Origin of the sequence: Bradyrhizobium erythrophlei (genome assembly GCF_900129425.1) — a bacterium.
In the GTDB taxonomy this organism is placed as follows: Bacteria; Pseudomonadota; Alphaproteobacteria; order Rhizobiales; family Xanthobacteraceae; genus Bradyrhizobium; species Bradyrhizobium erythrophlei_C.
In genome coordinates, this window is the sequence record NZ_LT670817.1 from 8196423 (window position 1) to 8311765 (window position 115343).

At 63.2% G+C, this 115343-nt stretch carries 99 protein-coding genes and 1 tRNA gene (1 of these 100 only partly in view); 48 read left to right on the top strand and 52 right to left on the bottom strand.

The window, feature by feature from the left end; translation table 11 throughout:
* Positions 1 to 24: 24 nt before the first annotated feature.
* The 7 genes from B5527_RS39000 to B5527_RS39030 all read right to left on the bottom strand — a co-directional run bounded on the left by B5527_RS39000 (position 25) and on the right by B5527_RS39030 (position 7093).
* Positions 25 to 639 carry an NADPH-dependent FMN reductase gene (locus tag B5527_RS39000; protein ID WP_079606235.1) on the bottom strand — a complete coding sequence of 205 codons (615 nt, stop codon included), beginning with the start codon at positions 637 to 639 and terminating at the stop codon, positions 25 to 27.
* A gap of 292 nt (positions 640 to 931) precedes the next feature.
* Positions 932 to 1714 (bottom strand): enoyl-CoA hydratase, encoded by a 783-nt coding sequence (locus B5527_RS39005; RefSeq protein WP_079606236.1) that lies wholly within the window; start codon positions 1712 to 1714, stop codon positions 932 to 934.
* Between the two features lie 82 nt (positions 1715 to 1796).
* A complete protein-coding gene (locus B5527_RS39010; protein WP_079606237.1) occupies positions 1797 to 3023 on the bottom strand; it encodes a CaiB/BaiF CoA transferase family protein in 1227 nt (408 codons plus the stop codon).
* Between the two features lie 37 nt (positions 3024 to 3060).
* Positions 3061 to 3858 carry an enoyl-CoA hydratase-related protein gene (locus tag B5527_RS39015; protein ID WP_425305120.1) on the bottom strand — a complete coding sequence of 266 codons (798 nt, stop codon included), beginning with the start codon at positions 3856 to 3858 and terminating at the stop codon, positions 3061 to 3063.
* 110 nt (positions 3859 to 3968) lie between these two features.
* On the bottom strand, positions 3969 to 5189 hold the full coding sequence (locus B5527_RS39020; RefSeq protein WP_079606239.1) for an acyl-CoA dehydrogenase family protein: 1221 nt from the start codon (positions 5187 to 5189) through the stop codon (positions 3969 to 3971).
* An 86-nt stretch (positions 5190 to 5275) separates the two neighbouring features.
* Positions 5276 to 6253, bottom strand: a complete 978-nt coding sequence (locus tag B5527_RS39025; protein ID WP_079606240.1) for a 3-hydroxyacyl-CoA dehydrogenase NAD-binding domain-containing protein — start codon at positions 6251 to 6253, stop codon at positions 5276 to 5278.
* A 21-nt stretch (positions 6254 to 6274) separates the two neighbouring features.
* On the bottom strand, positions 6275 to 7093 hold the full coding sequence (locus B5527_RS39030; protein WP_338065070.1) for a 3-hydroxyacyl-CoA dehydrogenase: 819 nt from the start codon (positions 7091 to 7093) through the stop codon (positions 6275 to 6277).
* A 140-nt stretch (positions 7094 to 7233) separates the two neighbouring features.
* Here B5527_RS39030 and B5527_RS39035 point away from each other — a divergent pair, with 140 nt between their 5' ends.
* Genes B5527_RS39035 through B5527_RS39050 form a run of 4 tightly spaced genes read left to right on the top strand, consistent with a single transcriptional unit; the run spans position 7234 to position 12119 of the window.
* Positions 7234 to 7755 (top strand): hypothetical protein, encoded by a 522-nt coding sequence (locus B5527_RS39035; protein WP_154072777.1) that lies wholly within the window; start codon positions 7234 to 7236, stop codon positions 7753 to 7755.
* Positions 7756 to 7772: 17 nt separating this feature from the next.
* Positions 7773 to 8834, top strand: a complete 1062-nt coding sequence (locus tag B5527_RS39040; RefSeq protein WP_079606243.1) for an HlyD family secretion protein — start codon at positions 7773 to 7775, stop codon at positions 8832 to 8834.
* Positions 8831 to 11161 carry an ABC transporter permease gene (locus B5527_RS39045; protein WP_079606244.1) on the top strand — a complete coding sequence of 777 codons (2331 nt, stop codon included), beginning with the start codon at positions 8831 to 8833 and terminating at the stop codon, positions 11159 to 11161. The genes B5527_RS39040 and B5527_RS39045 overlap by 4 nt, the downstream gene beginning before the upstream one ends.
* Positions 11148 to 12119, top strand: a complete 972-nt coding sequence (locus B5527_RS39050) for an HlyD family secretion protein (RefSeq protein WP_079606245.1) — start codon at positions 11148 to 11150, stop codon at positions 12117 to 12119. The genes B5527_RS39045 and B5527_RS39050 overlap by 14 nt, the downstream gene beginning before the upstream one ends.
* Positions 12120 to 12237: 118 nt before the next feature.
* Here the strand turns inward: B5527_RS39050 and B5527_RS39055 are convergent.
* Positions 12238 to 12314, bottom strand: a tRNA-Arg gene (locus B5527_RS39055).
* A 1510-nt stretch (positions 12315 to 13824) separates the two neighbouring features.
* Between B5527_RS39055 and B5527_RS39075 the strand changes: the two genes are divergently transcribed.
* Entirely contained in the window at positions 13825 to 14706 is an 882-nt protein-coding gene (locus B5527_RS39075; RefSeq protein ID WP_079606249.1) for a hypothetical protein, read from the top strand.
* Positions 14707 to 14722: 16 nt separating this feature from the next.
* Positions 14723 to 15085, top strand: coding sequence for a hypothetical protein (locus B5527_RS39080; protein WP_079606250.1), 363 nt, complete (start codon positions 14723 to 14725; stop codon positions 15083 to 15085).
* Between the two features lie 688 nt (positions 15086 to 15773).
* On the opposite strand, the gene B5527_RS39090 is transcribed toward B5527_RS39080, so the two are convergent.
* A complete protein-coding gene (locus B5527_RS39090; protein WP_079606252.1) occupies positions 15774 to 16151 on the bottom strand; it encodes a hypothetical protein in 378 nt (125 codons plus the stop codon).
* 376 nt (positions 16152 to 16527) lie between these two features.
* Here B5527_RS39090 and B5527_RS39095 point away from each other — a divergent pair, with 376 nt between their 5' ends.
* Entirely contained in the window at positions 16528 to 17124 is a 597-nt protein-coding gene (locus B5527_RS39095) for a hypothetical protein (protein ID WP_079606253.1), read from the top strand.
* Between the two features lie 342 nt (positions 17125 to 17466).
* On the opposite strand, the gene B5527_RS39100 is transcribed toward B5527_RS39095, so the two are convergent.
* The 3 genes from B5527_RS39100 to B5527_RS39110 all read right to left on the bottom strand — a co-directional run bounded on the left by B5527_RS39100 (position 17467) and on the right by B5527_RS39110 (position 19686).
* The gene (locus B5527_RS39100) at positions 17467 to 17694 is read right to left on the bottom strand and encodes a hypothetical protein (protein ID WP_079606254.1); all 228 of its coding nucleotides are present in this window, start codon (positions 17692 to 17694) and stop codon (positions 17467 to 17469) included.
* A gap of 99 nt (positions 17695 to 17793) precedes the next feature.
* On the bottom strand, positions 17794 to 18510 hold the full coding sequence (locus B5527_RS39105) for an MgtC/SapB family protein (protein ID WP_079606255.1): 717 nt from the start codon (positions 18508 to 18510) through the stop codon (positions 17794 to 17796).
* A gap of 174 nt (positions 18511 to 18684) precedes the next feature.
* A complete protein-coding gene (locus B5527_RS39110; RefSeq protein WP_079606256.1) occupies positions 18685 to 19686 on the bottom strand; it encodes a 2-dehydropantoate 2-reductase in 1002 nt (333 codons plus the stop codon).
* A gap of 146 nt (positions 19687 to 19832) precedes the next feature.
* Between B5527_RS39110 and B5527_RS39115 the strand changes: the two genes are divergently transcribed.
* Together B5527_RS39115 and B5527_RS39120 are read left to right on the top strand one after the other, a co-directional pair.
* A complete protein-coding gene (locus B5527_RS39115; protein WP_079606257.1) occupies positions 19833 to 20405 on the top strand; it encodes a YidB family protein in 573 nt (190 codons plus the stop codon).
* A gap of 55 nt (positions 20406 to 20460) precedes the next feature.
* Positions 20461 to 20739: a GlsB/YeaQ/YmgE family stress response membrane protein gene (locus B5527_RS39120; protein ID WP_079606258.1), complete on the top strand. Its 279-nt coding sequence runs from the start codon at positions 20461 to 20463 to the stop codon at positions 20737 to 20739.
* A gap of 124 nt (positions 20740 to 20863) precedes the next feature.
* On the opposite strand, the gene B5527_RS39125 is transcribed toward B5527_RS39120, so the two are convergent.
* The gene (locus B5527_RS39125; protein WP_079606259.1) at positions 20864 to 21646 is read right to left on the bottom strand and encodes an SDR family NAD(P)-dependent oxidoreductase; all 783 of its coding nucleotides are present in this window, start codon (positions 21644 to 21646) and stop codon (positions 20864 to 20866) included.
* 250 nt (positions 21647 to 21896) lie between these two features.
* Here B5527_RS39125 and B5527_RS39130 point away from each other — a divergent pair, with 250 nt between their 5' ends.
* The 3 genes from B5527_RS39130 (at position 21897) to B5527_RS39140 (ending at position 25400) form a co-directional block, all read left to right on the top strand.
* Positions 21897 to 22961, top strand: a complete 1065-nt coding sequence (locus tag B5527_RS39130; protein ID WP_079607840.1) for an acyl-CoA dehydrogenase family protein — start codon at positions 21897 to 21899, stop codon at positions 22959 to 22961.
* A gap of 247 nt (positions 22962 to 23208) precedes the next feature.
* The gene (locus B5527_RS39135; protein WP_079606260.1) at positions 23209 to 24369 is read left to right on the top strand and encodes an acyl-CoA dehydrogenase family protein; all 1161 of its coding nucleotides are present in this window, start codon (positions 23209 to 23211) and stop codon (positions 24367 to 24369) included.
* Positions 24370 to 24596: 227 nt separating this feature from the next.
* Positions 24597 to 25400 carry an enoyl-CoA hydratase/isomerase family protein gene (locus B5527_RS39140; protein ID WP_079606261.1) on the top strand — a complete coding sequence of 268 codons (804 nt, stop codon included), beginning with the start codon at positions 24597 to 24599 and terminating at the stop codon, positions 25398 to 25400.
* A 228-nt stretch (positions 25401 to 25628) separates the two neighbouring features.
* Here B5527_RS39140 and B5527_RS39145 read toward each other — a convergent pair whose 3' ends face one another.
* The 4 genes from B5527_RS39145 to B5527_RS39160 all read right to left on the bottom strand — a co-directional run bounded on the left by B5527_RS39145 (position 25629) and on the right by B5527_RS39160 (position 30938).
* The gene (locus B5527_RS39145) at positions 25629 to 27743 is read right to left on the bottom strand and encodes an acetate--CoA ligase family protein (protein WP_079607841.1); all 2115 of its coding nucleotides are present in this window, start codon (positions 27741 to 27743) and stop codon (positions 25629 to 25631) included.
* Positions 27744 to 27995: 252 nt separating this feature from the next.
* A complete protein-coding gene (locus tag B5527_RS39150; RefSeq protein ID WP_079607842.1) occupies positions 27996 to 28760 on the bottom strand; it encodes a hypothetical protein in 765 nt (254 codons plus the stop codon).
* A 20-nt stretch (positions 28761 to 28780) separates the two neighbouring features.
* Positions 28781 to 29569, bottom strand: a complete 789-nt coding sequence (locus B5527_RS39155; RefSeq protein WP_079606262.1) for an enoyl-CoA hydratase — start codon at positions 29567 to 29569, stop codon at positions 28781 to 28783.
* Between the two features lie 163 nt (positions 29570 to 29732).
* On the bottom strand, positions 29733 to 30938 hold the full coding sequence (locus tag B5527_RS39160) for an ABC transporter substrate-binding protein (protein WP_079606263.1): 1206 nt from the start codon (positions 30936 to 30938) through the stop codon (positions 29733 to 29735).
* A 159-nt stretch (positions 30939 to 31097) separates the two neighbouring features.
* On the opposite strand from B5527_RS39160, the gene B5527_RS39165 reads away from it, so the two are divergent.
* Both B5527_RS39165 and B5527_RS39170 read left to right on the top strand, forming a co-directional pair.
* Positions 31098 to 31904 (top strand): thermonuclease family protein, encoded by an 807-nt coding sequence (locus B5527_RS39165; RefSeq protein ID WP_425305046.1) that lies wholly within the window; start codon positions 31098 to 31100, stop codon positions 31902 to 31904.
* Between the two features lie 64 nt (positions 31905 to 31968).
* The gene (locus B5527_RS39170; RefSeq protein ID WP_079606264.1) at positions 31969 to 33441 is read left to right on the top strand and encodes a M48 family metalloprotease; all 1473 of its coding nucleotides are present in this window, start codon (positions 31969 to 31971) and stop codon (positions 33439 to 33441) included.
* A gap of 178 nt (positions 33442 to 33619) precedes the next feature.
* On the opposite strand, the gene B5527_RS39175 is transcribed toward B5527_RS39170, so the two are convergent.
* From B5527_RS39175 to B5527_RS39200, 5 genes are all read right to left on the bottom strand, one after another.
* Complete coding sequence (locus B5527_RS39175; RefSeq protein WP_245332427.1) at positions 33620 to 34399, bottom strand: CarD family transcriptional regulator; 780 nt, start codon at positions 34397 to 34399, stop codon at positions 33620 to 33622.
* Between the two features lie 363 nt (positions 34400 to 34762).
* Complete coding sequence (fdxA, locus tag B5527_RS39180) at positions 34763 to 35101, bottom strand: ferredoxin FdxA (protein WP_029585061.1); 339 nt, start codon at positions 35099 to 35101, stop codon at positions 34763 to 34765.
* A gap of 124 nt (positions 35102 to 35225) precedes the next feature.
* Entirely contained in the window at positions 35226 to 35495 is a 270-nt protein-coding gene (locus B5527_RS39185) for an RNA-binding S4 domain-containing protein (protein WP_079606266.1), read from the bottom strand.
* Positions 35496 to 35518: 23 nt separating this feature from the next.
* Entirely contained in the window at positions 35519 to 39049 is a 3531-nt protein-coding gene (locus B5527_RS39190) for a helicase-related protein (RefSeq protein ID WP_079606267.1), read from the bottom strand.
* Positions 39050 to 39752: 703 nt separating this feature from the next.
* The gene (locus B5527_RS39200; protein ID WP_079607844.1) at positions 39753 to 40565 is read right to left on the bottom strand and encodes a DUF3108 domain-containing protein; all 813 of its coding nucleotides are present in this window, start codon (positions 40563 to 40565) and stop codon (positions 39753 to 39755) included.
* 391 nt (positions 40566 to 40956) lie between these two features.
* On the opposite strand from B5527_RS39200, the gene rpmB reads away from it, so the two are divergent.
* The 4 genes from rpmB (at position 40957) to B5527_RS39220 (ending at position 47582) form a co-directional block, all read left to right on the top strand.
* Complete coding sequence (rpmB, locus tag B5527_RS39205; protein ID WP_079607845.1) at positions 40957 to 41265, top strand: 50S ribosomal protein L28; 309 nt, start codon at positions 40957 to 40959, stop codon at positions 41263 to 41265.
* Between the two features lie 159 nt (positions 41266 to 41424).
* Entirely contained in the window at positions 41425 to 42966 is a 1542-nt protein-coding gene (locus B5527_RS39210; protein WP_079606269.1) for a type I restriction-modification system subunit M, read from the top strand.
* Complete coding sequence (locus tag B5527_RS39215) at positions 42963 to 44147, top strand: restriction endonuclease subunit S (RefSeq protein ID WP_079606270.1); 1185 nt, start codon at positions 42963 to 42965, stop codon at positions 44145 to 44147. The genes B5527_RS39210 and B5527_RS39215 overlap by 4 nt, the downstream gene beginning before the upstream one ends.
* Positions 44148 to 44159: 12 nt before the next feature.
* Positions 44160 to 47582: a DEAD/DEAH box helicase family protein gene (locus tag B5527_RS39220; RefSeq protein ID WP_079606271.1), complete on the top strand. Its 3423-nt coding sequence runs from the start codon at positions 44160 to 44162 to the stop codon at positions 47580 to 47582.
* A gap of 788 nt (positions 47583 to 48370) precedes the next feature.
* Here the strand turns inward: B5527_RS39220 and B5527_RS39230 are convergent.
* The 6 genes from B5527_RS39230 to B5527_RS39255 all read right to left on the bottom strand — a co-directional run bounded on the left by B5527_RS39230 (position 48371) and on the right by B5527_RS39255 (position 58435).
* Positions 48371 to 48775: a BA14K family protein gene (locus tag B5527_RS39230; protein ID WP_245332428.1), complete on the bottom strand. Its 405-nt coding sequence runs from the start codon at positions 48773 to 48775 to the stop codon at positions 48371 to 48373.
* On the bottom strand, positions 48763 to 49101 hold the full coding sequence (locus B5527_RS39235; RefSeq protein WP_172842803.1) for a hypothetical protein: 339 nt from the start codon (positions 49099 to 49101) through the stop codon (positions 48763 to 48765). Before B5527_RS39235 ends, B5527_RS39230 begins: the two co-directional genes overlap by 13 nt.
* Positions 49102 to 49167: 66 nt before the next feature.
* Positions 49168 to 50637 (bottom strand): efflux transporter outer membrane subunit, encoded by a 1470-nt coding sequence (locus B5527_RS39240; protein WP_079606273.1) that lies wholly within the window; start codon positions 50635 to 50637, stop codon positions 49168 to 49170.
* A 125-nt stretch (positions 50638 to 50762) separates the two neighbouring features.
* Positions 50763 to 54053 (bottom strand): efflux RND transporter permease subunit, encoded by a 3291-nt coding sequence (locus B5527_RS39245; RefSeq protein WP_079606274.1) that lies wholly within the window; start codon positions 54051 to 54053, stop codon positions 50763 to 50765.
* Between the two features lie 3 nt (positions 54054 to 54056).
* Entirely contained in the window at positions 54057 to 57164 is a 3108-nt protein-coding gene (locus B5527_RS39250; protein ID WP_079606275.1) for an MdtB/MuxB family multidrug efflux RND transporter permease subunit, read from the bottom strand.
* Positions 57161 to 58435: an MdtA/MuxA family multidrug efflux RND transporter periplasmic adaptor subunit gene (locus B5527_RS39255; RefSeq protein ID WP_079606276.1), complete on the bottom strand. Its 1275-nt coding sequence runs from the start codon at positions 58433 to 58435 to the stop codon at positions 57161 to 57163. The genes B5527_RS39250 and B5527_RS39255 overlap by 4 nt, the downstream gene beginning before the upstream one ends.
* Positions 58436 to 58960: 525 nt before the next feature.
* Between B5527_RS39255 and aroQ the strand changes: the two genes are divergently transcribed.
* Both aroQ and B5527_RS39265 read left to right on the top strand, forming a co-directional pair.
* Entirely contained in the window at positions 58961 to 59401 is a 441-nt protein-coding gene (gene aroQ / locus B5527_RS39260) for a type II 3-dehydroquinate dehydratase (protein ID WP_079606277.1), read from the top strand.
* 65 nt (positions 59402 to 59466) lie between these two features.
* A complete protein-coding gene (locus tag B5527_RS39265) occupies positions 59467 to 60153 on the top strand; it encodes a cyclase family protein (protein ID WP_172842804.1) in 687 nt (228 codons plus the stop codon).
* Positions 60154 to 60339: 186 nt separating this feature from the next.
* On the opposite strand, the gene B5527_RS39270 is transcribed toward B5527_RS39265, so the two are convergent.
* Positions 60340 to 61434: an amidohydrolase family protein gene (locus B5527_RS39270; protein ID WP_079606279.1), complete on the bottom strand. Its 1095-nt coding sequence runs from the start codon at positions 61432 to 61434 to the stop codon at positions 60340 to 60342.
* Between the two features lie 319 nt (positions 61435 to 61753).
* Here B5527_RS39270 and B5527_RS39275 point away from each other — a divergent pair, with 319 nt between their 5' ends.
* A complete protein-coding gene (locus B5527_RS39275; protein WP_079606280.1) occupies positions 61754 to 62008 on the top strand; it encodes a PepSY domain-containing protein in 255 nt (84 codons plus the stop codon).
* A 56-nt stretch (positions 62009 to 62064) separates the two neighbouring features.
* On the opposite strand, the gene B5527_RS39280 is transcribed toward B5527_RS39275, so the two are convergent.
* The 6 genes from B5527_RS39280 to cobS form a co-directional block, all read right to left on the bottom strand.
* Positions 62065 to 63165, bottom strand: coding sequence for an LLM class flavin-dependent oxidoreductase (locus B5527_RS39280; protein WP_079606281.1), 1101 nt, complete (start codon positions 63163 to 63165; stop codon positions 62065 to 62067).
* Positions 63166 to 63408: 243 nt separating this feature from the next.
* Positions 63409 to 64521 carry an NADH:flavin oxidoreductase/NADH oxidase gene (locus B5527_RS39285; protein ID WP_079606282.1) on the bottom strand — a complete coding sequence of 371 codons (1113 nt, stop codon included), beginning with the start codon at positions 64519 to 64521 and terminating at the stop codon, positions 63409 to 63411.
* An 86-nt stretch (positions 64522 to 64607) separates the two neighbouring features.
* The gene (locus tag B5527_RS39290) at positions 64608 to 65570 is read right to left on the bottom strand and encodes a Bug family tripartite tricarboxylate transporter substrate binding protein (protein ID WP_079606283.1); all 963 of its coding nucleotides are present in this window, start codon (positions 65568 to 65570) and stop codon (positions 64608 to 64610) included.
* 110 nt (positions 65571 to 65680) lie between these two features.
* Positions 65681 to 66751, bottom strand: a complete 1071-nt coding sequence (locus tag B5527_RS39295) for an esterase-like activity of phytase family protein (RefSeq protein WP_079606284.1) — start codon at positions 66749 to 66751, stop codon at positions 65681 to 65683.
* Between the two features lie 4 nt (positions 66752 to 66755).
* The gene (gene cobT / locus B5527_RS39300) at positions 66756 to 68657 is read right to left on the bottom strand and encodes a cobaltochelatase subunit CobT (RefSeq protein ID WP_079606285.1); all 1902 of its coding nucleotides are present in this window, start codon (positions 68655 to 68657) and stop codon (positions 66756 to 66758) included.
* Between the two features lie 60 nt (positions 68658 to 68717).
* Positions 68718 to 69716: a cobaltochelatase subunit CobS gene (cobS, locus tag B5527_RS39305; RefSeq protein WP_079606286.1), complete on the bottom strand. Its 999-nt coding sequence runs from the start codon at positions 69714 to 69716 to the stop codon at positions 68718 to 68720.
* A 307-nt stretch (positions 69717 to 70023) separates the two neighbouring features.
* Between cobS and B5527_RS39310 the strand changes: the two genes are divergently transcribed.
* Positions 70024 to 70737, top strand: coding sequence for a DedA family protein (locus tag B5527_RS39310; RefSeq protein WP_079606287.1), 714 nt, complete (start codon positions 70024 to 70026; stop codon positions 70735 to 70737).
* Here B5527_RS39310 and B5527_RS39315 read toward each other — a convergent pair.
* Positions 70709 to 71371 carry a J domain-containing protein gene (locus B5527_RS39315; protein WP_079606288.1) on the bottom strand — a complete coding sequence of 221 codons (663 nt, stop codon included), beginning with the start codon at positions 71369 to 71371 and terminating at the stop codon, positions 70709 to 70711. The two genes, B5527_RS39310 and B5527_RS39315, sit on opposite strands and share 29 nt — an antisense overlap.
* A 108-nt stretch (positions 71372 to 71479) precedes the next feature.
* Between B5527_RS39315 and B5527_RS39320 the strand changes: the two genes are divergently transcribed.
* Positions 71480 to 71755 carry a BolA family protein gene (locus B5527_RS39320; protein ID WP_079606289.1) on the top strand — a complete coding sequence of 92 codons (276 nt, stop codon included), beginning with the start codon at positions 71480 to 71482 and terminating at the stop codon, positions 71753 to 71755.
* A 43-nt stretch (positions 71756 to 71798) separates the two neighbouring features.
* Here the strand turns inward: B5527_RS39320 and B5527_RS39325 are convergent, their stop codons facing one another.
* The 3 genes from B5527_RS39325 to B5527_RS39335 all read right to left on the bottom strand — a co-directional run bounded on the left by B5527_RS39325 (position 71799) and on the right by B5527_RS39335 (position 74946).
* Positions 71799 to 73106, bottom strand: coding sequence for an HlyC/CorC family transporter (locus B5527_RS39325; protein WP_079606290.1), 1308 nt, complete (start codon positions 73104 to 73106; stop codon positions 71799 to 71801).
* A gap of 68 nt (positions 73107 to 73174) precedes the next feature.
* Positions 73175 to 74323: a 3-dehydroquinate synthase gene (aroB, locus tag B5527_RS39330; RefSeq protein WP_079606291.1), complete on the bottom strand. Its 1149-nt coding sequence runs from the start codon at positions 74321 to 74323 to the stop codon at positions 73175 to 73177.
* Positions 74320 to 74946 carry a shikimate kinase gene (locus tag B5527_RS39335; RefSeq protein WP_079606292.1) on the bottom strand — a complete coding sequence of 209 codons (627 nt, stop codon included), beginning with the start codon at positions 74944 to 74946 and terminating at the stop codon, positions 74320 to 74322. Before B5527_RS39335 ends, aroB begins: the two co-directional genes overlap by 4 nt.
* A 163-nt stretch (positions 74947 to 75109) precedes the next feature.
* On the opposite strand from B5527_RS39335, the gene B5527_RS39340 reads away from it, so the two are divergent.
* The 4 genes from B5527_RS39340 (at position 75110) to B5527_RS39355 (ending at position 79084) form a co-directional block, all read left to right on the top strand.
* Positions 75110 to 75256, top strand: a complete 147-nt coding sequence (locus B5527_RS39340; protein ID WP_079606293.1) for a histidine kinase — start codon at positions 75110 to 75112, stop codon at positions 75254 to 75256.
* 16 nt (positions 75257 to 75272) lie between these two features.
* Positions 75273 to 76232: a site-specific tyrosine recombinase XerD gene (gene xerD, locus B5527_RS39345; protein WP_079606294.1), complete on the top strand. Its 960-nt coding sequence runs from the start codon at positions 75273 to 75275 to the stop codon at positions 76230 to 76232.
* Between the two features lie 190 nt (positions 76233 to 76422).
* Entirely contained in the window at positions 76423 to 77385 is a 963-nt protein-coding gene (locus tag B5527_RS39350; protein ID WP_079606295.1) for an acetyl-CoA carboxylase carboxyltransferase subunit alpha, read from the top strand.
* Between the two features lie 247 nt (positions 77386 to 77632).
* The gene (locus B5527_RS39355) at positions 77633 to 79084 is read left to right on the top strand and encodes a L,D-transpeptidase family protein (RefSeq protein ID WP_079606296.1); all 1452 of its coding nucleotides are present in this window, start codon (positions 77633 to 77635) and stop codon (positions 79082 to 79084) included.
* A 96-nt stretch (positions 79085 to 79180) separates the two neighbouring features.
* Here the strand turns inward: B5527_RS39355 and secA are convergent, their stop codons facing one another.
* Entirely contained in the window at positions 79181 to 82015 is a 2835-nt protein-coding gene (gene secA, locus B5527_RS39360; RefSeq protein WP_079606297.1) for a preprotein translocase subunit SecA, read from the bottom strand.
* 367 nt (positions 82016 to 82382) lie between these two features.
* On the opposite strand from secA, the gene B5527_RS39365 reads away from it, so the two are divergent.
* The 3 genes from B5527_RS39365 (at position 82383) to mutT (ending at position 85186) form a co-directional block, all read left to right on the top strand.
* Complete coding sequence (locus B5527_RS39365) at positions 82383 to 83321, top strand: peptidylprolyl isomerase (protein ID WP_079606298.1); 939 nt, start codon at positions 82383 to 82385, stop codon at positions 83319 to 83321.
* Between the two features lie 210 nt (positions 83322 to 83531).
* Positions 83532 to 84773, top strand: a complete 1242-nt coding sequence (argJ, locus tag B5527_RS39370) for a bifunctional glutamate N-acetyltransferase/amino-acid acetyltransferase ArgJ (protein WP_079606299.1) — start codon at positions 83532 to 83534, stop codon at positions 84771 to 84773.
* Positions 84770 to 85186 (top strand): 8-oxo-dGTP diphosphatase MutT, encoded by a 417-nt coding sequence (gene mutT / locus B5527_RS39375; protein ID WP_079606300.1) that lies wholly within the window; start codon positions 84770 to 84772, stop codon positions 85184 to 85186. Before argJ ends, mutT begins: the two co-directional genes overlap by 4 nt.
* A 1072-nt stretch (positions 85187 to 86258) precedes the next feature.
* Here the strand turns inward: mutT and B5527_RS39380 are convergent.
* Complete coding sequence (locus tag B5527_RS39380) at positions 86259 to 87107, bottom strand: methyltransferase domain-containing protein (protein WP_079606301.1); 849 nt, start codon at positions 87105 to 87107, stop codon at positions 86259 to 86261.
* 168 nt (positions 87108 to 87275) lie between these two features.
* Between B5527_RS39380 and B5527_RS39385 the strand changes: the two genes are divergently transcribed.
* From B5527_RS39385 to B5527_RS39410, 6 genes are all read left to right on the top strand, one after another.
* Positions 87276 to 87476 carry a hypothetical protein gene (locus B5527_RS39385; RefSeq protein WP_029585088.1) on the top strand — a complete coding sequence of 67 codons (201 nt, stop codon included), beginning with the start codon at positions 87276 to 87278 and terminating at the stop codon, positions 87474 to 87476.
* Between the two features lie 85 nt (positions 87477 to 87561).
* Positions 87562 to 88041: a GcrA family cell cycle regulator gene (locus tag B5527_RS39390; protein ID WP_079606302.1), complete on the top strand. Its 480-nt coding sequence runs from the start codon at positions 87562 to 87564 to the stop codon at positions 88039 to 88041.
* Positions 88042 to 88279: 238 nt separating this feature from the next.
* A complete protein-coding gene (locus tag B5527_RS39395) occupies positions 88280 to 89089 on the top strand; it encodes a ComF family protein (protein ID WP_079606303.1) in 810 nt (269 codons plus the stop codon).
* A gap of 43 nt (positions 89090 to 89132) precedes the next feature.
* Positions 89133 to 89408, top strand: a complete 276-nt coding sequence (gene grxC, locus B5527_RS39400) for a glutaredoxin 3 (protein WP_079607848.1) — start codon at positions 89133 to 89135, stop codon at positions 89406 to 89408.
* Positions 89405 to 90283: a carbon-nitrogen hydrolase family protein gene (locus B5527_RS39405; protein WP_079606304.1), complete on the top strand. Its 879-nt coding sequence runs from the start codon at positions 89405 to 89407 to the stop codon at positions 90281 to 90283. The genes grxC and B5527_RS39405 overlap by 4 nt, the downstream gene beginning before the upstream one ends.
* A complete protein-coding gene (locus B5527_RS39410; RefSeq protein ID WP_079606305.1) occupies positions 90280 to 90756 on the top strand; it encodes a DUF1178 family protein in 477 nt (158 codons plus the stop codon). Before B5527_RS39405 ends, B5527_RS39410 begins: the two co-directional genes overlap by 4 nt.
* Positions 90757 to 91078: 322 nt before the next feature.
* Here the strand turns inward: B5527_RS39410 and B5527_RS39415 are convergent, their stop codons facing one another.
* The 3 genes from B5527_RS39415 to B5527_RS39425 form a co-directional block, all read right to left on the bottom strand.
* Positions 91079 to 91978, bottom strand: a complete 900-nt coding sequence (locus tag B5527_RS39415; RefSeq protein WP_079607849.1) for an EamA family transporter — start codon at positions 91976 to 91978, stop codon at positions 91079 to 91081.
* Between the two features lie 191 nt (positions 91979 to 92169).
* The gene (gene ubiG, locus B5527_RS39420) at positions 92170 to 92955 is read right to left on the bottom strand and encodes a bifunctional 2-polyprenyl-6-hydroxyphenol methylase/3-demethylubiquinol 3-O-methyltransferase UbiG (protein WP_079606306.1); all 786 of its coding nucleotides are present in this window, start codon (positions 92953 to 92955) and stop codon (positions 92170 to 92172) included.
* A gap of 16 nt (positions 92956 to 92971) precedes the next feature.
* A complete protein-coding gene (locus B5527_RS39425) occupies positions 92972 to 93439 on the bottom strand; it encodes a PH domain-containing protein (RefSeq protein ID WP_079606307.1) in 468 nt (155 codons plus the stop codon).
* Positions 93440 to 93623: 184 nt separating this feature from the next.
* On the opposite strand from B5527_RS39425, the gene B5527_RS39430 reads away from it, so the two are divergent.
* From B5527_RS39430 to B5527_RS39455, 5 genes are all read left to right on the top strand, one after another.
* Positions 93624 to 94877: an aspartate kinase gene (locus tag B5527_RS39430; protein ID WP_079606308.1), complete on the top strand. Its 1254-nt coding sequence runs from the start codon at positions 93624 to 93626 to the stop codon at positions 94875 to 94877.
* Positions 94878 to 95336: 459 nt separating this feature from the next.
* The gene (gene ptsP / locus B5527_RS39435; protein ID WP_079606309.1) at positions 95337 to 97604 is read left to right on the top strand and encodes a phosphoenolpyruvate--protein phosphotransferase; all 2268 of its coding nucleotides are present in this window, start codon (positions 95337 to 95339) and stop codon (positions 97602 to 97604) included.
* Between the two features lie 48 nt (positions 97605 to 97652).
* Positions 97653 to 98738 carry a peptide chain release factor 1 gene (gene prfA, locus B5527_RS39440; RefSeq protein ID WP_079606310.1) on the top strand — a complete coding sequence of 362 codons (1086 nt, stop codon included), beginning with the start codon at positions 97653 to 97655 and terminating at the stop codon, positions 98736 to 98738.
* Positions 98739 to 98913: 175 nt separating this feature from the next.
* Positions 98914 to 99786 (top strand): peptide chain release factor N(5)-glutamine methyltransferase, encoded by an 873-nt coding sequence (gene prmC, locus B5527_RS39445; RefSeq protein WP_079606311.1) that lies wholly within the window; start codon positions 98914 to 98916, stop codon positions 99784 to 99786.
* A 576-nt stretch (positions 99787 to 100362) separates the two neighbouring features.
* Positions 100363 to 101106: a DUF4167 domain-containing protein gene (locus B5527_RS39455; protein ID WP_079606313.1), complete on the top strand. Its 744-nt coding sequence runs from the start codon at positions 100363 to 100365 to the stop codon at positions 101104 to 101106.
* A 118-nt stretch (positions 101107 to 101224) separates the two neighbouring features.
* On the opposite strand, the gene B5527_RS39460 is transcribed toward B5527_RS39455, so the two are convergent.
* Positions 101225 to 101980: a methyltransferase domain-containing protein gene (locus B5527_RS39460; protein WP_172842805.1), complete on the bottom strand. Its 756-nt coding sequence runs from the start codon at positions 101978 to 101980 to the stop codon at positions 101225 to 101227.
* Between the two features lie 130 nt (positions 101981 to 102110).
* Between B5527_RS39460 and gloB the strand changes: the two genes are divergently transcribed.
* Both gloB and B5527_RS39470 read left to right on the top strand, forming a co-directional pair.
* Positions 102111 to 102878, top strand: coding sequence for a hydroxyacylglutathione hydrolase (gene gloB, locus B5527_RS39465; protein ID WP_079606314.1), 768 nt, complete (start codon positions 102111 to 102113; stop codon positions 102876 to 102878).
* Positions 102879 to 102900: 22 nt separating this feature from the next.
* Positions 102901 to 103326: a cupin domain-containing protein gene (locus B5527_RS39470; RefSeq protein WP_079607851.1), complete on the top strand. Its 426-nt coding sequence runs from the start codon at positions 102901 to 102903 to the stop codon at positions 103324 to 103326.
* Between the two features lie 119 nt (positions 103327 to 103445).
* On the opposite strand, the gene phbB is transcribed toward B5527_RS39470, so the two are convergent.
* Together phbB and B5527_RS39480 are read right to left on the bottom strand one after the other, a co-directional pair.
* The gene (gene phbB, locus B5527_RS39475) at positions 103446 to 104171 is read right to left on the bottom strand and encodes an acetoacetyl-CoA reductase (RefSeq protein ID WP_079606315.1); all 726 of its coding nucleotides are present in this window, start codon (positions 104169 to 104171) and stop codon (positions 103446 to 103448) included.
* A gap of 173 nt (positions 104172 to 104344) precedes the next feature.
* Positions 104345 to 105523 carry an acetyl-CoA C-acetyltransferase gene (locus B5527_RS39480; RefSeq protein ID WP_079607852.1) on the bottom strand — a complete coding sequence of 393 codons (1179 nt, stop codon included), beginning with the start codon at positions 105521 to 105523 and terminating at the stop codon, positions 104345 to 104347.
* Between the two features lie 304 nt (positions 105524 to 105827).
* On the opposite strand from B5527_RS39480, the gene phaR reads away from it, so the two are divergent.
* Positions 105828 to 106430 (top strand): polyhydroxyalkanoate synthesis repressor PhaR, encoded by a 603-nt coding sequence (gene phaR / locus B5527_RS39485; RefSeq protein WP_079606316.1) that lies wholly within the window; start codon positions 105828 to 105830, stop codon positions 106428 to 106430.
* A 154-nt stretch (positions 106431 to 106584) separates the two neighbouring features.
* On the opposite strand, the gene B5527_RS39490 is transcribed toward phaR, so the two are convergent.
* A complete protein-coding gene (locus B5527_RS39490; protein ID WP_079607853.1) occupies positions 106585 to 108279 on the bottom strand; it encodes a bifunctional diguanylate cyclase/phosphodiesterase in 1695 nt (564 codons plus the stop codon).
* A gap of 214 nt (positions 108280 to 108493) precedes the next feature.
* Between B5527_RS39490 and B5527_RS39495 the strand changes: the two genes are divergently transcribed.
* The gene (locus B5527_RS39495; RefSeq protein ID WP_079606317.1) at positions 108494 to 108793 is read left to right on the top strand and encodes a hypothetical protein; all 300 of its coding nucleotides are present in this window, start codon (positions 108494 to 108496) and stop codon (positions 108791 to 108793) included.
* Position 108794: 1 nt separating this feature from the next.
* On the opposite strand, the gene B5527_RS39500 is transcribed toward B5527_RS39495, so the two are convergent.
* The 3 genes from B5527_RS39500 to mtgA form a co-directional block, all read right to left on the bottom strand.
* Complete coding sequence (locus tag B5527_RS39500) at positions 108795 to 109424, bottom strand: hypothetical protein (protein ID WP_079607854.1); 630 nt, start codon at positions 109422 to 109424, stop codon at positions 108795 to 108797.
* A 145-nt stretch (positions 109425 to 109569) separates the two neighbouring features.
* Positions 109570 to 109755 carry a 50S ribosomal protein L32 gene (rpmF, locus tag B5527_RS39505; protein WP_027540899.1) on the bottom strand — a complete coding sequence of 62 codons (186 nt, stop codon included), beginning with the start codon at positions 109753 to 109755 and terminating at the stop codon, positions 109570 to 109572.
* 155 nt (positions 109756 to 109910) lie between these two features.
* Positions 109911 to 110588 (bottom strand): monofunctional biosynthetic peptidoglycan transglycosylase, encoded by a 678-nt coding sequence (gene mtgA, locus B5527_RS39510; RefSeq protein ID WP_079607855.1) that lies wholly within the window; start codon positions 110586 to 110588, stop codon positions 109911 to 109913.
* A gap of 285 nt (positions 110589 to 110873) precedes the next feature.
* Between mtgA and B5527_RS39515 the strand changes: the two genes are divergently transcribed.
* On the top strand, positions 110874 to 111800 hold the full coding sequence (locus tag B5527_RS39515) for a polyprenyl synthetase family protein (RefSeq protein WP_079607856.1): 927 nt from the start codon (positions 110874 to 110876) through the stop codon (positions 111798 to 111800).
* An 8-nt stretch (positions 111801 to 111808) separates the two neighbouring features.
* Entirely contained in the window at positions 111809 to 112495 is a 687-nt protein-coding gene (locus B5527_RS39520) for a DUF1345 domain-containing protein (RefSeq protein WP_079607857.1), read from the top strand.
* 147 nt (positions 112496 to 112642) lie between these two features.
* On the opposite strand, the gene B5527_RS39525 is transcribed toward B5527_RS39520, so the two are convergent.
* Complete coding sequence (locus tag B5527_RS39525; protein ID WP_079607858.1) at positions 112643 to 114436, bottom strand: caspase family protein; 1794 nt, start codon at positions 114434 to 114436, stop codon at positions 112643 to 112645.
* A 233-nt stretch (positions 114437 to 114669) separates the two neighbouring features.
* Between B5527_RS39525 and B5527_RS39530 the strand changes: the two genes are divergently transcribed.
* On the top strand, positions 114670 to 115343 hold the 5' portion of the coding sequence (locus B5527_RS39530) for a zinc-dependent alcohol dehydrogenase family protein (RefSeq protein WP_079607859.1). The gene runs 376 nt beyond the window's last position; only the first 674 of its 1050 coding nucleotides appear in the window; its start codon is at positions 114670 to 114672; its stop codon lies off the right edge, out of view.

A 115343-nucleotide genomic window follows, 5' to 3' on the forward strand; every position in this document is an offset into this window, starting at 1 on the left:
TACATCAGCAATCCCAATCGCCTTTTACCCGGATGCCGCGCTCGCGCGCGCTTGCTGCGAGCCGTCAGATGCACTGGCCTGAGATTGGATCGTCTCGACCCAATTCGCGAACGCCTGCATGAAACCCTGCAGGAATTTGCGGGTGCCGTCGCTGACGAGCTTGCCCTGCTCATCGAAAAGCTTGTCGGCATGGCCGACATAGGCTTCGGGCTGCTGCATGGTCGGCACGTTCAAAAACACGAGCGACTGCCTGAGATGATGATTGGCGCCGAAGGCCCCGATCGCGCCCGGCGAGCCGCTGACGATCGCACCAGGCTTGCGGTCCCAGATGCTGCTTCCGTACGGCCTGGAGCCGACATCCAGTGCATTCTTGAGGACGGCCGGCACCGACCGGTTATATTCCGGGGTGACGAACAGAACTGCATCAGCGGCTTTGACGCGCTGACGGAACGCGGTCCATGGCGCGGGCGGAGGGTCGGTCTCAAGATCCTGATTGTAAAAAGGCAATTGTCCGATGTCGACGATGTCGGGCTTCATCGAGGACGGCGCAAGCGAGATCAGCGCATTCGCCAGCATCCCGTTGAACGACGCCTTCCGCAGGCTTCCGACCAACACGCACACATTCATCGGCTTATCCATGGTCATTCTCCACTACGATGTTTCCGTTCGAAGCGAATCCGGTTCACTTCATTCCTAACCTTCCAGGCGGCGATCACGATCACCTCAAGCAGCTGACCGAGCAATGCCGAGACGTAGAGACGGCTGGCGTGGCTCCAGAACACGGTGAGCCCAGCCGCGGCGCTCACGCGGCTGCGGTCAGGCCACTCCGTCCTTCGGCGATGCGGAGCGCGAAGCTCTGCCGGAGACACTTCGGGCTCGGGGGACTCTTCAATCGCAGTGATCGCGTGTCCGCGGGATCGTATGTTTGTCCCTATGTCGCTGGAGATTTAATGCTCCTCGTGAAGTCGGGCTTCCGCTTTTCCAAGAAAGCCGTGAACGCCTCTTTTGCGTCGTTGGAGCGGACTTGCACACTGAACTCTTCGTTCTCAGCCTTCATCGCGGCCTTGATCTGCTCGCGAAATGGCTGCTTCATGAGCCTCTTGCAGGCTTGTAGCGCTCTCGCCGGCTTGGCTGCCAACTTCGCAGCCGTTTCGGTTGCTCTCGCAAGGACGTCCTTGTCGGATATGACTTGGGTAACCAGCCCCAACTCCGCCGCGCGCCCAGCATCGAAGGACACTCCCAACAGAATCAGTTCCGCTGCACGGAGGTGACCGATCCGCGCCGGCACGGAGCAGCTCGAGCCGAATTCGGGCACGAGGGCAAGATTGATGAAGGGCATCTGGAATTTCGTGCTCTCGCCGGCGTATATGAAGTCGCAGTGGGTCAGCATGGTGGTGCCGCCGCCGATCGCGGCGCCGTGGACCGCGGCGACGAGCGGCTTGTCGATGTTGACAAGCGCCTCCATCAGTCGGGCCTGCGGAGATTCTCCCGGCCCGGGGGGATTCTTCAGAAAATCATCGATATCGTTACCCGCGCAGAACGAATCTCCCGCGCCATGCCAGAGGACGACACGCGTGTTCTCGTCAGTCGCCGCCTCGTTGAAGATGCCCGCGAGAGACAGGTACATGGCTAACGTCATCGCGTTCCGCTTTGTCGGGCGGTTCAATTGGACACGCAAGATGCTTCCTGAACGTTCGGTGACGATCTCTTCCATTGTCAAAGCCCCTGGTCGCTTTGGTGAATTTCACTGCAAGCCGAGGTTTGGGGCGGCTCCCGCCGCCCCGACAGTCGTCACGCTAAGCCGCATGTTCCGTTGCTTTCGGAATGGCACCGCTCGCACGCAGACCATCGATCTCGGCCGCGCTAAATCCCAACTGCCGGAGAACCTCGTCGTTGTGTTCTCCAATCTTCGGGGCGCGCTTCGCGGACACCTTGGTGACGCCATGCACCTGAAGCGGGCTGCTGATAGTGGACGTCAGCTTGCCGCCCGCACCTTCGAGCGGAACAACGATGTCATTGGCCCGGAGCTGAGGATCGTTGACCACCTCTTGCGGTCCACGCACCGCTCCGAACGTCACGTGAACGCCATTGAACACCTTGTACCAATGGGCCATCGGCTCGGCACAGAAGACCTCGTCGAGGATCGCCGTGAGCTGCGGCATATTCGCCGTGAGCTTCGCCGGATCGGAGAAACGCGGATCGGTCAGGAGGTCAGGGCGGCCGATGGCGTTGGCGACGGCTGCCAGCTTGTCGGGCGTGACGATGAGAACGAACCAGGTGTCATCCTTGGCATGATAGACATTCATTGCCGCATTCGCAGGATTCTTGCGATCGTGCAGCCCGAAGAATTTCGCATCGCACAGCGCGGCCTGGATCGAGACGCTGGCGGACCATATGCCTTCGGCGAGAAGCGAGGTCGTGACATGCGCCCCCTCCCCCGTGCGCTCGCGACGATATAAGGCAGTGACGATCGCCGAATAGAGCCCGACGGCGGTGGCGTTGTCACCGCTGCCAGCCACTGGCCAGGTCGGCGGCGCGCCGGCATCGCGTGTCATTGACAGCAACCCGCTGCGTGCCCAGTACGACGTGATGTCAAAGCCGGGAAGATCCGCGTCGGGTCCCTTGTCGCCGAAGCCCGTGATGTCCGCATAGATCAGGCGTGGATTCCACCGCACCACGTCTTCATATTCCAGCTTCAGTCGCGCGCGGGCCGGATGTGGCGTGTTGACGATGAGAACGTCAGCCCATTTGACGAGCTTTTCGAGGACTTGCTGGGCGTTCGGCGACTTCAGATTAAGCGCCATTCCGCGTTTGTTGCGATTGGCGAGGTGCCAGGGGTAAGGATCTTCCGCGACCGGCTGCGGCGGGAGCTTGTTTGCATGCCTCCAGAGTTCGCCGTTCGGTGGCTCCACTTTGATGACGTCAGCGCCGAAGTCCGACAGGATCACCGCGGCGCTGGGGCCCGCGATGAAGCTCGCCAGATCTACCACTTTCAGTCCGGAGAAAATATTGTTGCTTGCCATGGCTGACCTTTCTGAATAGCTGTGTGGGGCGGCAGCTTCACCGACCGCGAAACTTCGGCGCACGTTTCTCGAGGAAGGCGGAGGTGCCTTCCTTCTTGTCTTCGGTGGCGGCGCAAATGCCGAAGTAGGAAGCCTCCAAGGCAAGACCTTCGCTCTGGCTGGTCTCCAGCCCCTTGTTCGCCGCCTCCAGGGAGAACTTCACGGCGATCGGCGCATTGGCCATGATCTTCTTCAGAATCGTCTCGGCACGATCAATCAGGCTGGCTGCAGGAACGACTTCGTTGACGAGGCCAATGCGATAGGCCTCCTGCGCGGAAATCGTCTCGCCCGTGAGGATCAGCTGTAACGCACGACCCTTTCCGACCAGGCGCGGCAAACGCTGCGTTCCGCCGCCGCCCGGCAGCAGGCCCAGCTTGACTTCGGGCTGCCCAAATCTGGCGTGCTCGGCCGCGATTCTCATCGTGCAAGCCATTGCCGTCTCGCAGCCTCCGCCAAGCGCAAAGCCATTGATCGCCGCGATCACCGGCTTGCCGAGATTTTCGACGAGGTCCAGCACGCCCTGCCCGAACCGGCTGGACTCCTCCGCACCGTAGGCGTCGACATGCGCGAGTTCACTGATATCCGCGCCGGCGATAAAAGCCTTGTCGCCCGCGCCGGTGAGGATCACGCCCTGCACGGATGCGTCGGCCTTTGCATCCTCGAATGCCGTCTGCAAATCGGTCCACGTCGGCGTGTTGAGCGCGTTGAGCACCTTGGGCCGATTGACCGTCACGTAGGCGATCGAACCCTTCTTTTCGTACTGGACGTTCGCAAGCGCCAACGCTGCTCTGGGCAACGAATCGGACGATGTAGCCGGCGAAGGCGTGGATGGTGCGGCTCCGGAAGCCATGGTCTTATCTCCTGGATTGGGGGCCGCCGGCGCCGCAGCGCCGGCGCATTGAGAAATCACACGAAGGCGCCGTGGCCGGTGATGGCCTTGCCGACGATCATGTTTTGCATCTGATATGTGCCTTCGTAGGAGTACAGCGCCTCGGCATCGGCGAAGAAGCGCGCGACATTGTAGTCGGCGACGATGCCGTTGCCGCCCAGGACCTCGCGGCCCCATGAGACCGTCTCGCGCGATTTCGCCGTACAGAATGCCTTCGCCAGCGCCGCATGATGGTCGCCGAGCTTGCCTTCGTCATCAAGCTGCGCCAGGCGGAGCATCAGGCACTGGCACGCAGTCAGATTGCCAAGCATCTTGGCGAGCAGATCCTGAATCAGCTGGAACGAAGCGATCGGCTTGCCGAATTGCAGTCGCTCCTGGGCGTATTTGAGGGTTGCTTCGAATGCGCCCATCTGGATGCCGGTGGACGCCCAACCCACCATGTACCGCGTCATCCGCAGCACGCGGGCGGTATCGCGGAACGAGTTGCCGCCCTGCAGGCGGTTGGCTTCAGACACCCGCACATCCTTCAGCGTGATCTGGCCGTTCTGGACCACCTTGAGCGCGATCTTGTGCTCGATCTTTTCGACGCTGAAACCGGGCGTCGACTTGTTCTCGATGATGAATCCCTTCACCTGGTTGTCCGCGACATCGCGCGCCCAGATGATGGAAAGGTCGCACCACGGCGCGTTGCCGATCCACCGCTTCTGTCCGTTGAGAACCCAGGTATCGCCTTCACGCTTGGCCGTCGTGGTCAGACCGCCGCTCGTTCCCGAACCGACCAGCGGCTCGGTGAGGCCGAAGCAGCCGATCTTTTCGAAACGCGCCATTTGCGGCAGCCATTTCTGCTTCTGCTCCTCGGAGCCATCGAGATAGATCGAGCCCATCGCGAGGCCGCTGTGTACGCCCCAGAACGTGCAGAACGACGCGTCGACGCGCGCGATCTCCATCGCGACGAAGCCGAACAGCTTTTGGCTGCCGCCCGCGCAGCCGTAACCCTCAAAGCCGAGCCCGCCGAGGCCGAGTTCCTTGAACGAAGGCAGCAGTTCGAACGGAAACGCATCGTCGGACCAGTACTTGTTGATGACCGGCTGGACCTTGGCCCCCATATACGTCCGCACCTTCGTGACGAGCGCTTTCTCCTCGGGCGTGAGAAGCTCGACCAGCTGATAGAAGTCGCCGTTCGGTACAGGCACGGGCTTCGGCGCGATGGTCTTGCTTGCTGCGGTTGCGGTGGGCATTTGGGACTCCTATTGCTGCGGCCTGGAAGCCGGAAGTTTGAAGGACGTATCAGATGGATGATCGATCTCGCCGGTGGCGCCTGGTCTCAGGCGACATGCGCCGTCGATTTCGTTTGGCCCGACTTGGCAACCTTGTTGCGTAGCTCAATCAGGCCGAGCAGGACTTCGTCGCGCTCCGCCTCCAGCTCCTCGATGGTGCGCGATCCGACCTCGGCATGGACGCTGTCGATGAGCTTCTTTTGCACTTCCGGGGTCAGCACCGGCGAGCCGAGAGTTTTCCACCAGGCCGTCATCGGGCCGGTGAACTGCTGGAAGAAGTGCTCGATGCCGCCCGGACCGCCGCCGAGATGGTTGAGCATCAGGTTGCCCATAACGCCCCAGCGCAAGCCCGGGCCCCAGCACAGGGCGGTGTCGACGTCGGCGGCGCTCACCACGCCCTCGGCGACAAGGTAGTAAACCTCGCGCGCCAATGCGGCCTGCAAGCGGTTAGCGACGTGGCCGGGCATCTCCTTGTTGACGCGCACCGTCCGCTGCCCGATCGACGTATAAAATTCCGCTGCGCGCCGGATCGTCGCTTCCGAGGTCTTTGCGCCGCCGACAATCTCGACCAGCGGGATCAAATGCGGCGGATTGAACGGATGGGCGATGACGCAGCGTTCCGGATGGGCCGCGGCGCCCTTCTGGATTTCGCTCATGGTGAGGCCCGACGAGCTCGATGCGATGATCACGTCTGGCGGCAGCAGCCCGTCTAGCTGCCCGTAGAGCTTCTGCTTGAAATCGATCCGCTCGGGCCCGTTCTCCTGGACGAGGTCGGCGCCGGCGAGCGCCTGCGCGATGTCAGTGGTGAACTTCACGTTCGACTGCGACGCTCCGGGCGACAGGCCCAATCGCTTGAGCGCCGGCCAGGCGGTCTCCACGAAATTCTTCAGCGCGGCTTCGGCGTTCGGCGCGATATCCGTCGCGACGACCTGCAGTCCCTTGGCGAGATATAGCGCGGTCCAGCTCGCGCCGATCACACCGGTGCCGATGATGGCGATGCGGCGAATGGGCTTGGTCTCGGTCATGTCATTTCTCCGATGCGTTTGTCAGACTTCGGCGTAGGCGATGCCGGTGAGGTTGCCCTGGGCGTAGAGGAAATTTCGTTCACCGGATCCATCGAGCCGTGCGGAGTAAACCGAGCCGGCGAAATCGGTCACGAACATGCGGTCGTTTGGAACGTCGAGTGCGATACCGATCCCCTCCATGAGATGGGTCACCACGATCTCCGGCTTGTCAGGCTTGTTGTCGATCGAGGCCCGGTTCACTGTGTTGCCGCGCGGAGGGTCGCCGCGGTCGGTCCAGTAGAGAACACGGTTCTTGTGGTCGAGCTCGATATCGATCGGCTCCGGCAGACCGTCGAAGAAGATCTCGATGTCGGACCTTGTCGCTGCAGTTTGGCCCGCAGGAATTTCGACATTGGCGCGGAAGAGGCGGCCGAGCCCGGCATTGTCTGGGCCTTTTTGCGTCCAGTAGATGTGTCGGAGTTTCGGGTCGATCGTCAGCCCAACGCACCATCGTGTCTGATCTTGGCGATCGGCATCGCCGCGCCCCGCCTCGATGAGCGTCTCCAGCTGCGAGCCGTCGAGATTGCAGCGCATGACGCGCATACCCTCGCGGTCGCACCAATAGAGCTTGCCGCCTTTCTTATCGAGGATGATCTGCTTCGGAGTGTGGGTGTTTCCCTGCGCGACGATTGTCTTGCGGTTCTTGCCGTCGATGTCGGCGCGCTCGATGGACCCGTCATTCAGGTTTGGGATGCCCATGTTGGTCCAGTAGATATGGCCGGCCTCAGCATCGACGACGATGCCGTCGGGCAAATGGCAATTCGTTACGATGGTCTTGCGGTCGGAACCGTCCGTATTCATCGAGTGTATGCGGTCGGCGTTAATCTCAAGGACAAAGAGACGAGGGGCGACAGCGCTGGCTCCAGCGCTTCGATTGTTCTTCTTGACGGCTTCAGACATGTGGCACCCGTATGGTGATCTGACGCGATATTGGTCAGCGATTGACCGCGACTGTGCGCCGAATACCTGCCACGATATTGAATGGGACGATCATCACTGGAATGGTTGTGCTTCTTCACGCTGTTGGACAGCGCGCGTTCGTCCCTGCTGCGCACTTAGATATTTTGTACGCGGCGGGTATTTTGGCACCGGTCTATGGCCGGTTCACAGAGGGTTTTGCGATCGCGGACATGCGGACCATGCGAGCCCCGCTCGACTCGCTCCCGCAGCGTCTTCCGCAGTGCTCATTTGCCGGCGATGCCATGCGCGCGAAGTTCGCCTTGTGTCCGGGACTCCTCTCACCGACCGAACCGGGCAAGAGTGGTCGATACATGAATCAAGAGGACGGCGTTCCCGCGAGTTTCGTCCATTCGATCATTCTGACCTATCCGCGAGATCGAGCATATGTCGCGGCAAATCGCTCGCCCATTGCTTCGATTCTGGATATCATCCGCGCGGGTCGCGTACCCAAACAAAAGACGCGGCTCGTCCGGGCCCTTTGGCAGATGTTCCAGGACATTTGAACTAAGTGGAGTCAGGCATGGACACAACGACCTCTGATGAGGAAGTTCAAAGTACGTCCGACGCACCAGGTGACGGACAGAAGAAGGGCACGCCCGCCGCGACGCGTGCTCCTTCCATCATCGTCGGCGCTGTCGCAGCGGTCGTTATTGGGCTTTCCGTCTTTTATCTGTTGCGACCGGAGCCGCTGCTCGTGCAGGGCGAGGCCGATGCGACACGGCTCGATATCGCCGCGCGTGTCGACGGACGGGTCAAGGAAATACCTGTCGAACGCGGCCAGAACGTTCCTGCGGGGGCTGTGCTCGTAAGGATCGATAATCCGGAGACTGTCGCCAAGCTCGAACAAATGAAAGCGGCGATGGCTGTTGCCGAGGCTCAGCTTGCCAACGTACTCGTCGGAACACGGGTGGAAACCATTGACGCGCGGAAGGCGGAGCTGGAGCGTGCGCAGGCGGCTCTGGTGCTGGCGCAGAAGAACTTTGAACGAACTCGCATCTTGACCGAGCAGGGCAATGCGCCGCAAGCCCGCCTCGACCAAATGACCGATACGCTGCACGAAGCCGAACGCGGCGTCGATCAGGCCAAGTCAGCCCACGATCAGGCTGTCAATGGCTACACAAGGGAAGAACGGGCGATTTCCAAGGCCAATGTCGAGAAGGCCAATGCCGATATCCAGAGTGTTCAGTCAATCATCAATCAGCTGGTGGTCTATGCTCCCCTCGCCTCACAGATCTATCAGCGCAATGTGGAGCCGGGCGAATACGTATCGCCGGGTGTGCCGCTCATAACCTTGATCGATTTGGCCGACGTCTGGATCCACTTCGACCTTCGCGAGGATCTCGTCAAGAACCTGAAGGTCGGCGATCGATTTGATGTCCTCATTCCGGCTCTCGATGAGCGCCGTGTCACGGTCGAGGTCAAGCTTATTGCAACCAAAGGCGAATACGCGAGCTGGCGGGCCACACGTGCTTCGGGCGATTTCGACTTGCGAACGTTCTCGATCCGCGCCTATCCGGTCCAGCCGGTGCCCGAGCTGCGACCGGGAATGAGCGCCTATCTCGACTGGCGATCACGGCAATGAGGCTGGCGTCAAAACCCGGATTTCTGCTGGTCGCGCGGCGCGAGTGCCGCTGGCTGTTTCGCGATCGCGTGGCGCTGCTTTTGATCTTCGGCGTGCCTCTCTTTGCGTTCGTCGTTCTCACAACCGTCTTCAGCCGTCCGGTGATACGGGGGCTCGGGGTGACGATCGTCGACCTGGACAGGTCGGATGCCTCGCGTGCCATGGTGGAATACGTCGCAGCGTCTCCGAGCCTGCATATCGTCGATCGATCCGGTACGCTGTCCACGGCCGTGCAGGACATACGCTCCGGCAAGGCGATCTCGGCAATCTATATCCCGCCAAATTTCGAGCGCGACCTGAAGGCCGAACGTCGCCCGCAGGTCGTCGGGTTCTATAACCAGCAGTTCCTAACGGCGGCCGGCATTGCGTCTTCCGGCCTGAGCGATGCACTTTCCGCCGCGGCCGCCGTGGCCGCCCCCGCCAACCGCGCCGCCCCCGCACCGGCTTCCACGGGAACATTCGCGGCGGAGACCATCGCGCTTGTCAATCCGCAAAAGAATTATGCGCAGTTCTTGTTACGCGCGCTGCTGCCGACGATCATCCATGTGGTGATCACCTTGGCCGCAGGCTATTCAGTCGGATCGGAATTCCGCCGTCGCGACGCGCGGGCCTGGCTCGAAAGCGCCGGAGGCGATCCGGTCGCCGCGCTTGCCGGCAAGCTCGCGCCGCTGTTCGGCATCTTCTTCCTGATCATGCTGGCTGAGGCGCTCTTCCTCGAGGGCGTGCTGCAAATCCCCTTTAGGGGAGATCTGCCGTTGCTGGTCGCCGCAGGCTCCCTCCTGATCGTTGCCCACCTGGCCCTGGGAGCCTTGCTGCAGCTCCTGACCGGCGACTTGGCGACGGGGCTCGGACTTGCGGGCCTCATTGCCTCTCCTGCATTCGGCTACGCCGGCGTCGGGTTCCCCACGGTCGGCATGAATACGTTTGCGCAAGTCTGGAGCGCTATCCTGCCGCTGCGCTGGTACATGGCCGTCTTGCTGGGACAAGCGGCGCGGGGATTGCCGGTCTCGGATTCCGCCGTTCCCTTCGCGGCGCTCGCGGGCCTGACGGTGCTCTATGCCGGCCTTGCATTGCTGCGCATGGCGAGCCTCAAGCGCAAGGGCTGGTTTGAGACGGCGCGACCTGCCGAGCAACCCGAAACAGGGAGCGCACCGCTGGGCATCGGCGGCGCCTTTACAGCGGAGTGGCGGCGCGTGCTCGCAACGCGGAGCGCCTTCAGCCTGCTGTTCCTGGCTCCGTTGGTTTACGGCATTTATTACCCGCAGCCCTATCTGAACCAGATCCTTCGCAAGCTTCCCATCGCGGTCGTCGATAACGATCTGAGCGATCTCAGCCGCCGGATGACGGAGACACTGGACGCGAGCGGAACATTGAGCGTCGTGGTTCGCGCCCGAACACTTGCCGAGGCGCGCACCGCAATCGATCGCGGGCAGGCCTTTGTCGCCGTCGAGATTCCGCCAGAGACCGAGCGCGACGTACTGAAAGGCATCACCGCTCACATCCCGATTTACGCGGATGCGACCTACCTCTTCATTTTCAGATCGACCGCAAGCGGAGTCGCCACGGCCATCGGAGCATTAACCTCCGAGCTCGTTTCGCGAGGCGCGCGCTCCGATGGGAGCCTCGTCAAAGCGAAATTGGCGAACTCGAGCCCGGCCGACGTTCTGCTGCAGCCGATATTCAATCCAGTGGGCGGCTATGCGAGCTACATCGTCCCGGCGGCATTTTTGCTGATCATGCAGCAAACCCTTTTGATCGGCGCGGCGATGCTGACCGGTACTGCGCTGGCGAAAGGCGGCGGAGCATTCGCCGGCGTGCTCGGCCGCGGCATCGCCCACCTGACCATTTACCTTCCAGCGCTCGCGCTTTATCTGATCGTGCTGCCGCGTATCTACGGCTTTTCGACGCTGGGACATCTCCCACAACTCTTCGCGCTCGCTGCGGTCTTTTTGCTTGCGACCAGCTTCATGGGACAGGCCGTCGGGGCGTGGTTCACGCGGCCGGAAAACGCGACCCTCCTTCTGCTTGCAACCAGCCTCCCTCAGTTCTTCACCGCCGGCTTCGCATGGCCGCGCGAAGCAATCCCCGAAGCGGCCATCGCTTTGGGCCGGATTTTCCCCGCCGACTTCGCGATTGATGGCCTCGTGCGCATCAACCAGCTGGGTGCCAGCATCTGGGAGGTCGCGCATGACTGGCTCGGACTGTGGTGTCTGACGCTCGCCTATTTCGCGCTCGCCGTGATCTCGGCGTTTGCCGTCAAGAGAGGACAGCGACATGCGCAAAGCTAGGCGTATCGCGATCTCTGCGATCGCACTCGTGCTCGTCTCGAGCGCGCTGATCTACTCCGTGCGTCGTTCCGGATCGGCGCCCGCAATCGTTGGCGTCGTGCGGGCGACTGAAGTCAGGATAGAGCCGGAGGTGGACGGCCAACTCGTGTCGATTGCGGTCGAGAAGGGCGCCCGCGTACATGCGGGCGATGTCCTGGCGAAGCTCTCCGCGGTGGAGTTGACGGCACAGGCGGACCAGGCGCGCGCTGCGCTGGCATCGGCAACCGCGAACCGCAACAACGTCTATGTCGGCGTCCGTCAGGAACAGGTCGATTCGTTGAAAGCTGAAATCGCCAAGGCAAACGCACGCCTCGAATATGTGCAGCTCCAGCTCACAAGGACCAGCACGCTGGCACGCCAGAGTTTTGAGACGCAGCAGGCACTTGACCAGGCCGAAAACGACGCGGCAAGCGCACGCGCTGATGTGGAGGAGGCCCAGGCGAATTACGATGCGGCCGTGGCGGGCCCGACTCGGGAAGAACGCCTGATCGCCGATGCGCAGGTGCAGGCCGCGGCGACCGCGGTTGCCGTGCTTGAGCGCCGTCTTGAAAAGATGACCTTGCATGCTCGGGCCGATGGCGTGGTCAGTGTCATCGCCGCAGAGGTCGGTGAAAATGTTCACGCGGGTCAACCGATTCTGATGGTCGAAGCGGCTGGAGAGCAATGGCTCTCGTTCAATGTGCGCGAAGACCTTCTCGGCGGCCTTACGGTCGGAAAAGCCGTGAGCGTGATGCGGAACGGTGCCGATGGCGCGATCAAAGCCGTCATCACCGAACTGCAGCCGCTCGGAACGTTCGCCACCTGGCAGGCCGAGCGGGTTATCGGGGATCATGACCGCAACACGCTTCGCTTGCGCCTCGACCCGGAAGGAGAGCCGGCAGGCCTTGAGCCGGGCATGACGGTTTGGATCGGGAGCTAGCGAGAGTTCTCAAGCCTTTGCGAAACTTTCAACATGGCCTGGGCTTAACGCCGTCCGGCACTTTCCGGCGGGTGCCACACAAAAGTACCGAAAAATAAGGCTTTGTGGGCCTGATGGCTGGCGATCCCGGCATGACTCGAACATGCGACCTACGGTTTAGGAAACCGTCGCTCTATCCGGCTGAGCTACGGGACCGAAGACCCGCCGATATCGGCAGGTGCTTGCAGACTCCATACCAGAACGGACGCCTGATCGCCAGCCTCGGCAATGCCAGCCGCCCCCGGTTCTCAACGCGCCCACAATAAAAAGATCAGCCCGGACCTGATAGGGTTGCCGAACTGCCAGGGACCTGAAATCCCGGCTTGCTCCGTCCGCCGATCCCGGCACGAGTCTTGACCAATCGAAGTACAATTGCGGTTGTCAAAACCGCGGGCCCGGACGATATCCATTTTTGCGAATCGATGCGTGATCCCTTCGGCCCTGTTCACCGATCCGATGATTCCGCCGCACGATATTATTTTTATTATTTTTGCGACGTATTCAGACAGGTCGGACAGGTTTGACAGATTTCAAATTCATACTTGACTCTACCGTTGATTGAGTTTTGGATTGCGCCCTGACAGATGATTGAGCCAGTGAAGAATTACAGCATTAGTTATCGTTCGAATAGGACCGCGAATGATAGTCGAGTGCATTGTCCTCGGCCTGGTGGCCGGCGTGTTTGCGGGCGCGATGACGGTCGCGATTGTGTATTTGATACGACGCAAGCTTAGCTACAAAGCACCAAAACTCCCAAAGTCAGAATTTACGGCCCTATCCGGTGTTGTCGTTTTTGTCGGTGGCATAGCGTGGTCGCGTCCCCTGCTGATCACAGTCTCCGATCCGTGGTGCAATCAGAGTTACTTCTGCGTCGCGTCGGCGCTGCTATTGGCGATCAGCGGGCCAAGTATTTTTAGGTTGATCGTTTGGTGCGCCCACAACTCTCCTCGGTGACGTGATGAGTGGACTGACTCTACTTGGCCTTCTGACGAGTGTGCTCTTCGGCATGTACTACGGTGCTGTGGTCGCCATGAGCGTCGCCGTCTTGCGCCATGCTCGGTACACACGACACGAGCGAACGGTGCGCACCTCAGAGGATCAATATCCCTCGATCCGGGCATGGTGCATTTCGCTCGTCGTGATCACAACCGTTGTCATGTGGATCTGGCCGTTCGAGTATTTCACGTACGTTTGGCACGTTTTGCACATCAAAAACTCTGATGTCCTCCTCATTAATTTGGTCTTGGCGCTGGTGAGGCCAGCAGTTTCGCTCATCACGGCCGTTGCGGGGGTTCGTCTCTATGAGAATTCCAGGCCTATTCGATCTCCAGGGTATGCGACATCCGCAACTTAGATCATTTGGGATTTCACGGGAGCTCGATTATCGCGTCGAGGCCTTCGCGAACGACTTCTCGCCAGAACGCCTGATGCTCCGGCTTATAGAAAGAGTGTCGGAGAACGTGCCTCCGTTCGCCTTTTCGGCGGCAGCAGCGGCTGCGGGCTTCTATTTGGCTTTCGGTTCGCATGACGGGGGCAGCCTTTCTGGCACGGTTGGTGCCCGATTGATATTGGCGGAACCTCAACTTCAGGTATATCTTACCGTCAGTTTCGATGATGCGTTACCGCATGTGATTTGCTTCGAAAGGAAATAGCTGGAGGGAAGACAATGAGAAATGCTATTTTCGCTGCTGTTTTGTCGGTGGCCTGTAGCGCTACAAGCGCCTTTGCCCAACAATGCTCCCTGGCGGAGTTCGACAAAGGAGGACCTCCTCACAGCGTCAGAGATGTTACGCCACCGACGAATGACAGCAAATTCGAATGGGGATCAGATGTTGATCCTTGGAACGGACAGGCGCGCGGCTGGCATTACATCAAAAATCTGCACGACAAGAAACTTTCCCTCGATTGGAAGAAGCCGGTGCTTCTCATTCCCTTTGATAAGCCCCTAGAGCCTCAGGGAATATTCTGCAAATATGATTATGGAAGCCTCGATTCCTATAAATTGGATAGCAATGCTCCGATCCGCGTGAGCAACGATGGCATGAAATCGGCGCAGGCTTATGTGCAGGTTGCCGATAAGAAAGATGTTACAAAACCGTCGGTGACTGGCGCTGAGCTGAGAAGAACCTATCAAACCGCTACGGGAGAGGTTTCCGCCGCCTTCGCCAGAATTCTGTTGCGGTACTTTCCCGCTGACAAGCTACTTCAGGTCGATTTTAGCTCGGGCCCCGGAGAAACGCGCATCGGTTTTGGTGCCGAGATGCTGGGAATTTCCCAAGATGACTTCTTATCCAAGTTGAAGACTAGCGAGCTCAATTTCCAAGGACCTGTCCCTCTGGGAGAACTTTTCAAACGAGACGACGTCGGGTCGATGGGCGCGAATCCGGCGCAGAGGATGGCCCTTGTCCGTGCAGATGGTGAACGTTCACTAAGGTTCGAAAACATCCCTGCGCCATCTGGTGTCGCGCCTATGATTTTGGTTGCCCCTGACGGAGCGCCACTCGGTCTGACTACTGTCAAATTGGATTTATTGGGCGCTGTAAGATAATGGAAAGGTCGGAGCTATGAAAAATATTGGATTCATGGCCCTTGCCGGGCTAGTGGGCGGCATAGTCGCTAATTTCTTGTCGGATCCGCCCGGAATGCATTCATGGTTGGTAGTGGTTGGAACAGTTGCTGCGATCGCCGGAGGTGCCCTGGGAATTCCAGCCCATCAGGCTCCAGCCGGATGGAAGGTATTGTTTGTGCTGGTTGCCCTGGCGGTTTTTGTGGGCGCCATAATCGGGTATCGGAGCGTGTTGGCTGGCGAGCCTGGAAGTGTAGCGGCAAACATTCTTCTGTCTTGGACGGCCGCGATCTTTGGACCGATTGGTTTCCTGATCGAACTCGCTGGTCTGAAGGTGAATGACAAAGGGGAGAGCGGCTGAAATCTAGCCCTTCTCTGACGCGGCAGGAAGTCTAGGAGAATTTTTTGCCCCTACGCGCAAGTTTTTGTTGGCCGAAGGCTGGATGTTGACGAGCTTCTACCATCAAAATCCGGTTACGCAAACGCAAAGCGCTACAGGAACGCCGCAACACTCTGGCAAAGCAAATGCAGGCGTCGGCGAGGCAATGCAGAAGGGCCAGCGGTCTCAACAAGCTTCACTAGAGCATTGAAGAAAATTTGCAGTTAGCTAAACACGCGGTGACGTGATGAGTGGACTGACTCTACTTGGCCTTCTGACGAGTGTGCTCTTCGGCATGTACTACGGTGCTGTGGTCGCCATGAGCGTCGCCGTCTTGCGCCATGCTCGGTACACACGACACGAGCGAACGGTGCGCACCTCAGAGGATCAATATCCCTCGATCCGGGCATGGTGCATTTCGCTCGTCGTGATCACAACCGTTGTCATGTGGATCTGGCCGTTCGAGTATTTCACGTACGTTTGGCACGTTTTGCACATCAAAAACTCTGATGTCCTCCTCATCAATTTGGTCTTGGCGCTGGTGAGGCCAGCGGTTTCGCTCATCACTGCCGTTGCGGGGGTTCGTCTCTATGAGAGTTCCAGGCCTATTCGATCTCCAGGGTATGCGACATCCGCAACTTAGATCGTTTGGGATATTACGAGGGCTCGATTATCGCGCCGAGGCCTTCGAAGATTTACCTTTGGATTGATCCACCTTGGGCGATGCTTTCGGGGCCAGTGGATCGTGCCAATGCCTGCTGACAATCTTGATAGTTGTCTCTGCCTTGACAGTCGTCTCTGCCGGCTTAGGCGCGTTGTCAGGAGGTGCGATCGCGACCGGCGTCACCGCCGTTGTTGCCGCCGGTTCGATATAGGAAACCTTCAACTTATCCGCCTTCGTTGAAGTGGCTTGCTGTGTGTCGGCAACAGTCGTCGTTTCCAGGCGCGAGGCTTCAGCACTCGTAAGCGGCGCCGCTCCAATCCTTATCGCGACCAACACGACGAGGCTGGTCAAGCAAAAGATGGCAAGCCAAATAGTCCTATTCATTCAATATCCACGAAACCGGCCCCTTCGATATCGGCACCGCAGATTCATGCAACTAGATTCAGGCGACTTGGCGACACATCAACGCGGGGCTGCATTAAGCAGTGGATGCACCAACGAACGAAGGAGGTTCACGATCTTTCGCTTGCAAAACGGAATCGAAAAGGCCGCAGAACGTCGTTCGGTCACCAAATCCTTAAGCCGGGTTAACTGTGTCCCGCCCGTCACAGGGCAGCGGTAAGCCCGCACCCCGCGCGCGAGAAATGCGCGGTTACGGGGTGACAAGCCGGCCAATAATGACGACAATCGGCCGACACCGTGTCGCGGGAACATTTGAGGAAAATAGTCCGTGATCGCACCACGCACATCCGCCCTTCTGATGGCCGCGATCGCCGGCTGCTTCGTGCTGGCGCCTTCGCGCGCGCATGCGCAGTGGTGGTCGCGCGCGCCGGCCGATTTCGAGGAATGCGCCGACGCCGCGGAGAAGGCGGCGACCAAGGAAGCCAAGGCCTCGCTGCTCGCCGGATGCAACGCGAAATTCGCCGGACGGCGCAAGCCGGGCGGCGGCTATGTCTATTTCGATTTCATGCAGAACCGCAGCTTCGATATCGCCGGGCCGAATCCGACGCGGGAAGAACAGAAGCGAATCGACGAGCAATATACCGCCTATCTGGATAACGAGCGGCGAAGCTCGATCGCGGCCGCGTTCACGGCGAAGCAGCAGCAACAGCAGCAGGTGCAGCAGGCCGCGTTCGAGACTGGAAATGAAAAGGCCGAAAAGGCCCCGGTGACGACGCGAAGTGTCGCCAAGCCAGTCACCAAGCCACAGGCCGCTGCACCGAAGGTCAGGCCGCGCGCGAAGATCGAGAATTGCGCGGAGCATTCGTTCTCCTGCGACTGGCCGAGGCTTTCCGAAGGCCTCAATGACTTGAAGAAGCTGTTCAGTCCGCCTCCGAGCAAGGCCAAGCGGGGCTGATTAACCCCCGTCATTCCCGCGCGCGCAGCGCGAACCCGGAATCGCGCATCATCTGGGGATTCCGGGTTCATCGCTTCGCGATGCCCCGGAATGACGAGGACTACGTCGTCCCGGCCAAGCGAGCCAAGCGAGCGCGAGCCGTGATCACGCCGTGCCGCCTTGGCTACGAACCGTGTTCGACACCTTGCTTCATCACAAACGCCGGCGGCTGGGTCCCGATGCCGGAAACGACTTGTTGAGGGACTAATCGCACCTCAATTCGCGATCACCATCGCCCAGAATTTCCGGTAGGGTGACTTCGGATGGTCCACCGAGGCGACGCCGACGCGGTGCCGGTATGGCTCAGTGCGTGCCGTCGTAATGCGGCTTCTTGTGGCGCCGGGAAAGCCGCTTGGAAGCGACAGCCGCAGGCTCGTAAATGACCGGCGCGGCTCTCTGCTCCTGCAATCTCGCATCATATCCAGGCGACGGCGTGACGGTCGGCGGGGCGGCTTTGGCCGGCGCGGTCGAAGCCCAGCCGGCCAGAGCCACGCCGGCAGTCACGGCGAGGCATGCGTAAATTCGTTTCATATCGCCCTCCCGGCGCCGATACGGCCGATCAGCGCATCGCCGCTTCGCACCAGATTCATTTGCAATCATTGCCTTTTCGAGGCAGTTCCGGCAACCCGGTCATTCGAGCGCGCGGACATTCCATGTCGCATGACGAACCCCGGGTTGACCTTCCAGACTGGCCACGACGGCGTCGAGTTCGTCCGCTTGGATCGACTCACTGACAAGGGTGGCAGCGATTTCGGCATGATCGCCGGAGCGATAAACCACATCGACGTCCCGCACCGGATAACTCGCAGCCTCGAGCTTTTCGAGCAGCAATTCCCGAACCGATGCGACCGAGCCCGTGTCCGCCGTCACCAGCACATCGTAGCTTGCTTCCGAGGATTGCTCGTCGATGGGAATACGATTGATCGCGTTGACCAGCGGCCGCAGCAATGTGTTGCCGCCGAGCACGAACAGCGTCAGCAGCACGGCTTGCGCAACCATGTCCGCGCCCGCGCAGCAGCCAACCGCCGCAGAGGCCCACAGCGTGGCCGCGGTGTTGAGGCCCCTGACATTCATGCCCTCTTTCATGATCGCCCCGGCACCGAGAAAGCCTATTCCCGAGACAACATAGGCAATCACGCGAACGCTGCCCTCGGCTCCGTTGAGGCGGTTTGCAAGATCGACAAACGCGGAAGCGCCGACCGCGACCAGCACATTGGTTCGCAAACCGGCGCTGTGCTGGCGATACTGCCGTTCGGCACCGATCAGCGTTCCCAGCACGAAGGCGGTCAGCAGACTGACCAGCGTGTCGAGAAAGTCATAGAGCTGAAAAGTCTGAAGGAAGCGCATGGCTGGTATCGATCAGGAATCAGACGCTTGCGGAAGCGGTGCCGGAGCAGGAACAGGAATTGTTTTGGCATGTATCGGGCCGCCGGGATAGCGGCAGATCATTCGAGCATTTTCCGGTGAAGGGCAGTTGACGACAACATCGTCGCTATTGCGAGCGGTACATGACCGGCGATTTCAGGACCGGATCTGCTCCGGCGTCAGTTTGGGCGAGCCTTGCCCCGCGGCCTCGGCGCTCTTGATCAGCGTCACGATGCGCCGGGACAGCGGCACCTCGAGCCCGTGCCGGTCGGCAATCGCGGTGATGACGCCCTGCAGATAATCGATCTCGGTGCGGCGCCCGCGTTTGAGGTCTTCCCACATCGATGAGCGCGCCTGCGGATCGATCTTCATGGTGCGTCCCAGCAGCATCCCGAACAGGGTGTCGGGCAGCCGCAGCAAGGCCGGGGTCCATCCTGCGGGGATCGGCGTCGACGATACCGGCCTGATGCCCTCCGCGCGGATCGCCGCCAGCCCCTCGGCCATCTGGTCCGCAAACAGCATCCGCCACGGGCGTTGCGCCAGTTGCTGGCGCAGCGGCATATCGGCGAGGGCGTTGAGCGCGTTGTTGAGATTGACCAGCAGCTTGCCCCATTGCACGCCGGCGATGTTGCCGGAGGCGCGCATGGTCAGGCCCCGCACCGAAAGCCGCTCCGCCGTGCCGGCGTCGTCCTGTTCGATGACGATATCGCCCGAAGTGGCGCGATGAAATCGGCCCTGGCCCATCGCGATCACATTGAACGGCACCATTCCGGCCAGCACGCGATGCGCCGGCAATCGCTCGCGCAGCACCGAGACGTTGCCGACGCCGTTCTGCAGGCTGACGACGATAGCGTCAGGGCGAGCATGCCGCGCAATCAAATCGGCGATCTCAGGCGTGTCCGCGCTTTTCACCGTCACCAGCACCACGCCGGCATCGCTGAAAACGGCGGGGTCCGTGGACAGCGTCATTTCGTTCGCCGCGATCTGCCGATCGAGGCTCTCGAAACTGGTCAGCCGCAGGCCGCTGCCTTCGATTTCGGCGATCACGCGCGGACGCGCCAGCAAGGCGACGGGGCGGCCGGCGGCCGCAACCATGCCGCCGACAAAGCAGCCGATGCTGCCGGCGCCGGCGATGCCGATCGTTCTGCTGGAATCCATCCCGCTTCCCTCAACCCTTCCTTTCGATAGCAGACTTTCCTGCGCGATGCCTGTCGCCAATCGCGCCGGCGCCGGCCGGGCCGCGCCTTGTAACCGTCATGGCGCGCCGTTATGCTTGCGGGCGGGCAGGCACGTAGGAGGAAACAATGGGTTTACTCGACGTACTCAACGGGATGCAGCAAGGCCCGCGCGGCCCGAGCGATGCAAGCGCGCGAAGCAGCGGAGGAATGTCGCCGATGACCATGGCGATCCTTGGACTGCTTGCCTACAAGGCGGTCAAACATCTCACCGGCAGCCAGCCAGGCGCCGCGCCTGCGCCGTCGCCTGCGCCGTCGCCTGCGAATACCGGCACGCCCGGCAGCGGAATGGCTGGAGGTCTCGGCGACGTTCTCAAGGGCGGATTGGGCGGGCTGCTCGCCGGCGGCGCCGCGGGTAGCGTGATCAGCGGCGGGCTCGGCGACCTGCTCAAGCAATTCCAGCAGAGTGGCCAGGGCGACGCCGCCAATTCATGGGTGAGCCCGGGGCCGAACAAGCAAATTTCGCCCGGCGATCTCGCGAGCGCGCTCGGCGCCGACCAGATCAACACGCTGGCCTCGCAAAGCGGCCTGTCGCGCGACGAACTGCTCGCCGGCTTAAGCCAGCATCTGCCCGGTGTAATCGATCATCTGACGCCGGACGGACGGCTGCCGACCGAAAGCGAACTGTCCGGCCGGATCTGAGGCCGGTCGGCATCGGCTTTTTGCGACTCTGCTTCTCCAGAAAAGGACGACAGACATGAGCGGCATTATTTGGATCATCATCGTCGGTTTTGTAGCGGGAATTATCGCGCGGCTGCTTTCGCCGGGCCCGAATAATCCCAGCGGATTCATCCTGACCACCGTGCTCGGTATCGCCGGCGCGTTTGTCGCCACCTTCATCGGGCAGGCGATCGGCCATTACGGCCCGAATCAGGGCGCCGGCTTCATCACCGCGACCATCGGCGCGCTGGTGGTGCTGTTCATCTGGAACAGGCTGGTAGCGAGCCACGTGATTTCCGATCCGGGATCGAGGTGACGGCGTAGCCGTCATTCCGGGGCGCGAGTGAAACGAGCGAACCTCAGATGTGCAATTGCACATCGGGGAATCCTTGGATTCCGGGTTCGATGCTTTGCATCACCCCGGAATGACGGTGTGCTTCTCACGTAATCAGGTGCATCCCGGCGTCCATCCGCACCAGTTCGCCGGTCATGTTGCTCGACGCCGGCGTGGCGAGAAAACACACCAGCGTTGCGATATCCTCCGCAGATGAGGCGACCTTGAGCGGCACTTTCGCGATCACGGAATCGCGCACCAGCTTGGCGCCGGCCTCGCCGCGGCCCTTGGTGAACCACGGCGTGTCGATATAGCCGGGACACACGGTGTTGACGCGGATCAAGGGCGCCAGCGCGCGCGCCAGCGAATAGGTCATGGTGTTGAGCGCGCCCTTGCTCGCGGCATAGGCGATCGAGGAGCCGACCCCGCTGATTCCCGCCACCGACGACACGTTGACGACCGCGGAGGCGCGGCCCGAATCCGTCGCCGCCGCTTCCAGCAGACTGCGCGCCGCCCGCACCATCTGGTAAGGCCCGATGGTGTTGACGGCAAACAGCCGCTGAAAATCTTCCGCCGACAGGCCGTCCAGCTTGTCGTGCGCCACGTGCTTGGTGATGCCGGCATTGTTGATCAGCGCGTCGAGACGGCCCCAGGGTTCTGCCGCGGCGACGATCTTCCTGCAATCCTCGTCGCGGGACACATCGCCCTGGACCACGACTACTTCGGCACCGGCGGTGCGGCAGAGATCGGCGGTCGCTTCCGCCTCCTTCTGGCTGGAGGAATAGTTGATCACGATGCGCGCCCCGCCTTTCGCCAGAATGGCGGCGGTCGCGGCCCCCAGACCGGACGCCGAACCCGTTACGATCGCGCACAAACCATCCTTCGACATCCGCATTTCCCTTTATTGATTTTTCAACCGGTCAAGCCGTCACGGCGATCTACCATATCGTGCAGCAAAATGCCTGCAAACCGGCAAAACTCCATTGCGCGGAATTAATGCCGGCGGCGGCCCTGGCTGCATGCCGGCTTTGCAGCCTGCCCCGGCATCAGCGCTTGTCAGGACGGTGGCTTTTCCCCATCATGCGGTGCAAGAAAACACCGCACGCGATCCGTGCGCCAAATTCAAAGCGGGGAACGCCGTGGCGGAGAGTGAGAACATTGTCGCCGAGACCGCGGAGAAGATCTTCGCCGATCTCGCCGACGCGCAGACCATCAACAACGACAAGACCGGCGGCTGGAAGGCGCCGCTGTGGCAGGCGCTGACCGAGGCCGGCCTGCCTTTGTCGTGGGTGCCGGAGGATTGCGCCGGATCGGGCGCCAGCCTGGCCGAAGGTTTCAGCGTGCTGGGCGCGGCCGGGCGCTTTGCGATCGCGGTGCCGCTGGCCGAAACCATGCTGGCGGGATGGCTGCTGGCGCAGGCCCGGATCGTCTCGCCCGAAGGCGAGATGACGGTCGCGCCGGCAAGCCCGAAGGACCGCATCGCGGTGGGCGCCGACGGCACCCTGTCCGGCCGCGCGCGTGGCGTTCCCTTTGCCAGGGACGCAAAGCATATCGCCGTGCTGGCGGGCGGCGCCGGCGGTCTTTCCATTGCGCTGGTCGATGCGAGCGCCTGCCGGATCGAGGCCGGCCTCAATTTGGCGAACGACGGCCACGATACCGTGACGTTCACCAACGTCGCGCCGATCGCGATCAAGCCCGCGCCAAAGGGCTTCGATCAGACAACGCTGATGCTGATGGGCGGGGTGGCGCGAAGCCTGCAGATTGCAGGTGCGCTGGAATCGATGCTCGACGTCAGCGTGCGTTACTCCAATGAGCGCGTCGCGTTCGAAAAGAAGATCTCGAAATTCCAGGCCGTGCAGCACAATCTGGCAAAACTCGCCGGCGAGTCCGCGGCGGCGCTGGCGGCGGCGACCTCGGCCGCGGATGCCATCGCCAACAGCACGTCATTCGACGACGCGGTGTTTCTCGAAGCGGCCTCCGCGAAAATCCGCTGCTCGGAGGCCGCCGAAAAGGGCGCAGCGATCGCCCATCAGGTCCACGGCGCGATCGGCTTTACCATCGAGCACATCCTGCATCGCTACACCCTGCGCGCACTGGCATGGCGCGACGATTTCGGCTCCGAGAGCTACTGGGCGGTCGAACTCGGCAAGCTCGTCGCTGCGCGCGGCGCTGACGAATTGTGGCCGCTGGTGGCGTCAAGGTGAAATGCCGATGAACTTTGAAACGGAGCACGCAGGTTCCTTCACCTCTCCCCTTGTGGGAGAGGTCGGATCGCCCCCGGCGATGCAAAGCATCGTCCGGCAGCGATCCGGGTGAGGGGTTACGGACTATCGATAGACCGTGACCCCTCACCCCAACCCTCTCCCACAAGGGGAGAGGGGGCGCACTGCCACTGTTGCAACATTCGGGCTCTTACTCTCAAAGAAACATCTACACCGGGACTAAACTAAAATGACCGCAGCCCTTCGTTTCGATCCGATCCGCCTGCCGCCCGAATGCGAAAAGCTGCGCCGGGAAGTGCGCGCTTTTCTCGCCGAGGAAATCGCGGCCGGAACCTTCGATCCGCACAAGCCGAACCGCGAAGATTCGGATGCCCCGGAATTCTCCCGCCGGGTCGGCGAGCGCGGCTGGCTCGGCATGACCTGGCCGAAGAAATATGGCGGCCACGAGCGCAGCTTTCTGGAGCGCTATGTCGTGACCGAGGAAATGCGCGTCGCCAACGCGCCGACGCGGCGCTTCTTCGTCGCCGACCGGCAGAGCGGCCCGGTGCTGTTGAAATACGCGCCCGAGCACATCAAGATGGACATCCTGCCGCGGATCTGCCGCGGCGAGGTCTGTTTCGCGATCGGCATGAGCGAGCCCAATTCCGGCTCCGACCTGTTCGCCGCCAAGACCAAGGCGACCAGGACCGACAGCGGATGGCTGATCAACGGCACCAAGATCTGGACCTCGTCGGCGCACATCGCCGACTACATGATCGCGATCTTCCGCACCTCGCCGTCCACGAAAGAGAATCGCCGCCACGGCCTGACGCAATTTTTGGTCGACATGAAGACGCCGGGCATCAAGGTCAATCCGATCGGCCAGATCACCGGCCAGTTCGAGTTCAACGAAGTGGTGTTCACCGACGCCTTCATGCCCGACGATCACGTGCTCGGCGAAATCGACGGCGCCTGGAAGCAGGCGACATCAGAACTCGCCTATGAGCGCAGCGGACCGGAGCGCTTTCTGGAAACCTATTACGTGCTGACCGAGCTGGTGCGCGCGGTCGGAAAAAACCCGGATACCCGCAGCGCCGAAGGCATCGGGCGGCTGGTCGCGCAGCTCCACACCATGCGTCGGATGTCGGTCTCGGTGGCGGGCATGCTGCAGGCCGGCAAGGAGCCGGTGGTCGAGGCTTCCATCGTCAAGGACATCGGCACGGTCTGGGAGCAGCAATTGCCGCACCGGGTTCGCGATCTCGCCGCCTTCGTCGATACCGAGGCGTCGAACCACGAAACGCTGGAAAACCAGCTGGCATTCGCGATCAAGACCGCGCCCAAGCTGACGATTCAGGGCGGCACCACCGAGGTGCTGCGCGGCATCATCGCGCGCGGACTCGGACTGCGCTAGGGCGCCAAGGATTTGAGAGCGAGTGCTGCACGCTTACTTCACCTCTCCCCTTGTGGGAGAGGTCGGATCGCCCCCGGCGATGCGAAGCATCGTCCGGCAGCGATCCGGGTGAGGGGTTAAGGCCTATCGATAGACCTGAACCCCTCACCCCAACCCTCTCCCACAAGGGGAGAGGGGGCGCACCGTCGCCGTTGCTGGAAATGTTGGTATTCAATGGAGATCAAACGATGACAAAATTCACGGATATCGGCGTCGAGAAGACCGGCCACGTCACCACGATCGAGATCCAGCGGCCGCCGCTGAACTTCTTCGACATCTCGCTGATCAACCAGATCGCGGATGCGCTGACCGACATCGACAACGATCCGGAGGCCCGCGCGGTGGTGCTGGCCGCGCAAGGCAAGGCGTTCTGCGCCGGTGCCAATTTCAACGACCCGGCGCGGCAGGAGCAGGAGGCGCGTGAAAAGGCCGATCCGGCAACGGGCCTCGGCCAGATCAGCCATCTCTATATTCAGGCGGTGCGGATCTTCCGCAACAAGAAGCCGATCGTCGCCGCCGTTCACGGCGCCGCCATCGGCGGCGGCCTCGGGCTCGCGGTATCGGCGGATTTCCGTGTCACGTGTCCCGAAGCGCGGTTCGCCGCCAACTTTACCAAACTCGGCTTTCATCCCGGCTTCGGGCTGACCACGACGCTTCCCGAACTGGTCGGCAAGAACAATGCGGAATTGATCTTCTACACCAGCCGCCGGGTGACCGGCGAAGAGGCGTACCGGATGGGACTTGCCAACGAATGCGTGCCGCAGGATCAGGTCCGCTCCGCCGCGATGAAGCTGGCGCAGGAGATCGCCGAGTGTTCGCCGCTCGGCCTGCTCTCGACCCGCGCCACCATGCGCGCCGGCCTAGCCGACCGCGTGCTGGCCGCGACCAATCACGAACTAGCAGAACAAACCCGGCTGCGCGCCACCGAAGACTTCAAGGAAGGCGTCAAGGCCACGGCGGAACGCCGCGTCGCGAACTTCAAGGGGCGGTAGGCTTCGTCACCCTTCTTCCCTTCTCCCCTTGTGGGAGAAGGTGGCGCGCTTTGGAGCGCACTTGCGCTCCTGAGCGCGCCGGATGAGGGGTTTGCATCCGCGGATAGAGACCCCTCACCCGTCTTCGTGGAGTTTATCATCGGGCGGCGCTTCGCGCCGACCCGTTGGCGAAGCCACCCTCTCCCACAAGGGGAGAGGGGAAGAAAGCGTTGCTCGGACGAGGAAGAGCTACTTCTTCCCCACCACCAGCGCATCGACGATGGTGACGCCCTGGCCTTGCGGATGCACCAGCACGGGATTGATTTCGATTTCCGAAACTTGGCCGCGATAAGCCGCCGCGAGCAGCGACACTTGCGAGATCAATTCCGCCAGCGCCGGGATATCGGCTTTCGCGGCACCCCTGAAGCCATTGAGCAAGGGTGATGCCTTGAGTTCGGCCAGCATGGCCGCGGCCTCGATCGCGCCTACCGGCGCCGGGCGGTAGATCACGTCCCTGAACAATTCGGTGGTGATGCCGCCGAGGCCGACCATGATCATGGGGCCGAAGGTTTTATCCAGCAGCGTGCCGATGATGATCTCGACGCCCTTCTTCGCCATCGGGCCGACCAGCACGCCCTGAATCGCTGCCTTCGGCCGGTGCCTGTGGGCGTCGTCCTGCAGCGCCTGATAGGCGATGAACGCCTCGCCCTTGGTCGTGATATTGACGCGCACGCCGCCGACTTCGCTCTTGTGCGGAATATCCGGCGACTGGATCTTCATGACCAGCGGAAAGCCGACGCGGGCGATCGCACTGTCGAGCGCGCTTCGCTCCGTCACCAGCACCTCGTCGGGCAACGCAATGCCGGCCTCGCGCAGCAGCGACTTGCTGTCGGATTCGGACAGCACAGCGGATTTCAGATGCGTGGAGAGATCGCGCCGCGGCAACGCCGCAACATCGACCGGCGGCGCAAGCTTGAACTTCGAATAGTCGACCATCCGCCGCAACGCCACGCCGGCATGCGTCAACCCCGACAGCACGATGACGCCCGACGCCGCCAGTTCATTGCGCGCGAAGTGCGAAGGCAGCGTGTAGGAGTAGAACACGATCGGCTTGTTCTGGGCTGATATGACCGGCTTCAACTCCGCCTGCTTGAACGGCATTCGCGTGTCGCTAGACAGCGACAGCACCACCAGCATGGCGTCGACCTCGTTGGATACGTCGAGCAGATCGATGCTCTTCTGCAGCCCGCCGGAGTGCACGCCCTGCGCGGTGACGTCGATCGGATTGCGCGCGGCACCATAGGATGGCAGCAGTTTCATGATTTCGGCCTGGATCGGCGCCGACAATTCCGGCACCTGCAGGCCCTGCATGGAAACCGTATCCGCGCCCCAGATGCCGGCGCCGCCGGACACCGTGAGCACGGCGACGCGGTCGCCCTTGGGCAGGGGATTGGTGGTCAGCACGGCGGCGATAGTGACGGCCTCGTCGAGATCGTTGGAGACGATAAAGCCGTATTTGGCAAACACCGCGTCATAGGCCGTGGACCAGCCGGCCATGCTGGCGGTATGCGAGGCGGCGGCGCGCTCGCCGGCGCCGGAGCGGCCGACCTTCGTCACGATGACGGGTTTGCCGGTCTCGGCGGCACGACGGGCGGCGGCGAGGAATTGGTCGACGTCCCTGATGCCTTCGATAAACAGCAGGATCACGTCGGTCGAGGAGTCCTGCACCATGTAATCCAGGAACTCGCCGGCGCCGAGATCGGATTCGTTGCCGGCGCTGATGACGTAGCTGAGCGCGATGCCGAGCGCTTTGGCGCGGTGATAGATCGCAAAGCCGATGCCGCCGCTTTGCGCGACGATGCCGATGCGCCTGGCTGTCGCGAGCAGCCGCGGCTCGTTGGGCTTGACGTCGACGGTCGGGCTGAAGGTGGCGGCGACGTGCTGGGCTTCGCTGTAAAAGCCTTCGGCGTTGGGACCGGAGATGCGCATGCCGGTCCTTTTGGCAAGATCGGCGATAGCATCCTGCATCGCGGCGCTGTCGCCACCCTCTTCGGCAAAACCCGAGGATATAATGACTGCGTTCCTGACGCCGGCGGCGGCGCATTGCTCGAGCGCTCCAAGCACGGCGCGCGCCGGAATGATGACGATGGCAAGGTCGATCTTTTGCCCGACATCGGCGATTGAGGGAAAGCATTTCAGCCCGTCGATATCGCCGTAATTCGGATTGATCGGGTAAAGCTTTCCCGGAAAACCGTTCTTGCGCAGCATCGACAACAGTCGCCCCGGAATTTTCTCCAGGTCGCGCGAGGCGCCGATCAGCGCGATGCTGTCGGGCGCGAAGAAGGAGTCGAGCGGATGCGGCATGGGAGGATCCTTTTTATTCTTGCTTGGCGGACTGAGTTTCACACCGTCATTGCGAGCGCAGCGAAGCAATCCATGGCCAATCCCGGGAAAGATGGATTGCTTCGTCGCTCCGCTCCTCGCAATGACGGCAAAAATGAACCCGCGCTTTCTCTATCCGTCATGGCCGGGCTTGTCCCGGCCATCTACGTCTTACTTGCTGCCCGACCTTAAGACGTGGATGCCCGGGACAAGCCCGGGCATGACGAGTTACGCTCACGCCGCGAGACTGAAGGTCACGCCGCCGAGATCGAATGAATCGCCCTTGACCACATAACCCTTCTTCTTCGCGGCGTCGCGCACGGCGGCGATATCGTCGACCCGAAACGTCAGCCCGCTCATGATCTCGCTGACGCCCTTGACGAAGCGGAAGCGGCAATTGGGAAGTCTCAGCTCGGGCTCGCCGGCCTGATTTGTGGTGACCGCGATCTCGATGATCCGTCCCCAGTGCTCAGCCAGGCCGCGGGGATCCGGACCTTGCATCTCGACGCCGGTGAGGGCCTGCGTCACATCCTTGCGGATCGATTTCGACCAGTCCGGTCCGGCCGGCGGATAGGGCCCGAGAATGTCGTCGCTGCCGTCGGTGTGATTGAATTCGATGAACGCCGCGCGGCAATCGCGCGGATGCAGCTGCACGCCGCGATAGGGCGAATGATCGATGACGTTGGCGATCCGCACGCCGATTGTCCCGGCGTGTTTTCCGCGCGCGTCGGGATCGTCGCAGCAGAAGATCGCCATGTAACCGCCGTGGCCGCCGGTCTTGTCGAGAAAGCGCCCTGCCGCGGTGCCGGGCTGAAATGGCGCTACCACTTCCAGCAGGATGGTATCGACCGGCAGCAGCGCGTTCTCCAGGCCGTATTTGGCGACGTTGCCGTCGCGGTAGCAGACGTTGAGCCCCATGATCCCGGCGATATCTCCGACCACGGGTTCGAGACGCGGCGCCACCAGGCAGATCTGCCGCAGCCTGATATAACCAGCCATTTTATTGGCCTCGGCCATTTTCAATGGCCGGAGAAAACGGGCTTGCGCTTTTCGACGAACGCCTTGGCGGCTTCCTTGTGGTCGGCGGTCTCGCCGGCGCGGGTGTGATGGATCGCCTCGGCGTCGAAACAGGCCTCGAGCGAAAGATGCTCGGCGTTGTTGATGTTACGCTTGATGTAACCCAGCGTCACCGACGGGCCCTGCGCCAGCGACATCGCCAACTCGTGCGCTCTCGCGTCGACCTCGGCGTCGGGCACGACTGATGTCACCATGCCCAGCGCAAGCGCTTCCTGCGCCGTCAGCACCGGCGAGGTCAGGTAGAGCTCGCGCGCCTTGGTGCTGCCGAGCATCTGGGTCAGGAAATAGGTGCCGCCGTAATCGCCTGACAACCCGACCTTGGCAAATGCGGTGGTGATTTTCACGGACGCGGAGGCGACGCGAAGGTCGCAGGCCAGCGCGATCGAAAGCCCGGCGCCGGCAGCGGCGCCATCGAGCTGCGCCACCACGGGTTTCGGCATCTGGTGCAGCAAGCGGGAGACTTCCATGCCACGGCGAAGGTTGGCCATCTTGGCTTCGAATGGCAGCGGCGCCCGCCCCTCCGCCATCGATTTCACGTCGCCGCCGACACAGAACGTGCCGCCCGCACCTTTCACCAGCACGGCACGGACCTCATGATCCTCCGCCGCGCGCCGCGCCGCCTCGACCAGCCCCCGCGTCATGTCCGGATTGAGCGCGTTGCGCCGGTCAGGCCGGTTCATGGTGATGGTGAGCAGGCCGGAATCGAGTTTTTGCAGGACCATATCGTTCATGAGGAGTTGCCTTCGTTGTTATTGGTTGTTGGTATTGCAACTGTCATTCCGGGATGGTGCGTTAGCACCAGACCCGGAATCCAAGGATTCCCCGATGTGCAATTGCACATCTGAGGTTCGCGCTTTGCGCGCCCCGGAATGACTGCGTGACTTCGTCACTCCTTCACTTCTTTACCAACGGGCAGCGTGACAGTTCGAGCGACTGGAACGCCTCGTTCCCCGGGACGGTCGCCAAGAGCTTGTAGTCGTCCCAGCGGCCTTTCGACTCCGACGGCTTCTTGACCTCGAACAGATACATGTCGTGCACCATGCGGCCGTCTTCGCGGATCCGGCCGTTCTTGGCGAAGAAGTCGTTGATCGGGGTGTCCTTCATGATCTTCATCACGGCGGCCGGGTCGGTGGTGCCCGCGGCCTTCACCGCCTGCAGATAATGTATGACCGACGAATAGACCCCCGCCTGCGCCGAGGTCGGCACCCGCTTGGTGCGCGCCATGAAACGCTTGGAGAAGGCCCGGGTGTCGTCGTTGAGATCCCAGTAGAAGGCTTCGGCGAGCAACAACCCCTGCGCGGTTTCAAGTCCGACGCTGTCGATATCGGTGACGAAGGCCAGCAGCGGCGACATCTTCTGGCCACCCTTCGTGACGCCGAACTCGGCGCCCTGCTTGATCGCGTTGATGGTGTCGCCGCCGGCATTGGCGAGCCCGATCACCTTGGCCTTCGAAGCCTGCGCCTGCAGCAGATAGGACGAGAAGTCCGAGGTGTTGAGCGGATGCCGGACGCTGCCCAATACCTTGCCGCCGGACTTCAGCACGACATTGGTGGTGTCCTTTTCCAGATCCTGGCCGAAGGCGTAGTCGGCGGTGAGGAAGAACCAGGTGTCGAGTCCCGATTTGACCGCGGCAAGCCCGGTCACGTTGGCCTGGGCGAAAGTGTCGAACACATAATGCACGGTGTAGGGCCCGCAGGCCTCGTTGCTGAGGCGGATCGATCCGGGGCCGGAGAACATGATGATCTTGTTGCGCGCCTTGGCGATCTCGCCGGCGGCCAGCGCGGTCGCGGACGCCGCGACGTCGTAGATCATCTCGACGCCCTGATTGTCGAACATGTCGCGGGCGATGTTGGCGGCCAGATCGGCCTTGTTGAGATGATCGGCGGCGATGATTTCGATCTTGCGGCCCAGCACCTCGCCGCCGAAATCTTCCGCCGCCATCTTCGCAGCGGTCTCGCTGCCGGGGCCGGTGATGTCGGCGTAGAGACCGGACATGTCGAGGATGCCGCCGAGTTTGAGCGGAGGCTTGCTTTGGGCCCATGCCGCGCCGGCGGCGAGCACCAGCACCGAGGCGAGAACGCCGGAAAGAACTCGTTTCATTCAAAGCCTCCCTGTCGGCACGCCGCATTGCTTTCGCGGCCTTGATGTCCGTTGCGGTAATCATGCCGTAAGCGGTGCGCAGCGGCAAGCTACGGGCGAAGCCGCTACCTTCGCGTTTTTCCGCTAAGCGGAATGAACGGTTTGTGAGAACATGACGTCATGGTCGCACCGGTGACAACGATGGAATTCTGCGCACGCCGCGCAGCAATCCCGCTGTGTGCGATCATGCTGGTTGCCGCCGCAGTCGGTCCGGCAATCGCGGCGGGATGCGCCTTCGAACCGCAGGGTGAAGGCCGCGTCGCCGCTGTCGTCGACGCGCGCAGCTTTCGCCTCGAGGATGGCCGCGAGGTACGGCTTGCCGGCATCGAGCCGGCGGCGGGCGAAAAGACAAATGCGAACCGGGCTGCGGCGCTGGCTGCGATCGTTGCGGGGCGTGAGGTGACGTTATCGGGCGAAGATGATGCGCCCGACCGTTACGGCCGTCAGCCGGCCCTCGTGTTTCTCGCGCCCTCGGGGGATTTGGTGCAGGGTCTGTTGCTGGCGCAGGGCGAGGCGCTGGTATCGACCACGGTGACCGACAAGGACTGTGCGGCGGTCCTGACCGCGGCTGAAGCGGAGGCGCGCCAGGCCAAACGGGGAACCTGGGCCGATCCCGCGGTCATAAAAAACGCGGAAAGTCCGGGCGATATTTTGACCGGGATCGGGCGGTTTACGGTGGTCGAGGGCAAGGTTTTGTCCGTGCGGCAGGCCGGGACAACGACTTACCTGAATTTCGGTCGGAACTGGACACGGGACTTTGCTGTGACTATTTCAAGGCGCATGCTGGCGGCGTTCGAGTCTGCCGGAATAGTCCTTAAGTCCCTCGAAAATCGGCGGATTCGGGTCCGCGGCTTTATCGAGGCGCGGGGTGGGCCGCGAATCGACCTGCTCCGGGTGGGGCAGATTGAGTTGCTTGGCGGGAATTAGCTCGCCGCATCAACGAATACGAGTGGCCGAAGTGGCGGAACGTGCGGGACGGCGCGAGGGAATAATGAGCCGCCGCCTTTGGGCTGCGGCTTCGCTGCTGTGCACGGCTTTCGCGCTGGCCGCCTGCGGCGACATGAGCCGGTTCCAGACCGCCTCCCCCGTGGCCAGCCCCGCCGCCGCCGCTACCGCCGCCAAGCCCAATCGCACGGTAGCCAAGACGCCTGCCGCCGAGCGTGAACACGAGCGGATTTTGTCCTCCTATGGGGGCACCTATGACGACCCCAAACTGGAAGCGCTGATCACCCAGACGGTCGACCGGCTGGTCGCGGCATCGGACCGGCCCGATCAGGCCTACAAGGTGACGATCCTCAATTCCGGCGCGGTGAACGCGTTCGCGCTGCCGACCGGCCAGCTTTACGTGACGCGCGGCCTGATCGCGCTGGCAAGCGACACCTCGGAATTGGCCTCGGTGCTGAGCCACGAGATGGCGCACGTGCTGGCCAAGCACGCATCGATCCGCGAGGACCAGGCGCGTCAGGCCGCCATCGTCACCCGCGTCGTCACCGACATGAGCACCGACCCCGATCTCACCGCGCTGGCGCTGGCCAAGACCAAGCTGACGATGGCCAGCTTTTCGCGCGCCCAGGAATTCGAGGCGGATGGAATCGGCGTCGGCATTTCGGCGCGCGCCCATTTCGACCCCTATGGCGCGGCGCGTTTCCTGACCTCGATGGAGCGCAATGCCGAACTGAAGGCCGGCAAGAGTTCGCTCGATCCGCGCGCGCAGGACTTTCTGTCGTCGCACCCCGCGACGCCGGAACGGATCCAGAGCGCGCAGAACACCGCGCGGCAATACACTTCGCCGGAGGGCGGCGAACGCGATCACGAAGCCTATCTCACCGCCATCGACAACATCGTCTATGGCGAGGATCCGAGCGAGGGCTTCGTTCGCGGCCGGCGCTTCCTGCACCCCAAGCTCGGCTTCACCTTCACCGCGCCTGAAAACTTCTCGCTGGACAATACCGCCCAGGCCGTGATCGGCGTGCGCGAGGGCGGCACCCAGGCGATGCGCTTCGACGTCGTGCGGGTGCCGGCCGAACAGACGCTCGCCGACTATCTCAATTCCGGCTGGATGGAGAATGTCGACAAGGCTTCGACCGAGGACCTCACCATCAACGGCTTCCCGGCGGCGGCGGCGAACGCGCATGGCGATCAATGGCAATTTCGCGTCTACGCACTGCGTTTCGGCAGCGACGTCTACCGCTTCATTTTCGCCGCGAAGCAGAAGACCACCGAGAGCGACCGCAACGCGCGCGAGACCGTGAATTCGTTCCGCCGGCTGACGCTCGAGGAAATCCAGGCCGCGCGGCCGCTGCGGATCAAGGTCATCACCGTGCAGCCCGGCGATACCGTGGAATCACTGTCGCACCGCATGGCCGGCGTCGACCGCCCGGCAGACCGCTTTCGCGTCCTCAACGGTCTCGACGCCCACGCCCAGGTCAAGGTGCGCGATCTCGTGAAGATCGTGGTGGATTGACGCGCGCAAGCGCGTCATCCCGGGGCGCGCATTAGCGCGAACCCGGGATCTCGAGATTCCCCGATGTGCAATTGCACATCTGAGGTTCGACGCTGCGCGCCGCCCCGGGATGACAGAATCAAACAAAAAGCCCGGTCTCATCGACCGGGCTTTTGATTGTCTGAGTGAGCGAGGCTGCTTACGCTGCTTCGTCCGCCACCGCGGTGTCGTCGCCATCGGCATCGGCATCGGCTTCAGCGTCGGCCTCGACTTCGGCCTTGGCGCCGCGGCGCGGGCTCTTGGCGAGCTGGCCTTCGATTTCCTTCACCGCCTCGGTTTCCGTCACATGCTGCACGACGGCGATTTCCCGCGACAGCCGATCGAGGGCTGCTTCATAAAGCTGGCGTTCGCTGTAGGACTGTTCGGGCTGCGATTCCGAGCGATAGAGATCGCGCACCACTTCGGCGATCGCGACGATGTCTCCGGAATTGATCTTGGCTTCGTATTCCTGGGCGCGGCGCGACCACATCGTGCGCTTGACGCGGGCACGGCCCTTGAGGGTTTCCAGCGCGCGCTTGACCAGCGCCGGTTCCGACAGCTTGCGCATGCCTACATTGGCGACCTTGGCGGTTGGCACCCGCAGCGTCATCTTGTCCTTCATGAAATTGATCACGAACAGCTCAAGCTTGGCGCCGGCGATCTCCTGCTCCTCGATGGCCAGGATCTGGCCGACACCGTGGGCGGGATACACCACGAATTCATTGGTCTTGAAGCCCTGACGCTGGGTCAGAACCTTCTTCGGCTCTTCGACCCGCGGCGCGACGGCCGCAGGCTTGGCGGCGGGCTTGCTGGCGGCAACAGGTTTCACCACGACCTTCGGAGCAGTCTTGGGGGCAGCGGCTTTGGGAGCGGCGACTTTCGAAGCAGTGGCCTTCGAACCCGTCGCTTTCGCGGCAGTTTTGGCAGTCTTGTTTGGCATTGCGCTTCTTTTGTTTTTTGAGGATTTTGCAGCCGCGGCCTTAGTGGCGGTCCGGGTATCCTTGAGAGAAGACCGGGCACGGCTTTTAGTTGCGCCGCGGCTGGCCGCAGCGGATTTCTTCGTCGTCTTGGAAACACTCTTTTTACGCGTTTTCTGTGACACAGCCTGCGCGCGGAACTGCCACGCCCCTGTTCGATGTTTTCACGGGAACCCATAGGGGCCATTACAACGCGGCTGACGGGTTCGGCTTGTAATGTGCCCAATATAGCACATTTTCCGCAAAAATCAATGATTTAGGCCGGATCAAGGGCTTCGCGCGGCCGGTTGAGCCGAATCAACGGGATTAGGGTTAAGTTGAACCCGTCAGTCGCCGGTACCAGGTGCTGGAGAAAAATATTTCTCGAACTTACCTTCCATGCCCTCGAAATCCTTGGCGTCGGGCGGGGATTCCTTCTTCTGGGTGATATTCGGCCAGCTCTTGGCGTATTCGGTGTTGACCTCGAGCCACTTCTCCAGACCGGGCTCGGTGTCCGGCTTGATGGCGTCGGCGGGGCATTCGGGCTCGCACACACCGCAATCGATGCATTCGTCGGGATGGATGACCAGCATGTTGTCGCCCTCGTAGAAGCAGTCGACGGGGCAGACTTCAACGCAATCGGTATATTTGCATTTAATACAGGCTTCAGTGACGACGTAAGTCATCCAAGACTCCGGAACGGGACCAATTTTGAGTGGTTTGCGTAGCGCAGGAAGTCCGAAGCCGCAAGGAAGCAAAATGCCTTCGACAACCGTTTTCAAACGGCCCCGCGCATACCCCCATAGATAGTTACTCCGGCCGCCCTTGCAAATCGTCGTACAGCACGCGCGCGGCCGACGCGTCGCCCCGCCGCTCGGCAAATCCGACCACCTTGAGGATGCGGACGCTGCGATCGAGCCCGATGGTCAGCACGTCGCCGGGCTTCACGGCATGACCGGGGGCCTTCTCGCGCACGCCATTGATGCGGACATGACCGGCCTCGACCAGCGCGGCCGCGCTGGTGCGGGCCTTTACCACCCGCGCGTGCCACAGCCATTTATCGAGACGCTGGCGCTCCAAGCGACACCACTTCGAGAATGGATCTAGCGATCCTTGCGGTTGGCGGTGAGCTGCTCCCGCAGCGCCGCCAGTTTGGCGAAAGGCGAATTGGGATCGACCGGGCGCTCGCGTTCGCGCGGCGCCGCACTCGTGGCATACTGCCGGTGCGAGGGTCCGCTGTCGCGCTTGTCGCGACCACCCTTGTCGCGACCGCCCTGCTCGCGGCCGCCCTTGTCGCGGCCGCCGAATTTGCCTTGAGGTTTGCCTTGAGGCCGGTCGCCTTCCCGGCCCTTGTCCTTGTCGCGGCCCCCAAAACGCTCGCGCGGCGGGCGGCCCTCGTCCTTGCGCGGTTCGCGGACGACCGGCGCGCCTTCGGCCGGCGCTGCCGCGGCGGCTTCGACCGGCGCATCGGGGCGCGGTTTGCGGAAATCCTGGTTGCGATCGCGCCGTCCGCGCCGATGCCGCTCGTGTTTGACGGCCTCGCCGGGCTCGCCGGCAGCAACGGCGGGTGCGGCACCCTCCGCGGGACGATCCTGATGGCCCTGGTGGCGGTGACGGCTGCGATCATGACGCGGCCGGCGCTCTTCCGGCCGGCCGCCGGGGCGCCAGACATCGACCATTTCGGGTTCGGCGGGCGCGGCGACCGCGGCGGGCTCCGCAGCGGCGGCGGCTGCCTCTGCTGGTGCCGCATCGCCGCTTACCGTTTCCGTTGCCGTTTCGACGGCGGCATGATCGTGAGGGGCGTCCGCTGCTGGCGCTTCTATCGAAGCCGCAGGTTCCGGCTGGGCTTCTTCTGATGCGGCTTCGACGGTCGCGGGTTCATCCGCGCTCGCATCAGCGGAGAATGCGACTTCCGGCAGCAATGTCGCCGACGGTGCTGCGATCTCTTCGCTCACCTGCGGCATATCGCTGGTGATATCGGCGATATCGGCGGTTTCAGCGGCCGCCACGGGCTCTGGCGCAACGGCTTCGGCAGCCGCGCTTTCCGCGGACACCGCCTCCGGCGACGAAATCTCCGATGATGCGGCGTCAAGCGGCGCGGCTTCGGCCGGAGCCTGCTCCGCGGCCACGGCCTCGACCGGTGCCGGCACCGGTTTCGGCGGCGGCGCCGGGCGGCGCTCCATGCGATAGCCGAGCGCGCGCAGGATCGAGGCGAAATCCTCGCCGGCCGAACCGGTCAGCGAGGTCATCGCCTGCGTCACGACAAAACCACGGCCATCGAAGGCGCCGGCGGGCTTTGCGCCCAATGAGCCTTCGCGCCATGACAGCGCCGGACGGATCAGATCGGCGAGACGTTCCAGGATATCGACCCGCACCGCGCGCTCGCCGCATTGCCGGTAGCCCAGCACACGATAGGCGTCGCGGTCGAGCAGCTTGTCGACCGGGAATGAGGTGCGGCCGCTGCCGGCGAGATGCTGCGCGCCCGACAGCGCCGACATGTCGACATTGTCCAGCTTGAGCGCCCACAATAGCGACGCCAGCGCGCGCGCCGCGGGCTTCAACAGCGCCGGAAGGTAGATGTGATAGGCCCCGAAGCGAACGCCGTATTTGCGCAACGACGCCCGCGACGGCTGGTCGAGATCCTTCATCTCGGCCGCGATCTTCGAACGCTCCAGCACGCCGAGCGCCTCGATCAGTTGAAACGCGATGCCGCGCGCGATGCCGGTGATGTCCTCGGCCTTGTTGAGGTCGAACAGCGGTCCCAGCAGTTTTTCGATATGGGTCTTGAGCCACAGATCGAGCCGCGTCTGCACCGCTTCGCGCGGCGCGCCGCTCAGCCGATCGTCGGCAACGATGCGCAGCCGCGGATGCAGCGCGTCGTCGGCGCCGACCAGTTTTGCCACGGCATCGCCGGTCCAGCGCAGCGTGCCGTCGGACGCCAGCACGAACTGCTCGTCGGGTGCTGCCGACAGTTTCTCGGCGCGGGCGTCGATTTCCCCCGCAAGCGCCTTGAGCGCGGTCGCCTGCAACGCCTTGGCGTCGGAGCCGGCTTCCGCCGCCTCGGGAGCAAAGGTGAATCCGTCGAGACGGCCGATCACATGGCCTTCTACGATCACTTCGCCGGTCTTGCCGATTTCCGTATTCAACATCGTGTTTTCCCGCAGGCGGCGCATCAATACACTGGTCCGCCGATCAACGAAACGCTCCGTGAGCCGTTCATGGAGCGCATCAGACAATTTATTTTCAACTTCGCGCGTGATTCCCTGCCAATGCTCGGGATCGGCCAGCCAGTCCGGGCGGTTGGCGACGAAGGTCCAGGTCCGGATCTGCGCGATCCGCCCCGACAGCGTGTCGATATCGCCGTCGGCGCGATCGGCCTGCTCGACCTGGGCGGCAAACCAGGCGTCCGGTATCCGACCCTTCTTCATCAGGAATTCGAACAAGGTCGTCACCAGTTCGGCATGGGCGGCCGGCGCGATCTTGCGGTAGTCCGGTATCTGGCAGGCGTCCCACAACCGCTCCACCGCGGCTGCGCCATGCGCCATCTCGCGCACATCGGCATCGCGCGCGGCGTGATCGAGCACCCGCAGATCCTCCGCGATCGGGGCGCGGGTCAGCGCCTCATGCGTGGGCGTCAGCGCCAGCGACACCTGCAGCGCGCCGAGCGAGGTGAAATCCAGCTTCGAATTGCGCCATTGCAGCACTTTGACGCTGTCGAACGTATGGTTCTGCAGCGCGTTGACCAGTTCCGGCTCGAACGGCGCGCAGCGGCCGGTGGTGCCGAAGGTGCCGTCGCGGGTGGCGCGCCCGGCGCGGCCGGCGATCTGCGCGAATTCGGACGGATTCAAGCGGCGGAATTGATAGCCGTCATATTTGCGGTCCGACGCAAACGCGACGTGATCGACGTCGAGGTTCAGCCCCATGCCGACCGCATCGGTTGCGACCAGATAATCGACGTCGCCGGACTGGAACATCGCGACCTGCGCGTTGCGGGTGCGCGGGCTGAGCGAGCCCAGCACCACCGCGGCGCCGCCATGCTGGCGGCGGATCAGTTCGGCGATCGCGTAGACTTCGTCGGCCGAGAACGCCACGATCGCGGTGCGCCGCGGCTGCCGCGTGAGCTTGCGGTCGCCGGCGAATTCGAGCTGCGACAATCGCGGCCTCGTGACGATGCTGGCGCCGGGCAGCAGCCGCTCGATGATCGGGCGCATGGTGGCCGCACCCAACAGCAGCGTCTCGTCACGGCCGCGCCGGTGCAGGATGCGATCGGTGAAGACATGGCCGCGCTCGAGATCGGCGGCGATCTGGATTTCATCGACCGCGAGAAACGAGACGTCGATATCCCGCGGCATCGCTTCCACAGTGGAAACCCAGAACCGCGCCTTCGGCGGCTTTATCTTTTCCTCGCCTGTGATCAGCGCCACCGAATCGACGCCGGTGCGATCGACGATCTTGTTGTAGACCTCGCGCGCCAGCAGCCGTAGCGGCAGGCCGATCACCCCCGAGGAATGCGCGAGCATCCGCTCGATCGCCAGATGAGTCTTGCCGGTATTGGTGGGCCCGAGCACTGCGGTGACACCGGCGCCGGGGGCCCGTTCGCTCGCGAACGTGGGCAGATGGGACGAAAAGGTCATGTTTTCAAGGATGTTTCTGCGTCGCTGGCGTTTGACGCGTATTCCGCAAAGGTGGCTACCGGTTTTGCGATTGGAATATGCGCACAGTTAAAACTGTCTCACAATGCGACGCGGCGGGGTCGCGGCTTAGGTTCTGGAACGAGTCCGGAACGAATCGCGCCCGAATCGCTGACTCCGTGCTCCCCGGTTTCGTTCACCGCAACATCTCGCGTGGACCAGTCATATTCGGCACTAGATCAAGTTTGAACGGGCTCGACAAGCCACGGAAACAGCGTGAATTCCTTAATCGAAACGAGAACGCGGAGTCGAATCAGAAGCGCGCAAGAGTCAAGCGCGAACTCCGTCCGGAATGCCGATTCGCCGACACCGGCAGCGGCCATCCAAAACTCGTCATGCGCGGGCTTGACCCGCGCATCCACGTCTTTGCCAAACGCAAAAAAGGAAGACGTGGATGGCCGGGTCAAGCCCGGCCATGACGGGAACCGGTGCTTTCCCCTCTCCCCTTGTGGGAGAGGGTGGCTGCGATGCGAAGCATCGCAGACGGGTGAGGGGTCTGTCTCCGCGGATAGAGACCCCTCATCCGGCGCGCTTTGCGCGCCACCTTCTCCCACAAGGGGAGAAGGGGAAAAGGCGATCGCCCGGCCATGACGAAGAGAAGAGATGGATTGCCGGGTCAAGCCCGGCAATGACAAAGGAATTTCCCTCACTGCGTCTTGGCGACGCGCGGTGGCGTGGCCTGGGTGATGAATTGGGTGGCTTCCAGCATTGCGGGGCCGAGCGGGGTCGGGATCTTCATCCAGAACGGCACCAGGATGCGGGTGCCGGCGACCGGCGCGAAGGCGATCTCGATGTGGCGCTGGGCGGCGAGATATTTGATCACGGCGCGGTCGGGGATATAGCCCGCGACGGGAGAGAAATACACCGCGCACACCAAAACCGGGCCCTGATAGCCCTTCTCGGCCCTGACCGTCTCCATCCGCTTGAAGTCGAGCGTCAGATCGTAGCGCATGCGGCCGTCGAAGATCGCGGCCCCGGCGCGGCACGCCTCGGGCGTCAGCGGATCGGCGGTGCCGGGCACCCGCAGCATCGCTCCCGTCATCGGATCGTAGACGCCGCGGCGATGCGCATCGGTGACCGGAAGCCGGTCGGGATCGACGGGAGGTACCGGGTCGATGCCGTATTCTTTCACATTGCCGTTGGCCAGCACCATGTGGATCGCCTCGGTTTTCTTCGAGGTCGTGGTGGAGGCGGCATAGTTGGTCGACACCAGCGCGCCGTTGACGACGCGGCCTTGGGCTGCGCCGGTGCCGGAGCCGCCGGTGAACGCCTTCAACAATCCCGAGGTGCCGCCGGAGGCGGACGCCGAAAACGAATCCTCTGAGATATCGATGGTCCAGGCGCCCTTGCCGACGGGAATACCGGCCAGCGACGCTTCATAGCGCGCGTCGAGCCGGCCCTGGGCGGAGGCGGAAGGCGCCAGCGCCGTCAGCACCAGCGCCCCGGCGCACAGGCCCATGACCCGCAGCGCCATTTTTGCCAGCCAGGGCGAAATCATCCGGTACGTGGTCACTGATTGGCCGTCCTCAACTTCGCGCGGTAATTGATCATTTAAGCAAAAACGTCCGGCAAACAACGGGCCGGCCTGCATTTCGCGCAAATCGCGCCAAACCGCGTAAAGCAAGCAGTGAAACAGGATGTCGGCGGCGAATACGCCGTTTATATGATGGCTAAAGCCCTAGGGAACACCGGCGAAACCGGCATTTCCGGGCCTCGGAACCGGGCCCAAACCTTGACGCCCCGCGCCTTCGGTCTTATAGGTCCGCGGTTCCCTGGATGGACATGATTTTGAACCCCCGCGCGGCGCCCGCATGGCACCGGAGGGCGGGGATGGAAGAGGGTTTCTGCAGATGTCGCGGCGCTGTGAACTGACGGCCAAGGGCCCGCAGGTGGGCCACAAGGTAAGCCACTCCAATATCAAGACCAAGCGCCGGTTCCTGCCGAACCTGTGCAACGTCACCTTCATCTCCGACGCGCTCGGCCGCAACGTGCGCCTGCGCGTCTCGACCAACGCCATCAAGAGCGTCGATCACCGCGGCGGCCTCGATGCCTTCCTGATCAAGGCCAAGCCCGACGTCCTCTCGCCCCGCGCGCTGGAGCTGAAGCGCGCGATCGAGAAGAAGACCGCGAAGGCGGAGCCGGTCGCGAAGGCGGGGTGAGCGGCTCGCGTTAGACTGCGTTAGCGGTTGAGAGTTTTGAAACGGCCGGGTCGAAAGACCCGGCTGTTTTTGTTTTGGAGGGATGGGCGGGTCGCCACGCTTCGTCTTCTTTGAAACCTTTGCTATTGCAGCTTCCGAGACATCAAATCGAGGGCCGGCATGCTGACGGGTGAACTTCGCTCCAAGATCGACAACGTCTGGAACGCCTTTTGGGCGGGCGGCATCGCCAATCCGCTCGAGGTGATCGAGCAGATCACCTATCTCCTGTTCATGCGCGGGCTGGATGACTTGCACACGCTCGAAGAGAACAAGGCCAATCGACTCAAGAAGCCGATCGAGCGCCGAATATTCCCGACAGGAAAGGACAAGATCGGCAAGGGCGGCGGCATCGCCTATGAGGACATGCGCTGGTCCAGGCTGAAGAACAAGGACCCGGCGACGATGTTCGAGATCGTCTCCGAGCATGTCTTCCCGTTCCTGCGCAACATGGCCGAAGCCGATACGGCCCACGCCGCACATATGAAGGGTGCCCGATTTACCATTCCAACCCCTGCGCTGCTCGCCAAGGTGGTCGATCTTCTCGCCGAAATCCCGATGGAGGATCGCGACACCAAGGGCGACCTCTACGAATACATGCTGTCGAAGATCGCCACCGCCGGCCAGAACGGCCAGTTCCGCACCCCGCGCCACATCATCGCGCTGATGGTCGATATGATGGCGCCCGGGCCGAAGGATGTGATCTGCGATCCCGCCTGCGGCACTTGCGGCTTCCTGGTCGCGGCCGGCGAATATCTGCGCGAAAACCACCCCAAACTGTTTCAGGAAAAGCAGTCGCGCAATCATTTCCACGAGGAGATGTTCCACGGCTTCGACTTCGACGGCACCATGTTGCGAATCGGTTCGATGAACATGACGCTCCACGGGGTCGATAATCCCGACATCCGCTACAAAGATTCGCTGGCGCAGGAACATGCCGGCGATTCCGACCGCTACAGCCTCGTCCTGGCCAATCCGCCGTTCGCCGGCTCGCTCGACTACGAGACCATCGCGAGAGACCTGCTCGCGGTCGTCAAGACCAAGAAGACCGAGCTTCTGTTCATGGCACTCTTCCTCAAGCTGCTGAAGCCAGGCGGCCGCGCGGCGGTGATCGTGCCGGATGGCGTGCTGTTCGGTTCCTCCACGGCGCACAAGGAAATCCGTCGCACGTTGGTGGAGGATCACCGGCTCGACGGTATCGTTAAGCTGCCGTCAGGCGTATTCCGACCCTATGCCGGCGTCTCGACAGCGATCGTCCTATTCACGAAGACCAATTCGGGGGGCACGGATCTGGTCTGGTTCTATGATTGTCAGGCAGACGGATTTTCGCTGGACGACAAGCGGACTCCGCTGCTCGCATCTGAAAAGATCGGACCGAGAGCGAAGCTCAACAAAGACGAACACGCAAAGAACAACCTGCCGGACATCGCCGCGCGCTGGTCGCAACGTGGTAGCGCAGAGGGTAAGCGCCAACGCACCGCGCAAAGCTTCTGCGTGCCGAAGGCCGAGATAGCTGCGGCCGGTTACGACCTCTCGATTAATCGTTACAAGGAAGTCGTGCATGAAACGGCCGAGCACCGACCACCGAAGGAGATCATCGCCGAACTGAAGGCGTTGGAGAAGGAGACCGCATCTGGGCTGGAAGAATTGGAGAGGATGCTTTGAGGGCCCCTACTGTCTCGCTTGGAGAGGTCTCGCATTCGATTGTTGATGGCCCATTCGGTTCGAATTTGAAGATCTCTGATTATGTGGAGACTGGCGTTCCAGTGCTTCAGGGAAAAAATATCACTGGTGATCAATTCGTATGGAAGGAGGTTCGCTACGTAAGCCCCACGAAAGCCAAAGAGTTGGCTAGAAGTTCAGTTGAGATCGGAGATCATCTTGTCATAAAAATCGGTTCGATTGGATACTCAGCGATTATCGACCATCTGAACGGTCATCCCATCGCTATCATACCGGCAAATTTGGCCCGCATACGTCCCAATCGACGGTTGATCGACGACCGCTACCTTCATCACTGGCTGGTGTCCGGTGAAGCCAAGAGATATTTTGTCGGCGTCGCATCGACGACGGCGCAGCCGGCGTTAAGCCTAACCAAAATCAAAGAAGCCCGACTCCCTCTCCCCCCGCTCGATGAGCAACGGCGGATAGCGGCAATCCTGGACGAGGCGAATGCACTGCGCCGCAAGCGCAAACGTGCGATCGACCTGCTCGACAGTCTTACGCAGTCGATCTTTCGGGAGATGTTTGGTTTTCGGAAAGATCCTGTTTATGAACTGAAGGATGTGGTGAAGAAGGGAACCATCGTAACCTACGGCATAGTGCAAGCTGGGCCGGAGTTTCCCGGTGGTATTCCCTACATCCGAACTGGCGATCTAGTGGATGGAAACATTCAGATCGGAGGCCTAAAGCGCACAGACCCCGCTCTCGCGGCGCGTTTTTCTCGGTCACGTGTTGACGCCGGTGATATCGTTATGAGCATTCGCGCAACCGTGGGGACAACTGCAGTCGTGCCGCCGGCACTCGAAGGCGCAAACCTCACACAAGGCACAGCTCGCATCGCGCCAGGAGACAATGTTCAGCTCCACTATCTTCTTGAGTATATACGAACTGAAAGCACACAGCGTTGGATTGCCGCTCAAGTAAAGGGAGCAACGTTTCTTGAGATAACTCTGGGGCGGCTTCGGGAGCTCCCGGTTGCGGTGCCTCCTCTAGATCTGCAGAATGAATTCTCGAACATTGTTATGAAGGTTCGCCGTGAACAGACGCGCAGCGTTCGACAAGCTGCTCTTGCAGATTCACTCTTCTTTTCCCTCCAATCCCGCGCCTTCTCCGGTCTCCTCTAACTCGGACAAACCATGTCCAACTTCGCCTTCCTCGCTCTTGAATTTCCTGCCGTGCACGAGGCGGCGGTGGAGGCGGAGCGTCAGGCTGCGGTGTCCCCGACGGCGGCGGCCTTCTTCGCCGGCAAGGCGGTCGAGGTCGCAGTGAAATGGGCATTCCGCACCGATCCCGGACTGAAGCTGCCCTATCAGGATAATATATCCGCGCTCTTGCATGAACCGAGCTTTCGCCACGCCGCGGGCGAGGCTGTGTTTGCCAAAGCGAGATACATCAACACGCTGCGCAATCGCGCGGTGCACGAAGAAAAGACCATCAGCCCCGGCGACGCCACGGGCGCCGTGAAAGAACTGTTTCACGTCTGCTTTTGGCTCGCCCGCACCTATGCGCGCAAGGCAAAGCCGGCCGATGGCCTCGCTTTCGATGCTTCCGCACTTTCGCGCCGCGACGAGGTGCTGAAGAAGGCCTTCGTTCAACTTAAGGCGCAACAAGCCGAACTCGACGCCAAAAACGGCGAACTGACCAAACTTCTGACCGACAAGCAAAGCCTCGACGAGGAATTGAGCACGCTTCGCGCCGCCGTCGCCGCCGCGCGCAAGGCCAGCGAAGCCAAGCCCGATACTCACAATTACAACGAAGCCGAAACCCGCGACCGCTATATCGACCTTCTCCTGCGCGAAGCCGGCTGGGCACTCGACAAGCCTGACGACCTCGAATTCCGGGTCGAGGGCATGCCGAACAACGAAGGCATCGGCTTTGTCGATTACGTGCTGTGGGGCGCCGATGGCAAGCCGCTGGGCCTCGTCGAGGCCAAGCGCACCCGCAAGGATGCGCGGGTAGGCCAGCAGCAGGCCAAGCTCTACGCCGACTGCCTGGAGGCGCGTTTCGGCCAGCGCCCGGTGATCTTCTATTCCAACGGCTACGAGCACTGGATCTGGGACGATACGCGCTATCCGCCTCGTGAAATCGGCGGCTTCTACAAGCGCGACGAGCTTGAGCTTGTAGTCCAGCGCCGCACCGGCCGGAAGAAGCTCGGTTCGGAAGCGATCAACCGGAAGATCGTCGAGCGTCCCTATCAGCACCGGGCGATCCGCAACGTCGCCCGCAGTTTCGAGCAGGACGGCGAGCGCAAGGCGCTGCTGGTGATGGCGACGGGCTCCGGCAAGACGCGCACCGTGATCGCGCTGGTCGATCTCTTGATGCGCGCGGGCTGGGTGAAGCGGGTGCTGTTTCTTGCCGACCGGGTGGCGCTGGTGAACCAGGCGGCCGGCGCCTTCAAGGCGCATCTGCTCGATGCCGCACCGGTCAATCTCGTCACCGAACGCACCAGCGACGGGCGGACGTTTCTCTCGACCTATCCGACCATGATGAACCTGATCGACGGCAAGCAGGAGGGCAAGGCGAAATTCGGCCCCGGGCATTTCGACTTGATTGTCATCGATGAGGCGCATCGCTCGGTCTATCAGCGTTTTCGGGCGATCTTCGAATACTTCGATTCGTTCCTGGTCGGGCTTACAGCTACGCCCAAGGACGAAATCGACAAGAATACCTATTCGCTATTCGACCTCGAAGACGGCGTGCCGACCGACGCCTATTCGCTCGACGAGGCGGTGGCCGACGGCTGGCTGGTGCCACCGAAGGCGATCTCGGTGCCGTTGAAAATCGTGCGTTCAGGCTTGCGCTACGTCGACCTGAGCGAGGAGGAAAAAGACCAGTGGGACATGCTGGAATGGGGCGAGGATGAAATCCCCGACGGCATCGAGGCGGCCGAGGTCAACAAGCGGCTGTTCAATGAGGACACAGTCGACCGCGTCATCGCCCATTTGATGCAGAATGGCATCAAGGTTGAAGGCGGCGACCGGCTCGGCAAGACCATCATCTTCGCCAAGAATCAGGACCATGCCCTGTTCATCGAGAAGCGTTTCAATGCGGCCTATCCTGCGCTCGCCGGACATTTCGCCCGGGTCATCACCCACAAGACCGGAGCTTATGCGCAGACGCTGATTGACGATTTTTCAAAGAAGACGAAGGCACCGCACATCGCCATTTCGGTCGATATGCTCGACACCGGCATCGACGTGCCTGAGGTGGTGAACCTCGTGTTCTTCAAGCAGGTTCGCTCAAAAACAAAGTTCTGGCAGATGATCGGCCGCGGCACCCGGCTTTGCGAAGATTTGTTCGGTCCGGGCCAGCACAAGGAATTCTTCCGCGTCTTCGATTATTGCCAGAACCTCGAATTCTTCGGCGCCAACCCGGAACTGAAAGAGGCAAGCGCGGCGAAGTCGCTGTCGGAGCGATTGTTCGCGGCCAGAATCGATCTGGTGCGCGCGCTGGACGAGAAACAGTCCAAGTCCAGCGAGTTTTCCGAACTCGATCAGAAGCCATATCAGCCGACGGGGGACCAAGCCCCGCCACCGACCGAGCAGGAGATTCGAGCGGAAGCACTGAATACCTTGCAGGGCACCGTTGCCGGGCTAAACCTGGAAAACTTCATCGTCCGCCAACATCGCCGCACCGTCGAAAAATACCAGAAGCCGCAAGCGTGGCTGCCGATCGACGACGAGAAGCGCAAGGAGTTGGTCGATGAGATCGCGCCGCTTCCTTCGGAAGAGGGCCTCGGGACCGAGGAAGCAAAGCGCTTCGATCTCCTGATGTTCTCGCTGGAACTGGCGCTGCTGAAGGGTTCAAAGCGGTTCGACACCCTGCGCAAGCAGCTCCTTGAAATCGCCTCGGCGCTGGAAGACCAGACCGGTATCCCAGCTATCGCGCATCAGGCGGTGCTGATTGAGGAGATTCAGACGGATCAGTGGTGGGAGGGCGTCACCGTACCGCTGCTCGAACTGGTGCGGCTGCGCTTGCGCGATCTCGTCCAGCACATCGAAAAGTCGAGAAAGGCGGTGGTGTATTCGAACTTCATCGACGAGATCGGTGATGGCATCGAACACCTGTTGCCGCAGGTTGGCGAAGCGGACTTCGCGCGTTTCAAGCAGAAGGCCCGACATTTCCTCAGAGCACACGAGGACCACATCGTGCTTCACAAGCTGCGGCAGGGCAGACCGCTCACGCCAACCGACCTGACCGAACTTGAAAAGATGTTGCTCGACGCCGGCGTCGGCGAAGCCGGCGATATCGAACGCGCGCGCCAGACAAGTCATGGCTTTGGGCGCTTCGTCCGCTCGCTGGTCGGGCTGGAGCGCGCAGCAGTCCGCGACGCTTTCGGCGAATTTCTGGCAGCAGGTATCGCGACGGCGGCTCAGATCGAGTTCGTCAACATGGTCATCGAGCATCTGACCGACCAGGGCGTGATGGACCCGGCGCTGCTTTATGAGCCGCCCTTCACGGACATCGCCCCCACCGGCCCCGATCAACTCTTTGATGAGGAACGGGTAACGCGGCTGTTTACGAAAATCCAGGCCATCAACGACAGCGCCGTGGCCTGAGATATTTTTCTGATTTTCAGAAACTATTATTGACCATCCACCCAAATCACCTCTATATCCTCCGCCATCCTGTTCCACTCAGAGGGGCGTTTCGCGAACGTCACGGACGCGGGGCGGGGTGCGGTGGACGCGGCGGCGCGCTTGACGGGCGTTGCTTGCAGCGGACGGCGAAGACGTGTGGTCCTGATACCTCGACGCTGGTGTCAAGTTGGCGGATTAATCCGCATAACGACGGTGGCAAGAAAGCCGATCACCGGGGAGAGCACGGTATAAGCCGTAAACCATTGCGCGGGGAATGCCGGATGATTCCGGTGACTCGCTGTGAATACTCGTGTGCATACTTACTACCCTAGCGCACACGAGGCTGCGGGTGCATCGGGCGCCCGGCATTTCCCGCGCCCTCTGATTGGAGAGGGCGGAACGAGCAGGTCAAACCTCGCGCAAAGCATGCGGCGAGATCGCGGACTCATATCTTGGCGTCATTGCGAGCGCAGCGAAGCAATCCACTCTTGTTTACTTGTTGCTCTATGGATTGCTTCGCTGCGCTCGCAATGACGGTCTTGCTGTTTGAAAATTGAATCGGTTTTCCCGGAGTCATTCCGGGGCGATGCGAAGCATCGAACCCGGAATCTCGAGATTCCGGGTCTGGTGCTGGCGCACCATCCCGGAATGACGGCGGGGGCTTTGGATTGCTTCGCGGAGCCTGTCATCGAGCGCGCGTTTGCGCGACCCGTTGATTCGCAAGACGCATGACGAGCGCGGTGGCGTCTCGCGCTATCGACATCCCCTCATCCGCACCGGTAGCGGGTGCCATTCCTGCCGACGAAGGTGCCGGAGGCCGGGTCGTAGGAGCGATAGCGCCGGGCGCACCAGGCCTGGTCGCGGGGCGATGCGGCGGCGACCCGCGGCGGCGGGGTGTCGGTGGCGTGCTGCGGGTTGAAGCCGAACAGGCCGGCGGCGCCGATCCACACGCCGGGGGGATAGGCGGCGAAGTCGCCGGGATAGAATCCGTTGGTGGGAAAATCGCGGACGTCGTCGCGGCCGTCGAAAAACCAGATAATCGGGCTCGCCTGCGCGTTTGGCAGATTCGCAGGGGAGTGGGGCCCGGGCCGGACCTGCTGCGCCAGCACCGGCGTCATCGCCGCCGACGCCAGACCAACCGCGGCGGTAACCAGGAGTGTCAGTTTGCGCATAGCGGCATCCTCAATAACCAGCAAGGCCGATTGCTTCGCCAATCGCCTTTCCATCCCGTCAGCCGGCCGCGGCGGAATTGCAGATAGAGGCCGTCATTGCGATCCGACAAGGCCGCGCCCTTGACATTGGCGAGAGCGAGGAAGAGTTCGTTGCCGGGGCGGCCGCGCACATAGTTCAGCGGCACGCCCAGTACCCGCGAAACCTGGTCCACATCCATGCCGAAGGCGAGCGGGGTGTTGTTCGGCGCCGTCGCCGTGAACACGGTTTGCGCGCGCGCGGCCGAAAGCCCGCCGCCCGCCATCGCCGCCACCAGGATCGCCGCCATCAACCGCGTTGTTCTCATGACCGGTTCCTTACCATGGACTGCCACCTGCCGGGCGTACATCGCCGTTCAATTCTGGCCTTGCGGCGGCAGCGCGGCCAAGGTGCCGTTCGGTGTCCAGCCGCCGCCCAGTGCCTGAAACAGGCTGCTGGCCGCCAGCAATTTCGACAGCCGCACCTGCACCAGCAGGGTCTGCGCCGTGAACAGCGTCTGCTGGGTCTGCAGCACCGTCAGCAGGTTGACGGTGCCGCCGCGATACTGGGTTTCGGAGACGTCGAACGCCCTCTGCGAGGCGTTCACCACGTCGGTCTGCAGTTTTTCCTGCCGGGTGAACTGCGCCAGCGCCACCAGCGACTGCTCGACGTCGGTGAAGGCCAGCAGCACCGCCTTGCGGTAGGCCTGCAGGAATTGCAGCTGCACGCCCTTGGCCTGCTTCAACTCGCTCTGCAGCAGGAAGCCGTCGAACAGCGGCTGGGTCAGCCCCGCAGACAGCGAATAGAAAAAGGCGCCGGGTCCGAACAGCGACGCCAGCGCTGCGCTCTGCACCCCGGACGCGGCGGTCAGCTGGATCTGCGGGAAGAACGCGGCGCGCGCGGCCTCGACGCTGAAGTTGGAGGAGGCGAGCTGCGCTTCGGCCAGCCGGACGGCCGGGTTCTGATAGAGCAGCTGCGAGGGCAAGCCCGCCGTGATCCGGGGAACCACGATCTGCGTGGTCGACCCGCCCTTGACGTGGAAGTTCGCCGGCGCGTGCGCCTCCAGCAACGCGAGCGCGGCGATCGCCTGCCGCAGCGTGACCTCGAGCGGAGGGATCGAGGCGCGCTGGGTCGCCACCAGCGCTTCCTGTTGCGACAAATCGAGCTGCGAGGCGGTGCCGCCGGCGAATTGCGTTTTGATCAGCGTCAGAATGCGTTCGGAGGCAGCGAGGTTGTTGTGGGCGACACGCAGTTCGTCCTGGGCGGCGAGGATCGCGAAATAGGTGTTGGCGACGCTCGCGATCGTCGTCAGCGTCACCACCTCGCGATTGTAGCGCGAAACGGTCGCGTTCTCCTCGGCGGCAAACAGCGTGGCGCGGTTCTTGCCCCAGAGATCGACCATGTAGCTCGCAGTGACGCTGAGATTGAATTGCGGGGTAGCGGGCAGCCCGCCCGCCTTGAGCTGCTCCGCGTTTCCGGTTCCGGTCAGCGACGGCAACAACGGTGCACCCAAGATGCCGACCTGGGCGTCGGCCTGCACGATCTCGGCGACGGCCACCGCGATATCGAGATTGGCGATCTGCGCGTTCTCCATCAGCGACGTCAGCTCGCGGGAACGGAAACCGCGCCACCAGTCGACGGCGGGCACGGCCGCGTCGGGCGCGCCGCGGGCGGCTTCGCGATAGTTCGGGGGAATCTCGAGGCCGAGTTCAGGCCGCTCGGATCCGAGAATAAAGCAGCCGGACAGCACCGGGCCCAGCAGCAGCACCGAGAGAGCCGACGTGATGCGGCCCCTGCCGCCAAAGCCGGTGGCAGGAGAAATCGATTTCGACGCGAGTTTACGCATGTGCCCCCGTTTGCGGCGCGATTCTAGTGGTGTTGCAGCGGCCTGCAAGAGAGCGCTGCGTTAAATTCGCCGTCGTACACGACATGCTGAAGGGCTTCGCCATCCATCCGTGCCACTATCGACATCTATTCGCCCGGCTGCAGCCCGGGGCCGGGCGAAAACGGGGCGTCACGTCCGCCCCTGAGACCCCGGCTCCAGATCCGGAACCGGTCCATATAGAGATAGATGACCGGCGTCGAATACAGCGTCAGCAGCTGGCTGAGCGCAAGGCCGCCGACGATCGCGATGCCGAGCGGCTGCCGGAGTTCGCCGCCATCGCCCATGCCGAGCGCAAGCGGCAGCGCGCCGAGCATGGCCGCCATCGTCGTCATCATGATCGGCCGGAAGCGCAGCAGGCAGGCCTCGTGGATGGCATCGAGCGGACTGAGACCGCGCCTGCGCTCGGCGTCGAGCGCAAAATCGATCATCATGATGGCGTTCTTCTTGACGATGCCGATCAGCAGAATGACGCCGATCAGCGCCATGATGCTGAAGTCGACATGGAACGCCATCAGCGCCAGCAGCGCGCCGACGCCCGCGGACGGCAAGGTCGACAGAATGGTCAGCGGATGAACGTAGCTTTCGTAGAGCACGCCGAGCACGATGTAGATCGTGACCAGGGCCGCCAGGATGAGGAAGGGCTGGTTGCTCAGCGAGTCCTGGAAGGCCTTCGCCGAGCCCTGGAAGGTCCCGCGCACCGACGCGGGCACGCCGATCTTGTTCATGGCGGCCTCGATCGAGGCGATCGCGGTGCTCAGCGAGACATTCGGCGGCAGATTGAACGAAATCGTGCTGGCGACCAGCAGCCCCTGGTGATTGACCGCAAGCGGAGTAGCCCCTTGCGTGAAATGCGCCACCGCGGACAGCGGAATCATGGTCTCCTGGCTGGTGCTGACCGCGGAGCCGGTCGAGGCAACGCCCTTGCCGGTGGCGCCGATCGAATTGGTCGCGAGATTTCGCGCCGCCTGGGCGTTGGCGGAGTTGGCCGCGGCCGACGTTCCGGTCGCAACCACAGTGCCCGCCACCGCGTTGGTCGCCTGCGAGCCGCCGACCGAGCCGCCCGAGGTGCTGATGTAGACGTCTTTCAGCGTTTCCGGACTTTCCCAATAGCGCGGCGCCACCTCCATGATCACATGATACTGGTTGCGGGCGACATAGATGGTCGAAACCTGGCGCTGGCCGAACGCGTCATAGAGCGTGTTGTCGATCTGGCTGACGGTGATTCCCAATCGGGCGGCGGCGTCCCGATCGATCACCAGATCGGATTCCAGCCCCTTGTTCTGCTGGTCGCTGTTGACGTCGGCGAGGTTCGGGTCGCCCTGCAGGGCCGCGGCGATCTTCGGCGTCCAGTCATTGAGCTCCTCCAGGGAGGAGCCCTGCAGGGTGTATTGATACTGCGCATTGCTGGCCCGGCCGCCGACGCGGATATCCTGCACGGCCTGCAGGAACAGGGTTGCGCCGGGAACGACCGACATCTCGCGCCGCAACCGCGCGATGACGCCGTCGGCGGAAATGTTGCGCTCGCCGAGCGGGCGCAAGGAGGCGAACACGAAGCCGGAATTGGTCTGGCCGCCGCCGGTGAAGCCGACGACGGTTTCGACCGCGGGATCCTGCTTGATGATGGTGACGAACTGCGCCAGCTTCTGCTGCATCAATTGAAACGAGATGCTCTGATCGGCCTGGATCGATCCGACCACCCGTCCGGTATCCTGCTGCGGGAAGAAGCCCTTGGGGATGTAGTAATACAAAACAAAATTGAGGAACAGCACGGCCCCCAGCACCACCATGATCGATCGCGGATGCAGCAGTGCCACGGTCAGTGTCCGCCGATAGAAATTCAGCATCGAATCGAAGAACCGCTCGCTGGCCCGGTAGAGCCGTCCATGCCCCTGGCCGGACTCATGACGCAGCAGCACGGCGCACATCATCGGCGTGGTCGCCAGCGAAACCGCCAGCGAGATCACGATCGCGATGGAGATCGTCATGGCAAATTCGCGGAACAGGCGGCCGACGATGCCGCCCATCAGCAGGATCGGAATGAAGACGGCAATCAGGGAAATGCTCATCGACAGCACGGTGAAGCCGACTTCGTTGGCGCCCCTGAGGGCGGCCTGCAGCGGCGACATCCCGTCCTCGATATAGCGGGTGATGTTCTCGAGCACGACGATGGCGTCGTCGACCACAAAACCGGTCGCGACCGTGAGCGCCATCAGCGACAGATTGTCGAGACTGTAGCCCATCAGGTACATGGCCGCGAATGTCGCGATCAGCGACACCGACACCGCCACGACCGGCACCAGCGTCGCGCGCAGGTTCCGCAGGAATGCGAAAACCACGATGATCACCAGCAGCACGGCGAGGATCAAACTGCGCTCGACGTCGCGCAGCGAGGTGCGAATGGTGGTCGACCGGTCGACCGCCAGTCCGATGTCAATGGCAGGCGAAACCGACGCCCGCAGCTGCGGCATCAGCCCCTTCACCAGATCGACGGTAGAGATGATGTTGGCGCCCGGCTGCCGGTAGAGGATGACCAGCACGGCCGGCTTGCCGTTTGCCAGCCCGGCGTTGCGGAGATTTTCGACCCCGTCCGTGACCTCGCCGATATCGGAAAGGTGGACCGGCGCGCCGTTCCGGTAGGCGACGATCAGCGACTGGTAGTCGGCGGCCTTGTTGGCCTGGTCGTTGGCGTAGATCTGGTAGCGTTGATCGCCGACGTCGATGCCGCCCTTCGGGCTGTGCGCGTTGGCGCTGGCAAGTGCGGCGCGGACGTCTTCGAGACCGATGCCGTATTTGTAAATCACCTGCGGAATGAGATCGACTCTCACCGCAGGCAGCGAACTGCCGCCGACAATGACTTCGCCGATTCCCTCGACCTGCGACAGTTTCTGCGCCAGCACGGTCGATGCCGCGTCGTAGAGATCGCCACGCGTCATCGTGTCCGACGTCAAAGTCAGGATCAGGATCGGGGCGTCGGCGGGATTGACCTTGCGATAGGTCGGATTGGACCGCAGGCTGGTCGGAAGGTCGGCGCGAGCCGCGTTGATCGCCGCCTGAACGTCGCGCGCCGCGCCGTTGATATCCCGGTTGAGCCCGAACTGCAGGGTGATGCGGGTCGCGCCCACCGTGCTCGACGAGGTCATCTCGGTGACGTCGGCGATCTGCCCGAGATGGCGCTCGAGCGGGCTCGCCACCGTGGTGGCGACATCCTGCGGGCTGGCACCGGGCAACGTCGCCTGGACCGAAATGGTCGGAAAATCGACCTGCGGCAGCGGCGACACCGGCAGCTTGAAGAACGCGACGGCCCCCGCCGCGGCAAGCCCGAAGGTCAGCAACGTCGTTGCGATCGGCCGCCGAATGAAGGGGGTAGACGGGCCCATGGCTCAGTTCAACTCGTTGGCCGGGCGGCCTTCGCCGGCAGGTCCGGCAAACCGCGCCGCCAGGCGGTCGAACCAGAGATAGATCACCGGCGTCGTAAACAAGGTCAGCAGTTGGCTGACCAGCAGGCCGCCGACGATGGAAATGCCGAGCGGATGCCGCAGTTCGGAACCCGCGCCGGTCCCCAGCATCAGCGGCAATGCGCCAAGCACGGCGGCCATGGTTGTCATCAGGATCGGGCGGAACCGCAACAGGCAGGCCTGGTAGATCGCCTCCCGCGGCGGCTTGCCCTCGTTGCGCTCGGCGTCCAGCGCAAAGTCGATCATCATGATCGCATTCTTCTTTACGATGCCGATCAGAAGGATAATGCCGATGATCGCGACGATGGTGAGATCGTCGCCGGCGGCCATCAGCGCCAGCAGCGCGCCAATTCCGGCCGATGGCAGCGTCGAGAGGATGGTGAGCGGGTGGATGAAGCTCTCATAGAGCACGCCCAGCACGATATAGACGGTGACGATCGCGGCCAGAATCAGGAAAAGCTGATTTGAGAGCGAGGATTGAAACGCCAGGGCCGCGCCCTGAAAGCTGCTGATGACGCTGAGCGGCAGGCCGATGTCGACTTGCGCCTGCTTGATCGCCGTCACCGCCTCGCCGAGCGAGGCGCCCGGCGCCAGGTTGAAGGATACGGTGGATGCGGGAAACTGGCCGAGATGCGAGACCTGCAGCGGCGCGGTCTCTTCCCGCATCTTGGCCATCACCGCCAGCGGCACCGGCGGGCCACCGACCGACGACGGCAGATAGATGTCCGACAATGATTTCAGCGAGGTCTGCAGGCTGGGGTCGGCTTCGAGAATAACGCGGTACTGGTTGGAGTTGGTGAAGATGGTGGAGACGATGCGCTGGCCGTACGAGTCGTACAGCGCATTGTCGATCGTCGCCGGCGTGATGCCGAAACGGGCGGCCTGATCACGGTCGATTTGAATGTAGACCGACAGACCCTGGTTCGAGATATCGCTGGCCACGTCGGCAAGCTGCGGAAGCTGATTGAGCTTGTCGACCAGTTTGGGCGTCCATTCGGCAAGCTGTGCCGGATCCGCGTCCTGCAGGATAAACTGGTATTGGGTCCGGCTGACGGTGCCCTCGATCGTCAGATCCTGGACAGGCTGCATATAGAGGGTGATGCCGGTCAGCGATGCCGTGCTGTTCTTGATGCGCTGCATCACCGTGGCGATGTCGGATTTGCGCTGATCGTGCGACTTGAGATTGATCAGAATCCGGCCGCTGTTGAGCGTGGTATTGGTCCCGTCGACGCCGATGAATGAAGAAAGACTGTCGACGTCTGGATCCCTGAGAATGGCGCTGGCGAGTTGCTGCTGCCGCTCTGCCATCGCGGCGTAGGACACCGACTGCGGCGCCTCGGATATCGCCTGAATGACGCCGGTGTCCTGCAGCGGAAAAAACCCCTTGGGAATGGCGACGTAGAGAAAGGCGGTCAGCGCGAATGTGCCCAAGGCAATAAAGAGCACGAAGGTCTGGCGATCGAGCACCCAGTTGAGCGCACGCCCGTAAACCAGGATGATCCGGTCGAACCCTTCGCGGCTGTAGCGCTGAAAGGCGTTCTCGCGGGTTTCGGTTTCGGCCTTGAGCAGCTTGGCGCAGGCCATCGGCACCAAGGTCAGCGACACCACGGCGGAAATCAGGATCGTGACCGACAGCGTGATGGCGAACTCCCTGAACAGCCGGCCGACCACGTCGCCCATGAACAGCAGCGGAATCAGCACCGCGATCAGCGACACCGTGAGCGAGATGATGGTGAAGCCGATCTGCTCGGAGCCGCGCAGTGCCGCCTGCAACGGGGTATCGCCCTCTTCGAGGTAACGGGAGATGTTCTCGATCACGACGATGGCGTCGTCGACCACGAAGCCGGTGGCGATGGTCAGCGCCATCAGCGAGAGATTGTTGAGGCTGAAGCCGAACAGGTACATGGCGCCGAGCGTGCCGACCAGCGATAGCGGGACCGAGAGACTCGGGATCAAGGTCGCCCGCGTATTGCGCAGGAACACGAAGATCACCAGCACCACCAGGATCACGGCGAGCGTCAGTTCATATTCCACATCCTGCACCGATGCACGGATGGTCACGGTCCGGTCGGTCAGAATGTTGAGATCGATCGCGGCAGGCAGCGACGCCTGCAGTTGCGGCAACAACGCCTTGATTCCCTCGACCACCGAGATGACGTTGGCGCCGGGTTGCCGCTGAATATTCAGGATGATCGCCGGGGTCTCGTTCATCCAGGCGCCAAGCTTGTCGTTCTGGGCGCCATCGATGACGTCGCCGACGTCGCTGAGCCGGACCGGCGAGCCGTTCTTGTAGGCTACGACCAGCGATTTATAGTCGGCGGCGTTGCGGATCTGATCGTTGGCGTTGATGGTATAGGCCCGCATCGCTCCGTCGAAGTTTCCCTTCGGCGTGTTGATGTTGGCGTTGCCAAGGGTGGTGCGCAGGTCGTCGATGTTGAGTCCGTAGGCGGCGAGTTTGCGGATGTCGGCACGAATGCGTACCGCCGGCCGTTGCCCGCCGCTGATGCTGACCAGGCCGACGCCGGGGAGTTGGGAGATCTTTTGCGCAAGACGCGTATCGACGAAATCTTCGACTTGCGTCAGCGGCATTGTTTTCGACGTCAGCCCCAGCGTCAGGATCGGCGCGTCGGCCGGGTTCACCTTGGCATAGATCGGCGGCGCCGGAAGATCGGAGGGCAGCAGATTGCCCGCGGCATTGATGGCGGCCTGGACCTCTTGTTCGGCAACATCGAGGGAAATCGTGAGCCCGAACTGCAGCGTGATGACCGATGCCCCGGCCGAACTCACCGAACTCATCTGGTTTAGATTCGGCATCTGGCCGAACTGCACCTCGAGCGGAGCGGTGACGGACGAAGTCATCACGTCAGGACTGGCGCCGGGATAGAACGTCTGCACCTGGATGGTCGGATAGTCCACTTCGGGCAAAGCGGCGACCGGCAGGAACCTGAACGCCAGCAAGCCCGACAGCATGATGGCGATCATCAGCAGGGTGGTTGCCACGGGCCGCAGAATGAACGGCTGCGACGGACTCATTGTTTCTGTCCGCTATCCGAACGCTGTTTCTTGCCGCCCGACTTGACCGGGCCCGGCGGCGGCGGCGTGCCGGTGCCGGCTTCCGTCCGTATGTTGATCTTGGCGCCGTCGCGCAGCTTGTCGGCTCCATCGACCACGATGCGATCGCCCGGCGCCAGTCCGGAGCTAACCTCGACGTTGTCGCCGTCGGTGACCCCGAGTTTGACCGGACGGACCGACACGGTACTGTCGGCATTGACGAGATAGACGAAGGTGCCCGGCACCCCGCGCTGGACGCCCGCCGTCGGCATCGTGGTGACGCCCTTGTGGGTGTCGAGCAGCAGCCGGACATTCACGAACTGGTTCGGATAAAGCGCCTTCGATTCGTTCGGAAACTGCGCCCGCAGCTTGATCGTTCCGGTGGTCGGATCGATCTGGCTGTCGAAAGTCTGCAATGAACCGTCGGCGATCTTGTTGGCGCCGCCGCGATCATAGGCAGTTGTGGGCAGCACGGCTCCTTCCTGCAGCCGCTTCGAAATGGCCTGCAGGTTATCTTCCGGGACCGTAAACAGAACGCTGATCGGCTGCAATTGCGTGATGACAGTGAGACCGCTGGTGTCGCCGGGAGTCACATAGTTGCCCTGGTCGACCTGGCGCAGTCCGACGCGGCCGTCCAGCGGCGACAGGATAAGGCAATATTGCAGGTTCACCTCGGCCGACCGAACCATGCCGCGGTCGGCTTCGACCGTGCCCTGGTCCTGAGCGACCAGGGCGATTTGCGTGTCCAGCGTCTGATGCGGCACGGCATTCTGCGCCGCCAGGCCCTGGTAGCGGGCCAGATCGACTTGAGCGCCCTTCAGCAGCGCTTCGTCGCGCGTAAGCTGACCCTTCATCTGCGCCAGGGTGGCTTCGTACGGCCGTGGATCGATTTCGGCGAGCAGGTCGCCTTTCTTGACCTCCTGACCTTCCGTGAAATCGATCTTCATCAGATAGCCGCTGATCTGGGTCCTGATGGTGACGGTGGCAAGCGAGGTGACGGTACCGAGCGCATTGAGGTTGATCCCGATATCGCCCTTGCCAACGGTCGCGGGCACGATCGACATCGGTGCAGCATTGCGACCGGCGCCAGCCTGCTGCGGCGCGCCCTCGTGCCTGGTCCACCAGACCACGCCGGCCACGATCAGCAAAACCAGGATAAATGTCAGAACGAGGCGCCGGCGCGGCCGAGGCTTGGGGATTTGCGAAGGCTCGACTAACGGAGCTTCCTTGAGAGATTTTATCGGTTGGTTCATGAACCTGCCATCGCATCACCCCCATGGGCGGTTTCGACAATCTAGCATACCTGACGCGGCTGTTTGTCTGCCTTTTTGGCCTTTTCCGCCTGCCGCATTTGACATTTTCGCCGAGGCCGGTCGCATTAATAATCGGAAAGATTTGTATCGCCGATTCGCATAGGGTCACAGCCGACAACATTTGAGGTCAATCTTTCGATACTTTGTCTCACGCCCGCGCCCGCCGGTTCGCAAATCAGCGACCGGTAGCAAGGAGTTGATCCGGCCCGAATTGCGATATGGCCGAGCGCGCCAGCCCCGCCGCAATCTGCGTACTGCTTAAATTGGGAAGACGCTGCGATCTTTTGACGAAGGTCCGCGACTGACGTCAGCTGATTCGGAGCGCTTGCGATATCCCGACAAGCGCATCGCGATCGCCAAACCTGCCCTCGACCAACTCTCCATGTTGCAGGCTGAGAAGAAGGCGGGCTACGCTCCCGTTCACGGCCCGTGCGAAGGCCGGCAAGTCATGAAGGAGGAAACCCGATGAAACGATTGATGATCCTGAACGGCCCCAACCTCAATCTTCTGGGCGTGCGGGAGCCGCATATATACGGGACCACCACCTTGGCGCAGATCAGGGAAAGCTGCGAGCAGCACGCCAAGCAGCTCGAGCTCTCGCTTTCGTTTCATCAATCCAACCATGAAGGCGAACTGGTCGACCTGATCCAGTCGGCGCGGCAGACCGCCGACGCCATCATCATCAATCCCGCCGGCTATTCCTTCACGTCGATCGCCATCCTCGATGCAATCAAGGCGTTCGAGGGGCCGGTGCTGGAAGTGCACATTTCCAATATCCACGCTCGCGACGAATATCACCGGCATTCGAAAATTTCCTCTGTCGCCACGGGCGTTATTTGCGGCTTGGGACCTTACGGCTATATCGCAGCGATGCACGCGCTCGCCGAGATGGCCAAAAAGGCCTGACGGCGAAGGCGACGTGACGAAATGGCGGAAACGTCGCCAAAGCCGCCTTAAGGAGAAACCCCATCGTGAAGATCGTCGACCTCAGCCGTGAACTCTATCACCGCACCCCGAGCTATCCGGGGCATCCTCCCGTGATCCACGGCGTCTGGACCACGCATGAGGAATCGTTCGTCGCATCCGGCAACGTGCACGGGCTGTCCTCGATGTTCATCTCGATGCCCGACCACGCCGGCACCCACATCGACGCGCCCAGGCACTTCAACAAAGGCGGCCAGCCGATCAATGAATACCCGCTGGAGAACTGCATCGTGCCGGGCATCTGCATTGACCTGCGCCACATCGCGCCGCGTGCCGAGATCACGCCCGCCGATCTCGAGACCGCGGTGCAGAAGGCCGGCGCGCCGGTACCGAAAGGCGGCACCGTTCTGCTGTGCACCGGCCATCACGAGCGCACCTTCCCGCGCAAGGAATATGCGACCGACAATTCCGGCGTCAATGTCGCCGCCACCGAATGGCTGGCCGGGCAAGGCGTCGTGCATTTCGGCATCGATTCGATGCGGCCCGGGCCCGAAGGCAAGGTGAACTCGCTGGTTCACAAGGCGTGCGGCGAACTCGGCATCACCCACATCGAGAGCCTGTGCAATCTGGAAGCGCTGCTCGGCGCGGGTCGCTTCACCTTTATCGGTCTGCCGATGAAGTGGCGCGACGGCACGGGATCACCGATCCGTGCCGTCGCCGTGTTCGAAATGTGAGGGTAGTGCCCACGCCGGCAGTTCGGCGCTCTTGCTTTTCTTCGTCATGGCCGGGCTTGTCCCGGCCATCCACGTCCTTTGCCGCGCGCCGTCAAGACGTGGATGCCCGGCACAAGGCCGGGCATGACGAGATATATTGCCATTCGTTCGCCTAATGCCACGCGGCCGAGCTTCACGCCTTGCGCGCTACGTCTCCAAATCGAGGAGCTTCGCCGCGGTGCGGCCGAGGATGTCGGCCCTGTCGTCATCGCTGAGCGACGCGGAGGCGAAGATGTGATCGACCGGCTGCAATTGCCAGGGAAAGGGATAGTCGCTGCCGAGCACGATCTGACCGATGCCGACCTGGGCCACCAGATGACGGAGCGCCTCGGGCGTGAACACCAGTGAATCGAAATAGATCTGCTTGAGATATTCCGTCGGCTGCTTTGCGAGCTTGACGTTCGGGTTGCAGCCCCCGGGATTAACCAGACAGGCATGGTCGGAACGATCCGCGTAGGAAGGAAGAAAACCGCCGCCATGGGCGGCGATCACTTTCAGCCTGGGAAAGCGGTCGAACGTACCTTCGAAAATCATGTGCGAGAGCGCGATCGTCGTCTCGACGGGATAGCCGACCGCGTTGGTCAGCCAGCCGTTGCCGGCCAGTTGCTTGTTGAGTTCGGGGATGCCCTGCGGATGGATGAACAGGGGAACGCCGAGTTCCTCCGCCTTGGCCCACACCGGATGAAATTTGGGATCGGCAAAGGCCTCGCCGTTGACGTTGCCGCCGATCGCGGCGCCCTTCAGGCCCTGCTTTTTGACCGCGGTTTCGAGTTCCTGCACCGCGAGATCGGGCGCCTGCAGGGTGAGCGAGGCAAAGGCCGCGAATCGGTCGGGCTTCGAGGCGCAAAGCTCGGCCAGCTTCTCGTTCTGGATCTTGACGATCCGGCCGGCCAGATCGCGGTCACGGTTGTACCAGTTAGGATTGATCGACAGCACCTCCATGTCGACCGCCTGCGCGTCCATGGCGGCGAGCCGCTTGTCGAGCGCGATGACGGCCTCGTCCGCGCCTCTGACCGGAGAAGGTGCCGAACCCGCCTCGCCCAGCAGCTTGCCGGCTTCGGGGAATAGACAGTGGGCGTGGACGTCGATGGTCTTGACCCGCTTTCCGTTGACCATCACGGGAAGTTTTTGCCGCGACGCCTGCTGCGCGTGCGCGCTTTGCAAAAGCCCGCAGCTGCAGAAGACGATGCCGGTGGCGACGGCAGCGCTGCCGCCTTTCAGAAAGTTACGGCGCGTTGTCATGACGTTTCCCCCCATAGCTGTTTTTTCCCGGCCGGGTCTGCCACCGCCAGGCCAGATTGGAGAGCAGCGTAGGGCATGCCACGGCGAACCGCCAGCCCAGTTCCAGGATGAAGCGAAGCCCACCCACATGAACATCTGATCTGGCAGCGGAGAGCGGGTTTCCGGCATAGCCAAGATGCGACCAACAAACCGCCGCAACCGCGGCGTTTGCGCAGCTTCCTCACCTGCGAAAGGAACGCAAAACGCTGCCGGGGGTTTTCAGGGATGTTGTGCCGATTCGACGGCACAATGGATCGATGACTTCGACGAGGAGTAACTTATGCGAAAATATATCATCCCGATCATTGCGGTCGCAGCGCTCGGCCTTGCGGAACCCGCCCTAGCCTATGACTCCGGCAACCTCATGTCGATGCAGGCCGCATTGGGTGTTGCAACCGACCTTGGTCTCGCAACTGTGTCCCATACCCAGTTCGCCGGCGACGAATGGCAGATCGAGGGACGGGATATATCAGGCCGATGGATGGAGGTTGATGTCGACGCCGCCACGGGTGAAGTACTCAACGTCGACCGGTAGTTACGCCAGGCGAGACGGCAATCAGAAACCGCCGTCTCGCGCTCTTCGTCACAGCCTCACGCCGCGCGGCCGAGTTCCGCGTTAAGATGCTTCAACCGAGGCATCACCTCCTGCTTCAACAGCGTCAGCGAATGGTGCCAGGCTTCCGGCTTGTGCTTGTAGTCGAAGCCGAACACCAACAGCGTGCCGAAACCACCGACCTCGCGATAGATGGTCTCTATCTTGTCGGCGACCGTCGCGGGCGAGCCGACGACCCAGTTGCGGCGGGCGCAGTAGTCGACCGTGACGTCGGAGTCCGGCACGTCGGGCGCGTGCTTGAGATAGTCCTTGAAGCCGAAGTGACCGAGCAGCGGCAGGAAATATTCGCCCATCATGCGGCCCATCATGTCGCCGGCCGACAGCCTCCAGGCTTCCTCATCGGTATCGGCGACGAACACCTCGCGCACCAGCCGCCAATCCGCGCGGCTCGGCTTGCGCCCGGTTTTGGCGGCGCCAATCTCCACGGAATCCCAGTGGCTCGAAACATAGGCCGGGTTGAGGTTGAGGCTCATCGGGATGTAGCCGCGCTCCCCGGCAAGTTTCAGCGTGTCCGAACCCTTGCTCAGGCCGGCGACACCGATCGGCGGATGCGGCGCCTGCTTGGGCTTGAGGTGGGGCTTGAGGAAATCGAACATGGTGTCGGGCTTGGTTACCGTCCAGAACTTGCCCTTGTGGGTCCACGGGGCGTCTTCGGTCCACATCCTCAAGATGATCTCGAGCGCCTCGCGGGTCATATCGCGGTTCTGTCCGGACATGCCGTCGACGTTGAACATCGCCCAGTCGCTCGGCAGGCCCGACGCCGCGACGCCGAAATTCAGCCGCCCGCCGGAGAGATGATCGAGCATCGCCACACGGTTGGCGAGTTCGGCGGGATGGTGGTAGGGCAACAGGAAACCGCCGGGGCCGAGACGAATATTCCTGGTTTGCAGAAAGGCCTGCGCCAGCAGCAAATCGGGTGCCGGGTGCGGCTCCCATGGCGCGGTGTGATGCTCGCCGATCCAGGCCTCCTGGTAGCCGAGTTCATCGAGCCATCGCAGCGTCTGAAGGTCCCAGTCGTGACCCTCTTTGAGCCCGCATTCCGGCGGATGCGAGGGCATCGTGAAATATCCCATCTCCATAGGGTTTTCCTCTCGTTTGTTTTGTCTCCCTGGGCGCTGCTTGTTGCGCGCCGGCGGGAAGCATAGCACGAGAGGGGCGGTCAATCACTGGTAGTGGTGGGTTCGAGCGTGAGCGTGGATGCTGAGTGAAGAAGGACTCGTCATGCCCGGGCTTGACCCGGGCATCCATCAATCTTCGTAACATGCATTTTGCAGATGGATTGCCGGGTCAGGCCCGGCAATGAGGAAAGAGCGAGTGCCCCCTCACCGCGCCCCGAACGTGGTCTTCCCGAACAGTTCCTTCTGTGTCGAGGGCTGTGAGCGCCAGTATTGCGGCGGCGCGGTGACATGGCCGCCGAGTTCGGCCGCCGCGTGCCAGCCCCAGCGCGGGTCGTAGAGCATGGCACGCGCCAGCGCGACCATGTCGGCCTTGCCTGATGCGACAATCTCTTCGGCCTGTTTTGCCTCGGTGATGAGACCGACCGCGATGGTATTGACGCCGGTGGCTTCCTTGATGGCCTGCGCGAACGGCACCTGATAGCCGGGCGAGAGCGGAATTTTTTGCTTTGGCGAGACGCCGCCGGAGGACGCATCGATCCAGTCGACGCCGCGCTTTTTCAGCTCCTTTGCGAATTCGATGGTCTGCGCGAGATCCCAGCCGCCCTCGACCCAGTCGGTTGCGGAGACCTTGACACCGATGGGCTTTCGTTCCGGGAACGCCGCGCGGATCGCGTCAAACACTTCCAGCGGATAGCGCAAGCGGTTTTGCAGGCTGCCGCCATATTGATCGGTGCGCTGGTTTGAAATCGGCGACAAAAATTGATGCAGCAAATAGCCGTGCGCGGCGTGCAGTTCGAGGGCATCGATACCGAGCCGCTCGGCGCGCATGGCCGCCGCCACGAAAGCATCGCGTATGCGTGCCAGGCCCGGCGCATCGAGCGCCAAAGGCGCGGCCTCGCCTTCCTTGTGCGGCACGGCGGAAGGCCCCTCGGTCTGCCAGCCGCCTTCGGAGATCGGGATCTGCTGCCCGCCGTCCCACGGCGTGTGGCTGGACCCCTTGCGGCCGGCATGGGCGAGCTGCATCGCCACGGCGCCTTTGGAATGCTTGCGCACCGACGCCAGGATCGGCTTCAGCGCGGCTTCGGTGGCATCGTTCCACAGGCCGAGGCAGCCGGGCGTGATGCGGCCGATCGCTTCGACGTGGGTAGCCTCGATGCAGAACATCGCGGCCCCCGACAGCGCCAGCATGTTGATGTGGGTGAAGTGCCAGTCGTTGGCCTCGCCGTCGACGGCGGAGTACTGGCACATCGGTGCCACCATGATGCGGTTGGGAAGCGCAAGATCGCGCAGTTTTATCGGAGAAAACAGGGCGCTCATGGGGGATATCCGGGTGAGAGGAGAGAGGCGGCGGTCTATATCTAATGAGACGCCGTCCTTTCCTCAACCGCGTCGGATGCATCAGACTATTGCTTGATCCCGGCGGCCTTGATCACTTCCATGTTGGCGGCCGTCTCGCGCAGCACGAGTTCGTCCATCTGCCTGGGCGTCATCGGCAACGGGTCGACACCGAGCCTGTTCAGGCTGTCCTGCATCGCCGGCTCGTTCAGCACCCTGACGCCGGCGGCATGAAATTTCTCGACGATGTCGCGCGGCGTCTTTGCCGGCATGAACACCCCGAACCAGATCGCGCTGTCGGCATCTTTCAGCCCGGCCTCGAGCGGCGTAGGTACGTCGGGCAGATCGGCGACGCGTTTCGGCGTCGAGACCAGCAGCGCACGCACTTGACCGGCATGGATCAAAGGCAGCGCGGTGGCGAGCGGACAAAAATAAAAATCAACCCTGCCGCCGATGATGTCGGCGATCACTTCGGCGCCGCCGCGATAGGGCACGTGGGTGGCCTCGATGCCGGCGGCGAGGCGGAATTTCTCGGCGCTGATATGCACCGCGCTGCCGATGCCGACCGAGCCGAACGAAATCGATCCCGGTTTGGCTTTGGCCTCCGCGATGAAATCCTGCACGGTCTTCCATGGCCGCGAGGCGGGCACGATCATCACATTGGCGCTGGAGCCGATCATCAGCACCGAGGCGAGGTCGCGCGTGGCGTCGAACGACAGATCGGGAAAGATCGCCGGCGCAATCGTCAGCGCCGATGAATCGGCGAGAATGCTGTAGCCGTCGGGATCGGCCTTCGCCACCATGGCGGTACCGAGCGTGCCGCCGGCGCCGGCGCGATTCTCGATCACGATGGGCTGGCCCAGTTCGGCCGCGAGACGATCGAACACCAGCCGCGGCACCACATCGGTGGCACTGCCGGCGCCGAACGGAATCGTCGCCTTGATCAGCCGCGACGGCCAGTCTTCCGCGCGCGCTGTGGCGGTCAGCAGAAAACTCGAGAGAATGCAGATCAATCGGATGGACTTGCGCAATCGAAGCTCCGGTTTTGTCTCAGGGCCAATGGCGGCAGCGTAGCAAGAAGTGTTCCACCGTTGAGCAAAAACTCGCTGTCGTTGCCGCGAACGCCGGGACAACAGGGGATTTACTCTACCAGCGTGAATTGCAGCAGCAGGGTGCGTTGGAGCATCGAGAAATTGTCGTCGGAGACCATGGTCAAGACCGTTTCGCCCTCGGGCGTAACATAGGCGTCGATCCCCTCCATGTTGTCGATCTCGTGGCCCAGATCGGCATCGAAGATCGGGGGACCGTCGACCACGGCGCCCGGCGCCACCGATGTCAGCGCGATGCGCCGGATCCGGATGCCGATCCCCGACAGCAGCGAAAACTTCCGCTCCAGGACCAGGAGTTCGCCCGACGGCAGCAGCACCGCGTCGCTGATATCGTAATTATCGGTGCGGTGAACGCTGAACTGGCCGGGCGCCGGACCCCCGACCAGAAAGGCGATCAGGTTGCCCGCGGCGTCGAGGCCGCGCTCGGAGATCGCGATCAGCGTGCCCGCCAGCGGCAGACCCTTCGGCACGAACACCAGCGCTTCCAGGCCCTTGTTGAAAGGCAGCTTGCGCACCGCCGCCGGCATCGGCACCTCTTCGCCGCGCGATCGCGTAAAGCCCTCGCTGAAATCGAATCGAAGCACCCGGTTGACGCGTTCGAGGCCGATGTAGACGTGGGGCCCGTCGAGCGCGATCGACTCGGTATCGAACCAGCCACGCGCGGTGATCGGCCTGCCGTCGGCCCCGAGCATTGGAGCTGCCTCGACGTCGTCGAGCCCGGTCATCTCGCGGCCGTGATAGACGATGCGACCGGTGAACCAGCTTCCCTTGTCGCTGAAGGAGATGAAGCGCTCGCCCCTGGCGTCGAGCCGCAATCCCGACAACCCGCCGAAACCTGGAAAACGCGAGGTCAGAACCAACCCGCTGCGATATTCCAGCGCCCCAAAACGGGTTCGCGAATGGTCGCGGGTGTCGAACGAGGGAATCGGCCGGGCGTTGACCTCGATCGAAACCGGCGCCCTGACCGAGAATTTGTCCGGTGCGATCGGCTTCGACGGCGGCACGGTTGCCTGTTGCGCCGGGGCGAGGCCGGGCATTGCGATCGTCGAGAGCCCCGCCGCCGTGAACTTGAGGAGGCGGCGGCGGCTGAGGCGCGTGCGCATGAATCTACGAATGCAATCTGCGCCGGGGGCCCGTCCTGGGAGACGCGGCGCCCTGGGTCTCGCTGAACAGCTCGGCGAGCTTTTCGGTGATGGCGCCGCCGAGTTCCTCGGCATCGACGATGGTGACCGCGCGACGATAATAGCGCGTGACGTCGTGACCGATGCCGATCGCGATCAGTTCGACCGGCGAACGGGTCTCGATTTCCTCGATGATGTGGCGCAGGTGGCGCTCCAGGTAATTGCCGGGATTGACCGACAGCGTGGAGTCGTCGACCGGCGCGCCGTCGGAAATCATCATCAGGATCTTGCGCTGCTCGGAGCGGCCCAATAGTCGCTTGTGCGCCCAGTCCAGCGCTTCGCCGTCGATGTTTTCCTTGAGCAGGCCTTCACGCATCATCAGCCCCAGATTCTTGCGCGCCCGCCGCCACGGCGCGTCGGCGGATTTGTAGATGATGTGCCTGAGATCGTTGAGGCGTCCGGGATTGGGCGGCTTGCCGGCGGCAAGCCACGCTTCCCGCGATTGCCCGCCCTTCCACGCCCGCGTGGTGAAGCCCAGGATTTCCACCTTGACGCCACAGCGCTCCAGCGTCCGCGCCAAAATGTCCGCGCAGGTGGCGGCCACCGTTATCGGGCGCCCGCGCATCGAACCGGAATTGTCCAATAGCAGCGTCACCACGGTGTCGCGGAACGTGGCTTCCTTTTCGTTCATGAACGACAGCGGATGATAGGGATCGGTCACCACCCGCGACAGCCGCGCCGGATCGAGCACGCCCTCCTCGAGATCGAACTCCCAGGCGCGGTTCTGCTGCGCCATCAGGCGCCGCTGCAGCCGGTTCGCCAGCCGCGCGACAATACCCTGCAGATGCGCGAGCTGCTTGTCGAGATAGCTGCGCAGCCGTTCCAGTTCGTCGTGATCGCAGAGATCTTCAGCCGCGATCACCTCGTCGAATTTCGGCGCGAAGGCGTGATATTCCGGTCCACGCGGCTCGTTGACGCCGCGCGAATTCGGCCGGGTCGCTTCGCCCGGCGTCTCATCGTCTCCGAGCTCGCCGTCGTCGAAGGTATCGGAGGTGGAGGCCTGCGCGCTTTCCATCGCGCTCTCCGACATCTCGTCGGAGGTCGCCTGCGCCTGATCGGCGCTCATTTCCTGCGCCGCGTCGCTGTCGGGGGAGCCTTCCGCGCCGGACTGATCGTTCTCGCCGTCGCGGTTCTCGTCCTGGTTCTCGTCGTCGTCAGCCTCGGCGTTGCGGTCATCGCCAAGTTCGAGCGCGGACAACAGGTCATGCACGGCGTCGCCGAATCTCGCCTGATCCTCGGCGAGGCGATCGAGCCGGTCGAGCCGCGCGCCGATCTTGTCTTCCAGTACCGGACGCCAGAGGTCGACCATCTTGCGGGCCGCCGCCGGCGGCGCCAGACCGGTCAGGCGCTCGCGCACCAGCATCGCCAGCGCATCCGACAACGGCGCGTCGGCGCGGTCGGTGATCTCGTCGAACTTGCCGCGGTGGAAATGATCGTCGAGCATCGCGGTGAGATTTCTCGCAACCCCCGCCATCCGCCGCGAGCCGAGCGCTTCCACCCGCGCCTGCTCGACCGCTTCGAAAACGCCGCGCGCCTGCGGATTTCCCGGCATCAGTTTGCGGTGCACTTTCGGATCGTGGCAGGCGAGTTTCAGCGCAATGGAGTCCGCGTGTCCGCGCACGATGGCGGCGTCGCGCCTGGTCATCTTGCGCGCCGGCTCCGGCAGCCGCGCCTTGCCCGGCGACAGGCCGGGACGCTCGGAGGCGAACGCCACTTCAAGCTCCGGCTTTTTAGCGATCGCGCGCAGGCAGGCGGTGACCGCGCGCTTGAACGGCTCGGTCGGCGCTTCCTTTGATCCGGTGCGGAATTTGGTGTTCGACGTCGTCATTCTAATCTCACCGCGCGTCGTCCTCTCACCTCGGGCGTCCCCGCGTCCGCCGGGACGACGTTAGCTCATCGCCACGTTGACCGAGGATTCCGGGAGCTCAACGTTGAAGCAGCGCTGATAGAATTCGGCCACCAGCGGACGCTCCAGTTCGTCGCACTTGTTGAGGAAGGTGACGCGGAACGCAAACCCGATATCGGTGAAAATTTCGGCATTCTCCGCCCAGGTGATTACCGTGCGCGGGCTCATCACCGTCGACAGATCGCCATTGGCGAAAGCGTTGCGGGTCAGATCCGCAAGCCGCACCATCTTGTTGACGATGTCGCGTCCCTCCTGGGTGCGGTAGTGGTGAGCCTTGGCGAGCACGATCTCGACTTCCTCGTCATGCGCCAGATAGTTCAGCGTCGTTACGATCGACCAGCGGTCCATCTGGCCCTGGTTGATCTGCTGGGTGCCATGATAGAGGCCGGAGGTATCGCCGAGGCCGACCGTGTTGGCGGTCGAGAACAGCCGGAACGCCGGATGCGGCTTGATCACCTTGTTCTGGTCGAGCAGCGTCAGGCGGCCGGAAACCTCCAGCACGCGCTGGATCACGAACATCACATCGGGCCGCCCGGCGTCGTATTCGTCGAACACCAGCGCGATATTGTGCTGCAGCGCCCACGGCAAAATGCCGTCGCGGAATTCGGTGACCTGCTTGCCGTCGCGCACGACGATGGAATCCTTGCCCACCAGATCGATACGGCTGATGTGGCTGTCGAGATTGACGCGCACGCATGGCCAGTTCAGTCGTGCAGCGACCTGCTCGATATGGGTCGACTTCCCGGTGCCGTGGTAGCCCGTAACCATGACGCGGCGGTTTTTGGCAAATCCGGCGAGAATGGCGAGCGTGGTGGCGCGGTCGAAGCGGTAATCCGAATCGACGTCCGGCACGTGCGGATCGACCTCGGAATAAGCCGGCACCTCAAGGTCGCTGTCGATACCGAATACCTGCCGGACCGACACCTTCATGTCGGGCAAACCGGCGGGCTCCTGCGCTTTGGTCATGGCGGCGGTCGTCATCAATCCTCCGAGGTCTCGGGCGCTCCCGAAACCAGATTTTGCGAATATGGCTGCGGATGGGTACTCTGCGGAAGCTATCAGAGAGCAACGGCCGGCAGAAGCCCGTGGCCCAATCAAAGTTCCGTCGTGTTATCATCAAGATAGGGGCTAGCCCCGGTTTTTGGAAGGCTGCCCTGCGAATCACGCCGTACTTTTGCCGACCCGATCCGGGTACCCGCCCGAAGCAGTTGCTTTGATGGCACTTTCCTCCCTTGTCCTATGTTAGGTCTGCGCCTAAATCGGACCCCGGCGCCAGTACAGGAACCTTGTGGCCTCATTCATCGATCCATTGATTGCGTTCGTCTCGGCACATGCGTGGCTTGCCTATCTCACGCTATTCCTCGCCGCCCTGCTGGAGGCCGTTCCCGTCATAGGTTCGGTGATTCCAGGCTCGACCACTATCCTGGCGCTGAGCGCCCTGGTGCCTGGCGGCGAGTTGCGGCTGCAGTGGGTGCTGGCGGCGGCGGTGGCCGGGGCGGTGCTCGGCGACGGATCGGCGTTCTGGATCGGGCATCGCGCCCAGCGCGAAATCCTCAGCAGCTGGCCGTTGTCAAGATATCCGCGCGTGATCGCGCAGAGCGAGGCGTTCTTTAATCGCTGGGGTGCGCTGGCGGTGTTCTTTGCGCGCTTCGTGCCGCCGATCCGCGCTTTCGTGCCGATAACGGCGGGCGCGGCGGGCATGCCGCCGCTGCGGTTTTACGCCGTCAACATCCCCGCAATCCTGCTGTGGGCGCCGCTCCATGTGCTGCCCGGCGTGCTGGCGGTTTCCGCGCTGCACGAATATGGCGGGCTCCCCCATCATGCCGGGCACGTCAGGCATTACTGGATATTGGCCGTGATCGGCGGCGCGCTGATCGTGGCACTGGCGACCTGGACGATCCGCCGCCTGCATGGCGGCGGCGCCATCGAGCCGGCGGTACGGGTCCGCAAGAAGGTTGAAGGCCCGGCGAAAACTAGCTCGCGCCGCGCACCACCGTCTTGAGATAATTATACGCCTTGATGATCTCGATCAGGCGATCTTCGGTGGAGCGGTCGCCGCCATTGGCGTCGGGATGGTGCTGCTTCACCAGCGCCTTGTACTTCGCCTTGACGGTCTCGAGCGTCGCATCCGAGCCGAGCCCCATCACCTGCAACGCCTTGCGCTCGGCGTTGAATATTTTTCGGGTTTCGACCTTGGTCTCGCCGGCGGCTCCGCCCGGACCCGGCCGCCAGCGGCCGCGCCCATTGAGTTCGCTGAACATGCTGAACGGGTCGGAGGCGCCTTCCAGGTCGGCCTCGGGGCTGCCCTTGCCCTTCTTGGCGCTGGTGTTGGCGCCCATCTTCCAGGTCGGACGATGGCCGGTCAGCGCATCCTTCTGGTAGCGCGCGACCGCGTCGGCATTCATCCCGGAAAAGAAATTATAGGACTGGTTGTATTCGCGGACGTGGTTGAGACAGAAGTGCCAGTACTCCTTGTCATTGGCCCGGCCCTTGGGCGCGCGGTGCGGCCCCTTGTTCTTGCAGTCCGGCCATTCGCACATCGCGGATTCTTCCCGCGCCTGCGCCTGCTGCTTCGCGCTCAGCTTGTTGGGCTTGATGCGAATGGAGTCGAAGAATTTGGATGAATCAATCGGCATGGCTGACTATGACAACGCAATGCAAAAAGCTTCAAGTCTTGACATTGCGAAACCCTCACTCTCGATGCGCCATTGACGACGGACGGTCATGGACGTATTGCCGCGGCCATGAGCACCAAAGACGCTATCACAAACAAGTTGCGCGAAGCTTTCTCGCCCGAAAGCCTCGACGTCACGGACGAATCACATTTGCATGAGGGCCACGCCGGCCACAGGCCGGGCGGCGAAACGCATTTCAGAGTTTATATTGTGTCGCCGGCGTTCCAGGGGAAGAGCCGGATCGAACGCCACCGCATGATTAATGCCACCCTCGCCGGGGAACTCGCCGGCTCCGTCCACGCGCTGGCAATCAAGGCGCAGGCGCCGGGGGAAGCGGACGGCTGAGAATCTTCTTCGCCCCGCCCCGGAAGGCAGGGAAACGAAACCCCTAAAACGCGGTGCCTGCCCGCTTTGGCTTTTTCTCCTCGACCTCGGTCTCGCGCGGCACCGCCACGATCCGCAGCGCGGTGATGCGGTTGCGCTCGCGGCGCAGGACGCGGAAGCGGAAGCCGTGGAAGGTGAAACTCTGGCCCCGCTCGGGGATCGAACGCGCCTCGTGAATCACAAGGCCGGCGACGGTGGTCGCCTCTTCATCGGGCAGATGCCAGTCCATCGCGCGGTTGAGATCGCGGATCGGCACCGAGCCGTCGACCACCACCGAGCCGTCGGGCTGGGCGCGGACGCCGGCCACCACCACATCGTGCTCGTCGGAAATATCGCCGACGATCTCTTCCAGGATGTCCTCCAGCGTCACCATGCCTTCGACTTCGCCGTACTCGTCGACAACCAGCGCGAAATGGGTCTTGCGGCGGCGGAAGGCTTTGAGCTGTTCGGACACCGGACGCATCTCCGGCACGAACCAGGGCGGCAGCGCGATGGTCGAGACGTCGATCCTCGATGTATCGCCATCGGCCGCGCGTATCGCGCGCAGCAGATCCTTGGCGTGCAGCACGCCGATGATGTTTTCCGGCTTGTCGCGCCACAGCGGAATCCGCGTGTATTCGGTGGCCAGCACCTCGCGCACCAGATCTTCCGGCGGCAGGTCGGCATTGATCATCACCATTTCGGTGCGATGAACCATCACGTCGGAGACCTGAAGCTCGCGCAGATCCAACAGCCCGCCGAACATGTCGCGGTCCTGCTTTTCGACCTTGCCTTCGTGGTGGAGCAGATCGACCGCGCCGCGCAAGCGCTCGATCGGCGAAAGGATCGGCTGGTTGATGCCGATCTTGATGCCCAGCATTCTCATCAGCGCGCGGACGATCGCCTCGATCACGGTGAGCAGCGGTCCCAGCAGGTAGACCATCAGCTTCATCGGACGGGCGACCAGCAGCGCCACGCGGTCCGGCGCGTTGATGGCAATGGTCTTCGGCAGCACCTCGGCAAAGATCACAACCGTCACCGTCATCACGCCGGTGGCATAGAGCACGCCGACCTCGCCGAACCAGGCCGTGAAGATGCCGGTCGCCAGCGCCGAGGCGCCGATATTGGCGATGTTGTTACCGAGCAGCAGCGCGCCGATCATCCGGTCGCGCATCGCAACCAGGCTGGAAACGACGTCAGCCTCGCGGTTGCCCTGCTTCGACAGCCGCAGCATGCTCGCGCGCGAAGCCGCGGTGAGCGCTGTCTCGCTCGCGGAAAAGAACGCCGAGATCAGCAGGCAGGCGAGGACGATGGAGAATGTAAGCCAGTCCATGGGTTGACGATCACTTCATCTGTCGTTGCAGCCTGATCTTTTCGGAAAGCCGTGTTCCGGATCAGGCCCTAAATCTTGCTTGCCAGCTTGGCTTTCAGAAAATCGCGGACCAGCGCAGGTTCGACATCGGGCGCAATCACGGCGCGCCCGACAGACTCCAGCAGGATGAAGGTGAGCCGGCCGCGTTTGACCTTCTTGTCCTGAGCCATCAGCGCCATCAGCGCATCGGCATCCGCCAATCCTTCCTGGGAAAACCCGGCGATGTCCTGCAAATGGGTCGGCAGGCCCACCTCGGCAAGGTGATGCCTGACGCGCGCCGCGTCGGATTCGGAGATCATCCCGAGTTGCGCGGAAAATTCCGCCGCCAGCACCATGCCGACGGAAACGCCTTCGCCATGAAACAGCCGGTCGGAAAAGCCGGTCGCGGCCTCCAGCGCATGGCCGAAAGTATGGCCGAGATTGAGCAGCGCGCGCTCGCCGGTCTCGCGCTCGTCGCGCGCCACGATCGCGGCCTTGGCGCGGCAGGAGGTGGCGATGGCGTGTTCGCGGCCGGCGCCACCTGAGAAAATATCGCCATGGTTCGCCTCCAGCCAGGCGAAAAACGCTTCGTCGCCGAGCACGCCATATTTGGCGACTTCGGCATAGCCGGCGCGGAACTGGCGCGGCGACAGCGTGTCGAGCACCGCGGTGTCGGCAACCACCAGCAGCGGCTGGTGAAACGCGCCGAGCAGATTTTTGCCTTGCGGCGAATTGATCCCGGTCTTGCCGCCGACCGACGAGTCGACCTGCGCCAGCAGCGAGGTCGGCACCTGCACGAAATCGACGCCACGGCGCAGGATTGCCGCGGCGAACCCTGCGAGATCGCCGACCACACCGCCGCCGAGCGCGATCACCAGATCGTTGCGCTCGATCTTCGCCGCGATCAGCGCCTCGCTGACCTGTTGCAGGCCGGCATAGGCTTTCGAACCCTCGCCCTCCTCGACAATGATGCGCGACGTCGCAATACCGGCCTGCGACAGCGAGGCCTCGGTGCTTTCGAGCCAATGCGTTGCAACATTACGGTCGGTGACGATGGCGGTGCGCGCGCCGGGCCGCAAGGCGGCGATGCGGGAACCCAGCGACGGCAGCACGTCGCGGCCGATCACGATGTCATAGGCGCGGGCACCGAGCGCGACATCGACCGTCATGGGGTCGGAATGTTTCAGGGGCACGGTCATTGGCTGGCGCCCACGCTGTCCGACGTTGCCTTCGCGCCATCGCCGCACAGCCGGCTGTGCAGGGCCTCGACGCATTCCTCGACGATTTTTTCGTGCGGCACGTCGCGCGACCAGATCGTGAGATCGGCGTGCCGATAGACCGGCTCGCGTTCCTCGATCAGTCGCCCGATCGTGGCGGCAGGATCGGCGGTCTGCAGCAGCGGACGGTCGGCCCGGCGCTTCACGCGCTTCATGATGATATCGGCATCGGCCTTGAGCCAGATCGAAATCGCTTTGTCGCGAATCAGCTCCCGGGTCTGCTCGCGCATGAAGGCGCCGCCGCCAGTGGCGAGCACGGCGGGACCACCGTCGAGCAGCCGCGCGATCACCCGTGCCTCGCCATCCCTGAAATGCGGCTCGCCATGGGTCTCGAATATATCCGGTATCGGCATCCCCGCCGCCGCCTCGATCTCGATATCGGCATCGAGAAACGGCAGCCGCAGCCGCGCCGCCAGCCGGCGTCCGATGGTGGATTTGCCGGCGCCCATCATGCCCACCAGCACGACCGAGCGTGTTCCCAGCGCCGCTGATATCTCGGCCTCCTGGGATGCGCTGGCGCCGGCCGGTGAGGCTGTCTCGGGCATCTCAATGCTCAGTCGCCGCAGGAATTGCGGCGTTCCGCGCCACCTATACTACCCCCGCCGATACCGTTGCCAGAGACTCTTGCAACGGAGCGGCGAACATGTTGGTACTGGCCCGGCCATCCCCGACGATTTCAAGGGTTAATTCGCCGCCTGAGGCTCTGACATGCCCAGCCTGTTCCGCTTTCTGACGGTCGTCGCGGTGATCGTCGGGATCGTCTATGGCGCGATTTTCGCGCTGGCGAATTTCGTTAACCCGAAACCGCGGGAAATGACCGTCACCATCCCGGCAGACAAGTTCCTCAAGAGATAGGCGCCAGGGTTGGCGGATGCGTTCCAGCAAGACCTCAGATGCCAAACTGATCAACCTGTTCCTCGACATGCTCGCAGCGGAACAGGGCGCCGGCCCCAACACGCTCGACGCCTATCGCCGCGACCTGACGGATTTTTCGGAGTTTCTGGCTCGAAACGGGCAGGCCTTTGCCGGGGCCGAAACGCAAAGCTTGCGGGACTACCTCGCCGATCTCGACGGCCGCGGCTTCAAGTCGTCGAGCGTGGCGCGCCGGCTGTCGGCGATGCGGCATCTGTTTCGCTTCCTGCTCAATGAGCGGATCCGCAGCGACGATCCGGCCGCGATCCTGTCCGGGCCGAAGCGCGGCCGAGGGCTGCCGAAGGTGCTGTCGATCTCGGATGTCGATCGGCTGCTGACGCATGCGAAGGCGCGGACCGAAACACCGGAAGTCCCGGCGCTGCAGCGGCTTCGCGCGATGCGGCTGTATTGCCTGCTCGAGGTGCTCTACGCCACCGGCTTGCGGGTATCGGAACTGGTGGCGTTGCCATTATCAGCGGCGCGGCGCGACGCCCGCATGATCGTGGTGCGCGGCAAAGGCAACAAGGAACGGCTGGTGCCGCTCAACGAGCCCTCGCGGCAGGCGATGGCCGATTACCTTGCGGCGGCCGAGGCGCTCAAGCCGGAGAAAAAGAAAAACGCCGCAGGCTCGAAATGGCTGTTTCCCTCGTTCGGCGAGAGCGGCCATTTGACCCGGCAGCATTTCGCGCGCGACCTCAAGGAACTCGCGGCTTCCGCCGGCTTGGCGCCGCGGCTGGTCAGCCCGCACGTGTTGCGTCACGCGTTCGCCAGCCATCTCTTGCACAACGGGGCCGACCTGCGCATCGTGCAGACGCTGCTCGGTCATACCGATATTTCGACCACGCAGATCTACACCCATGTGGTCGAGGAGCGGCTGAAGAGCCTGGTGCGCGACCTGCATCCGCTCGCGGAGAAGTAGCGACCGCCTTGACTTCGGCGCGTTCTCACCTGAAAGAGCCCTTTCCCGCCCGCGACCTCGTCAGCAACGTTTCCGTAAAACGGGTCCGGTTTCGCTCCGAAGGCGCGCTAAATCATTGAAGATGCGTGCTTTCTTCAGGCGAACCGGGAGCCGCTTCGCCTGAAACCGGGCTCGTCCTTATATCGATTTGATGCCGGATCACATGCGCTCTTATCTCGATTTCGAAAAGCCCGTCGCGGAACTCGAATCCAAGGTCGATGAATTGCGCGCGCTGGCGGCGACCGGCAGCGACATCGGCGAAGAGATTTCACGGATCGAGGACAAGGCCGCCCAGGCGCTGGGCGATCTCTACGCCAATCTGACGCCCTGGCAGAAAACCCTGGTCGCGCGTCATCCGCTGCGCCCCCATTTCTCCGATTTCATCAACGCGCTGATCACCGAATTCACGTCGCTGGCGGGCGACCGCAAGTTCGGCGAGGACGAAGCGCTGATCGGCGGCTTCGGCCGCTTTCGCGGCGAGAGCATCTGCGTGATCGGCCAGGAGAAGGGCGCCACCACCGAATCCCGCATCAAGCATAATTTCGGCATGGCGCGCCCCGAGGGCTACCGCAAGGCGGTCAGACTAATGGAGATGGCCGAGCGATTCGGCATCCCGGTGCTGTCGATCGTCGATTCCGCCGGCGCCTATCCGGGGATCGGCGCCGAGGAGCGCGGCCAGGCCGAGGCGATCGCGCGCTCCACCGACGCCTGCCTGTCGCTCGGCGTGCCCAATGTTGCGATCATCACCGGGGAAGGCATGTCGGGCGGCGCCATCGCAATCACCACGGCGAACCGCGTGCTGATGTTCGAACATGCCATTTACAGCGTGATCTCGCCGGAGGCGGCGTCCTCGATCCTGTGGCGCGACGGCACCAAGGCCCAGGAAGCCGCAACCAGCATGAAAATCACAGCGCAGGATATGCTGCGTTTCGGCGTGATCGATTCCATCCTGAGCGAGCCGGCCGGCGGCGCCCATCGCGACCCCGACGCCATGATCGCCACCACCGGCGACGCCATCGCGCAGGCCTTCAACGACCTGCGCAATCTCGGTCCCGACATGATCCGCAAGCAGCGGCGCCAGAAATTCCTCGATATCGGCCGGAAACTGGGTTGAGCCCGGTTCCCCTTCCCCTTCGCGGCGCGGGCAGGCGGTTTTTTCTGTAAATCGGCAACTTCGGCCCCAATTAGGCCCAGACGCCGATATTTAACTCCCTATTGACGATGCCTGAGATGGAACCGGCCGTGACGCCGCCATTGGCTTGCGAGCAGGGGCCCCAAAGGATAGTATTTTAGTTAATGGCTTCAGGGCATGACGCTGTGATTGGGGTGCGAAAATTGCCCGGTGGGTGTGGAGCTTTGCATTGATCTGTCGCTCGCTGTTCCGCGCGCTCATCACGTCCGTCGCGCTCGCGGCCGGTGTGCTGTTGGCCGGCTGCAACAGCGACGAGATATCCCTCGCCAACAACGCCAAAGCCAACCAGCCGGTGCCGCCGAAGCTCGTCGCCTCCATGGCCGAAAAGGACATGGACCTGCAATCGCCAATGCTGGTCCGGCTGTTCAAGCAGGAAGCCGAGCTCGAAGTCTGGAAGCAGGATCGCTCCGGCCGTTTTGCACTGCTGAAGACCTATCCGATCTGCCGTTGGTCGGGAGACCTCGGACCCAAGGTGCGCGAAGGCGACCGCCAGGCCCCGGAGGGCTTCTATTCGATCTCGCCGGCACAGATGAATCCGCAGTCGGCCTATTATCTCTCCTTTAACACCGGCTATCCCAACGCCTATGACAGGTCGTTGGGCCACACCGGCTCGGAGCTGATGGTGCACGGCGACTGCTCGTCGCGCGGATGCTACGCCATGACCGACGAGCAGATCGCGGAAATCTATTCGCTGGGCCGCGAATCGTTCTTCGGCGGCCAGCGCTCGTTCCAGTTCGAGGCCTTCCCGTTCCGGATGACGCCGGTCAACATGGCGAAACACCGCAATAATCCGAACATGCCGTTCTGGAAAATGATCAAGGAAGGCTACGATCATTTCGAGGTGACGCGGCAAGAGCCCAAGGTCGATTTCTGCGAGAAGAAATACGTCTTCGATGCCGTGAAGGCGCCGGACGCCAAGCGCGATCCGGTGTTCGAGGCCTCGGCCAAATGCCCGGCCTATGTGGTCCCGCAGGAACTCGCCGACGCGGTGCACGAGAAGGAGCAGCAGGATGAGGCCGAGACCGCCAGGCTGATCGCCAAGGGAACACCGGTCGCCCGGCTGAACACCGGCATCGATGGCGGCATGAACAAGGTATTCGCCTCCAAGCTGCCCAACGGCTCAACCGGCCTGTCGGAAGGCGGCGAGGGTCAGGGCCTGTCGCTGGTCGTCGAGCGCGCGCCCGGCACCATTCCTCCGACGGTCAACCCGCCGCACGGGCCGGTGACTTCCCCGGATGAGCCGCTGGTGGCCTCCATGGCGCCCACGCCTTCGACCCACGTGGCGTCCGCAGCGCCGAATGCGCAATCCGAGGGCTTTTTCAGCAACCTCGCCCGCAAGGTGGGCCTGGGCGGCGCCGCCGCGGACACCACGGCCACCACGCAGCCCGTTCCGGCGAAACCGAAGGTGATCGAGGCCAAACGCACCGAACCGCATCCGGCATCGAAGCCGGAGACCAAACAGGCCGCCGCCCGCCCGCCGCTGAAGCCGAGCGTATCCACCGGCACGGCAACCGCCGCCGCCGCCGCGCCCGCGGCACCGGCGAATGACGGCCTGGTCACGGGCTCACAGCCGATCGTGCAGGCCAATTCGTTCGAGAGCCGCTTCTCGGCCGCCAAGTAAGGCTTCTCACCTCACTCTTCACGGCCCCCAATCGACAAACCGGATCATCCGCCTTCGCGGATGACGACATTAGCGATTATTCAACGCGCCTCGCGCTCACGCATACTTGCCGTGGCAGTGCTTGTATTTCTTGCCGGAGCCGCAGGGACAATCCTCGTTGCGGCCGACCTTGCCCCATGTCGCCGGATTCTTGGGATCGCGGTTGGCGGTGGCCGCCGGCACCAGCGAGGCGTTGGCAAATGCCAGCTCGTCCTCACCGGTGTTCGGATCGAACTTATGGGCTTCCATGGCCGGCAATACCGGCTGCTGCTCTTCCGGCGGCACGATTTCGACCCGCATCAGCTGCGCCGTCACCGCCTCGCGCAGATGCGCGATCATCGCCTCGAACAGGCTGAACGCTTCCGACTTGTACTCCTGCAAGGGATCGCGCTGGCCGTAGCCGCGCAAGCCGATCACCTGGCGCAGATGATCGAGCATCACAAGATGCTCGCGCCAGAGATGATCGAGCGTCTGCAACAGGATGGTCTTTTCGACGTAACGCATCACCTCGGGGCCCCACTGCGCCACCTTGGCCGCCATGTGCTCGTCGACACGCTGCTCGATGCGCGACAGCAATTCCTCGTCGGCGATGCCCTCTTCCTTGGCCCATTCGTCGACCGGCAGATCGATATCGAGTACGCGCTTCAATTCCTCCTTGAGGCCGGCGACGTCCCACTGCTCGGCATAGGCATGCTCGGGCACGTGCTTGGTCACGACGTCCTCGACGAAGGCGCGGCGCATGTCGGCCACCGTCTCGGCGACGCTTTCGTCCTTCATCAGGTCGACCCGCTGGTCGAAGATCACCTTGCGCTGGTCATTCTGGACGTTGTCGAACTTCAACAGATTCTTGCGGATGTCGAAGTTGCGGGCCTCGACCTTCTGCTGTGCCTTCTCCAGCGCCTTGTTGATCCAGGGGTGGATGATGGCCTCGCCCTCTTTCAGGCCGAGCCGCGTCAGCATGCTGTCGAGCCGGTCGGACCCGAAGATCCGCATCAGGTCGTCTTCCAGCGACAGGAAGAATTTCGAGCGCCCGGGATCGCCCTGGCGGCCGGAGCGGCCGCGCAGCTGATTGTCGATGCGGCGGGATTCGTGGCGTTCGGAGCCGATGATGTAGAGGCCGCCTGGTTTTGTCACCGTCTTGGCCGGTTTGCTGCCCTTGGCCGGCTCGACCTCGACGACCTCTTCCGCCTTCAGCACGATGTCGCGGAAACGTTCGACGTCGGCCTTGATGCGCTCGATCTTGGCGGCCTTCTCGGCCTCATCGGTAATCCCTGCGGTCTCGTGCATGATCCGCATTTCCAGCGAACCGCCGAGCTTGATGTCGGTACCGCGGCCAGCCATGTTGGTCGCGATCGTGATCGCGCCGGGCACGCCGGCTTCGGCGACGATGTAGGCTTCCTGCTCGTGGAAGCGCGCGTTCAGCACCGCGAACAGTTTTGCGGGCTTGCCGGCGCGGGCAGCGGCGTAGAGCTTTTCCATCGCGTTTTCGTTGCCGAAATCGATCTGCTTATAGCCGTGCTTTTTCAGGTATTCGGCCAGCACCTCGGACTTTTCGATCGAGGCGGTGCCGACCAGCACCGGCTGCAGCCGCACATTGGCGCGCTCGACTTCGGCAAGGATCGCGCCGTATTTCTCGGTCTGGGTACGATAGACCTCGTCGTCTTCATCGAGGCGGGCCACCGGCACGTTGGTCGGAATTTCCACGACCTCGAGCTTGTAGATGTCGAACAATTCGTCGGCTTCGGTCAACGCCGTGCCGGTCATGCCGGACAGCTTCTCGTACATCCGGAAATAGTTCTGGAAGGTAATCGAGGCCAGCGTCTGGTTTTCCGGCTGAACCTGCACGTGCTCCTTCGCTTCCAGCGCCTGGTGCAGGCCTTCGGAATAGCGGCGGCCCTGCATCATGCGCCCGGTGAACTCGTCGATGATGATGACCTCATCGTCGCGGACGATGTAGTCCTTGTCGCGCTGGAACAGCGAGTGCGCGCGCAGCGCCTGATTGATGTGATGAACGACCGAGACGTTCTCGACGTCGTACAGCGAATCGCCCTTGAGCTGGCCGGCGTCGCGCAGCAGAGTCTCGATCTTCTCCATGCCGGCTTCGGTCAGCGTCACCGTGCGCTGTTTCTCGTCGACTTCGTAATCGCTCTTGTCGAGCTTCGGGAAGAAGGTGTCGATGGTGTTGTAGAATTCCGAACGGTCGTCGAGCGGACCGGAGATGATCAGCGGCGTGCGCGCCTCGTCGATCAGGATCGAATCGACCTCGTCGACGATGGCGTAGAAGTGGCCGCGCTGGACCATGTCCTCGAGCCGGTACTTCATGTTGTCGCGCAGGTAGTCGAAGCCGTATTCGTTGTTGGTGCCGTACGTGATGTCGCGCGCATAGGACTGCTTGCGTTCGGCGTCGTCGAGGCCGTGCACAATCACGCCGACGGTGAGGCCGAGGAAATTGTAGATCTGGCCCATCCATTCGGAGTCGCGACGGGCAAGGTAGTCGTTGACGGTGACGACGTGGACGCCCTTGCCGGCCAGGGCGTTGAGGTAGACCGCAAGGGTCGCGACCAGCGTCTTGCCTTCGCCGGTCTTCATCTCGGCGATGTCGCCTTCGTGCAGCACCATGCCGCCGATCAGCTGGACGTCGAAATGGCGCTGGCCGAGGGTGCGCTTGGCCGCCTCGCGCACGGTGGCGAAAGCCGGAACCAGGATGTCGTCCAGGGTCTTGCCGCCCGCGAGCTGGGCACGGAATTCGGCGGTGCGGGCCTTCAGCGCCTCGTCCGACAGCGCTGCGACCTCCGGCTCAAGGGCGTTGATGGCGTCGACGCGGGACTGGTATCCCTTGACCCGCCGGTCATTGGCGGAGCCGAAAAACTTGCGTGCGAGCGCGCCGATCATGCCGAATTCCTGTTTTTGCGGGTCGGCGTTGCCGCCGTGAAACGGTCCACCCAGTTGCCTATCAACTCATCGTGACGCACCGCGGCACCGGCCCCGATCGGGGAGCATCCGCCAAATGAGTGGGGATTTAGCAATCCGGGGTTCAACCGCCAAAAACGCCGCCAAATAAGCGCTATCGCCATTGCCCCGGCTGGGCAGAGATATGGCTGGGCCGAAGGCTTGTCAACGGCGCGAAGCTGTCAAGGATTTCATCATTTTGACAGACTTTTCGCGTTGCCAAGGCCACATGATTGGGCGAGTGTCCCGCCGCTCCAAACAGCGCCAAATGCCCTGAACCAATTCGCGGCTTTGAAGATAAGGATTTTCCATGACCTCCTCGTCATCCGAAACGAAATTCGGCGTGCGCCTCGGCCTCGCCTCTGCCGCCGTTACCGGTGCGCTCGCCGTGGTCCTGCTCGCCGGCCTGCCGGTACGCGCGGACGACGCCAATCCGGTGCTCGCCAAGGTTAACGGCTCCGAGATCCGCCAAAGCGACGTCGCCCTGGCCGAGGAGGAACTCGGACCGAGCCTCGCGCAGATGGACCCAGCGACCAAGAAGGACAACGTGCTGTCTTTCCTGATCGACATGAAGATCGTCTCCAAGGCCGCCGAGGACAAGAAGGTCGAAAACAACGAGGATTTCAAAAAGCGGCTGGCGTTTACCCGCAACCGGCTGCTGATGGACAGCCTGCTGGCGACCGAAGGCAAGGCCGCGACCACCGACGAGGCGATGAAGAAGGTCTATGACGACGCCTCCAGGCAGATCACCGGCGAACAGGAAGTTCACGCCCGCCATATCCTGGTCGAGACCGAGGACGAGGCCAAGGCGGTCGAGGACGAGCTCAAGAAGGGCGCCGACTTTGCCGAACTCGCCAAGAAGAAATCCAAGGATCCCGGCGCCTCCGACGGCGGCGATCTCGGTTTCTTCACCAAGGATCAGATGGTGCCGGAATTCTCCGCGGTCGCCTTCTCGCTCGAGCCCGGCAAGATCTCCGATCCGGTGAAGACGCAGTTCGGCTGGCACATCATCAAGGTCGAGGAGAAGCGCAACCGCAAGGCGCCCGATTTCGAACAGGTCAAGAGCCAGATCGAGACCTATGTGACGCGCAAGGCGCAGGCGGATTACGTGGCCAAGCTGCGTGAAACCGCCAAGGTCGAGCGGATGGACCAGCCCGAGGACACCGCGGCGAAGACCGACCCCAAGCCGGATCCCACCAAGGACGCCGCCAAGCCCGCCGATTCCAAGATGGCGCCGGCGAAGAAGTAAGGCGAATTCCGCGCTGTATTCCTTCTCCCCGTTTGCGGGGAGAAGGTCGCGAGCATCTTGCGAGCCGGATGAGGGGCTCACTCCCCGGGCTCCCGGCAAGCGGCAGCACCCTCTCACCCGACTTTCCCGCTTCGCGCGAAAGTCGACCTCTCCCCGCGCGCGGGGAGAGGTGATACAGAGCGCTTCCCTTGCTCTAAGCCGGAAGCCCTCATGACCACCGCCGTCTCCCCGCTCGCCCCGACCGACGTTCCCGACATGCCCGCGATCGAGGGCGTGAAGCTTGCCACGGCGGCGGCGGGGATCCGCTACAAGGGCCGCACCGACGTGCTGCTCGCGGTGATGGACAAGGGGACGACGGTTGCCGGCGTGTTCACCCGGTCGAAGTGCCCGTCGGCGCCGGTGGAATGGTGCCGCGCCAAGCTCCCTGTCGGCAACGCCCGCGCGCTGGTGGTGAATTCCGGCAACGCCAATGCCTTCACCGGCAAGACCGGCCGGCAGGCCACCGCGCTGACGGCCTCGATCGCCGCCAAGGCCCTCGGCTGCAGCCCCAACGATGTGTTTCTCGCCTCCACCGGCGTGATCGGCGAGCCGCTCGACGCCACCAAATTCAACGGCGTGCTCGGCACGCTGGCCGAACAGGCCGTGCCGGGCGAATGGCTGAATGCCGCCAAGGCCATCATGACCACCGACACCTTTGCCAAGGTCGCGACCGCGACCGTGAAGCTCGGCAAGGCCAGGGTCACGATCAACGGCATGGCCAAGGGCGCCGGCATGATCGCGCCCGACATGGCGACCATGCTGGCGTTCGTGTTCACGGATGCGCCGATCACGGCCGGCGCGCTGCAATCGCTGCTCAAGAGCGGCGTCGAGGACACTTTCAATGCCGTCACCATCGACGGCGACACCTCGACGTCTGATACCTTGCTGGCATTCGCCACCGGCGCGGCGGCCGCCCACGGCGCGCCGAAAATCAGCCGCGCGGGCGATCCGCGCCTGAAGGCCTTTACCAAGGCCTTCCGCGCCGTGCTGGCCGATCTCGCCGAACAGGTGGCGCGCGACGGCGAAGGCGCGCGCAAGCTGGTCGAAATCATCGTCGATGGTGCGACGACGAAAGCCTCGGCGCGCAAAATCGCGATGTCGGTGGCGAATTCCCCGCTGGTGAAGACCGCGATCGCCGGCGAGGACGCCAATTGGGGCCGCGTGGTGATGGCGGTCGGCAAGGCCGGCGAGCCCGCCAACCGCGACAAGCTGTCGATCTCGTTCAACGGCATCCGCGTCGCCAAAAGCGGCGCGCGCGATCCGTCCTATGACGAGGCGGAAGTCTCGGCGGCGATGAAGCATCCGAAGATCCAGATCAAGGTTGCGCTCGGCCTCGGCAAGGGCCGCGACCGCGTACTGACCTGCGACCTCACCAAGGAATACGTCGCGATCAACGGCGACTACCGGTCGTGAGCCAGACATCCGTCCGCGTCGTCCTGGTGGTCGCCTGCGCGCTGGTCGACGTCGACAAGCGCGTGCTGATCGCGCAGCGCCCAGAAGGAAAGGCGATGGCGGGCCTGTGGGAATTTCCCGGCGGCAAGGTCGAGCCCGGCGAGCGGCCGGAAGCGACGCTGATCCGCGAGCTGCACGAGGAAATCGGCATCACCGTGAGCGAAGCCTGCCTCGCTCCGCTGACCTTCGCCAGCCACGCCTATGATGATTTTCATCTGCTGATGCCGCTCTACATCTGCCGGCGCTGGGACGGCGATGTGATCGCGCGCGAGGGCCAGCAACTCGCCTGGGTCCGCGCCAACAGACTGCGCGACTACCCGATGCCGCCGGCCGACATTCCGCTGATCCCGCATTTGATTGATCTGCTGATGTGACAATCCTCATCCTAAGGAGCGGCCACTTGGCCGCGTCTCGAAGGATGGCCGCGAGTCCCTACGTTGCATCCATCCTTCGAGACGCTTGCTTCGCAAGCTCCTCAGGATGAGGTCCGAAGCCTTCACAGGCTCTAAGGAGGCGCGAGGCGCGGTCTCTCCCGTCATTGCGAGCGGAGCGAAGCAATCCATAGCGGCAAGAAAGAAAGAGTGGATTGCTCGTCGCTTCGCTCCTCGCAATGACGGCAAATACAGACACACCTTCGCGATCTCGCGGCGCGTTGCGCCCGAGGTTTGCAAATTAATCTCCGCCCTTTCAATCAGAGGGCGTGGGGAATGCCGGGCGCCCGATGCACCCGCAGCCTCGTGTGCGCTATGGGTAGTAAGTATGCACACGAGTATTCACAGCGAGCCATCGGAAAACACCCGACATTCCCGCACGCAATGGTTTACGGCTTATACCGTGCTCTCCCCGGTGATCGGCTTTCTTGCCACCGTCGCTTGCCAAAGATTTGCAAACTTGATGCCGGCGTCGAGGCATCAGGACCACACGACTTCGCCGTCCGCGTTGGCAACGCCCGTCAAGCGCGCCGCCGCGTCCACCGCACCCCGCCCCGCGTTCGTGACGTTCGCGAAACGCCCCTCTGAGTGGAACAGGATGGCGATGGATATAGAGGTGATTTGGGTCGGGGGTCAAGCAATGCTTCTGAAAATCAGAAGTGAGCCAAAATGCCGCGGGGCAGCTTATCGATAGACCGTGACCCCTCTTTTCCTTCTCCCCTTGTGGGAGAAGGTGGCGCGCGTTGGAGCGCACTTGCGCTCCTGAGCGCGCCGGATGAGGGGTTTCTATCCGCGGAGACAGACCCCTCACCCGTCCGCGATGCTGCGCATCGCGTCCACCCAAGAGCGAGCTTCGCTCGTCTCGGCTCCCACAAGGGGAGAAGGGAGAAGAGAACGCAGTCGTTCGCTGAAAAATCTACGCCGCCAGATCAGCGTGGCGCCTGGGGTCGATGACGCCGCTGGATCGGCGCAAGCATGCGCGAGCGCGGATGTGACGTGGCGCCGAACCGGCGCATCAGCGCTTCAGCCCCTTCACCGCTTCCGCCAAACCCGCTTTCGCCGAGCCCGGCTTGAGCGGCTGCTGCTGGCTTTCATGCGGCGCCCAGCCCGACAGCCAGAGCACGTCGAAGGTGGCGCGGATGCGGCCGTCGGAATCGGCGAAGCGTTCGCCGTAGAGCTGCGCCATCCGCAGCAACGTGGCGCGGCGGCTCAGTGTCCGCCGCCGCTCGACCAGGATATTGGTCGCGCCCATGCGCCGGAGATCGGCCATCAGCGCGAACGCGCTGTCGTAGCGCACCACGATGCGATCGACGTCGGTGACCGGCAACGCAAAGCCTGCGCGCTGCAAGAGCGCGCCGACGTCGCGCAGATCGGCGAACGGCGCCACGCGCGGCGAGACCCCGCCTTCGCATTCGGCTTCCGCCGCCGCGAAGCTTTGCCGCAGCTCGGTCAGCGTATCGCCGCCGAGCATCGCCGCCAGCAACAGCCCGTCGGGTTTCAGCGCGCGGCGGATTTGTGCGAGCGCGCCCGGCAGGTCGTTGACGAACTGCAAGGCGAGCGCGGAAACCACGAGGTCGAGCGATTGCGACTGCAGCGGCAACGGCTCGGATTCCATGTCCGGCAAATCGACATGCGTCATTTGATCCGCGCGGCCGGCCAGCGCGTCGCAGACCTGATCGCAGGGCGTACCGACATCGGCCGCATGTTTGAATTCCCGCAACACCGCGTGCAGCCGTTCCGCCATGTCGTCGGCGACGCGATCGAGCAGAAACGTCGCAGGACCAAATCGCAACGCCCGTAACTGCCGCGCCCGCAGCAGCGCGCGGTCGAACAGGACAGGCGCGGTGGTCGGGTTCGGGGCCATGCGGCGTGGTACGCCGATCCCCCCGTTTCTGGCAATCCGGTGTTCCCAGGCGCCGTGCGGCGACCGCGCCATTACGCCGATACCCCCTTTAACTTCGATTCCAAATGTATCCAAATAGACTCTAAAAAGGTACTTTTCAGTACACCCGTTAAGGGCTAGCTTTTTGGCATGGCCACTGAAAAAGCCGAAACCGACCGGGTTCCGATAACGTTGGCGCTCTCCACCATCACCTATCTCGAAAAGCTGGTGAGACAGGGCACCCACGGCACCAGCGTTCCCGGCGTCGCAAGGACCCTGATCGAGGAAGGCATCCGGCTCGCCATCAAGGACGGGCTGCTTGCGATCCGCGACAACGGCAAGACGCCATAAGGGGAACCCACGGGGCGCGGCGGTTCGGAGACAGTGAGGCCACAAGGATCCGGCGTGAGGACTCGTAGCTTGGGAGACCATCAACATGCCCGCCATCGAACGTACCTGGACGGCCGAACGCATCGAACTCCTGAAAAGCCGCTTTGAAGCCGGGCTGTCCTGCCGAGAAATTGCCGGCGAGATCGGGGTCAGCCGCAACGCCGTCATCGGCAAGCTCTCCCGGCTCAGTCTGGTGAGCGAAAAAAGCGGCGATGCACCGCAGTCGACGCGAAAGGATGCCGCTCGCGGACCCCGCCGGAAATCGGTGCCGAGGCTGCAACATCAGATGCTCGAGGCGTTATACGGCGAGCCGCAGCCCGAGGCCGACGACGCGCCGATCCACAACGGACATTGCTGCTCGCTGCTCGAGTTGACCACGGAGAGATGCCGCTGGCCGATCGGCACCCCCGGCGCCGCGGATTTCTGTTTTTGCGGCAATATGCCGATCGAAGGCCTGCCCTATTGCGCCGGCCACAGCCGGCTCGCCTACCAGCCGGGCTCTCGCCAGCGCGTCACGCGGAGGTGAGGGTGAATAGGCGCGCGGCCTTATAGGAGTACAGAATAAACTAAGGTGTCATTCCGGAGCGCGAGTGAAACGAGCGAACCTCAGATGTGCAATTGCACATCGGGGAATCCTTGGATTCCGGGTCTGGTCCTTTGGACCATCCCGGAATGACAAAATCAATGACGCGTTGTGCAGCATCCGGAGCAGGCCGTCGTGTTTGTCGCTTGAGAGTCGACAAAACCGACGCTAGCCTCCCCCCATGGACGCAGAGGCATCACCGTCCCGTTCCATCTCCGGCCACCTGCGCGGCGCGCTGGGCGCGTGCCGCAGCGCGTGGCGGCACACCGCGCGGCTCGCGCTCGACATTGCGCTGCCGACGTTGTGCGTCGCCTGCCGCGAGCCGGTCCATGGCGAGGGCGTCTGCGCGACATGCTGGGCCAAATTGTCGTTCATCGCGCCGCCCTATTGTCCGCGGCTCGGCATTCCCTTCGTCTACGATCCCGGCCCGGACCTGTTGTCGATGGAAGCCATCGCCAATCCGCCGGCCTATGCGCGCGCCCGGGCCGCGGTGCGTTATGACGACGTCGCGCGAACGCTGGTGCATGCGCTGAAATACCAGGACCGCACTGATTTGGCGCCCGCGATGGGCCGCTGGATGGCGCGGGCCGGGCGCGAACTGCTGGAGGGGGCCGACGCGCTGGTGCCGGTGCCGCTGCACTGGCGGCGCGGCTGGAGCCGGAGGTACAACCAGTCGGGCGCACTCGCCCGCGTCATCGAACGGCAGAGCGGCGTCAAGGTGGCGTCGGAAGCGCTGCGGCGCGTGCGGCCGACCCAGCAGCAGATCGGCCTGTCCCGGCCGCAGCGCGCCACCAATGTGCAGGGCGCGTTCAAGGTCGCCGGCCACCGGCAATCCGATATTCAGGGCCGCCGCGTGATCCTGATCGACGATGTCCTGACCTCCGGCGCCACGGTCGACGCCTGCGCACGGGCGCTGCTCCGCGCCAAGGCCGCTTCCGTCGACGTGCTGGTATTCGCCCGGGTTGTGGACACCCACAAAGCTCCCATATAACTGGGTATTCTTCCCCAAAGCCGAGCGCGACATGACTGCCGCCATCACCGCTGCCATCGAAATCTACACCCGTCCGGGCTGCGGCTATTGCAGCGCCGCCAAGTCGCTGCTGACGCGCAAAAAAGCCGCGTTCACCGAACACGATCTCGCCGCCGACCCGACGCTTCGCCAGAAAATGTGGGACCGCGCCGGCGCCGGCTCGACCTTTCCGCAGATTTTCATCGGCGAGACCCATGTCGGCGGCTGCGACGAGCTTTTCGCGCTGGACCGCGAGGGCAAACTCGATTCGATGCTGACGGGTGAAAAGGCCATTTCATGAGCGCTGACCTCAGCTTTACCGCCGCGATGGTGCAGATGCGCACCGGGCTCTTGCCCGAGGCGAGCCTCGAGCAGGGGACCAGGCTGATTCGGCAAGCCGCCGCCGAGGGCGCCGATTATGTGCAGACCCCCGAGGTCAGCAACATGATGCAGGTGAACCGCAAGGCGCTGTTCGAACATCTCGCCGCCGAGGAAGACGACCTTTCGCTGAAAGCCTATCGCGCGCTGGCGGCGGAACTGAAAATCCATCTCCATGTCGGCTCGCTGGCGCTGCGCGCGACGCCGGAGCGGGCGGTCAACCGGTCGTTCCTGATCGGACCTGACGGCACCCTGATCGCGAGCTACGACAAGATCCACATGTTCGATATCGACCTGCCCGGCGGCGAGAGCTATCGCGAATCCGCCAATTATCAGCCGGGCGAAACCGCCGTGATCTCGGACCTGCCCTGGGGCCGGATCGGGCTGACGATCTGCTACGACGTGCGGTTTCCGGCACTGTACCGCGCGCTGGCCGAAAGCGGCGCCGCGTTCCTCACCGTGCCCTCCGCCTTCACCCGGAAAACGGGCGAAGCGCACTGGCATACGCTGCTGCGCGCCCGCGCCATCGAGAACGGCTGCTTCGTGTTCGCGGCGGCGCAGACCGGGCTGCATGAGAACAAGCGCGAGACCTACGGCCATTCGCTGATCGTCGCGCCCTGGGGCGAGGTGCTGGCCGAGGGCGGCGTCGAGCCCGGCGTTTTCATGGCGAAGATCGATCCCGCAAAAGTCGAGACCGCGCGCAAAGCCGTGCCGTCGCTGCAGCATGGAAGGCGTTTCAGCGTCACCGATCCCAAGGCCGGTCCCGAGCATCTGCACCTGGTGCGGGGATCGGCATGATCCATTACAACCTGCGCTGCGAACGCGGCCATTTGTTCGAAAGCTGGTTTCAAAGCTCGTCCGCCTATGAATCGCAGGAAAAGCGCAAGCTGGTGAGCTGCCCGGCCTGCGGCTCGACCGAGGTCGAGCGGGCCATCATGGCCCCGCAGATCGTGAGCAAGCGGGGCCGCGACAGCGCGGCACCGGCGCCGGCGCCTGCCGCCGGCACGGAAGTCACCGCACCCGCATCCACGCCCCTGATGATGGCGCAGGAGCGCGAGCTGCGCGCCAAGATCAAGGAGCTGCGCGATCACATCGTCAAGAACGCGGATAATGTCGGCGAGCGCTTTCCCAACGAAGCCCGCAAGATGCACTACGGCGACATCGAGCACCGCCCGATCTACGGTGAGGCCTCGCCGGAGGAAGCGCGCTCCCTGATCGAGGAAGGCGTCGAAGTCTCGCCGCTGCCGGTGCTGCCGGACGACCGGAATTGACGCGTAGCGTCATTCCGGGGCGATGCGAAGCATCGAACCCGGAATCTCGAGATTCCCCGATGTGCAATTGCACATCTGAGGTTCGCTCGTTACACTCGCGCCCCGGAATGACCGTGTGAATTACACCGCGACCAACAGCGCGACTCCGATTTCCTCATGATGAGGAGCGCGGCTTCGCGCGTCTCGAACCATGAGAGCCCCCATCTCGTCCTTCGAGACATTGACGCGTAGCGTCATTCCGGGATGGTCCGAAGGACCAGACCCGGAATCTCGAGATTCCGGGTTCGCTCGTTTCACTCGCGCCCCGGAATGACCGCGTGAGTTACACCGCGACCAATAGCGCGACGCCGACCACGATCAGGGCGATGCCGGACAGTTCGCGCGCCGACAGCGGCTGCTTGAACGAATAATACGCCACGGCTTGCGCGAACAGGACCTCGACCAGCGCCAGGGTGCGCACATTGGCGGCCGCCGTCAGCGCGAACGCCAGGAACCAGAACTGCGAGGCGAATGCGCCCATGAAGCCCGCGAATAGCGACGGTTTCCACATGCCCAGCATCGCCGTGAGCACCTTGGGCGCGCGCGCCAGCAGGTAGATGGTCAGCACCAGCGTCTGCAAGAACAGGCCGAACACCAGCGTGTAGGACGCGGCGGTCACGAACGACACGCCTGATACGGTGATGATGGCGCCGCGAAAGCCGATTGCCGACAGCGCGAATGCCGCGGCGGCGACCAGGCCGATGATGGTCGGCTTCAGGTCGGCGAAATTCTTTTCCCCGCCCGGCCGCAGCGCGGTGACGATCACGCCGATGGTCGCGATCAGGATCGCGATCACCTTCAGCATGGTCAGATGATCGCCGAGAAAGACAAAGCCGAAGATCGCGGTCTGGATCGCCTCGGTCTTCAGGTACGCCGTGGTCACCACGAACGAACGGTCGTTCATGGCCAGCAGCATTAGCCCGGTGGCGATGATCTGGCTGAGCGCGCCGAGCAACAGCCACGGCCAGAATGCCGCCGTCGGCCACGGCAGATGATCTCCGGTCGCGACCATCACCACGGCGAAGAACGCAATCGAGAACGGAAAGCCGAACAGAAAGCGGATATTGGTGGCGCCCCAGGTGCCGAGCGGCCCCGTCAACTGCCGCTGCATCGCATTGCGCGCGACCTGTCCCAGCGCGGCCGTGATGGTGAAGGGAATCCAGAGCGTGGTGATGGAGAACATGGGGGCTGCTGTCTTCACCCTCCCCTGGAGGGGGAGGGTCGGCTCGCATCGCAAGATGCGAGACGGGGTGGGGTGACGGTCTCTCAACTCGGGCAGCGTTCGAAGGGAGAGACTGTCACCCCACCCCGATCGCTGCGCGATCGACCCTCCCCCTCCAGGGGAGGGTAAGAATCAAAATCGTATTAGATTACTCACGCCCCCTCCGCCACCACCATGTAGTTGACGTCCATGTCGGAGGAGAGGCTCCAGCGGTCGGCGAACGGTGAATAGACCACGCCGGCCTGATCGGAGATGGCGAGCTTGTTGTTCGCCAGATGCCGGGTCAGTTCTTCCGGGGTGACGAACTTGTCCCATTGATGGGTGCCGCGCGGCAGCCAGCGCAGGACATATTCGGCGCCGACGATGGCCAGCGCAAAGCTCTTCCAGTTGCGGTTCAAGGTCGAGATCACCATCATCCCGCCGGGCTTGAGCATCGCGGCGCAGCGATTGAGGAACATGCCGACGTCGCTGACATGCTCGACCACTTCCATGGCGAGCACGATGTCGAAGCGCTCGCGCACATCCATCTGTTCGACGGTGGTGCAGCGGTAATCGATCGACAGATGCCCCTTGTCGGCGTGCAGCCGGGCGGCGGCGATGTTGGTGGCGGAGGGATCGATGCCGATCACCTGGGCGCCGAGACGGGTGAACGGTTCGCACAACAGGCCGGCGCCGCAGCCGATATCGAGGATGCGCAGCCCGGCAAGGCAATTCAGGCTTTTGACGTTGCGCTCGAACTTGCGGCAGGCGGCGTCGCGGATATAGGTCAGCCGCAGCGGGTTGATCTTGTGCAGCGGCGCCATCTTGCCGTTGGGGTCCCACCATTGGTCCGACAGTTTTGAAAACTTCGCGACCTCCGCGGGGTCGACCGTGGACCCTTGGGCAGCGGAACCCTGGGGGCCGGAAAAACTGGCTGACGAATTTGGTTGCATGGCCATGGCTTGCGCGTCGCTCCTATCGCGCGGTGATGTGGCTACGGAAGTCGAGCGGCGCAGCGATGGTGTTGATCGTCTCGGCGCCTTCGCCGACGCCGCGCACCGTGACGCTGCCGTAATTGAGGATGCGGCCGAGAATGCTCTGGTTGACGTCGACGCTCTCGACCTTGTCGAGACTCATCTCGAAGGTGCGGCGCTTGATGAACCCGGTCTTGTGAACGACGCGCATGTTGGTGACATCGGTTTCGGTGGTCCAGCGGTGGAACCAGGCCTTCGCGGTCCAGTACAGCGCCGCAATCGCCACCACGGCCGAGGCCGACAGGCACAACAGCACGATGCCCTCGGTGGCGGTCGCGCGCGACAGACCCAGCAGGACCGCGGCCACGATCCAGGCCGCGATGGCCGGCAGATAGAATATCCAGTGCGCGTTGGTCGAATACAGCACCTTCTCGCCCGGCTGCAGGATATCGTCGATATAACGCCCCATACGTTTCCGCCCCAATTACCTTGACGTTACCGTGACGCCGCCGTGTCCCCGGTCATTCCCCGGGACCGCCGGAACCGGTTGCTTGCCCGCAACCGCGCCGTTATGTATACGCGCCTTTCGGCCCGCGCGCCCGGTTTCCGTGCAGGCCACCTTACTTATCCTCTCAGGGAATGCACCAGTCGTCATGGGCCGTCTCGTGATGAAATTCGGCGGCACATCGGTCGCCAATATCGAGCGCATCCGCAATGTCGCGCGGCATGTGAAGCGCGAGGTCGACGCCGGCCACGACGTCGCCGTGGTGGTGTCGGCGATGGCCGGCAAGACCAATGAACTGGTGGAATGGTGCCGCGACGTCTCGCCGATGCATGACGCGCGCGAATACGACGCCGTGGTGGCGTCCGGCGAACAGGTCACCGCCGGACTGCTCGCGATCGCGTTGCAGACGATCGGCATTCAGGCGCGCTCCTGGCAAGGCTGGCAGATCCCGATTCGCACCAGCGACGCCCACGCTTCGGCGCGGATCCTCGAAATCGACGGGGCTGAGCTGGCCACCCGTTTCAAGGAACGCAAGGAAGTCGCCGTGATCGCCGGCTTCCAGGGCATCACGCCGCAAACCGGGCGAATCACCACGCTCGGCCGCGGCGGTTCCGATACCTCGGCGGTCGCGATTGCCGCCGCCATCCATGCCGACCGCTGCGATATCTATACCGACGTCGACGGCGTCTACACCACGGACCCCCGCGTGGTTCCGAAGGCGCGGCGCCTCGACCGGATCGCGTTCGAGGACATGCTGGAACTGGCCTCGCAGGGCGCCAAGGTGCTGCAGGTCCGGTCGGTGGAACTCGGCATGGTGCACAACATGCCGATCTTTGTGCGTTCCAGTTTCGACAAGCCCGAGGACATCGACCCGCACGCCACGCCGCCGGGCACGCTGATCTGCAGCGAGGAGGAAATCATGGAAAACCACGTGGTCACCGGCATCGCCTTTTCCAAGGACGAAGCCCAGATCTCGGTGCGCCAGATCGAGGACAAGCCCGGCGTCGCCGCCTCGATCTTCGGTCCGCTCGCCGAAGCCAATATCAATGTCGACATGATCGTGCAGAACGTCTCGGAGGACGGCGCCACCACCGACCTCACCTTCACCGTCCCGGCCTCGGACTATCGCCGCGCCCGCGATACCATTACCGCGGCCAAGAGCAAGATCGGCTACGCGCGAATAGACAGTGCTACCGATGTCGCCAAAGTCTCCGTGATCGGCAGCGGCATGCGCAGCCATGCCGGCGTCGCCGCCAAGGCGTTCGCGGCGCTGGCCGCCCGCAATATCAACATCCGCGCCATCACCACCTCCGAAATCAAATTTTCGGTACTGATCGACGCCGCCTACACCGAACTGGCGGTGCGCACGCTGCACACGCTCTACGGGCTCGACCAGGCATGAGAGCGGAGGGTGGTGCGCCCCCTCTCCCGCTTGCGGGGGAGGGCCGGGGTGGGGGTGCCAGCCAAGCAACGGATACCTGCGTCGTGGATAGATTTTCCCCCACCCGCCGCGCTCCGGCGCGCAAGTGCGCTGCCGAGCCCGTCGACCTCCCCCGCAAGCGGGAGAGGTAAGGGATCCAATCGTTAAACTTTAGAAAAATCTTCCCTTAGCGGGCGCAGCATGGGCCGCCACGGGGGTTATCACCCTCTGGCAGGGGTTTTGCTTGGCAAAACAAGCCTCAATTCGCTATACGGCCTGATGGGTGGGCTGCCGCAAACTGTGCCACAGTTTTCGCACTCCTGATTCGGCCGTTATCCGGCTTGCGACGGCGCCGAATGAATAAAATTGTTGTTTTTCTTGAGCTTGATGCCAGCTATCGGCCACCCGGCGGGCTGGCTTCCTGGAGGAGGATTTTAGCACATGCGGAGCGCGTCGGGAGGCCCCCGCGTCTTGCTGAGACGGCTCCGCGAAACCATGGCGGAGCAGGTCTCGGCCCAGGAACGATTGGACAAGATCGTGGTGCTGATCGCTGCCAACATGGTGGCCGAGGTCTGCTCGACCTATGTGCTGCGCATCGACAACACGCTCGAACTCTACGCCACCGAAGGCCTTAACCGCGACGCCGTGCACAGAACCGTGCTGAGCGCGCATGAGGGCCTGGTCGGCCTGGTGGCGAGCGAGGCGACGCCGCTCAACCTCAGCGACGCGCAAAGCCATCCGGCGTTCTCGTTCCGTCCGGAGACCGGCGAAGAAATCTACCATTCGTTCCTCGGCGTGCCGATCCTGCGCGCCGGCAATACGCTCGGCGTGCTGGTGGTGCAGAACCGCGCCAAGCGCACCTATGTCGAGGAAGAGGTCGAGGCGCTGCAGACCACCGCGATGGTGCTGGCGGAGATGATCGCCTCGGGCGAATTGTCGGCGCTGGCGCAGCCCGGCGCCGAGCCGGCCGCGCGCCACTCGCTGCACAAGACCGGCGCGATCCTGTCCGACGGCATCGCGCTCGGCCACGTGGTGCTGCACGAGCCGCGCGTCGTCATCACCAACTACATCGCCGAAGACCTGCCGAAGGAAATCAAGCGGCTCGATGCCGCGCTGACAAAATTGCGCGCCGACCTCGACCGCATGCTGGAACGCGGCGACGTCGCCGAAGGCGGCGAGCACCGCGACGTGCTCGAAGCCTACCGCATGTTCGCCAACGATCACGGCTGGTCGCACCGGCTGCACGAGGCGGTCGCCACCGGCCTCACCGCGGAGGCCGCCGTCGAGCGCGTGCAGTCCGACACCCGCGCCCGCATGCTGCGTTCCACCGATCCGTATTTGCGCGACCGCCTGCATGACCTCGAAGATCTCGGCCATCGCCTGATGCGGCAATTGGTGGGGCAGGATCACGCGCCGTCGCGGGAACAGCTGCCCGACAATGCCATCCTGATCGCGCGCGCGATGGGGCCCGCGGCGCTGCTCGACTACGACCGCAAGCGCCTGCGCGGACTGGTGCTGGAGGAAGGCACCGCCAATTCCCACGTCTCGATCGTGGCGCGCGCGCTGGGCATTCCCGCGGTCGGCGAAATCGCCAACGCGCCGGGCATTGCCGATCCCGGCGACGCCATCATCGTCGACGGCACCTCGGGCTCAATCTACGTCCGCCCCTCGGCGGAAATCGAATCGGCCTACGCGGAGCGGGTGCGATTCCGCGCGAGGCGGCAGGCGCAGTATTCGGCGCTGCGCGACAAGCCCTGCGTCACCAAGGACGGCCAGAACATCGAACTGATGATCAACGCCGGGCTGATCATCGACCTGCCGCATATCGACGACACCGGCAGTGCCGGCATCGGCCTGTTCCGCACCGAGCTGCAATTCATGGTCGGCCAGAGCCTGCCGCGCACCAGCGACCAGCTCGCGCTGTATCGCGCGGTGCTGGACGCCGCAGGTCCCAAGCCTGTGACCTTCCGCACGCTGGACATCGGCGGCGACAAGGCGCTGCCCTATATGGAAGCCGTGATCGAGGAAAATCCCGCGCTCGGCTGGCGCGCGATCCGGCTCGGGCTCGACCGGCCCGGCCTGCTGCGCGGCCAGATCCGCGCGTTGCTCCGTGCCGGCGGCGGCCGTGCGCTGCGCGTCATGTTCCCGATGATCACTGAAGTCGCCGAATTCGATTCCGCCAAGGCGATCGTCGAACGCGAGCTGACCTATCTGCGCCAGCATGGCCACGCGCTGCCGGAGCGGATCGACGTCGGCACCATGGTGGAAGTGCCGGCGCTGCTCTATCAGCTCGACGAACTGCTGAAGAAGGTCGATTTCGTCTCGGTCGGGTCCAATGACCTGTTTCAGTTCCTGTTCGCGGTCGATCGCGGCAACGCCAAGGTGTCGGAGCGGTTCGACACCATGTCTGCCCCAATCCTGCGGGCGCTGCGCGATATCGTGCGGAAGGCCGACGCGGCAAAGAAATCCGCGTCGCTGTGCGGCGAGATGGCGTCGAAGCCGCTTGGCGCGCTGGCGCTGATCGCATTGGGCTACCGTTCGCTGTCGATGTCGGCCACCGGGCACGGTCCGGTCAAGGCGATGATCCTCGACCTCGACGCCAAAAAGGCCGAGGCAATGATGAATCCGCTGCTCGATGCGCCGTCCGGCAGCGTGTCGATCCGGCAGAAGCTGACGGAATTTGCCGAAGCCGAAGGGTTGTCGTTGTAGCGAGGCCGTGCCCGCACAACGCCCTTTGTCGCAATTCGAGACCTGACCATGTCGATGCTCCCTGAAGCCAAACTTGATATTCTGCTGGCGCACCACGCTTCGCTCGAGGCGCAGCTGCTCGGCCAGGTGAATTCCGAGAGCTATGTGCGGATCACGCGCGAACTCGCCGAACTCAATCCGCTGATCGACGCGGTCAAGGCCTACCGCGCCACCAACAAGGAGATCGCGGATATCGAGGCGCTGATATCGGACCCCTCAACCGACGCCGACATGCGCGGCATGGCGGAAGCCGAGCACGAGACGCTTGCGGCGCGCAGCGTCGATCTGGCGCAGCAGATCCGCGTGGCGCTGCTGCCCAAGGACGCCATGGACGATCGCAACGTCGTGCTGGAAATCCGCGCCGGCACCGGCGGCGACGAGGCCGCCTTGTTCGCCGGCGACCTGTTCCGGATGTATGAGCGCTTCGCGGCCCTGCAGGGCTGGAAGGTCGAGGTGATCTCGGCCAGCGAAGGCACCATGGGCGGCTTCAAGGAAATCATCGCCGAGGTACAGGGCCGCGGCGCGTTCGCCAGGCTGAAATTCGAATCCGGCGTGCACCGGGTGCAGCGCGTGCCCGACACCGAGACCCAGGGGCGCATTCACACCTCGGCGGCGACGGTGGCCGTGCTGCCGGAGGTCGAGGAGGTCGACGTCGACATCAAGAGCGACGATCTGCGGATCGAGACCATGCGCTCGCAGGGCGCCGGCGGCCAGCATGTCAACAAGACCGAATCCGCGATCCGCATCACCCATATTCCGACCGGCATCGTGGTGATGATGCAGGACAGCCGCTCGCAGCACAAGAACCGCGCCTCGGCGATGAACATCCTGCGCTCCCGCATCTACGACGCCGAGCAGCAGCGCATCAATGCGACCCGCGCGGCGGACCGCCGTGAGAAGGTCGGGTCCGGCGATCGCTCCGAGCGCATCCGCACCTATAATTTTCCACAAGGCCGCGTCACCGATCACCGCATCAACCTCACGCTCTATAAACTTCCGCAGGTGATCGCGGGCGAAGCGCTCGGCGAACTGGTCGATGCCTTGACCACGGAGCATCAGGCAGCGCAGCTCGCCGCCCAGGGCGCCGCGGCGTGAGTAATCTCCCCTCGTCGTCCCTGCGAAGCCCAAGACGCCGCAACAATATCGGTGTCGTCCCTGCGAAGGCAGAGACCCATAGCTACCCTCGGTCGCTATTGCGAAAGGTATCAATACCCACCACCCATATCGTGGGGCCGCGGCGTATGGGTCCCCGCTTTCGCGGGGACGACGCATGACCGGACAAAGCGTCGATACCGCGCGCCGCACGCTCGCGGCACGATTCAAATCCGGCGCCATCGAGTCTGCCGAACTCGACGCCCGGATTCTGATCGGCGCGGCGCTCGGTCTCGATCTCACCGGCGTGATCGCGGCGGCGAGCCGGCTTCTCACGGCGGATGAATCCAAACGTATCGAGGAATTCGCGCAGCGCCGCCTTGGCGGCGAGCCGGTCGCGCGCATTCTCGGCGTCAAGGAATTCTGGGGCCTGCCGCTGAAACTTTCGGCCGCGACGCTGGTGCCGCGGCCCGACACTGAAACCGTGGTCGAACTGGCGCTGGAAATGGTGTGCGCCGGACTCCCTCTCCATCACCAGCTGCGCATCGCAGATCTCGGCACCGGCTCGGGCGCGATTTTATTGGCGCTGTTGTCCGAATTGCCGGACGCGTACGGGTTCGGTACCGACATCAGCGTGGCGGCGCTGCGGACCGCGAGCAGCAATGCCGCCTGTCTGGGACTGGCCGGTCGCGCCGCGTTCATCGCCTGCGATTATGCGGCGGCGCTGTCGGGTCCATTCGATCTGATCGTATCGAACCCGCCCTATATCCGCTCCGCCGACATCGCCGAACTCTCCACCGAGGTCCGCGATCACGATCCGCTGCTTGCGCTCGACGGCGGCCCGGACGGACTTGACGCCTATCGCGCCATCATTCCCCAGGCCGCGGCGCTGTTGGCGCCGGGCGGCACTCTGGTTGTGGAAGCGGGCCAGGGCCAAAGCGGCCAGATTCAGGGTTTGATGACGGCGACAGGGCTAACGCTCGATTGGCCTGTGAAAGCCGATCTGGCCGGGGTTCGCCGGGCGGTCGCGGGCCGGAAACTGCCCCTATAAAGCCTGATTGGAATGCAAAAAAACCACTTGGAATATTCCTCGGGAGCGACTACGTTCCGCCCACAACATCGGTCCAGGGTTGCTGGCCCCTTAGATACCCCTTAGGGATATTATGGGTGAAGGCCAGAGTTCTCAAAGCGAGAGCCCGCCCCGAGTGAAAGGTTCCAAAACGCAGGTCGAGTTGAGCGCGATGGCTGAGAGAGCTGCGCTGCTTCCGATCGCAAAGCGAACGAAAGCCTGATATTGCGCCTGAAAACTCACGCGAAAAACCTGTGCTTGTTTTGGCAGGCGGGATGATTTGAGGCAGCCAGCGCCGTCCGCTGGACTGTTGGGGAGCGCGTCTTTGTTGACCGCGACGTACGGCAAAATCTGTGTGGAATCGAACGGCACCGCGATTCGGTGCGCGTGACGCGTGCCGGATCGGGCAAGGCGGACTATGACAGCGACAATCCAGGGCTAATTGCCAGGGCCAATTGCCAAGGGCTATTTGCCAAGGCTAGTCGATAAGGCTGCTAATCACTCAAGGCTACTCATCACTCAAGACTGGTAACTTCAGGGCTGGAATAAAGGCGAGACATGAGAAACGGTCAGAACAACAACAAGCGGATGCGAAACCGGAACAACAACAATAATAACAACAACAATAACAACCGGCGCGGTCAGAACCCGATGACGCGGGTGTTCGAATCCAACGGTCCCGATATCAAGATTCGCGGCACCGCATCTCACGTTGCGGAAAAATATGTGCAGCTCGCGCGCGATGCGCGCTCTTCCGGCGATCCGGTCGCCGCCGAGAATTACTATCAGCACGCCGAGCATTATTTCCGCCTGATCGCCGCCGCCCAGGAGCAGTTCCGCCAGAACCAGCCGCAGCCGCGCACCGAGAACGAAATGCCCTCGGAGGACGGCGACGACGAGAGCGAGAGCTTCTCGAATTTCGGCCAGGAGCCCGGCTTCGTTCCGGCGCAGCCGCAGCCGTTCGTGCCCCGCGACAACAATCCGCGCGATCACCAGCGCGAGGGGCAACCCTACCAGCCGCGCGAGCAGCATCCGCCGCGGGAACATCGCGAGCACCGTCCGCAGCCTCAGTTTCAACCGCCGCAGCCGCAACCGCAGCCGGTGATTCCCGACAATGTCAGCGTCGATCGCCTGCCCTCCTTCATCACCGGACCGCAGCCGCAGATCAATGGCGGCCCCGGCGCCTTCGAAGGCGGCGGCGAGCGCTTCCCGCGCCGTCGGCGCCGGCCCCACGGCCCGCGCCCCGAAGGCGCCGCCGCGCCGGCGACACCCGGCGACGATTTCAATCCGGGCAATGAGTAAGACGACTATCTTTCGTTCGTCGTAAGCGCTTCTCTCCACCCTCCCTTGAAGGGGCCCTCCAGGGGAGGGTAAGAAATTCGGGCGCCACAAATGGCGCCACAAATAGTGTGTCGATTTTCTACCGCTGCAGCGGCACGTCGTCCCGCTGCAGCGAAGACGGCACCAGCGCCGGCTCCAGCGCCGGAATCAGCCGCGTGCGTTCGCGGTGCGCCGGGATCGCGCGGTAGACCTGCTTGGTGGCTTCCACGATATGAACGCCGGCGAACGGCAGCGACAGCGCGGCGCCGACGCGCTCCCACGCCATGGCGGAGCGCAGGAACCAGCCGCCGCCGACCGGCGGCATGAACAGCGCCTCGCCCCACGCCGTCGGCGTGAACCAGGTCTGCCGCAGCAATTGCGTGATCTGCGAGCGCGAATACGGCCGGCCGTGACCGAACGGCGTGTTGTCGGTGCGCGTCCATACCCCGCGCCGGTTCGGAATAATCGCCATCACCCGGCCGGACGGCGCCAGCACCCGCCACACCTCGCGCAACAGCCCTTCCGGATCGTCGGACATTTCCAGCGCATGAACCAGCAAAATACGATCGACCGCGGCATCCGGCAGCGGCAGTGAAAATTCATCGACCAGTGTTGCCAGGGTCGGCCGCGCGGTCGGCCATTTCAGCACCCCCTGCGCCGCCGGCATGAAGGCGATGCAGCGCTCGGAGTCCTCGCGGAACAGGCCGAGATAGGGCGTCGGATAGCCGAGGCCGAGCACCCGCTGCCCCCCGGCGTTCGGCCAGCGCGCATGAATGCCGCGATTGATCAGCCGCCGCGCCACGATGCCGAGGCGCTGCGAATAGAAATCGCGGAGATCGATGACATCGATGGTCATGGCAATAATCTAACACGTCGCCGGGCTCATGGGCGTGCCGAATATCGCATTGCCCAATGGCTGTTAACGCCATATCTCATGCCCGGATATGGCTGTGCCAGCGTTCTGGCCTCACCCTCACGGAGATATCATGGCTGCCGAAATCCGCCTGTTCCCCTGCCTCACCGACAATTTCGGTTACCTGATCCACGACCCCGCGACCAAGGCGACCGCCGCGGTCGACGCGCCGGAAGCCGCCCCGGTCATCAAGGCGCTGGAGCGCGAGGGCTGGACGCTGACGGATATTCTGGTCACCCATCATCATGGCGACCATGTCGGCGGCGTCGCCGAACTGAAGCGGAAATACGGGTGTCGCGTGGTCGCGCCCCATGACAAATCCGCTGCCATCGCCAATGTCGACCTGCGCGTCGGCCAGGGCGATATCGTCAAGGTCGGAGGCCTGCTGGCGCGGGTGCTGGAAACCCCGGGCCATACCCTCGACCACATCAGCTATGTATTCGACAACGACAAGGCATTGTTCGCCGCCGACACGCTGTTCTCGATCGGCTGCGGACGGGTGTTCGAGGGCAACTATCCGATGATGTGGGAGTCGCTGTTGAAGCTGCGCGCCCTGCCCGACGATTTCAAACTCTATTGCGGGCATGAATACACCGCCGCCAACGTCAAATTCGCGCTCACGATCGAACCGGACAATGCCGCGCTGAAAGCGCGCGCCGAGGAAGTGAAACGCTTGCGCGCCGACAACAGACCGACAATTCCGACGCTGCTTGGCGAGGAGAAGAAAGCCAATGTGTTCCTGCGCGCCGACGAGCCGTCGGTCGCGGCCAGCGTGCGGATGAAAGGCAGGAGCGCGGCGGAAGTGTTCGGCGAATTGCGCGAACGCAAGAACAAGTCCTGATGGGCAAATCCTGATGGGCAGGCTGCCTTCCGCCGCCGACATCATCGCCCGGCTTGCATTGAAGCCGCACCCCGAAGGCGGGCACTATCGCGAGACGTTTCGCGATACGCGCCTCGACGCCAACGGACGCGCGTTGTCGACCGCGATCTATTTCCTGCTGGCGCGCGGCGAGCGCTCGCACTGGCATCGCATCGATGCGGTGGAGATCTGGCACTACTACGCCGGCAGCGCGCTGACCCTGCAAATTGCCAATGACGGGGACCAGCGCAGCGTCAGGCTCGGCCCCGATCTCGCCGCCGGCGAAGTGCCGCAGGCGGTCGTGCCGGCACAGGCGTGGCAGGCCGCCGAATCGACCGGCGACTGGACGCTGGTCGGATGCACCGTGGCACCGGGATTCGACTTTGCGGCATTCGAATTGGCGCCGACGGGCTGGGCGCCTGCGAGCTAAGGCAACCCCGTCATTCCGGGGCGCGCGTCAGCGCGAGCCACAGATATGCAATTGCACATCGGGGAATCCTTGGATTCCGGGTTCACGCGTCAACGCGTGCCCGGAATGACAAGATCAGATCATGCGTGATACTGCCCGCCATTGACGGTCAGCGTCGATCCCGTGATGAAACCGGCATCGTCGGCGGCGAGGAATACCACGCTGCGCGCGATCTCCTCCGGCTCGCCGAGGCGGCCGGTCGGAATCAGCGGCAGGATGCTTTTCTCCAGCACCTCCTTCGGCACCGCCTGCACCATCTCGGTGTTGATATAGCCGGGGCAGATCACGTTCACCGTAACGCCAGCCTTGGCATTCTCCAGCGCCAGCGCCTTGGTAAAGCCGATATCGCCGGCCTTTGCCGCCGAGTAATTGACCTGGCCGAACTGGCCCTTCTGGCCGTTGACCGAGGAGATGTTGATGATGCGGCCGAATTTTCGGGCGCGCATGCCCTCGATCACCTGGCGCGTCACGTTGAACAGCGAACCGAGATTGGTATTGATCACCGCGTTCCACTGATCGAGCGTCATCTTGTGGAACGCGCCATCCTTGGTGATGCCGGCATTGTTGACGAGTACCTCGACCGGACCGAGGTCGGCCTCCACCTGCTTGATGCCCGCGATGCAGGCCTCGAACGAACTGACATCCCATTTATAGACGGGAATGCCGGTGTCGGCCTTGAACTTCTCCGCCGCCGCGTCATTGCCTGCATAGGTCGCCGCGACCTTGTAGCCGGCGGCTTTCAGCGCCTTGCTGATTGCAGCCCCGATGCCCCGCGTTCCTCCCGTTACCACTGCAACACGTGCCATGTTGTATCCTTCCCTTGGTATTTTTGAATCACGGTTTTTATTTTTAGCTTTGAATTAAGCGGGCCGTTTGACGAACATCAAGAACAAAACGCCCGGCACGAGGCCGGGCGTTTCATCTTAAGCTTTACCGATGCAGTTGCGAGATGATCTTTTCATCACGAAACGCCGCAGGATTAGTCGCGTGCAATGCACATGGCGATGCCCATGCCGCCGCCAATGCACAGCGTGGCAAGGCCCTTCTTGGCGTCGCGCTTCTGCATTTCATGCAGCAGCGTCACCAGCACACGGGCACCGGAGGCGCCGACGGGGTGGCCGATGGCGATTGCGCCGCCGTTGACGTTGACCCTGGAGGTATCCCAGCCGAGATCCTTGTTGACCGCGCAGGCCTGCGCCGCGAACGCCTCGTTGGCCTCGATCAGGTCGAGATCGCCGATCTTCCAGCCCGCCTTCTTCAGCGCGGCGCGCGAAGCCGGGATCGGCCCGGTGCCCATGATCTTCGGATCGACGCCGGCCTGGCCCCAGGACACGATGCGTCCCAGCACGGTCCTGCCTTCCTTGGCCGCCTGCCTGGCGGTCATCAGCACCACCGCGGCTGCGCCGTCGTTGATGCCGGAGGCGCTGCCGGCCGTCACGGTGCCGTCCTTCTCGAATGCCGGCTTGAGCTTGGCCATCGCTTCCAGCGTCGCGCCGTGACGGGGGTATTCGTCCGCATCCACGATAATGTCGCCCTTGCGCGACTTGATGGTGACCGGAACGATCTCGTCCTTGAACTTGCCGGCCTTCTGGGCCGCCTCGGCCTTGTTCTGCGAGGCCACGGCGAACTCGTCCTGGTGGGCGCGGGTGATCTGATATTGCTTGGCGACATTCTCGGCGGTGTTGCCCATGTGGTAGCCGTTGAAGGCATCCCACAAGCCGTCCTTGATCATGGTGTCGACGAGTTCGACCGGACCCATCTTCACGCCGCCGCGCAGATACTGGGCGTGCGGGGCCATGCTCATGGATTCCTGGCCGCCGGCGACGACGATTTCGGAATCGCCGTTGAGCAGCGCCTGATAGCCCAGCGCCACCGTACGCAGGCCCGAGCCGCACAATTGATTGACGCCCCAGGCCGGGCTTTCGACCGGGATGCCGGCGGCGATCGAGGCCTGACGGGCCGGGTTCTGGCCCTGTGCCGCGGTCAGGATCTGACCCATGATGACCTCAGAAACGCGGGCTGGCTCGATGCCCGCGCGCTCAAGGGCTGCCTTGATGGCGATGGCGCCGAGATCATGGGCCGGCATGGTGGCGAACGCGCCGTTGAAACTGCCGACCGGGGTGCGGGCGGCGCTGACGATGACGACATCGTCTGACATGGACATCTCCTGGGCTTGAGGGTCTTGGACGGCGGGCGGCCGGATGGCGGGCCAGTCTCTCACTCTATATCCTGTTAACGGAGTTGGGGCATGTCAACCGGCCGGCGGCCGAAATTACGCCGCGGCGCATTCAAAACGATCCTCCCGGCACATTCCCGAACAGCCTCCATGCCTTGGAATTAACCGTCCGCACAAAACGGTGGCGGAACGGCGTTGAAAATGCTTACTTTGTTGCGATGCGTTGCTCTACGCCCTTCGGCGATGCCGTCGGGTTCCTTGTCCTCCTCGGTGCATGTGTGAGCCCATGGCGAAAACAGACCAACCCACCACGATCAAGAAATACGCGAACCGACGGCTCTATAATACCGGTACCAGCACCTATGTGACGCTCGAGGACCTCGCGGCGATGGTGAAGGACGGCGAGGATTTTCTCGTCTACGACGCCAAGACCGGCGACGACATTACCCGCTCCGTACTGGCGCAGATCATCTTCGAACAGGAAAACAAGGCCGGCCAGAATCTGCTGCCGACCACCTTCCTGCGCCAGCTGATCCGATTCTACGGCGACAGTATGCAGATGGTGGTGCCGAAATATCTCGAACAGTCGATCGACACGCTGACACGCGAGCAGGAAAAATTCCGCAAGCAGTTGACCAACACATTCAGCGGCACGCCGTTCGCGCCGCTGGAAGAACACGTTCGCCGCAACATGGAATTGTTTCAGCAGACATTCTCGATGTTCAAGCCGTTCGTGCCGCCGCGCGGCGGAACGGCGGTTACAACCGAGCCGGAAAAGACACCGGAGCCGGCCGCGGAAAATAGCAACATCGACGATCTTCGCCGTCAGATGAAGGAAATGCAGGAGCGCCTCGAGCGGATGTCGAAAGAGCCGAAAAAGGAAGAGTGATTTTCTGTCGTCCCTGCGAAAGCACGGACCCATAGCCACCGGCATCAATCGTGGCATAAGGTCTCTCACACCATTGTCCATCCGATAGGACACGGCGCATGGGTCCCGGCTCAAGGCCGGGACGACGCTTTATATTTCGACGCGCAGAGATTTTCTAACACGCCGCCGGCAACACCGCTTCGCCCCGCGAATCCCAGGGCCGTTGCGAGGACGCAAGCCCGATCAGGCGGCCCTGGATATAATCGCAGCCCCAGTCGCGCAGCATCACCGCTGATTCCTCGTCCTGAACCCATTCGGCGACGGTCTTGATTTGCAGCCGGCGGGCCAGATCGATCAGCGTCTGCACGAAGGCGCGATCGTCGGCCGAGCGTGCGACGTTCTGCACGAAGGCGCCGTCGATCTTGACGATGTCGACGCCGAGCTTGCGCAAGTTCCGGAACGAGGTGTAACCGGCGCCGAAATCGTCGATCGCGATCCGGCTTCCAAAATTCTTCAGCCGGGTGACGAAGCCGCGCAAATCGTCGATATCCTGGATCGCGACCGTCTCGGTGATTTCGACGATCAGCCGCTCGGCGACGCCGGGGTGCGCCCGCATCAGCGATTCGATCGAGGCCCACCAGTCCGGATCCATCGTGGTGTCCGGCGAGATGTTGAGGCTGAGCTGCACATTCGGCGACGCCGCGAGTTCGGCCACCACCAGTTCGAGCACGCGGTGATCGACCAGCCGGATCAGGCCGAGCTTTTCGGCGACGGGCACGATGTCCGGCGCCAGCAGGACCTGCCCATCGTCCTGTTCCATGCGGATCAGGCACTCGTAGAACGAAGCGCGGCGCGAGTGCGCCTCCACCACCGGCTCGAACGCCATCACGATGCGGCGCTCGTTGAGCGCGGTGACGATCTCGTCGGTGACGCGGATATTGACGCGGCGCTGGGCGTCGCGCTCGACATTCGGACGCCACAGCGAGAACGACCCGGCGCGGCGGCGCTTGGCCGCATCGAGCGTTTCATGGGCGCGGTTGATCGCCTCGTCGGCGCTGCGCGCGTAGCGCGGCACGCTGACCGCGCCGATCGATGCGGTGACCGAGACCGGGCCGGATTTGGTCGGCACCACGTCGTCGCGAACGCCGGCCAGAAACCGCTCGGCGGCGACATTGATGTCGTCGACGGTGCAGTTCCTCAGGATCAGCCCGAATTTGTTGCCGGAGAACCGGCCGAGCACGTCGCCGGCACGCAGCCGGGCACGAATGCGCCGGGCGACCTCGGAAATCACGGCGTCCGCCACATCAAAGCCGAAGGCGTCGTTGATGCGTGCCAGGTGATCGATACCGATCAGCATGAAGGCGCAGGATGAGCGGAAGCGGGTGGTTTCCTCGATCGCCTCGGCCAGCGCTGCGACGAGATGGGTGCGATTGAGTTCGCCGGTCAGCGGGTCGTGCCGCGATAGCTTCACGAGTTGCTCGTCGCGGGCGTGGAGCTCGTTGTTGACGCGGACAATGCCCTGGACGCGCGCCGGCTTGCCATCGGCGCCGGCGAACCAGCGGCCGGTTTCCTCGATCCAGAGCACCGGGGCGGAGGTCGAGGTCCGCACGCCATATTCGATCCGGTAGGGCACCCCGTCGCTACCCTGCGCCGGCGGCGAATGCCCCAGCGCCTCCGACCGGATCGAGCGCACCGGCTCGATCAGTTTCGAAAACTCCGCGCCGCTCACAAGCGCCGTTGGCGGAACATCCGGAAAAACCGCGCTGACGTGATCGCTCCAGCCGATCGTATCGGTTGCGATATCCCATACGAAGGCCGCCTGGCCGAGGGAAGCCAGGATGGTCGAAGCTTGCGGTAGGGTGGGTATCAAAATCGCCTCGTTTCGGGACACTGCCGGTGATTCCCGGTCTAGGATACTGCTTGTTTCGGCATCGACCCTAGGCAAAGTTGATAAATATTCCGCAAACCACGTTGCGCGACGGCCAGGAACGAACCGGACAGAACGGCATAGGCCTTGCGAGAATGGAATCGGAAGCGGGCGCAGCGTCCCAAAATGTGACAATTCAGCCGGATTTTGATTTGCGATGTTAGGCAGCGATCGACCAGAACCGACAATCGAGGATGGCGTCTTTTCAGACGCCGAGCCCGCCTGCGTCGCGCTGGTGCCGGTGGTCGCCTCCACGCAATGGTCGATGCCCATCGAGCTGTCCCGGCCCAACTCGACTTTTGTCACCCATCTGATCGCAACCGCCGAGCAGGTGCCGCAAACCCGCTCCTTGCGGCGGGCGATGGCTGCCGATGCGCAGACCGCTTACCGCGCGAACCAGCACACGGCCCAAGGCGCGGCTCAAGTCGCGGGCTTCCGCACCCGGCAAATCATCTGAGTTAGCGCGGCGGCGGCTCTGGCGGCGGCGAGGCGTTGTGCGGCTGCAGTTCCGGCGAGGAGACTTCCGGTGATGCTTCACTCGGCGTGACGGCGGGTGGCACAACTTTCGGCGGCGACTGGTCGAGCGGCACGGATTCGGCGACGGAAGCCGCCGGCGGCACCGCCGGCGCAGGTGGCGGATCGAATTGAGGTTCGGGTGCAGCCGCCGCGGCAGGCTGTCTCGCGCCCCGCCTGGAGACCGCCGGGACCGCCACAACTTGCGTTCCGCGCCGCGCACGCAACGCGATGCCGGACAGAAAATCCACCAGCGCAAGCATCGCCAGCAGGCAATAGGTCGAGGTGCCGAACCGCGGCCACAGCAAAAACTCGGCCGCGGCGGCGCCGAACACGACCAGCGACAGCAGGTGATCGGTGAGGAATTTCGCGCCGGGACGGGCGCCCTTGATGACTTCCAGCAGCAGCAGGAAAATGCCGAGCGCCAGCAGCATATCGTTCAGGTTCACCGGCCACTCGGCGCCGGACATCAGCGTCAGCTTCAGCACCGGCTCGGCGAGCGACACGCTGGGCATCAGGAAGACGATGATGTTGTAGACCGCGAGCGGAATCAGAAGCAGCGGAAAACCGACCATGGACATCCGGGGCCTTCCTTCTCAAGCAAGAGAACCAGGGCGTTCCCGGGCGAAACGCTTCGGCCCGTCCCAGGAACCCGTCTTACCTCACCCGTTGGCCGAATTCAGGCAGGCCGGCCGTCGGCTTGCCCGCCTTTCGCGTGGATCAGGATTCCTTCTTGGCCTTCAGAACCTGGCGGCCCTTGTACATCCCGGTCTTCAAATCGAGATGATGCGGACGGCGCAATTCGCCGGAGTCCTTGTCCTCGGCGTAGGTCGGTTTCTTCAGCGCATCCGCCGAGCGGCGCATGCCACGCCGCGAGGGCGATGTTTTTCTTCTGGGAACGGCCATGTTGGTGTCCTCTAGGGGTGTTGTCGGAGGCATCGTCCGGGGAGGACGGCTGAAGCGTTTTTGGCGCGAGCTGAAATGCCGATAAGGCCGCGCTTATAGAGGATGGAACAGCGCAAAGCTAGCGTGGTTTGCAGCCAAAATGGCTCAAAATCGGTTCAAAAGGCCCGATTTTCGCGCCAGCATCGCTGCAACTCCGCGGCCTGCGCCCGCGCCGTATAGGTGCCGGCCAGGCGGCGCACCCCGGGGCCGGGATTACGGGCGCTGCGCTTGACCGGGTTGGGCAGGATCGCCGCCAGCAGGGCGGCTTCGCGCGGCCCAAGCGCCGAGGCCGGACGGCCGAAGGCATAGGCGGAGCCAGCCTGCGCGCCGAACTGGCCGGACGGACCGAGCTCGGCGATATTGAGATAGATCTCCAGGATGCGCTGCTTCGGCAGCACGAAGTCGATCCACAGCGCCAGCGGAAACTCCAGCGCCTTGCGGACCACGCTGCGGCCCGGCCACAGGAACAGGTTTTTCGCCACCTGCTGGGTGATGGTCGAGCCGCCGCGCGTCACTTCGCCGTCCTCGGCGTCGTCGATCACGTCGCGCAGCGCGTCCCAGTCGATGCCGTGATGGCTGCAGAATTTCGCATCTTCGGCGGCGACCACCGAGCGCGGCAGTGACGGCGAGATCGCGCCGAAATCGATCCATTGCCGCGACATCGGCGCCCCGGTCAGCCAGCGCCAGGCCATCAGCGTCGAGACCGGATGCCCGGCGCGGTAAAGCGGCGCCACCAGATAAGGCAGCGCCAACACGACCAGCAGGATCAGCAGTAAATTTCGGGCGACGCGCAAAATCACCGTTCTGTTTCTGCGCGTATTCCGCAAAAGTGCCGGTTTTGCGAACAGAATACGCGCGAGTTACTATGATAGAGCATTTTCTCCGGCCAACCGATTCCACTTGACCGGAAAATGCCATGCGCGGCGGCCGTGGCCGGATAATGGCCGGTATCGATGATATCTCCCTGATAGTTCTGGCGTTTTCCAGCGGTTTTAGGGCACCGCGGACCTGGGCGGCGGAATTGACGAAGCCGGTGCCATCAACGATTGTCCCGCCAACTCGATTGGGAGCTGTTTTTGATGACGACCGGCACGGCACTATCGGACTTTACGAAACGACTGGACCAGACCGCGGAGGACACCGAAGCCCTGCTGGGCAAACTTTTGTCAGATGAGCTTTTGCCCGACGAGATCGCACGGCCGAAACGGCTGATCGAGGCGATGCGCTATTCGAGCCTCGGCGGGGGAAAACGGCTGCGGCCGTTTCTGGTGGTCGAGAGCGCGGCCGTGTTCGGTGTCGCGCGCGAGGCCGCGCTGCTGGCCGGCGCCGCGCTCGAATGCATCCACTGCTATTCGCTTGTTCATGACGACCTGCCGGCGATGGACAACAGCGATCTGCGCCGCGGCCGGCCCACGCTTCACAAGAAGACCGACGACGCCACTGCGATCCTGGCCGGCGACGGGCTGCTGACGCTCGCTTTCGACATCATCACCCGCGACGAGATCCACAAGGACCCGACGGTGCGGCTGCTGCTGACGCGCGCGCTGGCGCGTGCATCGGGAATCGGCGGCATGGTCGGCGGCCAGATGCTCGACCTTGCCGGCGAAGGCCGATTCGGCGACCGCGAACCGGTCGATGTCGCGCGGCTGCAGCAGATGAAGACCGGGGCGCTGCTGCGCTTCGGCTGTATCGCCGGCGCGATCCTCGGCCAGTCCTCGCCGAGGGAATACCAGGCGCTCGACGACTATGGCCGCGCGCTCGGCGAAGCCTTTCAGATCGCCGACGACCTGCTCGACGTCGAAGGCGACGCCGCCGCGCTCGGCAAGCAGACCGGCCAGGACGCCGCGCTGGGCAAGACCACTTTCGTCACCCAGCTCGGCGTCGCGGGCGCCAAGCAGCGCGTGCGCGATTTGCTGGCGCGCGCCGATGCCGCGTTGTCGATCTTCGGCGCCAAGGGCGACGTGCTGCGCGCCGCCGCGCGATTCGTCGCCGAGCGCAAGAATTGAAGGCGGCGATGACAGTCAAGCAAGCCGACGATCCCGTTCTCGTTCGTTTTCGGAAGATGCCCGGGCCGGTCCGTGTGGTCTACGCGTGGCCACGCACCTTCTTTTCGATTCTGATCGGCATAGCGGCATTCGTTCTGCTGCCTGCCTCGCTGCGGCCGGTGACACGCATACTGGTCGGCTGGGATGTCTTTACCGCGGTGTATCTGGCGCTGGCCTACATCATGATGTCGCACTGCGGACTTGCGCATATCAAGCGCAACGCCGTGCTGCAGGACGATGGCCGCTTTCTGATCCTGCTGGTGACCGCGCTCGGCGCGTTTGCCTCAATCGCCGCGATCGTGTTCGAACTCGGCGCATCGCAGCGCAGCGTCCCGGAGCTGACGCTGGCGACCGTGACGATCGCGCTGTCCTGGGCCACCGTACACACCACCTTCGCGCTGCACTACGCCCATGATTACTACCGCGGCGCCAAGCCCGGCGGCTTGCAGTTTCCGAGCGGCGACACGCAGGAACACGCGGACTACTGGGATTTTGTCTATTTCTCGTTCGTGATCGGCATGACCGCGCAGGTTTCCGACGTCGGCATCACCGCCAAGAGCATCCGCCGCACGGCCACCGCACACGGCATCATCTCTTTCGTCTACAATACCGCGCTGGTCGCGCTGATGGTCAATATCGCCGCGAGCGCGATCTGAGTGTTGCCATGTCATTCCGGGGCGATGCGCAAGCATCGAACCCGGAATCCAAGGATTCCCCGATGTGCAATTGCACATCTGAGGTCTGGTCCTTCGGACCATCCCGGAATGACGATAACAATTTGCGGGCATCGTACCTCGCGCCGCTCACCTGCAAATCTGCACGTTGCCGCCGCCACCTTCGCGGGGGCCACCTTGCGCGGTCGTTCTGAATTCGAGGTGACAGCCGCGCGCGACCGGGCGGCAGCCGCCTTGGTCGCAGACGATCTGGCCCGAGGCCTGCGGCCTGGCCGGAGCGGCCTCAGGCCTCGGCCGGTCCCGCGCCGCGCGCTCGGGGCGGTCGGAAGTGTCACGCCTGGCGGTCGGCGTTTTCGCGCGGCGCTTCTGGCATTCGTTATCGTCATTGAGGATCGAGCCTTCGGCGCAGACGATTCGGCTGCAGCGGTCGCCGTCGGGTTTGAAGCCATGCTCGCAGACCAGCGGACAGACCCGCGACGGTTTCAGCTTGATCGCGTCGAGCGCATCGAGACTTGCCAGCTCGACGTCGAATTTGGTTCCGGCATGGCGGTTGAACAGCGCCAGCGAGCGCTGCGAGGCCGCGTTCCATTCGCCGTCGGCATCCCCGGTGAGACAGCCGACGCGGCGCAGTTCGGTCTGCACCGATTTGGCGAGATCGGCCGGCGGCGGCGACGGGTTCAGCGAGCCGAGGTTGGTCGCATCTTTCGCCCCTTGTGCCTTGTCGGCCGTCGTGGTTTCGGCGGCAGCCCGTTTCTGTTCGGCCTCGGCGGCCTGCTGCTGCGCCGCCTCCTTGGCTTTCTCGGCTGCCAATCGGGCCTGCTCGGCGGCCTTGGCATCGGCGTCGGCCTTGGCCTGCTGTGCCTTTTGCGCACCCTCGGCGGCAAGCCGCGCCCGTTCCTGTTCGGCGAGCCGCGACTTTTCGGTCGCCGCAACGCGGGTTTCCTCCGCGGCAATCCTGGCCAGCTGGATCCTGGCGAGGTTTGCGTAAAAACCGTCCGGGTACTGCGCGAGAAAAGCGTTCAGCGCGTCCTTGTTGCCGACCTGCAGCGCCAGTTCGTAGTCGCGGCGTGCCTCTGCCTGCGGATTGGGCGCGGGTGTGGACGGTGCAGAGCTCTTGGGCGCGGGTTTGGCCGGCACCAACGGCAGGTCGTCGCCGCCGAGCGAGCCATAGACAAACGGCTCCTGTTGATTGCCCGTGCTCTTGAGCACGTCGTCGCGCACGAATCCGAATGCCCGGCGCACATCGAGCCCCGGCGTCGTCAGGTGCTTTGCCAGCGCGATCGTGAACGGGCTGTTTTTGTCGTTGCCGTCCTGCGCGGTCGAGCCGGCCTTGGCAGAATAGGCGATCAGCGTATTCGGGCTCGCCGGCTCGATCTTGGCGAGGCCGCGACCGACTGAGCGCGATGCCACCGTGCGTTTCATGTTCCCGGCGAACGGATTGTCGCGGCAGGCGTCGAGGATCACCAGCCGAAGTTGTTTGGCGGGCTCAATCGCCAGCAGCACGCGGTCCAGCGAGAACGCCTCGTCGAACACGTCGGTGTCGCGTTCCAGTTTCGCATCCACCGGGATCAGGTAATTGGTGCCGTCCACCTCCATGCCGTGACCGGCGTAATAGACCACGGCGATATCGGCGTCGCGCGCGCGGTCGGCAAAGTCGCGCAGCACGCGGCGCGTCTCCGCCGCCGGCAGGTCGTGGCGTGAGTCCACGACATCGAAACCGGCGTCCTTGAGCGTCGCCGCGATCACCGCGCCGTCATTGACCGGGTTCGGAAGCGGCGCCACATTCTGATAGGCGGAATTGCCAAGCACCAGCGCGACGCGCTTTTCGGCTGATGCCGCCTGGCACACCAGCAGCAGCGCGGCGGCCAGCAAAAACCGACAGAATGAAAATCGGCGCAATCTTGGAGATCCAGGCGAATTCATCATGACGCTCCCGGAACTATCGTCGTTATAGCATCGCAGCCTGCCTACCAGATACCGACGCTAAAGCCTTGTGAGCCAGATCACGAAACGGCGGCGCGCATCAGCCGCCGAGGCACAGCGGGAAACGGAACTTCCTCTCTTTGGGTCGTGCCAACCCGTCGCCGGTTCGCCCTTTGCGGATCACGTTTTTCCGTCCAATATCAGGCCACAAGCAAAAACAAGCGGAGGAAGCCATGCGCGGCGTTGTATTCACGGGCGAACGCGGGCTGGAACTGATGGCGTTCCCCGACCCCACCCCGGATGCCCATGACGTCGTCATCGCGATGAAGGCGTCCGGCATGTGTGGCAGCGACCTGCATCAATACCGCCGCCCCAAAGGCCAGACCCAGGCGACCGGCATTCCGATGAAGGACGGTCCCGTGATCGCCGGGCACGAACCCTGTGGCGTCGTGGTCGCGGTCGGCTCCGCCGTCGAAGCCAGGGAAGCGCGTGTCGGCCAACGTGTGATGGTGCATCACTATCAGGGCTGCACCCAGTGCAACCATTGCCGCTCCGGATGGCAGCAGCTCTGCCAGGAGGTGCCGGTCAAGGTCTACGGCAACAACGCCCATGGCGGCCACGCGCACTACTTGAAGGTGCCCGCCAACACGCTGGTGCCGTTGCCCGACGAATTGTCGTTCTCGGCCGGTGCCGCGATCGCCTGCGGCTCCGGGACCGCCTACAGCGCGCTGCGTCGGATGAACCTTTCGGGCAACGACACGATCGCGATTTTCGGCCAGGGGCCGGTCGGGCTCGCCGCCACCCAATACGCCAAGGCGATGGGCGCGAAGGTGATCGCGCTCGACATCAGCCCACAGCGTTTGGAGCGCGCCAGGGCGTTCGGCGCCGACGACGTCATCAATCCCGG

Excerpts from the sequence above, each read along its gene's own strand:
- B5527_RS39000 (WP_079606235.1), bottom strand. The coding sequence starts at position 639 with ATGGATAAGCCGATGAATGTGTGCGTGTTGGTCGGAAGCCTGCGGAAG.
- B5527_RS39005 (WP_079606236.1), bottom strand. The coding sequence starts at position 1,714 with ATGGAAGAGATCGTCACCGAACGTTCAGGAAGCATCTTGCGTGTCCAA.
- B5527_RS39010 (WP_079606237.1), bottom strand. The coding sequence starts at position 3,023 with ATGGCAAGCAACAATATTTTCTCCGGACTGAAAGTGGTAGATCTGGCG.
- B5527_RS39020 (WP_079606239.1), bottom strand. The coding sequence starts at position 5,189 with ATGCCCACCGCAACCGCAGCAAGCAAGACCATCGCGCCGAAGCCCGTG.
- B5527_RS39025 (WP_079606240.1), bottom strand. The coding sequence starts at position 6,253 with ATGACCGAGACCAAGCCCATTCGCCGCATCGCCATCATCGGCACCGGT.
- B5527_RS39030 (WP_338065070.1), bottom strand. The coding sequence starts at position 7,093 with ATGAATACGGACGGTTCCGACCGCAAGACCATCGTAACGAATTGCCAT.
- B5527_RS39040 (WP_079606243.1), top strand. The coding sequence starts at position 7,773 with ATGGACACAACGACCTCTGATGAGGAAGTTCAAAGTACGTCCGACGCA.
- B5527_RS39045 (WP_079606244.1), top strand. The coding sequence starts at position 8,831 with ATGAGGCTGGCGTCAAAACCCGGATTTCTGCTGGTCGCGCGGCGCGAG.
- B5527_RS39050 (WP_079606245.1), top strand. The coding sequence starts at position 11,148 with ATGCGCAAAGCTAGGCGTATCGCGATCTCTGCGATCGCACTCGTGCTC.
- B5527_RS39075 (WP_079606249.1), top strand. The coding sequence starts at position 13,825 with ATGAGAAATGCTATTTTCGCTGCTGTTTTGTCGGTGGCCTGTAGCGCT.
- B5527_RS39080 (WP_079606250.1), top strand. The coding sequence starts at position 14,723 with ATGAAAAATATTGGATTCATGGCCCTTGCCGGGCTAGTGGGCGGCATA.
- B5527_RS39090 (WP_079606252.1), bottom strand. The coding sequence starts at position 16,151 with ATGAATAGGACTATTTGGCTTGCCATCTTTTGCTTGACCAGCCTCGTC.
- B5527_RS39095 (WP_079606253.1), top strand. The coding sequence starts at position 16,528 with ATGGCCGCGATCGCCGGCTGCTTCGTGCTGGCGCCTTCGCGCGCGCAT.
- B5527_RS39100 (WP_079606254.1), bottom strand. The coding sequence starts at position 17,694 with ATGAAACGAATTTACGCATGCCTCGCCGTGACTGCCGGCGTGGCTCTG.
- B5527_RS39105 (WP_079606255.1), bottom strand. The coding sequence starts at position 18,510 with ATGCGCTTCCTTCAGACTTTTCAGCTCTATGACTTTCTCGACACGCTG.
- B5527_RS39110 (WP_079606256.1), bottom strand. The coding sequence starts at position 19,686 with ATGGATTCCAGCAGAACGATCGGCATCGCCGGCGCCGGCAGCATCGGC.
- B5527_RS39115 (WP_079606257.1), top strand. The coding sequence starts at position 19,833 with ATGGGTTTACTCGACGTACTCAACGGGATGCAGCAAGGCCCGCGCGGC.
- B5527_RS39120 (WP_079606258.1), top strand. The coding sequence starts at position 20,461 with ATGAGCGGCATTATTTGGATCATCATCGTCGGTTTTGTAGCGGGAATT.
- B5527_RS39125 (WP_079606259.1), bottom strand. The coding sequence starts at position 21,646 with ATGTCGAAGGATGGTTTGTGCGCGATCGTAACGGGTTCGGCGTCCGGT.
- B5527_RS39135 (WP_079606260.1), top strand. The coding sequence starts at position 23,209 with ATGACCGCAGCCCTTCGTTTCGATCCGATCCGCCTGCCGCCCGAATGC.
- B5527_RS39140 (WP_079606261.1), top strand. The coding sequence starts at position 24,597 with ATGACAAAATTCACGGATATCGGCGTCGAGAAGACCGGCCACGTCACC.
- B5527_RS39145 (WP_079607841.1), bottom strand. The coding sequence starts at position 27,743 with ATGCCGCATCCGCTCGACTCCTTCTTCGCGCCCGACAGCATCGCGCTG.
- B5527_RS39150 (WP_079607842.1), bottom strand. The coding sequence starts at position 28,760 with ATGGCTGGTTATATCAGGCTGCGGCAGATCTGCCTGGTGGCGCCGCGT.
- B5527_RS39155 (WP_079606262.1), bottom strand. The coding sequence starts at position 29,569 with ATGAACGATATGGTCCTGCAAAAACTCGATTCCGGCCTGCTCACCATC.
- B5527_RS39160 (WP_079606263.1), bottom strand. The coding sequence starts at position 30,938 with ATGAAACGAGTTCTTTCCGGCGTTCTCGCCTCGGTGCTGGTGCTCGCC.
- B5527_RS39165 (WP_425305046.1), top strand. The coding sequence starts at position 31,098 with ATGGTCGCACCGGTGACAACGATGGAATTCTGCGCACGCCGCGCAGCA.
- B5527_RS39170 (WP_079606264.1), top strand. The coding sequence starts at position 31,969 with ATGAGCCGCCGCCTTTGGGCTGCGGCTTCGCTGCTGTGCACGGCTTTC.
- B5527_RS39175 (WP_245332427.1), bottom strand. The coding sequence starts at position 34,399 with ATGCCAAACAAGACTGCCAAAACTGCCGCGAAAGCGACGGGTTCGAAG.
- fdxA (WP_029585061.1), bottom strand. The coding sequence starts at position 35,101 with ATGACTTACGTCGTCACTGAAGCCTGTATTAAATGCAAATATACCGAT.
- B5527_RS39190 (WP_079606267.1), bottom strand. The coding sequence starts at position 39,049 with ATGACCTTTTCGTCCCATCTGCCCACGTTCGCGAGCGAACGGGCCCCC.
- B5527_RS39200 (WP_079607844.1), bottom strand. The coding sequence starts at position 40,565 with ATGGGCCTGTGCGCCGGGGCGCTGGTGCTGACGGCGCTGGCGCCTTCC.
- rpmB (WP_079607845.1), top strand. The coding sequence starts at position 40,957 with ATGTCGCGGCGCTGTGAACTGACGGCCAAGGGCCCGCAGGTGGGCCAC.
- B5527_RS39210 (WP_079606269.1), top strand. The coding sequence starts at position 41,425 with ATGCTGACGGGTGAACTTCGCTCCAAGATCGACAACGTCTGGAACGCC.
- B5527_RS39220 (WP_079606271.1), top strand. The coding sequence starts at position 44,160 with ATGTCCAACTTCGCCTTCCTCGCTCTTGAATTTCCTGCCGTGCACGAG.
- B5527_RS39230 (WP_245332428.1), bottom strand. The coding sequence starts at position 48,775 with ATGCGCAAACTGACACTCCTGGTTACCGCCGCGGTTGGTCTGGCGTCG.
- B5527_RS39235 (WP_172842803.1), bottom strand. The coding sequence starts at position 49,101 with ATGGCGGCGATCCTGGTGGCGGCGATGGCGGGCGGCGGGCTTTCGGCC.
- B5527_RS39240 (WP_079606273.1), bottom strand. The coding sequence starts at position 50,637 with ATGCGTAAACTCGCGTCGAAATCGATTTCTCCTGCCACCGGCTTTGGC.
- B5527_RS39245 (WP_079606274.1), bottom strand. The coding sequence starts at position 54,053 with ATGGGCCCGTCTACCCCCTTCATTCGGCGGCCGATCGCAACGACGTTG.
- B5527_RS39250 (WP_079606275.1), bottom strand. The coding sequence starts at position 57,164 with ATGAGTCCGTCGCAGCCGTTCATTCTGCGGCCCGTGGCAACCACCCTG.
- B5527_RS39255 (WP_079606276.1), bottom strand. The coding sequence starts at position 58,435 with ATGAACCAACCGATAAAATCTCTCAAGGAAGCTCCGTTAGTCGAGCCT.
- aroQ (WP_079606277.1), top strand. The coding sequence starts at position 58,961 with ATGAAACGATTGATGATCCTGAACGGCCCCAACCTCAATCTTCTGGGC.
- B5527_RS39270 (WP_079606279.1), bottom strand. The coding sequence starts at position 61,434 with ATGACAACGCGCCGTAACTTTCTGAAAGGCGGCAGCGCTGCCGTCGCC.
- B5527_RS39275 (WP_079606280.1), top strand. The coding sequence starts at position 61,754 with ATGCGAAAATATATCATCCCGATCATTGCGGTCGCAGCGCTCGGCCTT.
- B5527_RS39280 (WP_079606281.1), bottom strand. The coding sequence starts at position 63,165 with ATGGAGATGGGATATTTCACGATGCCCTCGCATCCGCCGGAATGCGGG.
- B5527_RS39285 (WP_079606282.1), bottom strand. The coding sequence starts at position 64,521 with ATGAGCGCCCTGTTTTCTCCGATAAAACTGCGCGATCTTGCGCTTCCC.
- B5527_RS39295 (WP_079606284.1), bottom strand. The coding sequence starts at position 66,751 with ATGCGCACGCGCCTCAGCCGCCGCCGCCTCCTCAAGTTCACGGCGGCG.
- cobT (WP_079606285.1), bottom strand. The coding sequence starts at position 68,657 with ATGACGACGTCGAACACCAAATTCCGCACCGGATCAAAGGAAGCGCCG.
- cobS (WP_079606286.1), bottom strand. The coding sequence starts at position 69,716 with ATGACGACCGCCGCCATGACCAAAGCGCAGGAGCCCGCCGGTTTGCCC.
- B5527_RS39315 (WP_079606288.1), bottom strand. The coding sequence starts at position 71,371 with ATGCCGATTGATTCATCCAAATTCTTCGACTCCATTCGCATCAAGCCC.
- B5527_RS39320 (WP_079606289.1), top strand. The coding sequence starts at position 71,480 with ATGAGCACCAAAGACGCTATCACAAACAAGTTGCGCGAAGCTTTCTCG.
- B5527_RS39325 (WP_079606290.1), bottom strand. The coding sequence starts at position 73,106 with ATGGACTGGCTTACATTCTCCATCGTCCTCGCCTGCCTGCTGATCTCG.
- aroB (WP_079606291.1), bottom strand. The coding sequence starts at position 74,323 with ATGACCGTGCCCCTGAAACATTCCGACCCCATGACGGTCGATGTCGCG.
- B5527_RS39335 (WP_079606292.1), bottom strand. The coding sequence starts at position 74,946 with ATGCCCGAGACAGCCTCACCGGCCGGCGCCAGCGCATCCCAGGAGGCC.
- B5527_RS39340 (WP_079606293.1), top strand. The coding sequence starts at position 75,110 with ATGCCCAGCCTGTTCCGCTTTCTGACGGTCGTCGCGGTGATCGTCGGG.
- xerD (WP_079606294.1), top strand. The coding sequence starts at position 75,273 with ATGCGTTCCAGCAAGACCTCAGATGCCAAACTGATCAACCTGTTCCTC.
- B5527_RS39350 (WP_079606295.1), top strand. The coding sequence starts at position 76,423 with ATGCCGGATCACATGCGCTCTTATCTCGATTTCGAAAAGCCCGTCGCG.
- secA (WP_079606297.1), bottom strand. The coding sequence starts at position 82,015 with ATGATCGGCGCGCTCGCACGCAAGTTTTTCGGCTCCGCCAATGACCGG.
- B5527_RS39365 (WP_079606298.1), top strand. The coding sequence starts at position 82,383 with ATGACCTCCTCGTCATCCGAAACGAAATTCGGCGTGCGCCTCGGCCTC.
- argJ (WP_079606299.1), top strand. The coding sequence starts at position 83,532 with ATGACCACCGCCGTCTCCCCGCTCGCCCCGACCGACGTTCCCGACATG.
- B5527_RS39380 (WP_079606301.1), bottom strand. The coding sequence starts at position 87,107 with ATGGCCCCGAACCCGACCACCGCGCCTGTCCTGTTCGACCGCGCGCTG.
- B5527_RS39385 (WP_029585088.1), top strand. The coding sequence starts at position 87,276 with ATGGCCACTGAAAAAGCCGAAACCGACCGGGTTCCGATAACGTTGGCG.
- B5527_RS39390 (WP_079606302.1), top strand. The coding sequence starts at position 87,562 with ATGCCCGCCATCGAACGTACCTGGACGGCCGAACGCATCGAACTCCTG.
- B5527_RS39395 (WP_079606303.1), top strand. The coding sequence starts at position 88,280 with ATGGACGCAGAGGCATCACCGTCCCGTTCCATCTCCGGCCACCTGCGC.
- B5527_RS39405 (WP_079606304.1), top strand. The coding sequence starts at position 89,405 with ATGAGCGCTGACCTCAGCTTTACCGCCGCGATGGTGCAGATGCGCACC.
- B5527_RS39410 (WP_079606305.1), top strand. The coding sequence starts at position 90,280 with ATGATCCATTACAACCTGCGCTGCGAACGCGGCCATTTGTTCGAAAGC.
- B5527_RS39415 (WP_079607849.1), bottom strand. The coding sequence starts at position 91,978 with ATGTTCTCCATCACCACGCTCTGGATTCCCTTCACCATCACGGCCGCG.
- ubiG (WP_079606306.1), bottom strand. The coding sequence starts at position 92,955 with ATGGCCATGCAACCAAATTCGTCAGCCAGTTTTTCCGGCCCCCAGGGT.
- B5527_RS39425 (WP_079606307.1), bottom strand. The coding sequence starts at position 93,439 with ATGGGGCGTTATATCGACGATATCCTGCAGCCGGGCGAGAAGGTGCTG.
- B5527_RS39430 (WP_079606308.1), top strand. The coding sequence starts at position 93,624 with ATGGGCCGTCTCGTGATGAAATTCGGCGGCACATCGGTCGCCAATATC.
- ptsP (WP_079606309.1), top strand. The coding sequence starts at position 95,337 with ATGCGGAGCGCGTCGGGAGGCCCCCGCGTCTTGCTGAGACGGCTCCGC.
- prfA (WP_079606310.1), top strand. The coding sequence starts at position 97,653 with ATGTCGATGCTCCCTGAAGCCAAACTTGATATTCTGCTGGCGCACCAC.
- prmC (WP_079606311.1), top strand. The coding sequence starts at position 98,914 with ATGACCGGACAAAGCGTCGATACCGCGCGCCGCACGCTCGCGGCACGA.
- B5527_RS39455 (WP_079606313.1), top strand. The coding sequence starts at position 100,363 with ATGAGAAACGGTCAGAACAACAACAAGCGGATGCGAAACCGGAACAAC.
- B5527_RS39460 (WP_172842805.1), bottom strand. The coding sequence starts at position 101,980 with ATGACCATCGATGTCATCGATCTCCGCGATTTCTATTCGCAGCGCCTC.
- gloB (WP_079606314.1), top strand. The coding sequence starts at position 102,111 with ATGGCTGCCGAAATCCGCCTGTTCCCCTGCCTCACCGACAATTTCGGT.
- phbB (WP_079606315.1), bottom strand. The coding sequence starts at position 104,171 with ATGGCACGTGTTGCAGTGGTAACGGGAGGAACGCGGGGCATCGGGGCT.
- B5527_RS39480 (WP_079607852.1), bottom strand. The coding sequence starts at position 105,523 with ATGTCAGACGATGTCGTCATCGTCAGCGCCGCCCGCACCCCGGTCGGC.
- phaR (WP_079606316.1), top strand. The coding sequence starts at position 105,828 with ATGGCGAAAACAGACCAACCCACCACGATCAAGAAATACGCGAACCGA.
- B5527_RS39495 (WP_079606317.1), top strand. The coding sequence starts at position 108,494 with ATGTTAGGCAGCGATCGACCAGAACCGACAATCGAGGATGGCGTCTTT.
- B5527_RS39500 (WP_079607854.1), bottom strand. The coding sequence starts at position 109,424 with ATGGTCGGTTTTCCGCTGCTTCTGATTCCGCTCGCGGTCTACAACATC.
- rpmF (WP_027540899.1), bottom strand. The coding sequence starts at position 109,755 with ATGGCCGTTCCCAGAAGAAAAACATCGCCCTCGCGGCGTGGCATGCGC.
- B5527_RS39515 (WP_079607856.1), top strand. The coding sequence starts at position 110,874 with ATGACGACCGGCACGGCACTATCGGACTTTACGAAACGACTGGACCAG.
- B5527_RS39520 (WP_079607857.1), top strand. The coding sequence starts at position 111,809 with ATGACAGTCAAGCAAGCCGACGATCCCGTTCTCGTTCGTTTTCGGAAG.
- B5527_RS39525 (WP_079607858.1), bottom strand. The coding sequence starts at position 114,436 with ATGAATTCGCCTGGATCTCCAAGATTGCGCCGATTTTCATTCTGTCGG.